The organism is Mixta mediterraneensis (assembly GCF_014946725.1).
Lineage (GTDB): Bacteria > Pseudomonadota > Gammaproteobacteria > Enterobacterales > Enterobacteriaceae > Pantoea > Pantoea mediterraneensis.
This window is the reverse complement of sequence record NZ_JACFXY010000011.1, coordinates 1-115,343: the sequence shown is the minus strand read 5'-3', so window position 1 is coordinate 115,343 and position 115,343 is coordinate 1. Positions and strand designations below refer to the sequence as shown.

Sequence of the window (115,343 nt, the reverse complement as noted above, 5' to 3'; positions counted from 1 at the left end):
AAGCTGATGAGATTAACGGACTTCAGCGGGAGTTGATGGAACCCCCTGATAAGACTGATCTGATCCAGAATATACGGCCAGCCTGCGTAAAATCAGCATGGCTACAGGTTCTCAGAGTAATAGCGGCTGTGTCTGATTGATTCCCTCGCGACTAAAGAAATCACCTGCCCGGCCATGCCCTCGCTGAAAAGTTCTAACAATAGATTTATCTGGTGCAAAAGAAGTAGCGCCTAAGAAGCTGACAAAACGGCTGAAAAACACGGCATGAATTTCCAGATGAAATAAGAATGTTTTTGGAAAAAATGTTAATTTTAACCATGACGTCGAAGCGCTTGTCAGGAATGCACACTATGAAGTTACAGATATGAAAGCAAACAGTTAAAACTAACTTTAAATGAGGCTGCTGAAACACCAGGAACAGGTGTGGATTCAATAGCAAGATGGAAAACAAAGTAAAACCCCGTGAATTTTACTGATAACGTTTTAACAGCTATCACCTTCCTCATCTCTTCCAGGAATTTCCTTTACATCACGCGATGCCAAAATTCTTAATTTAATATCCACAAAATCTATATGTAATCTAAAATTTATGGGGCAAAATCCTCTTTAACCGAATAATCAGGAGTATATTATGAAAGGTATCGCTACGTTATTTTTAGGGTTGTGCGTTTTAGCAGGTAGCACTAATACGGTCTTAGCTAACACAACTGCTGAAGTGGATCAGCAGATAGAGTCTCTCTTAGGAGATCACCAGGCTTACCATGATTTCCTTAACGCTCTTCAGCATGCAGTTGCAAGTAACGATAAAGCCGCTGTAGCCAGCCTGGTGGAATATCCTATTACTATCAATAAAAAGAAAATAACCACCAGCTCCGCCTTCATTAAAAACTACGATAACATCCTGAATAGTAATGTAAAAAAAGCCATTGCTAATCAGAAGTACGAAGATCTTTTTGTAAGAGATCAAGGCATTATGATTGGAGATGGGCAGGTATGGGCCTCTGGTATTTGTCAGGATTCAGATCAGGCATGTCAGAATGCCCCGGTCAAAATTACCGCTATTAATCATTAACTTACCTTGTGGCCAGCTAAATCGAGAGTACAAAATTGATTATGGATTTTATAATCAATGGGCTGAGCTTACGTGTTTTATTAGTGGTGCATACTTTCGTTGAGATCATAAGGGATAATTCCTGGTTCATCAGTGAAACCGCGCAATGCACCCGCTTCTCTTCCCGGTGAGAGCAGAACGAGGTAATCAGCGTAAGCGTGCTAACGAGCTCACGCTGATTACCCCAGCGATCACAGGGTGGCGCAGCGCGCCAGTTCAGAAACGGGCGCGCCAGTAATGTTAATCAGAACGTCACGTTGGCTTTCACCCACCAGGTTCTGCCCGGCTCGTTGACCGGCGTATTGGCGGAGTAGCCAAAGGCACTATTACCGGCAAGGTTGAGATGTTCGCTGTAGGCGGTGTCGAACAGGTTATCTATTCCGGCGCTGAGCTTTACATTCTGGGTGGCTTTGTAAGTGACATTGGCCGAGAAAATGGCGAAGCCGGAACTGCGCTCGAAATCTTTTCCAACCACGTTACCTTCGTTTTCAGCGATGCGATGCTGACTGCTGACCAGTCGCATTAACCCACCGCTGCTCCAGTTGCCAGACTCCCAGTTCAGACCGAGACGCGCTTCCAGCGGTGGAATTTGCGGTAACGGCTTATTGTCTGCGGTGTTTTCTGCCCACGAATACGCAAGGCTGGCATCGGTTTTCCAGTGGTCGGTCAGTTGGTAGCTGAAACCGGTCTCGCCGCCCATAGTCATGGCATTAACATTATCGGCCTGGCTGATATAGACATTTGCGGAATCATAACGAAACAGGATGTAGTCGTTCACGCGTCCGAGCCAGGCAGACACCCACCCGGTAAAGCGTTCACCGCTGTACTGAGCGCCAATATCAAGCTGAGTGGTCTTTTCGGTTTTGACATTGTCAAAGGCGCTCGCACTACCGCCCGGCCCGTAAGTTGGCGAGAAAAGCTCCCAGTAGTCGGGGAAGCGTTCGGTATAGCCCACTCCCGCATACATCATGAGTGGGATGTCGAGCAGAGTGTGTTCAATGCGGACAAATCCTGCCGGAAGCGTATCGCTGCGGCTGTCCTTTCCGTTGCTGGCCTCGTTATCAACGATGGCGCGATCCAGTCGTGCACCGCCAATGACTTTATTTTGTGTCGTGGCGTACCAGGTCAGTTCGCTAAACACCCCGTAATCGTGGAAGCGTGCATCTTTTACCCAGCCGCGGTTCTTTTTGCTGCGATGGGTATTCAGTTGCATGTCTGCCCCGCTCTGTAGCTGGACGCCCTGCCACAGCCAGGTGCCCATCATACGCCCTCCCACCGTGCGGCGGTCTAGCTGCATGGCCATTGGCCCGCTCATATGCATTGACGAAGCGTCAGGCATATCCATCGATGCCATGCCCAGTGAGGAACCCATATCCATCGGACCCATACCGCCCATTGACGGACCGGAAGGAGAACGAAGCGAATAGTTATCCATAATGTGGTTGGCATAGTTGTAATATGCACTGGCTTCGAACTTATCGAACACATCCCCAATACTGGATTTTTCGAAGCGCATACCCAGGCTTTCACGTTTAAACTGAGAACCGTCCATGCCGCGTCCGGCATAACGTGCTTCGCCGTCGCCCTTACCTGCCGTTAATTCGAGTAGCGTGTCTTTGTCCGGCGTCCAGCCAACGGCAACATCTGCATTCCATTTATCCCATCGGGATGGGACACGATCGCCATTACCGTCCTGGTAATCGCTGGAACGGGATTTATTGCCGGTCAGACGAATATAGCCCTTTTCACTGCCCAGGCTGACATCGGCGTTTTCGTCATAACGGCGACTGGACGCGGCCAGCAGGCTGACGCTGCCTTTTATTCCCGGCTTATCGAACTGTGGCGGTAGCCGGTCAAAACGTAACGTACCGGCTGAATTACCCGGCCCCCACAGCACCGTTTCGGGTCCTTTCACCAGCGTCAGCACATCAAAGTTCTCTGGCGAAATATATGAACTGGGCGCGTCCATCCTCGCCGGACATGCGCCGGGCATGTCACTGTTATTGGTCAGAATACGCAGTCGTGAGCCAAACATGCCGCGAAATACCGGGTCGCCATTGGTGCCGCCATTGCGGATCTGCGAGAAGCCGGGAATGGTTTTGAGGTAATCAGAACCATCGCTGGCCGGAACCGGCTGACGTGGAGTTTTAAGATTTGTCACGACGGTCAGCGGAGAGGCTTCCGGTGCCGTCACTGTCATCACCGGAGCATCCTGTGAAACGTTTTCTTCAACGACGTCATATCTGGAAGGGTGATTATCGGCAAGGGTGATTCCAGGCATAATGCAACCCACGAAAACAGCTAAGCTTATTACGCTCAGAGGAAGAGGTTTCTTATACATAATTTATCCTGATTTTGACATACAAAAATTCGGTCCACTGCAATAGGGCAGGAGACAATCAAAACGTTAGGCCGATAATTAATACGCTTTATCCGCAGTGCATTATTAGCGGGAATGTATTCAGCGATGACGGAATGAATAAACTAATCCCGTTAAATAAAGAACCACATCATTTAAAGACGATATTAATTCTGCGTAATACGCATATTTTCAAAAAAGCGTCGGCCTCATACCTGACGAAATGTTGGGTAGAGAATCAAAAATCAGTCGAAAGGAGGTGCGCGGGGCTGGGCAAGTCCGGGGAAGTAAACCGTAAAACGCGGCAGGATAATACGTGGCGGCGGTGCACAGGATACCCGCAGAGTCAGCCAGACTATGGCGGCGAAGATCCAGAGCATTAATGGCAGATGAATCAGCATAACGCAGTAGCCACAGGCGGCATCGTTCATCATCCCGCCCATCCCGCTCACAGAGGCATGCATTAATGGCATCTGCTGCGTTACATCGGTATCGCTGGCATCTGTCATGGCATTGATGTGATGCCTGTCAGTCGAAGCGGGCATCACAACATGTTCATCATGATTTTCCATCCGCCGGTGCTCCAGCGTTTTCGATACATCCGGCGCAATAAACAGCAGCATGATCGCAATAATCGCGATCGCCGCAGGCAGTTTATTTCGGGAGAATCGAATGAGAGAAAACAAATCTGCGCATCCTGACGAATTAATCAGAGGCAACAGTGTAAAGGAATGAATAGCCTGCTGTTAACAAAAATATCGGGTTTTAAGGATTTTTAATTACAGATAAAAGCGGCAACAAAAAAACAATAAATAAACATCAATTTTTGATATTAAATTAAAACCCGGGCATTTAGTAAAGATGGATGAGATGAAGGGTAAACCTACCAGGTTCATTACAATTTTAGTCAGCAAAAATGCCCCGTTAAATGGGCGGGATAATTTACAGGTTCGACTATTTCACGTCACACCGTAACGTTCTTCTGTCTTATGTCCGGCTGCCAATAAGGTATAGCAGAAAAACGTGATGACGAGGTCAGACACCCAACGCTGACTTATCGTTTTTCTCGGAGTATAAGATGAAGCCATAATACGCCTTGCTTAATGATTAATCAGTGCATGTGAATTTTTATAAGGATGGTATAAAACAGGCCCGCCAAAATAGTAGACGGCCTGTTCTAAATGAATGCCTAATTGCTCTCGATTTTTGGAAGGAACCAGGTGAGTAATCCCGCCAAAGGAAGAAACGAGCATAGCCAGTAAACGTTTTCGATCCCTGTTTTGTCCGCGATCGCTCCCAGGGCGGCCGCAGCAATGCCAGCCAGACCAAAATTAAGTCCATAAAACAGACCGCCAACCAGACCAATCCGGTTAGGTGCAAGCTCCATCGCATAAATAAGGATGGATGCGAATGCACTCGCCATTATCAAATTTATGGATACCGTGAGGATCACCGTCCAGAAAAAATCCGCATAAGGCAACATCAGCGTTAGCGGTAACGGGCCTAATATCGAAATCCAGATTATTTTATAACGCCCAATGTGATCCCCTATGATACCACCGAGTAAAGCGCCTGCCGCTGAAGAAAAAAGGAACAGAAACAGCATAAACTGAGAGGTTTTGACAGAAACCCCAAAATGGTCAATTAAATAAAAGGTGTAAAACGATCGGAAACTTTCCACGTAAGCATTTTTTGAAAACATCAGCAGCGTAAGCACAATCAGACCTGTCGTTACCATTGCCTGCGGATACGTTTTTGATTTATGCCCTTTTTCGCCCTTTTCTTTAATCGACCGAATAAAACTATTTTTGATAGCGTCATGCCGTCCAGACCATCAGAACGACAGCAAGCAAAGCGAATATGGCAAACCACGCCAGGCTCTGCTGTCCACGTTGCACGATTACCAGTGCCGCAAACAGAGGACCCATTGCCCCGCCCGCCTGACCGCCTACCTGAAATATGCCCTGTGCAAGCCCCTGTCGCCCGCCTGAAGCATAGCGTGCCATTCTTGTGGCTTCGGGATGAAAAATTGAAGAACCGATTCCGATGCTGGCAGCCGAAAGCAGGATCAGAGTGTATGAGGGCGCATAGGCAAGCCCCACTAATCCAGAAAGCGTAAACATCATTCCGATAACAGTTGAGTAGGGAAAAGGATGTCGATCGGTGACCGCTCCTACAACCGGCTGAAGCAGGGAGCCTGCAATCTGGAAAGTGAGTGTAATGATGCCAATCTGGATAAAATCGAGCTGATATTTTTCTCTCAGAATCGGGTAAACGGCAGGGATTAACGACTGGATAAGATCGTTAAGTAAATGCGTGACGCCCAGTATGAGAAGAACATTCAAGTAGGTCTTAGGTCGTGTGGCGATCGATGTATTGTTCATGTATATACCAGTATGAAAGGTTAACCCATTCTTCCCTGTTACATTACGTACATGGCAGGAAATTTCACTTATCACCATACCTTCTCAGGGAGGCTGTTGGGAATCACAGGCGCAGCCCACCGCAATCGGCGGCACACGTTATCGTCTCGATACAACGGCACTCACTATCAAAGGCAAACGGCCCAATAAAACCAAAAATCCACATAGAAAGCAGATAAGAGGACAGCTACCAGTACAAAGCACCCCGCTTTCAAGGAGGGTTTTGTTTACCCTTATAAATAGTATTCGTCAGCTTATGCGAAATTAATTAATCACGAGATAAGAATTATAGCGCAGCTTAATTAGCTACCTGGCAAAATTAGCACACTATAATCCAGTAACCCATTACACTTAAATGACATTACGGATATATTATCTCCTGCGTTTTCTCTGAAGGAGGCGCCGATCGTGTTTGTGCCTGGCAGTGCATTTTACTTTATGCGCACTTTCTGACCTGCACGATTTCATAAAATTAGCATTATTCGATAAAACCTTTCCATAATATCGCTTTGAAACAATGATAAATTGTGCCGCCTCAGGGGCCCGCGTCGCTGATAACAGGGTATCGACTAAGTAACTTAAAATAACAGGTTAGAAAAAGTGAATAAAGTTTTGCCATTAACCGTACTTGCTGCGCTCTCAGCAAATGCTGCTTATGCCAGTTCTGGGCCTGAAAGCACCGGGTTTATTGAAGACAGCCATCTTGATGTTTTATTACGTAATGCATTTATCGATCGCGACTATAAGCCTCATGGAATTAAAGAGCGTGCAGAATGGGGCCAGGGCGTTATTGCGTCCTATTCATCCGGTTTTACACAAGGTCCGGTGGGTTTCGGCGTTGATGCACTGGCGCAATATGCTGTTCGTCTTGATGGCGGACGAGGACGCAGTGGCAGTGGCGGTATCGACTTTTTTGCGCAGGATAACGATGGCCGGGCTAAATCCAGTCTCGCTAAGTTTGGTGCCACCGCCAAAATGCGTTTCTCGAATACGGTTCTGAGCTATGGCACACAGCGTCCTGCTCTGCCGATTCTGAATGCCGATGATTCTCGTCTGCTGACTGAAACCTTCACCGGTTTTATGCTTGATTCACAAGAAATTGATGGTCTGGATGTTAGCGCGGGATATTTTACCGCTGAGCAACAGAAAAGTGACGACAGCCATGATACGGGCTTGAACAGCCTGACTTTCGCAGGCGCACATTATCAGTTTAACGCTCAATTCAGCGGCGCATTCTACGCTTCTGATGTTCAGGATGTTTTGAACAAACAATACCTTGGTCTGAATTATCGACAGCCTTTTGCCGCAGACCAGGCGCTAATTCTGGATTTCAATGGCTATAACTCACGCCTCGACCAGTCATTTGCCAATAGCCAGAACACCGGCCGCAGTAACACTATCTGGAGCCTTGCGGCCAGCTATGTATGGGATATTCACACCTTTAAGGTTGCTTATCAGCAAAGTAGCGGTAGCACCGGCTACCATTATGGTGGCTATCGCAATCAAGATGGCATCGGCGATGGCGGCAACTCAATTTGGCTGGCTAACTCTTACTGGTCAGATTTTAACGGTGAAGATGAACGTTCATGGCAGCTAGCCTATTCTGTCGATCTTGCCGGCTTAGGTGTACCTGGCTTGAGCTATGACGTGGCTTATGTGCGCGGCGATAACATCAAAACTGCAGCTTCAGGCAATGGACATGAGCATGAATTCTTTAATCAGATTCAGTACAAAGTTCAGAATGGACCGGCTAAAGATCTCAAGTTGAAAGTGCGTTATTCAGTACTGCGCGTTTCATCAGATGCGGCTGATTACAATATCGGCGGCAATGAAATTCGCGTGTTTGTTGAATATCCTTTCTCTCTGCTGTAAGCCAGCCACCATCAGTTAACTCTTTTTTCCTGATTAAAAGTGGCGATGAATTTCGCCACTTTTCTCAGCGCCGCGCGTTAGGCTTTTTGCCGCAAAAAGCACGTTTTTATTCAGAAATTCCTGCGCCTGTCAGCTTCGCTTTATCCACTCTTTTGGCATGGAAAACACGTCCTGAAACTCGCGAAACTCCCGCTGTGCTACAGACGGGCCGGCCACGGACTAAACACGTAACTCTTCATAGGAAACCATGACGTGTTCCCGGAAAGCCGCTCGCGCAGCAAGGCGATCGTAATAAGAACGTAGTTTAGCTAAGGGCTGCCGAACGACGTCGATACTGTAATAGCGGTACAACACATGTCCAAACTGGACGTCGGTCAGGGAAAAATCATCCCCTGCCAGATAGCTGTGTTTCTCCAGTTGCCTCTCTGCAAACAAAAGATTCTGCTCCAGCGTAGCCATTGCGCCTCGTATTGCATTCTCGTCTCGCTTTTCCTGAGCGGTTCGGACAACACGCCAGAACACCGGCGCAGTAAATGCCATTGCGACATTAATTTTTGACCATTCAGCCCAGCGATCAACGTTCGTTCTTTTTAGCAAATCAGCAGGCCAGAAGCTTTCTGTTCCGTATCGATTAGCCAGATAGCGCAGAATCGCCCCCGTTTCCCACAAAGGCGGATCAGCACGGTCCTGTAGATCACAAACGTGCGATAACGCGCGATACCCTATTTTACTGCTATCGGCTAAGACAGGAAAAGAGTAATGAGCAGCCCGAGTGAATATGAAAAAGACATCCTCCAGCAGCCTGATGCGTTAAGCGACCCGCTGCATTACGCTCTGCCCGCCGGGCTGTATGAACTGGATGTGCACAGTTATGACCGCATTGTTTTGGCTGGTATGGGCTCGTCTGATTATGCACTTATCCCGGTTGAACACGAGCTGATCGCGCGTGGCTTGCCGGTGTGGCGCGTCGATGCGGGGCGTTTGCTGGATATGCCGCAGTTGATCACTCAGAACACATTGCTTTGGATGACATCACAGTCCGGCATGAGTGGCGAAGTGGTTAAGGTAGTGGAAGTAACGGGAGAATCGAGCCTGCTTCATCTGGACTGGAATGGCTTTCCTGTTCATGTGCAGTTAACAGGAAGAATCATGGCGAAGCCAGGGGAGACCGTGGCGTTAAATATCGACCCTCGCCATGTTCATCTGTTTGATAAGGAAAGCGGCGTTCGTCTGTAGCAACAACCGTTCGCCGGAGGATGTTTCGGTCTTCTGGCGAAGCCAGATTCACATTGCGTTTAACCAGTGACAATTGAACCTGCCTGTGATTTTTTTGCTGATGCCAGCTTGCATCGGTGTTGGAATAACAGGGTTTCATTTATCATCACACTTAATTCAAAATGCTCGCTTGTGAAGCTTCCCTGGGATTGATTAAACAGAATAAAAGATATGTCGGATCTTTTAATGGTGGCGGAAAACGGCCACGTCAGTCTGGCTTTGGCGTTGAATATAAGCTTCACCAAACCGAGAAATAAGCATAGATTTATAATTACGTGAAAAATTTTCGTGTATTATTTGCCTCCTTTTCTGCTCTCCTCGTATTTTTAAATGAAACGACATTTTTTCCTCTTTTCACCCCTGGCCTGCTCGCTGCTGTTTTGTTCATGGGGAGCGCTGGCGCAGACCGCCGACCTTCTGCAACAGGATACGTTAACAGGCGACTGGGGAGGCGCACGCACGGATCTGAATAATGCTGGTGTGAATATGACCGGCGAGTACACCTCTGAAACCGCAGGTGTGTTACATGGCGGCGAGCGTTATGGCACCCGTTATGCTCAGCAGATACGGATCGGCGCAACATTTGATCTGAATAAAATGTTTTCCGCTGAACATGCCGGTACTTTCCAGATCACGCTGAATGATCGCCGTGGTCGCAGTGTTTCGGAAGATTTGGTCGGCAACCGCCTGCCTGCGCAGGAAGTTTATGGTGGTCTTTACACTCGCCTGAGTGAGTTCAGTTATGCCAACACCCTGTTCACGCCAAACCTGAAAATAAAGCTGGGTTTAATGGCGATGGGGAACGATTTTGGTGGGATGTCGATCCTGACTAATTTTATGAACGCTGGCTTCTGCGCTCATCCCTTGTCTATGTCTGGCGGCAGCGGCTGGGGTAACTATCCTAACGCCCACCTGGGCGGTGAACTGCGTTATGACATTAACGATCAGTGGGCGGTGCAGGCGGCAATTTTTAACGTTAATCCGCGCGTAAACGGCGCGCCATCAAAAGCATTTAAGCCTTTCTCCAGCGGAACGACAGGTGCTATCGCGCCTGTTGAAGTCATTTATACGCATCATGGCGAACTGCCTGGTCAGTATAAAGTCGGTTATTACTATGATTCTTCCGATGTGGCACGCATTGATGACAGCAGCCATAAAGCGTCGGGACGTTATGGTGCCTATGTGCTGGCCGATCAGACCCTGTGGCAATCCGACCGTTTATCAGCCAGAAACCTGCATGTTTTTGGACAGTGGACCACGACTGATAAAGAGACTTCACCCTTCCGCCACTGGTATAGCGCAGGATTCGTGCTCAATGGACCTTTTGAATCTCGTCCTCACGACGCCATCGCCATCGGTTATGGACGCGCTGAATATAACAAAGACAGCCGACAGGCAGATATTGGCGCCTGGCGACAGAGCGGCGATTTCACCGCAGCGGCTAATTCAGATTCACTGGATCGTGCCGAACAACTAGTGGAGCTGACGTACACGCTACAGGCGACGCCGTGGCTCTCTCTTCGCCCCAGCGTTCAGTACATTAAAGAGCCCGGCGCTTTCTCCAGCAAAGCGATTAAAGATGCATGGGTCGCGGGCATACAGGTGAAAGTGAAGCTGTAACGCGCTGACAAAAAACTGTGACGCCGCGATTTAACTTTCTGCCTTAACGCGATTATTTATGCTGTATCCGTGCGCAAAATCTGGTTGCGTTAGCCAGCCAGGTTTTGCGCATCGCTCACAGAAGCATCGGCGGCACGCAGCGTATTGAACTCCTGTAACAGCGCCTTCAGCTGCTGCATTTTCTGTTGTCCAAACTGTTGTTCAATCTGTTGATAACCTGCGTCGATTTCATCGCAGGCTTTTTGATACAGCACCACGCCCTGCGGCGTCAGAGAGGCAAAAAGTTTGCGCTGATCGTTCAGCGGTTTCAGGCGAAACACTAATCCGTCCCGTTCGAGACGCGACAGAATACCGGTCAGGCTGGGACGTAAAATACACGCCTGCTGTGCCAGCTCATGAAAATCCAGCGAGCGATGCTCGGCCAGAATGCGGATGATACGCCATTGCTGCTCGGTCAGATTGTGGCGGTTGAGTATAGGCCGGAAATATCCCATCGCCGTTTCACGTGCCTGAAGTAATGCAATTGTCAGGGAATCATACATACCCGTACCGCTTGAAGGTTCATAGGTCAAATAAGAACCGCAGTATAACCCGTCGTGCTCCTTTGTCGATACTTTAGGAACAATAACGAGAAAGTGAGCCAACCAAATAATAAATTAATGAAATTTCATCTATACCAGGTAACGTGAGATTTTTCCGTGAAATCGCTTAACCAAAAAACAACTCTTTGTTTTCTATCTAATTAAGTTGGATCCCCCGCTCTGAGTAAAGCGTTGATTTATTGCTGAAGCTTATTAAAAGCGGGAATTATCACAGAAAACTGAAATTTATTAATATGTTAATGTAGGCTGCGTGCCCGCATTTTACCTGATCGCCTGTTCGCAAAAAAACTGTTCGGTTCCAACAAGATCTGAAGCAGCTCAGAGCAACGTTGAACGGGGATTTTGAGCGAAGAGCGGACAGAGTACTGGAATGTGCCGGCACGACAACAGGTCATGCCGGCGTGACTCAGCGAGGCCAGTCGGGCCTGTCCTCGCTGAGAGCTTCGGCCTAATTTGATAAGAAAGCTTCGAGTTTGTTTCTGCCGGCATGCGATGAAAAAAACTTTTCAGCTTCAACTGAACCTACGACACTGATATGTCCGCCATCTAACGAATACGGCACATCCCGGTTTGCGTATTGAGATTTATCAAACAAATCATCACGGGTCAGATAAAGTATATTGGAATAGGTCTGGCTCAGTTTATCCAGAATATCATCTGCATTCTTCATACCCGCCAAAGACAATGCATCCATGTAAGGCGATATATCAAAGCGTTCTTTCTTCCAGACACTCCGTTTATAAAGCTCACCGACATCAGCATTAAATTGATAGGGTTCTGCCATGATGATTATTTTCTTACCTTTGGCAAGATTGATAATATGCTCAAGCCCTTTAACCGTGTCAGGACTTGAGAAGTTTTTCGACCATGAACCGCCCAGAATAATATAATCGTAGTTTTGGATATTTTCGGTTACGTAGTGTCTGTTATACAAACATTGCTCATATGCCCGGGAGGTCTTCGGCCCAAAAAAATCTTCCCCGTCGGACGGGTTACACCAGTTTGTTGTGACAGCCTGAATATCGAGACCGGTTTTTCTGCCCAGCGCATCCCATAAAGGAAGATACTGGCCGGCATATGAATCACCAAACAGTAATGCTTTTTTGCCGCCTTCTTCAGTGGCGCCAATGTGGCATTCCACACCCTCTTTACCAACCGTCAGTGATGGCGTACTGGCGATAGTATAAAAGCACCAGCCGTTTTTTGGGTTAGGTAAAGCCAGATGCTCTATGGCAGCCATATAAGATACACCGCCTCGCCAGGGGAATCCGGACGACTTACGGGTAAAGTCAGATACGGAGATCATTACTGCCAGTGACAGGCAAATAACGGTCATGGAAGTCAGACGCTTTTTACTCTTAAACCAGCTAAACAATCTTTTCTCAAGGACAAAATAGCTTAGAAGCCCAATCGCAAACGACAGCATAACTGCGCAGACGGTATAGAATGTGCCAAGTTTGGTGCCCGCATAGTATAGAAAATATCTTACCGGCCAGTGCCACAGATAGATCGAATAGGAAGACAGGCCAATAAGGCTTAGCCATTTCCCTGAAAAGAGAAAAGAGGCCTGACGTTCGGCATAGATGATCAGCGCTGTGCCAGCAACAGTAAGTGCCGCGCAGTAACCCGGCCATGCGATACGGTCATCAAACAGGATCAGGGACATCAATAAGGCGAGTACGCCAGCATAAAAGGGCGCGGCGCTTGCAGCCGCTTTGTTTGCCCCGGCCTTAAACAGGAATACCAGTCCGCCTGCCAGCATTTCCCATGCACGGGTAACAAGCATATAAAACGCATAAAATTGATTACGCTCTGTCATTACGATGCAGGCAGCAAGTGAAAGGATGAATAAAGCCGCAACCAACAGGGTGATTTTTTTAAGGCTCTGTGTGAATTTAAAACCAATCCAAAGAATGAATGGATAGATTAAGTAGAACTGCCATTCAACGGATAAGGACCAGGTGTGCAATAACAAATTTTCCTGGCCCACAGATGAAAAGTAGTTATTAGCATCTTTAAGCAGTGAAAAATTCGATGTAAACGAAAGGGCTTTAATCGAATACTTTGCATATTCTCTAAGTTCTACTGGCGTAAGGATAAAGAGATTTATAAAAAAAACCGCCAGAACAAGAAGAATGACGGGTGGAATTATGCGTATGAAGCGGGAGGCGAAAAATGCCCCGAAATGGAAATTATGTTGAATTAACCCGGACGCAATAATTTTTGTCATCAAAAATCCGGAAATGACAAAAAAGACATCCACACCTATGAAACCAGCCTTGAACAAGGGGATGTTAAAATGATATAAGACTACAAACACAATGGCATAAGCTCTTAAGCCATTAATATCATTCCTGAAATTATCAACTCTCATTTGGTGTAAATTTCCTCAACATTTTAGCGTTTCCCTCATAAATAGCTAAATTGCTTTAGTGTATATGTGTTATGGTTTCGTAAGGGAAGCATAATTTTTTATTAAGCGCGGCATCTTATCAGAATGATATATAATTTGAAATAAAATAGTTTTAGCTTAATGGCGTCTCAATAAGTACATTATAAAATATATAAAGCTCTGGTTTGACATGCCGATAAAGTCGTTATTTTCTGATTATGGATTTTGTTGCACAGGAATGAATATGACTATTAAAATGACTTGAGCCAAACCTTGGTAATGACTCCAACTTACTGATAGTGTTTTATGTTCAGATAATGTCCGATGACCTTGTCATGCAGCTCCACCGATTTTGAGAACGACAGTGACTTCCGTCCCAGCCTTGCCAGATGTTGTCTCAGATTCAGGTTATGTCGCTCAATGCGCTGAGTGTAACGCTTGCTGATAACGTGCAGCTTTCCCTTCAGGCGTGATTCATACAGCGGCCAGCCATCCGTCATCCATACCACGACCTCAAAGGCCGACAGCAGGCTCAGAAGACGCTCCAGTGTGGCCAGAGTGCGTTCACCGAAGACGTGTGCCACAACCGTCCTCCGTATCCTGTCATACGCGTAAAACAGCCAGCGCTGACGTGATTTAGCACCGACGTAGCCCCACTGTTCGTCCATTTCAGCGCAGACAATCACATCACTGCCCGGTTGTATGCGCGAGGTTACCGACTGCGGCCTGAGTTTTTTAAGTGACGTAAAACCGTGTTGAGGCCAATGCCCATAATGCGTGCACTGGCGCGACATCCGACGCCATTCATGGCCATATCAATGATTGTCTGGTGCGTACCGGGCTGAGAGGCGGTGTAAGTGAACTGTAGTTGCCATGTTTTACGGCAATGAGAGCAGAGATAGCGCTGATGTCCGGCAGTGCTTTTGCCGTTACGCACCACGCCTTCAGTAGCGGAGCAGGAAGGACATCTGATGGAAATGGAAGCCACGCAAGCACCTCAAAATCACCATCATACACTAAATCAGTAAGTTGGGAGCATTACCGAAAAGCGCGCTTTTTGTGCTTTATTAATCATCTTGTAACAAAAAAACGCCATCCTCCGCGGTCAAAAAACAATCAACCCATTGATTATCAAACAAAACTTAAAAATTAAGCCACACAAAATTAAATATTGAGTCCCACCTTAAAAAGCCCTATATTGGCCGCGTTTTTTTAATGATCGGTTTACTTTTTATTCAATTAACCAACTGAGACATAACGTAATGGCTTGGTTGTAGGAGAGATATGATGACGGATAAAGTCCGTATTGACAGTTTAGATGCGCATTCATTAAACCGTAATAACGAAACTTATTTAGCCAGACAGGCTGAGTTTGAATCAAACGTCAGAAGTTATCCTCGTAAATTGCCATTAGCTATCGCCAAAGCACAAGGCGTGTGGATTACTGACGTTGAGAATAAGCAATACCTTGATTGTCTGGCAGGCGCAGGAACATTAGCGCTGGGCCATAATCATCCTGACGTGTTGCAAAGCATCCAAAATGTCATTACCAGCGGCTTGCCGTTACATACACTTGATTTAACAACACCGTTAAAAGATGAGTTTTCTGCTTATCTGCTTTCGTTATTGCCAGGCCAGGGCAAAGAGTATTGCCTGCAATTTACTGGCCCTTCGGGCGCTGATGCAGTTGAAGCGGCACTGAAGCTGGCGAAAAAGCATACCGGCCGCACGGGCGTTATCAGCTTTTCCGGCGGCTATCATGGCATGACCCACGGCGCATTGTCGGTAACGGGTAATCTGTCACCAAAAGAAGCGGTCAATGGCATGATGCCGGAAGTGCAGTTTATGCCTTATCCGCATCTGTACCGCTGTCCATTGGGTATTGGCGGCGATGCCGGTGTAAAAGCCCTGACCTATTACTTCGAAAATCTGATCAACGACGTTGAAAGCGGCGTGCGTAAACCTGCTGCTGTGATTCTGGAAGCGGTTCAGGGCGAAGGCGGTGTGAACCCGGCCCCCGCTGAATGGCTGCAGCGCATTCGCAAAGTCACACAGGAACATGGCATCCTGTTGATTATCGATGAAGTCCAGGCGGGCTTTGCGCGCACCGGTAAATTCTTCGCCTTTGAACACGCGGGTATTGAGCCAGACATTATTGTGATGTCAAAAGCGGTCGGCGGTGGCTTGCCGTTAGCGGTATTGGGTATCAAAAAGCAGTTTGATGCCTGGGAGCCGGGCCATCATACCGGTACATTCCGTGGCAACCAGTTGGCAATGGCTACCGGCCTGACGACGCTGCGTTATCTGAAAGATAACAATATTGCTGGAAAAGTTGCCGATCAAGGCGAGTGGCTGAAAGCCAAACTGGCTGGGTTGCAAAAACGTTATCCGGTGCTCGGCAACGTGCGTGGTCTGGGCTTGATGATCGGCATTGAGATCGTCAAAGCAAACGAAGCGCAGGACCCTATGGGTTGCTTCCCGGCTGACGGCGAACTGTCTGCATTAATACAGAAAAAATGTTTCGAGAATGGCCTGATCCTTGAACGTGGCGGACGCCACGGAAGCGTTTTGCGCTTGCTGCCTTCGCTTCTAATCACCAATGCAGAGCTGGATATGTTTATCGATAAATTTGAAAACGCCCTACTGTCTGCTGGCGTTAAACCGGTATGAGTGGAGTAGATGCGATGTCCCGGTTAAATCCTATTCTGGCTGCCTCAGCACAGAGTACCGAAGCGTACCAGCAAGCCATTGAGCAAAGCAGCCAGGCCGTGGTGAAGTGGTTGCAACAGCCTGAGATGTATCAGGGGAAAACGGTTGCTGAACTGCGTGAACGCATTACGCTGGATTTCAATCCGCAAGGGCTGGGCAACCAGGCCGCTATTGAGCGTGCGATTGAATACTTCCTGAAAGACAGTCTGTCGGTGCATCACCCACAATGCGTGGCACATTTACATTGCCCAAGCCTGGTAGTGAGCCAGGCCGCAGAGGTGATGATTAATGCCACCAACCAGAGCATGGATTCCTGGGATCAAAGTCCATCAGCCACCATCATTGAGATGAAGCTCATTGAATGGCTACGCACTCAGGTGGGTTATCAGCCGGGCGATGCCGGTGTTTTCACCAGCGGTGGCACGCAGAGCAATCTGATGGGGTTAATGCTGGCGCGTGACGCCTTTTTTGCGCGCCAGGGTCACTCTATTCAGCAAGAAGGGCTGACGGGTGACCTGCGTAAAATCAAAGTATTCTGTTCTGAAAATGCCCATTTCTCAGTGCAAAAGAATATGGCACTGCTGGGCCTCGGTTATCAGTCCGTCACGCTGGTAAAAACCGACCGTTTTGCGCGTATGGATGTGAACGATTTAGCTGACAAACTGGCGCTGGCAAAAACCAATGGCGAGCAGGTGTTGGCAATCGTTGCAACCGCAGGCACCACTGATGCAGGTGCCATCGACCCGCTGCGTGACATTGTCACGCTGGCTGCTGAACACAATATTTGGGTTCATGTGGATGCGGCTTGGGGTGGTGCGCTGCTGCTTTCTGAAAAGTATCGCGATTATCTGGACGGCATTGAACTGGTGGACTCTATTACGCTGGACTTCCACAAGCAGTTTTTCCAGACCATCAGCTGCGGTGCCTTCCTGCTAAAAGAAGCGCGACACTATGAGTTAATGCGCTATCAGGCGGCTTATCTCAACTCTGAGTTTGATGAAGCACAAGGCGTGCCTAACCTGGTTTCCAAATCATTGCAGACGACTCGCCGTTTTGATGCCTTAAAACTGTGGATGGGTCTGGAAGCGCTGGGGCAAAAGCAGTATGCCGAGATTATCGATCACGGTGTGACACTGGCGAAACAGGTTGCACACTACGTGTCTGAGCAAGCATCACTGGAACTGGTGATGGAGCCACAACTGGCAAGCGTGCTGTTCCGTTATCGTCCGGCTTCGCTGGCAACCGCAGATAATGCAACGGTAGCATTGCTGAACCAGCAAATCGGCGATGCGCTGTTGGCATCCGGTCGCGCTAATGTGGGTGTAACCGAATTTGATGGCGTAACTTGCCTGAAAATGACGTTACTGAACCCCACCGTGACGCTGAAAGACATTCAGCTGCTGCTGGCTCTGGTTGAGAAAACCGCAGAGCAATTGCAGAACGTATAATCCCTACTGAATTGCAGCGCAATAAAAGGCCGATGACGTTAAGTTATCGGCCTTTTCTCTTACGGCTAATACGGCTAAATGCGGCAGCCCTGTTTTCCTGCCTGCTCACCCTGATCGCATACATTTTTACATCACGACAAATCAGATTCTGTTTACAGCCTGCTGCATACGCTTCATCCTGTGACACGATTTTTAGCCGGTTATGACTCTGCTACGATCGATTTTTAGTAAGAGGTTTTGGTGAAATGACACAAAAAAAGGCCACCCTGATGGGCTTGATCGCTATCGTTCTCTGGAGCGCGATTGTTGGGCTGATCCGTAGCGTAAGCGAGGGATTCGGTGCCATCGGCGGTGCAGCACTGATTTATACGCTGAGTTCCCTGCTGTTGCTGTTGACTGTTGGCTTCCCCAAAATTAAAACCTTCCCACGCCGTTATTTAATCATCGGAAGCGTGCTGTTTGTCTGTTATGAGTTGTGCCTTTCGCTATCGCTGGGTTTTGCCAATACCAGCACGCAGGCGATTGAAGTCGGGATGGTGAATTATCTCTGGCCCGGCTTGACCATCGTGTTGTCGGTGCTCGTCAACAGACAGAAAACCAGCCTCATCATTATTCCAGGGCTGCTGTTATCACTTGCCGGTATAGGCATGGTGTTGGGCGGTGACGAGGGTTTTTCCTTTAGCCAGATTGTGGCAAACCTTTATAGCAACCCGCTAAGTTATGGCCTGGCCTTGACTGGTGCGATCATCTGGGCCATTTATTGCGTCTTCACAAAGAAAACTGCACAAGGCTGTAATGGCATCACACTATTTTTTATGCTGACCGCATTGACGTTATGGATTAAATATCTTTCTGCACCGCAGCCGCTATTTAATATTAATCTGCAGGTAATAATCAGTTTAATACTTGCTGCCTGTGCCATGGGCTGTGGCTATGCCGCCTGGAATACCGGCATTTTACATGGCAACGTTACCATTCTGGCAACGGCGTCCTACTTCATTCCGGTTATTTCCGCTCTGCTGGCCGCCTTAATATTAGGCTCAGCGCTAAACCGTTTCCTTTTGGCAAGGCGCGGCAATGGTCAGCCTGGGCTCGTTGATGTGTCAATACCGATCGAATTCTGACCCACCCTGCCAAAGTAAAACTGACCCACCCCCTTTGAATCATTCGAGCGTTGTTGCTTTCGTTTTCTTCTGGAGTTGACCGCTTTTCAGCTTATCTTTCAGTCGATAGCTTTGGCCGCTGATTTGGGCGATATGCGCATGGTGAAGCAGCCGATCCAGCATCGCTGCCGTCAGTGTCTCGTCATCACCAAACGTTCCGGACCACTGCGTAAACGGCAGGTTGCTGGTCAGGATCACGCTGCCTGACTCATACCGTTTAGCGACTACCTGGAAGAACAGGTTCGCCTCCATTTTACCGAACGGCAGATATCCCACTTCGTCGATGATCAACAGCTTAGGTTTACCTACGACGCGGTTCAGGTAGCCCTTCAGGTCACCCTGACGATGTGACGCCATCAGTTGCAGCATCATGTCGGCGGCGGTAATGAACCGAATGCTTAAACCCGCCATCGCGGCCTTATAGCCAATGGCGGTCGCCAGGTGCGTTTTGCCGACGCCAGAAGGCCCGAGCAGGACAACGTTCTCCTGACGTTCGATAAATGTCAGACCCGCCAACTCCTGGATCTGACTTCGTGGAACGCCACTGGCATAGGCGTAATCGAACTGCTCCAGTGTTTTTATCACCGGCAGGCCTGATAACCGCAAAATGGTCTGGCGACGCCGTTCGTTCTGGCCATCATGCTGGAGCTGCAAAACGGCTTCCAGGAAGTCGGCATGCGTGCCGCTGTTGTCGATGGTCGCCTGTGCCACACCCGGCCACTCTGCCGGCAGGCGGTCGAGCTTGAGTTGCTCGCAGAGCGCGGCAATACGATCATGTTGAAGGTTCATGCTGGCACCTCGAGCAAGGCCTGGTACGTTGCCAGAGGATGTTGCAGGCTCTCGGTCGGCACCGGACGCTGGCTGAGCGCTGGGACAGGTGCAGGCAATGCCAACGTGACCTTCGGTAACGGCAATAGCGCAGCACGCTCGCGCGGCATGCGCTGCTCAGGCGGTACGCCTGTGGTGCCATGCACTCGTGTGTTCGCGACGGTGACCAGCCACTCGCCGATGCGTGTGTTGGCAGCAGGTACATCCAGTACCAGCCCGGCCTGCCGGAAGGTCGCGGTAAGAGGCACGATAAAGCTGTTCTTGAGGTAATGGTTAAACCGCTCAACCTTACCCTTGGTCTTGGCGCGATAGGGTCGGCAGACCTTGGGAGTAAAGGCATACTTCTCGGCGACGTGCATCAACTGCGGGTTCCAGCGATGCTTACCGGGGCCGTAGACATCGCGCTCAATGATGATGGCCTTGGCGTTGTCGAACAGCAGCTGATGCGGCGTCCCGCCGAAGAACCTGAGCGCAGACTCAATGCCGTCACACCAGGCAGCGGAGTCCTGGTTGCTGTAAAACTTGACGAAAGTCGCGCGGCTCCAGCCCAGCGTGGCGACAAAGGCCAGCAATGGGTTATGACCGAGTCTGATGATGGTGAAATCAACTTGCATCTGAAAGCCAGGCTCGGTCTCGAAGCGTGTTACCTCTTCAGTGACGGGCTGCTTAATGGGGTGCAGGAAAGCGGTCAGCATGCTGTAACCACCCTCGTAACCACGCTGACGGATCTCGCGCAGCAGCACACTGGCGGGTATCCAGAGGGGCCTGGCAGCGGCCACGCGCTCAAGGATATAGGTCTTGAACGGGGCAAGCTTGCAGGGGCTGGGTGCGCGAGGCTTGTAGCGCATATCCGCTACGGGCAGCGGGCTACGAATATATCTGCGAACGGTCTCACGAGAGCATGAAAGCTGGCGCGCGATGGCGCGTATCGACATGCCCTGACGGTGTAAAACACTAATCTCCACTCTGGTCTCCAATGTCATCATTGGCAGTGCCTTAAAACTGCCATTTTTACCCTAGGTGGGTCAGATTTACATCGGCAGGTGGGCCAGTTTTACATCGGTAGCGACATTGATGTGCTGGTGGTCAACGCGTGCCAGCGTTGCTGCCAAAATAAAACAGCAAGCCTAATTACACGCATCGTAAATCTTGCACATCCGCGCTCTGCCCGTTAGGGTGTGCAAAATTTTCTGACAGGGTCAGGTAATCCATGACATCTCATACTTCAAAAGATCCTTTGCATGGCGTCACGCTGGAGATGCAGGTAAACAGCCTGGTTTCCCGCTACGGTTGGGTTGAACTGAGCAAGCGAATCAATATTAACTGTTTTAAAAGCGATCCGAGTGTGAAATCCAGCCTGAAGTTTTTGCGGCGTACGCCCTGGGGCAAGAGCTGAAGTAGAAGCACTGTATTTAGCGTCATTAGAGCAGCCACTGCCTGAATCGGAGGAAATCGATACCCCGGCCGATAATCCCTGGTCAAACTGGCGCGGGGATAAAAATTAACCCGGATACAGATCCAAAAAAGCCCCGTAGCCGAAACAGGCGGCGGGGCTTTTTACCGGCTCTCTTACAGTGCCATATCGTGCTGTGTTTCTGCCGCTTTCTGCTGCTGCGGTTGAGCAGCCGGTGCGTCAGCCGCTTTACCAGCCATGTTGATGACTGGCGGCCTGGTCAGTTGCAGCGTGGCTGCGGTGTCATCCCAAACTTGCTGTGCCAACGCGGCGTCATCGTTCAGTTTCTTACCGTAGCTCGGTACAAATTTGTGCACTTTTTCCTGCCATTCTGGCGTTTTGAACTGCTCTGGAAATAGCGCCTGTATCACATTCAGCGCAATAGGTGCGGCCGTAGATGCACCCGGTGAGGCACCCAATAAAGCCGCCACGGTTTTTTGCTGATCGATAACGATTTCGGTGCCCAGCTTCAGCACGCCGCCCTTCGCTTCATCTTTTTTGATGATCTGAACACGTTGACCCGCCTGAATCAGTTTCCAGTCCTCTTTTCTGGCGTTTGGATAATATTCTTTCAACGCTGCGAAGCGATCATCGTCACTTAACATCACCTGACCGATCAGGTATTTGACCAGGTCGAAGTTATCCAGACCGACATGCGTCATCGGTACAACATTTTTAGTCGTCGTCGTGCTCAACAAATCAAACAGCGACCCATTTTTAAGGAATTTGGTAGAGAACGTCGCAAACGGCCCAAACAGCACGACTTGTTTGCCATCAAGATAGCGCGAGTCCAGATGCGGAACGGACATTGGTGGCGCACCGACAGAAGCCTGACCATATACCTTCTGTTTGTGGCGATTCGCGAGCGCCGGGTTTTCTGTTACAAGGAACGAACCACCAACGGGGAAGCCCGCGTAATTGTCTGCTTCCGGGATGCCGGTTTTTTGCAGCAGTTTAAGCGCCCCGCCGCCTGCACCAATAAAGACGTATTTGGCGTCTACAGCACGCTCTTTACCGCTTCTGGCATCCTTGATGATAACGTGCCAGGAATTGTCGCTGTTACGTTTGAAATCGGTGGCTTCAGAAGAGGTTTCCAGCCTGAAGTTATCATGCTTCTTCAGGCTACCAATTAACTGACGCGTAATTTCACCATAGTTAACGTCGGTGCCTACTGGCGTCCAGGTTGCGGCAACCTTCTGCTGCGGATCGCGGCCCTCCATGATTAACGGTGACCATTGCTCGATCTGCTTGTGATCGGTAGAGAATTTCATGCCCTGGAACAGAACGGTCTTTTGCAGCGCTTCATAACGCTTCGTCAGGTAAGCCACATTTTTATCACCCCAGACAAAACTCATGTGCGCCGTGGAGTTAATGAAAGCATGTGGATTAGTCAGTACGCCGCGCTTAACCTGCGCCGTCCAGAATTGGCGCGAGATCATAAACGCTTCGTTGATTGCCAGCGCCTTGGTGACATCAATTGAGCCGTCTGCACGTTCAGGCGTGTAGTTCAGTTCCATATTTGCAGAGTGGCCAGTGCCGGCATTATTCCAGCCATTCGATGATTCAAGCGCGACGCCGTCGAGTTTTTCAACCATAATCTGTTTCCAGTCAGGCTGAAGTTCTTCTAGCCACGTGCCTAAAGAGGCGCTCATGATGCCACCGCCTATCAGCAGAACATCCGCTTTTTCTGAGGAGCTTGCGGCATGCGTTACAGAGGTCACTAATAAAGCTAAAAGGGAAAGCGAGGGCAGGACTTTTGTTGATTTAATCATAGCTGGCATTCAATACAATCGTAATCTTGGTTAAAAAATGATGGTCAACTTTAAATTATTGTTATTTATTAGTTGATTTATTTTTAGTTAATTAATTAAAAAAAAATACCAATTGTTTCTTTAGTTACAAAATAATGTGCAATAGTGTCAGAAAGTTAGTTTTTAAGCGGAACTCTGGCGCTTTAAAAGCGCGAATCAAAACTATACGGAAGCAACAACGTAGCGTATGTTTCTCAACGTATAAATACCTGCCCAAATCTATTTTGAAGTCTCTCAATGAACGCATCTCAGCAGCAAAAACCGGGACGTAAGCGCCCAATGAAACTCAGCACACTAACGACGCTCATGATGGTGGCGGTCATTTTTACCGTGCTGCTTAGCGTTCATCTTTTATATTTTATCCAGATTGATGATTTCACCCGATCACACGTCAAAGATAAGGCGCTTGCTGTTGCACGAACGCTGGCTGACGATCCGCAGATACAGCGCGGTCTGGCCCTGGCCGATAACGACGCACTGACTCAACCGATTGCCCAGGCTGTCCAGAGACGTAACGATTTACTGTTTGTGGTTGTGACTGACATGAAAGGTATGCGTCATTCTCATCCTAATGCGGATTTAATTAATAAACATTTTATCGGTGATGACCTGCTTCCCGCCCTGGACGGACATGAAAACATTGCGGTAAACCACGGTACGCTAGTTGAAGCGTTACGCGTATTCACGCCGGTGTATAACGCACAGCATCAGCAAATCGGTGTGGTGGCAATTGGTATTTCGCTTAGCGATGTCATCGCGCAGAGCAATAAAAGTCGCTGGAATATTTTCTGGACCGTTCTGCTGGGCGGATCGATTGGATTGCTGGGCGTACTGATTCTGGTTAAACGTTTGAAACGTATTTTGCTTGGGCTGGAGCCGCATGAGATTTCCAGTTTGTTTGAACAGCGACAAGCGATTCTTGATTCAATTAAAGAAGGCGTAATTGCGGTTGATGAGCAGGCACGCGTCACGCTCATCAATAAAGCCGCGCAACAGTTGCTACGTGAGACGGCTATGGAAGCACCACTGAGCGGCGATCGCATTCCAGATAACTCCTTAATGTTGAGCCACCTGCGCGAAGCGCTGCATGACGGCAGAGCCTGGCAGGACGAAGAATTAAACGTGCGTGGCCGCGTCATGATAAGTAACACCGTACCGGTTCGCAGCCGGGAACGTATTATCGGCGCAGTCTGTACCTTTCGTGATAAGACCGAAATCAGCCAGCTAATGCAACGTCTGGATGGCATGGTAAGCTATGTTGACGCGCTACGAGAGCGCTCCCATGAATTCATGAACAAGCTGCACGTTATTCTTGGCCTGCTGCATATGAAAAATTATGCACAAATGGAAGCGTATATTTTAAAAACTGCAAATAACTACCAAACGGAAATTGGTTCGCTCTTGCAGCGTATTAAATCGCCGGTAATAGCAGGCTTTTTATTAAGCAAAATCAATCGGGCCACAGATCACGGACATCGGTTAATGCTCAGCGATGCCAGTTATTTGCCTGATAGCGGCAGTGAACAGCAGATTGCAGCGCTGATTACCGTGCTAGGAAATTTGATAGAGAATGCGCTGGAGGCGCTGGATCAACAGCAAGAAGGCGAAATGCATGTCCTGTTGCATTATCAGAACGGCTGGTTGTCTTGTGAAATCAGTGATGATGGACCGGGCATTCCTCCTGAGCTGGAGACGGCAATATTTGAGAAAGGTTTTTCGTCAAAAGGCAATGAGCGTGGCGTAGGCTTGTTTTTGGTCAAACAGCAAACAGAAAGCCTTGGCGGAAATATCAGCGTCGAGTCAGAACCGGGCGTGTATACCCAGTTTTTTGTACAACTCCCGTGGGATAAAGGAAATAAAGTTTCATGATCAACGTATTAGTGGTAGACGATGATGCTATGGTCGCGGAGCTAAACCGCTGCTATATCGGCCAGATTGCAGGATTCATCTGTTGTGGGACGGCTTCGACCTTACAACAGGCGAAAGATCGACTCATGCACATCGAGCCGCCTGTCGATCTTATTCTGCTGGATATTTATATGCAGCAAGAAAACGGCCTGGATTTACTGCCTGAATTACGCCGTTCGCAGCGCCCGGTTGATGTGATCATCATTTCATCTGCAGCTGATGCAGCCACGATCAAAACCTCACTGAATTATGGCGTGGTCGATTACCTGATAAAACCTTTCCAGTTCTCCCGCTTTGAGGAAGCCTTAACTACCTGGCGGCAAAAAAGAACACAGATGAATAACCAGCAGTATTATCAACAGGCGGAGCTTGATCAGTTAATCCACGGTAATCCACCGGCGACAAACGAGCAAAAACGCCTGCCGAAGGGATTAACGCCGCAAACGCTGCGCACGTTATGTCAGTGGATCGACGCGCATCCGGGCAGCGAATTTTCTACCGCTGAACTGGCAATGGAAGTGAATATTTCACGCGTTTCCTGCCGTAAGTATCTTATCTGGCTAGCCGAAATAAATATTCTGTTCACTACCATTCATTACGGTGCGACGGGAAGGCCGGTTTATCGCTATCGGCTGCAGGCAGAATATCATTCATTGCTGAAACATTATTGCCAGTAGCTCAGCTGATAACGGTTATCCAGGAGGGCAAAGTTGAATTGTCGCGATGACGAGCAAATCACTTGCTTGTCACGGGTGATAAAAATGGCGTCGAGAGCAGGATGAGCGGCCAGATACGCGATGCCTTTTTCAACGCCCATGCCATACAGCAGGGTGGTGTAAATATCGCCATCAATGGACCGATCCGAAATAATGGTCACGCTGAGCAGCTCGTTATCCAGCGGATACCCTGTTTTAGCATCAAGAATATGATGGTAAATCTGTCCGTCCAGCTCAAAAAAACGCTCGTAAATGCCGGATGTCACGACTGATTTATTAACGACCTCAATCACGCCGATTAACTCATCAGCTGCGCCGAACGGTTTTTTCAGTCCAATCGCCCAACCGGCCTGACTGTCGGGCGCACCTAGCGTCTGTACATTCCCGCCCAGGTTAATCAAGGCGCGGCTGATGCCCTGCTGATGCAGCAAGGCCTGTACGCAATCGGCGATATAGCCTTTCGCTATGGCGCCAAGGTCAATTTCCATGCCCGCTTTTGCCAAAAATACCGTCTGCTTTTTCTCGTCCAGAATCACGTCTTGCGGATTACAGCGCATCAGCCGCGCCTGTAATTCAGCATCGGACGGCACGCTGTTGCCTTGAAACCCAATTTTCCAGCATTTCACTACGGGTCCGATAGTAAAATTAAAGATACTGTCTGGCATTAAACTCACCGCTTTGGCACAGCGGATAAGCTCAAAAACCGACGGGCTGACGTTAACCGGATGCTGACCAGCAGCAAGGTTGACGTTCATTACTTCAGAAGGCGTACGGTTTACCGTCAGTAAATTTTCCTGCTGTTTAATCAGGCGGAAAACCTGCCTTGCCAGCGCTTCATTAAGTTCAAAAAGCTTGAGCAGAATGGGCGAACCCATCAATACAGTGGAATAAGCACAGACCGGGTCATTTGTCGCCATGTACGCCTCTGCTTAAGATTTGACAAAAAAGGGGGCGCGTTATCCCCCTGTTGATTTCGTTTAGCGTTTGGCGAAGGCCGCTGCGTTACGCCCCGCCAGGATACCAAAGATGATAATATCAGCCACCGCATTACCGCCGATGCGGTTAGCGCCATGAATGCCACCCACAACTTCACCCGCCGCCCAGGCACCTTTTATGACCTGTTTCTGGCTATCCAGCACGGCCGTATCCGTATTAATAGTTACGCCGCCCATCGTATGATGCACACCGGGCGCAATACGAATGGCATAGTAAGGGCCTTCATTCAGCGGATGACGCAGCGCGGTAGTACGACCAAAGTCTTCATCTTTCTGCTTAATGACAAACTGATTGTAGCGATCCAGCGTCGCCTTTAAAGTGTTCTGATCCATATTCAATTTTACGGCCAACTCTTGTACGGTTGGCGCGCTGTTCACAAACCCACGCGCAAGGTATTCATCCGCGGCTTTGTTATTCTGGCGAACCTGCTCGTCAAAAATGATCCAGGCGCTTTTCTCCGGCAAAGCAATAATCTGCGCCGAAACTTTGTCACGGGTTTCCATTTCATTAAAGAAGCGTTGCCCCGCCTGGCTCACCAGAATCGCACCGCCACCCCGAATGGATTCAGAAATCAGGTATGACGTGGTTTGTTCAACGGTGGGATGGATCTGAATTTCGCTCATATCCACCGTATCCGCGCCTATTTTTTGCAGCATGGCAATGCCGCTGCCCGTGGCGCCTTTGTGATTGGTCGTGACAAAACCATCCAGCTCAGGGCGATATTTGACTACCATTTCGCGATTAGCGCTGAAGCCACCCGTGGCGACAATCACGCTTTTCGCATTCAGAATTCGGCTATCGTTATACTCATCAATGACTTTAACGCCGCATACCGCGCCGTTTTCATACAGGATTTCAGCGACCGACGTTTCCAGCAACACCTCAATATTGCGTTTGTTGATATTTTTTACCAGTCCACTGATCAGGAACCCTCCCACAGCTGAACGGTCGGCGGGACGATGTGTGCGATCAATGCTCATGCCGCCTGTGATGGTGATGTCGTTCAGTTCGATGTCATGGTTAGCCAGCCAGTCAATCGCTTCTGGTGCCAGCTCAACAAATTCGCGTAACAGAACTGGATTGTTTTTGAATTTGCCGCCTTTCAGCGTTTCTTCGTAAAACAGCGCTTTACTGTCTTCAATGCCTTCCATTTTCTGAAAACGCGTTTCTGCTGCATTCATACCCACAGAGGCTTTGATAGTGTTGCCGCCAATGGTTGGCATCTTCTCAATGATCACCACGCGAGCACCTTCATCGCTGGCCTGAATAGCCGCCGCCAGACCTGCACCGCCACTGCCAATAATCACCACATCGACGTTCTGTGGCGCTGCGGGGTTGACCCCTTCCTCAATCATCTGCGCTTTGCTGGAAGTGGTCATTGCACGCGAAACGGCTTTTTTTAGCGCTTCACTCTGCGTGGTTGCGCCGGTAATGGCGTCAACGTATGGGCTATTTGCTACCAACATGCGGGTTCGCAGGCTTTCAAACGTGGTGGTAAAATCGACATCCAGCGTATCGTCCGGTACGAGCGAAATGTCAGTAATACGGTCAGTATCCAGCGTCACGTTTATTTGCAGCTTCAATGCTTCAGCTTCGACTTTTTCCTGATAGACACCGGCTTTGTATTTACGACCCGTATCGCTGACGTCGCGAATCATCGCGTCCACCAGGGAGAAACGCCATAACGGCTCAGGAATATTCAGCGCCTCGCGCTGAGTACTATCAATATACAGCTCCAGTTTCTCATTATTGATAATGCGGTCGGCCCAGTCAGGATAAGCGATACAGGCTTTACCTATCGCCACCAAATCGTAACCGTGCGCCAGGGCAGACTCGGCATCAGCTTTGTTGACCACGCCGCCCACACCAATCACCGGTACTTTTGCCAGCGTTTCTGAGCGCATAGCGTGGAATTTAGTGATTAATGGGGTGGGATCGCGGGTGTCAACGATAGAAGGACGCAGAAACTGGCCCACTGAGAAGTGAACGTAATCCAGTCCACGTGCAGCCAGCTTTTCCAGCAGGTACAAGGTGTCATCAAAGCGAATACCCGGAACTTCGATCTCTTCAGGCGAAAAGCGATAGCCAATAATAAAGCCTTTATGAGCAAATCGGTCGGCCATCTGGTGCGCGATTTCCAGCACGGCGAGTGGGAAACGGGCGCGATTATCGCGGCTGCCGCCCCACTTGTCGTCACGCTGGTTAGAATTAGGAGAATAGAATTGTTGAATCAGGTAAGTATTTGCACCATGAATCTCTACGCCATCGAAACCGGCTTTGATCGCGCGGTTTACGGCATCACCAAATTTGGTGATCATGACGTCGACTTCGTCTGCCGTTAACGCCTGCGGCCGGGTTGCGCCTTCACGCGGCGCGGCAATAGCGCTGGGCGCGACGGGTGTTTTACCGCCAATTAACTCAGGCTCGACCATGCGGCCGCCATGATAAATCTGCAAAATCGCCAGTGAACCTGCGGATTTAATGGCGTCAGCGATCTTCTTCAGGCCAGGGATTTTGTTGTCGCTGTCAATGGCGATCGCGCCAGGAAAAGCCGGTACAGGTGGTCATAGGCGCCATGACTAACCGATTTTTTAGCACAGCGCCATTGGGTAAAGTAAGTGGATTCAGGATTGGGGTGAGTTTATGCATTGATGATCAACTCCAGAATTAAAAACCTCGAAGGCTTACCCTGACATTTTTTGAATAAAAATTGGTCCAATTTAATCTCGCCAATATATCAATTTTTTAGCTGCGCAATTGATAACTTTAGTTATTTAAGTTTTTATTTATTTGGAGTGATTTATTATTGCTGGGCCATTTTTATATCCCAACTAATTGTTATCCAGATGTTGACAAAAATCAAATTCTGACTTCAAGGTAACAAAAAAACATATAAAACAAATAGTTAACCAGAACAACTTGCGGCTTATCAAATAGCATTCACGCTATACCAGGGCCAGAAAAAGCTTAATTATCATGTATCAGCGCTATAAAACTCAGCTTCATAAAAATGATATTAGTTTTTTATTGATCCAGATCAAAATTAATAATTTTATAAATCGCAAAATATTTTCATTACCACTTAATATTTCACAGAAACTGGAAAAGAAAAAAGAAACAATTCACATGCCACGGTTAATGCGTTAACGAATAGAAAAACAATGAATAATATACCGGGGCGTAAACCACATCCTTATTAACTTGCAGACCAAAACAATGAAACCATTATCACCAATGCATGAACCGCCTAAAGCCGCCCCTGCTGCTGCAGGCCAGAAAAAACGCTATATCATGTTGTTTCTCCCGGTTTTAGTTGCCGTATTGTTACTGCTGATGCCGGTTCCCGCCGGACTCGAACCTTACTCGTGGCACTTTTTTGCTATCTTCGTGGGGGTCATTGTCGGTTTGATCTTTGAACCGCTGCCTGGCGCAGTAATCGGTTTGACTGGCGTAGTGGTCATCGCTTTGTTCAGCCAATGGGTGTTATTTAGCCCAGCAGAACTGGCCGATCCGAAATTCAAAACCGCCACCCAGGCTTTTAAATGGGCGGTGAGCGGCTTCGGCAACTCCACCGTCTGGCTGATCTTTGGAGCCTTTATGTTCGCTGCGGGTTATGACAAAACGCAGTTTGGCCGTCGCCTGGCGCTTATTTTGGTGAAATACCTGGGTCGCCGCAGTCTGACGCTGGGTTACGCCATTACTTTCGCAGACTTGCTGCTAGCGCCGTTCACGCCATCCAACACCGCACGCAGCGGCGGGACCATCTATCCAGTTATCGCTAACCTCCCGCCGCTTTACGGTTCTAAACCTAATGACCCGAGTGCACGTAAAATCGGTTCTTATCTGATGTGGGTAGCAATAACTGCGGCCTGTATCACCAGCTCAATGTTCCTGTCGGCACTGGCACCGAACCTGCTGGCCCTGGCACTGGTTAAAAGCATTATCGGGTTTGAAATCTCATGGGGCATGTGATTTCTCGCTTTCCTGCCCCTGGGCATCCTGCTGATCCTGACCATGCCCTTACTGGCATACCTTTTTTATCCACCAGAGGTCAAAATTAACGACGAAGTGCCGCGCTGGGCAAGCAGCGAGCTGGAAAAACTAGGGCGACTGTCACGTAACGAAATTCTGTTATTACTCTTCGTCTGCTGTGCACTACTGATGTGGATTTTCGCCACTGCGTGGATTGAGCCAGCCATGGCAGCGCTGCTGGTGGTTGTACTTATGTTGTGGACCGGCGTACTGAACTGGAACGACATTACCAGTAACAAACCGGCATGGAATACCTTTGCCTGGTTTGCAACGCTGGTAGCTTTGGCAGATGGTTTAGCCCGCGTTGGATTTATCGCCTGGCTGGGTAAAGAAGGCGGTCAGCTGTTAAGTGGTTACGATCCACAAGTTTCGGCTGTCATGCTGATGATTGCTTTCTTCCTGCTGCACTATCTGTTTGCCAGCACAACCGCTCATACCACGGCCTTGTTACCGGCAATGTTAACTATCGCAGCGTCAATTCCAGGCATCAACATGCCGGTATTCTGTCTGATGATGGTGACCTCGCTGGGGGTGATGGGAATTATTACTCCCTACGGCACCGGCCCGATTTACTACGGTAGCGGCTATCTGCCAACCAAAGATTACTGGCGTCTTGGCACGATATTCGGTGCCATCTTCCTGGCGGCAATGATGCTGATTGGCTATCCATGGATGGTGATGATGTTCTAATAGCTGTACGCAAAAGCGTGAAGATCAACCACTTATATTATACCATTCTGACACTCACCAGCGGCTTTCCCGGCGGCTGGTGAGATAATAAAACCATTAAATTCCGCCAGTGATGTTGTCTATTCTGTTAAGAAAAAAACTACCGAACATTAAGTGAGCATAACATGTCGAACAAACCTTTCTATTACCAGAACCCTTTTCCCCTTGCCGATGAAAACACTGAATATTATCTGCTGAGCCGCGATCACGTTTCCGTTGCTGAATTTGACGGGCAGGAAGTACTGAAAGTTGATCCCCAGGCGCTGACGTTACTGGCGCAGCAGGCTTTTCATGATGCGTCATTTATGTTGCGTCCGGCGCATCAGCAGCAGGTTGCTTCAATCCTGCATGACTCGGAAGCCAGTGAAAACGATAAGTATGTGGCGCTACAATTTCTGTAAAACGCTGAGATCGCTGCAAAAGGCGTTCTGCCAACCTGCCAGGACACCGGCACTGCCATTATTATGGGTAAGAAAGGCCAGCGCGTCTGGACCGGCGGGGGGGACGAAGCCGCGCTGTCGCGAGGCGTTTACAATACTTATATCGAAGATAACCTGCGTTATTCGCAGAACGCCGCACTGGATATGTATAAAGAAGTGAATACTGGCACCAACCTGCCGGCGCAGATCGATCTCTACAGCGTGGATGGGGATGAGTATAAATTTCTGTGCATCGCGAAAGGTGGCGGTTCCGCTAACAAAACCTATCTGTATCAGGAAACTAAAGCGCTGTTATCGCCAGGTAAACTTACTCAATATCTGATCGATAAAATGCGTTCGTTAGGAACCGCTGCCTGCCCGCCCTATCACATCGCTTTTGTAATCGGCGGCACTTCGGCTGAAAGCACCCTGAAAACCGTTAAGCTGGCGTCAACCCACTATTACGACACGTTACCCACAGAAGGTAATGAACACGGTCAGGCATTCCGGGATGTGCAGCTTGAGCAGGAACTACTGGAAGCGGCGCAAAACCTGGGCTTAGGCGCACAATTTGGCGGGAAATATTTTGCCCACGATATTCGCGTAATACGTTTGCCGCGTCACGGTGCATCGTGCCCGGTTGGGATGGGCGTTTCTTGCTCCGCTGATCGAAATATCAAAGCAAAAATTAACCGTGACGGCATCTGGATTGAAAAACTTGAAGTTAATCCAGGCCAATACATTCCTGAAGCCTTGCGTCAGCAGGGCGAAGGCAATGTGATCGCTGTTGATCTGAATCGCCCAATGAATGAAATTCTGGCCCAGCTTTCTGAGTACCCGGTTTCAACCCGTGTTTCGCTGACCGGCACCATTATCGTGGCGCGTGACATTGCCCACGCCAAACTAAAAGAGCGCATCGATAACGGCGAAGGATTACCGCAATATATCAAAGATCATCCGGTATATTATGCGGGCCCGGCGAAAACGCCAGAAGGCTATGCTTCAGGTTCGCTCGGCCCAACCACCGCAGGCCGCATGGATTCTTACGTTGATCTGCTTCAGGCCAACGGCGGCAGCAAAGTGATGTTGGCGAAAGGTAACCGCAGTCAACAAGTAACAGATGCATGTCAGAAACACGGTGGATTCTATCTGGGCAGTATTGGCGGCCCGGCTGCGGTACTGGCGCAGCAAAGTATTAAGAACCTGGAATGTGTTGAATATGCCGAGTTAGGCATGGAGGCAATTTGGAAAATCGAGGTAGAGGACTTCCCTGCTTTCATTCTGGTCGATAACAAAGGCAACGATTTTTTCCAGCATATTGAACGCAATCTATGCGCGAAATGCGCCAGGTAACCGTGCTGTTGTGGTTACATCGCAAATATAAAATCTGAAAAAGCAGGTCTGGGTTCAAACTTCCTTCGGGCCCAGACCTTTAATTTTGCAGCTACGGCAAAATCACTTTTGGTAAATGGCTGTATAAACGCATCCAGCGAACTGCGATAGCCGGTAAAGCTGCTTTATTCGGCTTCTCAGGCGTTTTCACTGTGGGATCGGATGAGGTTGCGCCATTGTCACAAACAGGTTGCTGTTTATTATCGTTAATGTTACCCAAGTCAGGGCATAGCCGCAGATCTGTTGAAGCTTAAACGGTTAACGGACGACCTTAATATTTCTGACAAGACGCAAAAAGTAAAATCTTACATGATAAAAATGATTTACAAGGCACTCATTTCCCGTAGCGTTTGCACTCTTCCTGCCAGCCCAGGCGGAAGCTCAGATCCTTATAGTTATGGCGCAGTATAAGAAGCGCGTTTATAACGTGAGATGAAGTTTATTTACCTTAATTCAAATGGTTATATCATCTCAAGGTAAAGCGCACAGCGCTTCCGTGATAAAAATATATATTTCATCGCATTATTTATGCCGGTTAACACACTACCTTATTATCAGTAAAAAATATTTCGCCGATATGCATGCTTTTATAAACTGCTCTGTATTGAGATCCGTTATTAAATAAAATATTTCGGCTCGCCCGTATCAAATAGTGATTATTCGCCCCACGATTGATTCGGCCTCGTTATTACAAATCCTGAACAGGAAAATCACAAAAAATAAAACACTATCAACGATAGTGACTCTTGCTGTGTTTAACAGCAATGGCGGTTATTATGGCTATAAACTTGCAAAAACAGACAGTAATGATCTAAGGTGAGCGGCTGAAACGTTTAACCGCTTCATTTATCCGTAATTCGGGCTTCTTATAGCTTTCATTTCCATCGTTTCTTACGTTCATATTTGCGGCTGCGAAAGCTATAAGATTCCCTCAATTGGGCTGTATGAGGAGAATATGACCACTAAAACACCATCATCTGAACATCCGAAAAAACACTTCTGGAATAAGAAACAAAAAGAAATGACCGTTGACGATATTACCGTCATAGACAACGACATGTTGAAACGTGCCGTCGGCGCGGCTGCGTTGGGTAATGCCATGGAGTGGTTTGATTTCGGTGTTTATAGCTATCTTGCCGTGATTATCGGTAAGGTCTTTTTCCCGGATGCGAATAATGCGGTACAGTTGATTGCCACTTTTGGTACGTTTGCCGCAGCATTCTTAGTTCGCCCAATTGGTGGGCTGGTCTTTGGGCCGCTCGGCGATCGCATCGGACGCCAAAAAGTCCTGGCGATGACCATGGTTATGATGTCCATTGGGACATTTTGTATTGGCCTGATCCCCGCTTACTCCTCCATCGGCATTATGGCACCGGTTCTGCTGCTGGTGGCACGTCTGGTTCAGGGTTTCTCAACAGGCGGTGAATACGGTGGAGCAGCGACGTTTATTGCCGAATACTCCACCGATAAACGCCGTGGTTTTATGGGCAGCTTCCTTGAATTTGGCACCATCGGCGGTTATCTGCTTGGTGCCAGCCTGGTCACCGCAATGACCATGATAATGTCAAATGAAGCTATGCTGGCGTGGGGCTGGCGTGTACCGTTCTTTATTGCGGCGCCACTGGGTTTGTTCGGCCTGTATGTGCGGCTGAAACTGGAAGAAACCCCGGCCTTCCAGCAGCATATGGAAAAACAGGAAGCGCTGGAGCAGAGTAAACCACGCCTGACTTTGCTACAGATGTTGTCTAAATACCGCGCACCGATGATGAAATGTATTGGGCTGGTACTGCTGTTTAACGTATCCAACTATATGCTGACCTCGTATATGCCGAGCTATCTGACCGGCGTACTGGGTATGAATGAGATGAGTGGTCTGCTGCTGGTAATGGTCGCAATGTTTGTGATGATGCCGCTAACTTTGTTATGGGGCCGCTGGACTGACAGAATCGGTCGACGCCCGGTGATTGGTTTTGGTGCCGTTGGCCTGATTCTGCTGTCGATTCCCTGCTTTATGTTGCTTGGGAGCGGTAATATGTGGGCCGTATTTGCAGGGTTGCTGGTTCTGGGTGTGTTGCACACCTGTTTTAGCGGCACCATGCCGTCAACGCTACCAGCCTTGTTCACCACGGACATTCGTTACAGCGCCCTGGCCATCGGCTTTAATCTGTCAGTTTCGTTGTTTGGCGGTACGACGCCACTGATTACCGCCTGGCTGGTCGATACCACACATAACTTAATGATGCCCGCTTATTACATGATGGGAGCTGGGGTGATCGGCCTGATCACTATCCTGACAGTACATGAAACCGCACGCCAGCCGCTGAAAGGCTCTTCACCTGCGGTAGCAACCAGAGCGGAAGCACAAAAGCTGATTGATAAGTTGCGCATGCGTAACAGTAAACCGAAACCGATTCCTGTGCCGTCGGAATAATCAATGACTAAACCGGGCTAGCCCCGGTTTTTTTGCCATGCTCCGTATCTATTTTCTCAAGCTATTTGCTGTTACTCTTCGCTGCTTTGTCCGACTATTTCCTATTTTGACGACGAGCTGACGCGCGCTGCTAGCCCGGCAAAAAATAAAGGTTTCAGTACACTTTCCTTCCCGCCATGTGCTTACTTACCTGATAACGCAGCCGTTTTCACTTCAATATTTAATGAAGATGATCGTAGCTACCTAAAGTATGTTGTAACTATAATGGTTATTTTCTGTGCGATTTAAAAAGCATGGCTGGCTTGTCATTAAAACCATGCAGCGCATGCTATAACAGCTGGTCTGACTATGCAGATAATCAAAAGTGCGGAATTATCCGCACCATCTTTACTTAATCGTTACCAAAACGGCCAACGGTGCTTGCAGCGCCTAATGTATGTCCTTTCAACTGGCTCAATAATTCAGCATGCGTTAAACCCGCTTTTAACTGTGCGGGAAGATCGGTGGCGATCAATACAAAGTTATAATGATGCAGACCGCTACCCGCCGGGGGGCAAGGACCGTAATAACGGGTGGTGCCAGGCGAATTTTGACCGCCGGTATAACCTTTACCTTGTGTTAGCTCGCCTTGCGCAAAAGCGCTTCGGTTTACGGAGATGTTGTATGCCACCATATGAGTCACACCCATGCCTTTGCCGCCGGACGGATCGGTAATTAATAAAGCGAAACTTTGGGTGCCGACAGGAACATGTGACCAGTTAAGTTCAGGCGAGACATTTTCACCGGTACAAGAAGGGTTACTTTTGTTGCCGCCAGCAAATTTCTTCTCTAGTACGGCATTGTCAGTAAAATCTTTGGATTGCAGCGTAAATACCGATGCCGCCATGCTGGTAATCGGTAATGTGGCGAATAAAATGGCGCACGCTAATTTCTTCACAAATCACTCCTGTGGGAAAAAATAAATTAAACAGCAGCTAAATATTAACCAGCCGTAATGATACCTTTGCGAAACGTTAAGATTCAGCCGCTTATTAACTATATACCCATCTGTGAAGTGCGATAAAAAATTCACCCGCTTCCGCCAGGCGTACTGGAATATTTAGCGTGATATTTTTCATTCTGACTTGTTATTTTGAAGGTGATTTATCCACCGTCACCACAGAAAAGCGAAGATAATGAAAGGCCGCCGGGCTTTTTTGCAACACCGAATCAGCCCTTCCCGTTATGGCTATGAATCCGGCCAGAACGGGAAGAAAAGCTAACGCGTTATTGTATTTGTTTTAGCGCAGCAAATACCCGCGCAATTGCCACGGCGCCCGGATCCTGGACGCCATGCAAATTTTCGCTGTTGAGATATGACGAGCGCCCTGCCTTGGCCTTTGTCATGCTGGCGGTATTTTCCGCGCCATTATTCGCGGCATCGGCCACGTCAGTGAAATCTTTGCCGTTAACCATCGCTTCAATTGCGGGTTGTAGCGCATCGATTAAGGTACGATCGCCGAGCTGCGCGCCGCCATAATGCTTCATTTTTTCCAAACCTTTTTGCAGCGCTTCAGGCAACGCGTCGCCCTCCGCCATTTTTTGTCCGGCAGCGGTAAAGAAGATAGCCATTAACACGCCGCTGGAGCCGCCCATCACTTTTGCCAGCCGCTCGCCTGTTACCGCTAACAGATCGGGTAAGACGTTTAGCGGCAATTGTTTTCCTTTACACTCATCATAAATTTGGCGCGCCCCCGCGGCGAACGTTGAACCGGTATCACCATCACCAACCTGCGCATCCAGCTTGTTTAGATCGCTTTCATTGGCGATCAGGGTTTCGCAAATAGTATTGATGATGCGCGCGACTTCCGCGTTTTCAGACGGTTCAGCGTTGATCTCACTGGCCTGTTTTTTCGCTTTATGGGATTTCAGTGCTTCAATTTTTACCGCTTTTAACCAGCCTGCGGCTTCTACGGGGGCGCAAATGGCTTCTTCAAACAGCGGTGTCAGTTCAAGACAGGTAACAGAATAACCTTTCATATCCAGCGCGGTCATCATCGCGGCAGGTCCAATTAAATACTGCACGTTTTTGCTCAGTGGTGATTCGATCAGGTCACGCGTTACCAGGTTCATTTCTAACGCTGACATTCCACCGAGATTGTTGACCAACAGCGCGCACGGTTTTTCACTCTGCTGCTGATTAAACACTTTTGTCAGAAGCTGTTTGGCGATTTGCTGGCTACTTTGTGATTCCATAACCTCAATGCCCGGTTCACCATGAATACCAAGACCCAGTTCTACGCTGCCCTCCGGCACACGTTCGTTCGTATTTTCGCCAGGCAAATGACAGCTCGACATGGCGACGCCCATGGTAGTCAGCGCGTTATTCGCCGACTCGGCGATTTTGGTCACCGTTGCCAAATCGTCACCCCGTTCAGCAACAAATCCCGCAATTTTATGCACCAGCAAGGTTCCCGCCACACCGCGCGGCTGAGGATTTTCAGGCAGGGCGACATCATCACCCACGATCACCATGCTGACATTAAATCCTGCCTTACGCGCTTTTTCAGCGGCCAGGCCAAAGTTAAGACGATCGCCAGTGTAATTTTTTACGATTAACAGGCACCCGGCATCGCCAGTCAGGTTGACGATGGCGTTATACACGGCTTCCACGCCTGGCGAAGCAAACACATCACCGCATACTGCGGCAGTTAACATGCCCTTACCGATAAAGCCAGCATGCGCAGGCTCATGCCCCGAGCCGCCACCAGAAATCAGCGCTACGCGTTTTTTATCCCAGTCATTACGCATCACAATGCGGATCCATGGATCGACATCGAGTCGCACCAGATTTCGCCATGGATTAGCGTAAATGATGCCATCCAGCGCTTCAGCAACAAGATCTTCCTTTTTATTCATCATGAATTTGGTCATTACTTATTCCTCATCTGATTGGTTCGATGTTATTTGCGTGATGAAAAAGTGTTACACAAGGAAATGAATAGCGGAGGTAAAATGCGCTGGTAATGTCTCAACCCGCAGAAATCCATGTCAGCCCCATTTGCATGATATGTTTGCGCGACAGCAGAATTGCTAAGCTCACAGCTATCGCGCTAACTATTTCACTTTTCCATGGAATACCCAGAACGTCCAGGTGTGATAAATAAGCGTAACCGGCATGACAAAGGCCACGCCCGTTAACACAAATCCCTGTGTTATCGTACCGGAAGCGCTTTCATGGAGATCAAGCTTGTGCGGAATTAACCATGGATACATGCCCCAGGTCACGCCTGCAATTACTGCGGTGATCAGCGCCAGCGTTATAGCAATTTGTACATGTGGACCAGAACGGTATAGCGCAAACAGCAGCATTAACCACAGCATACCGATCAACAGGCAAAGGCCTTTGCCCCATCCGCTCCACGTTTGCTGCCAGGGATCGGGATTAAGCAAGATCAACGCTAAAAACAGTACCAGCGCAACCACCCAGAAAAACCATGCTAATGCGTTTGCCAGCATTTCCACTGCTTCACCAATGCGCCAGCGGATCCAGCAGCAACCAAGTAACAAATAAATCGTCATTAAGCCGAAGCCAGACACCATTGCGTACAGGCTAAAGCCGGACAGGCCCCGCCCTTCCAGCACCACGCCTGCGCACCATCCCTGACAAAACGCCGCTAACGCCGAAGACAGCGGCAATAGTTTATCCAGCCAGTGTTTTAACCTGTCGCTGGCCTGCGAGCGATATTCCAGCGCCAGCGCCCGCATAAACAGACACAGCAGCATGATAAAAACCGGTAAATACAGCGCGCTAAATAATGTGCTATAAGCCACAGGAAACAGCGCCAACAGACCGCCCGCCAGCAGTACCAGCCAGGTTTCATTAGCGTCCCACACCGGCAGGATGCTGTGGACCATGCGCTGTTTTTGCTCTTCATCACGGAACCAGAAAAACAGCATACCGACCCCGAGATCGGCACCATCCAGCCATACGTACATCAACAGTGAAAACAGCAGCGTCAGCGCGGACAGATCGGCTAAGTTCATTGTCCGTTATCTCGATGAGGTGGTTAACATATTGGCGACAATGTGGGGTTCCTGTGGCAGCGGCGAATTTACATGTTGCAACAGGTAGCGCAGGCCCAGCGCGAAGCTCAGGCTGTAGATCAGCAGCACGCCGATAACAGACGCCAACATCCAGCCGAGCGGCAGCGCTGAAACACTTTGCGCGGTGCGTAACAAGCCATAAACCGTCCACGGCTGGCGCCCCAGTTCAGTCACCAGCCAACCGGCCAGCATGGCGATGAATCCACCCGGCGACATCCACACCAGCCACCATAATAAACGACGCGATCGGATCAGTTTCCCCCGCCAGCGCTGCACATTGGCGACCAGCGTGGTGATCAACATTAATATGCCCAGCCCGACCATTACGCGAAACGAAAAAAACACCAGCAGTACCGGTGGCAGCGAATCAGCGGAAAATTCACTCAGGCTTTTTATATGGCCGTAGAAGTTATGTCGCAGGTACAGCGATCCCACATTAGGGATCGCGACTTCAGCAAGATTACGCTGCATTTGCTGATCGGGTATCGCAAACAGCCGCAGCGGCTCTCCCTGGTCTGTCGCGGGCGGCTTCCAGCTGCCCTCTATCGCCGCCAGCTTGGCAGGCTGATAACGCAGCGTATTTTCACCGTGAAGGTCCCCAATAATCAGTTGCAGCGGCACGGCAAACAGACAAAAGGTGATAGCACTGGTCAGCATGAATTGGGTCGCCGCTTCCTGCGGACGATGCAGCACACGCCACGCCGCTACGCCAGCTATCATGAACGCCACCGCAATCAGCGTAGCCAGTAGCATATGGGCAAAGCGCCAGGGGAACGAGGGTGCGGAAAGCAGAGTAAACACGCTGTTGGGATGAAACACACCGGCTTCATCCCGTGAAAAGTTAGCCGGTGTTTGCATCCAGGAATTAGCAGCAAGGATCCAGAACGCGCTGAGAAATGCCCCAATGGCCACCAAACAGGTAACGATGAAATGAATACCGGGCCGAATACGTCCCATACCGAACAGCATTACGCCAGTCAGAGCTGATTCAAGAAAAAAAGCCACCAGCACTTCATAAAACAGCAAAGGGCCAATTACGCCCCCTACCCGCTGAGAGAACGGCGCCCAGTTGGTGCCAAACTGAAACTCCATCACTACGCCAGAAACCGCACCGATTGCCACCGTCAGCGCAAAAATCTTTAGCCAGAAATGCAGCGCCTCCCGTGCGCCAGGATGATTGCCCCAGAGCCAGCGCGCCTCAAACCAAACCAGAAAAGGCGCAAGACCCAGCGTTAATGCCGCAAGCGTGATGTGCATACCCATTGTCAGCGCAAACTGACCACGCGACAGCAACAGCACCCATTCTGCATCACTCATGGGTCGGCTTTCCGCTGTAACGGGTTACGGGTGGCTCCTCTTCGCGCTGCAATTCCTGAGAAAAAGCTTCCATGCCGGCGAACAAAGGCCGCAGACTTTGCCACAGCGCTTCGTCCTTCAACAGCGAGATCACGCCCTTCAGCCCAGGCGCAGCCGTTTGCTGCTGCGTCTGCTCACTGGCCGGTTTTAGCGCCAACAGGCCGGCCCGTAGCGCCATAATCATATGGTTAAACCTTTCGGGTGGAATTGTACCCAGCGCCATCATTAACAATGACAGGTTTTGAATCGCGTTTTGCGAGCCGGGCCGGTTTAATCCATCGACCAGAATTTTGCCAATCTCACTGTTTGCTTTCACCACATCATTCGCAAGACGTAAAAAACCATGCTCATGCAGGCTTTCCAGCAGCGTATCCAGCGATTCTTTTGCGGTAGGTTCGGTCCGCGTAGGCGGCACGTCGTATTGCATGCGTTCGGCCATTAAAATTTCTCCGGATGTTTTACGTGTGCGGGTGGTTGTTGATAACCCGACTGCTGCCATTTGCCTTCCACTGGCAGATGATCAAGCGGTGTGCGCTGGCCGTATCGAAAATTATGTTGGGGCAAAGGATTAGGCTGCGGCGGCCGATTAAGCTTGTGCATTTTCACGGCAATCTCTTTATATGCTGGTGTGTTCACGTCTGGGTCATGATGATCACCGGTTAAACCGTTTACTCCCGGCTTGCCATGATGGATAGGTATAAATAAGACGTTGCCGTGCACCCGCTCAGTAATCACCACAGGCACTTCCAGGTTGCCACGTCTGGACGCAATCGATACCCAGTCGCCCTCCTGCAACTGACGATCGGCAGCCAACTGCGGCGAGATTTCAACAAACCAGTTGGGCGACAGTGACAGAATACGCCCGCCCTGTCCGGTTTGATTAGTGGACTGGAAATGCTCCAGCATGCGGCCATTATTCAGCAGCAAATCATATTCATTATCTGCACTCTCGGCTGGCGGCTGCCATTTGAGCGCATACAGATGCGCCTTTCCGTCTGGAAAGTGAAAGGTGTCGGTGTAAAGCAGTGGTGTGCTGCTACCATCAGCTTTTACCGGCCACTGTTGAGACTGCCAGCCCACCAGCTGTTCATAACTGACGCCAGCGAAAATCTCAGCAATGCTTGCCGCTTCAGCCATGATGGCGCCGGGATTAGGATAACGCCACGGATGACCCAGACGGGCGGCAAGATCGGTCAAAATTTGCCAGTCCGGACGGCTATCGCCAAGCGGCGGCATCGCCGGAGAGAAATGCTGGATACGTCGTTCAGTATTAACGAAAGTGCCTTCCTTCTCGACCCCTGGACATCCCGGCAATACCACATCAGCAAATTCGGCGGTGCGGCTCATGAAAATGTCCTGTACCACCATAAAATCCAGTCGGCTGAAAGCTTCGTGGACTTTAGTGGAGTCGGCATCAGAGAAAGCGGTTTCTTCGCCGATGATGTACATGGCCCGCAGTTTTTTCGCATGGGCCTGTTGGATCATCTGGAAGTTGTCTGCACCCACCTTATCTGACAAGGCTTCAGTCGCGACACCCCAGGCTTTGGCCCACTTCTCTCGTTTAGTCTGATCCGTGACCTTTTCATAGCCAGGATAAATGTTACTGAGGCAGCCAAAATCACTAGCGCCCTGCACGTTATTGTGACCGCGCATCGGATAACCGCCAGTACCGGGACGGCCATAATTTCCGGTCACCAGCAGCAGGTTTGACAGCGCAGTGCTGGTATCCGCGCCGTGGCTATGTTGCGTGATACCCATCGCCCATAACAGGCAAACGCTGCCTGCATTTCCGATCATTTCAGCGGCAACCGTCAGCTCTGCCACGCTTAAGCCAGTAATGTCGCTGGCAAATTCCAGCGTAAATGGCTCAAGTGAAGCGCGATATTCTTCGACCTGAACAACCCGTTCGCGGAGAAAATCTTCATCGGCGTACCCGTGGTCAAACATATAGCGCGCCATCGCCGAAGCCCAAACCATATCAGTGCCCGGCTTTACGCGCAGATAGCAGTTAGCACGTTCGGCCATTTCATGACGACGAGGATCAACCACCAATAATTTTTGCCCGTGATGTTTGTGGCTTTGCTTGATGTGCGAGGCGATAACCGGATGGTTTTCCGATAAGTTGCTGCCGACAATCACAATCAGTTCAGCCTGCTGTAAATCTTTGATACTGCCTGCATCGCCGCCATAGCCTACAGTGCGAAAAAGTCCCTGGGTAGCTGGGTTCTGGCAGTAGCGTGAAGAGTTATCAACATTATTAGTACCAAAAATAAGTCGGGCGATTTTCTGTGTCAGGTAAGCTTCTTCATTACTGGCCTTGCTGGAGCCAATGAATCCAATAGCATCACCGCCGTGCTGGCTGGCAACCGCACGTAACCCTTGAGCCACGTGCTCCAGCGCCTCATCCCAACTGGCAGGCCGGAACCGTCCGTCTTCACGAATTAGCGGAGTGGTCAGGCGTTTAGGACTGTTAACAAAATCCCAGCCAAACTTGCCCTTAATACACGTAGAAATGCCGTTGGCGGGTGCGTCTGCAACTGGCTGAACTTTTAAAATATGGCGGTCACGCGTCCATATTTCAAAACTGCAACCCACGCCACAATAGGTACAAACGGTTTTGGTTTTTTTGATTTCTGCCTTACGCAGCGCGGTATCCATAACGGATACCGCGGTAATCGGCTCCATGCTGATACTGTTTTCCAGCGACTTAACGAAATCAATCAGTGGCCGTTTTACCTTTTGCGGGGCTTTGTTGAATAAATCAGCTTCAGGACGAGTGACTCTGTAGCTGACCGGGTTTTCAGGCAATACGCACGCTTTCTGGCATACCAGCCTTCGTTATTTTATTCAGCGCACGCACCATGCCCAAAGCCTCTGCTACCTGACCATCGTAATCACGCAGCGTCAGTGAACCTCCGAACAGTTGCTTTACCCTGTACATGGCCGTCTCCGCTATCGAGCGACGGTTGTAATCTGTTGTCCATTTCCACCGGGCATTACTCCCGGTCAGCCGCTGATTCGCTACTGCACGGTTACGGTCTGCGTACTCTACGGGCCAGTAACCCGCTCCTTTTCGGGGCGGGATGAGGGCACTGATTTTCTTGCGCCGCAGTTCATCGTGACAGAGTCGGGTGTCGTAAGCGCCGTCTGCTGCGGCTGCCCTGATTTTTCTGTGTGTCTGCCGGATAAGACCCGGGAAAGCTTCTGAGTCCGTGACGTTGTTCAGAGACAGGTCCGCGCAGATGACTTCATGTGTTCTGCTGTCAACGGCCAGATGCAGCTTCCGCCAGGTACGACGGCGCTCTTTGCCGTGATTTTTGACTTTCCATTCGCCTTCACCAAAAACCTTCAGCCCGGTGGAATCAATCACCAGGTGTGCGATTTCACCCCGGGTGGGTGTTTTGAAACAGACATTAACCGACTTTGCCCGCTTGCTGACACTGCTGTAATCCGGGCAGCGCAACGGAACGTTCATCAGGGCAAAAATGGAATCAATAAAACCCTGCGCAGCCCGCAGGGTCAGCCGGAACAGGCGTTTAATCATCAGGACGGTGGTGATGGCAAGGTCAGAATAGCGCTGAGGTCTTCCCCGTGATGAAGGCGTTGCCGACTCATACCAGGCATGAGTCGCTTCATCGTCCAGCCAGAAAGTGAGGGAGCCACGGTTGATGAGGGCTTTGTTGTAGGTGGGCCAGTTGGTGATTTTGAACTTTTGCTTTGCCACGGAACGGTCTGTGTTGTCGGGAGGATGCGTGATCTGATCCTTCAACTCAGCAAAAGTTCGATTTATTCAACAAAGCCTCAGGAAAGCTGATACTTTTTGCCGGAGCCGGCATTTCTCGTAATCTTGGCCTGCCGGAGTGGCATGAGCTGATCGCCCATCTCGCCAACGAGTTAGGTTACGATCCTACAATTTTCAATACCTATGGCAACCACCTTTCGCTGGCGGAATACTATAAGCAGAAAAAGGGTTCGCTGGGACCGTTACGCAGCTGGATGGATCGTGAATGGCATCGACCCGATATTGACGTCCGAACATCTGAAATCCACACCATGATCACTCAAGGCAACTTCTCGCGCATTTACACGACCAATTACGACCGCTGGCTGGAGGCCGCGCATGATGCACACGGTGTGCCTTATTCAAAGGTTGCCAACGCTGCTGATTTAGTGGCTTTGACGGAACATAAGCGACATATCATCAAACTTCATGGCGATTTTGATGACGATACTTCGATTGTACTGGATGAGAGCAGCTACTTTGAGCGGCTCTATTTTGACTCCCCGCTTGATATTAAGCTGACGCATGACGTGATGGGCAATTCGGTGCTGTTTGTTGGTTACAGCATCAGCGATTTCAATATTCGCTTGCTGTTTTACCGCCTGACTAAAATGTGGGGCCGCACCGGCCTGGCGACTGCGCGACCTAAATCCTATCTGTTCACCAATCGTAATAACCCGGTAGCAAAAGAGGTGCTGGGCCAGTGGGGTATTGAGATGATCGTGTCGGAGGAGGACGACCCGCGCAAAGCGCTAGCAAATTTTCTCGAAGAATTAATCGCTTAAGCCTGCTGATGTCTGTGCTGCTTACATTGTAATTCTCCAGTGAAAAACAGCGGCCGTCATGATATACTGTATATATTAACAGTATCGGAGGCGAGAAAATGACTGTCGAGACAAAATTTGTAGTAGTCAGAAAGGGTGAAGAGAAGATGACGTTTGCCAATAAGAAAGAGGCCGATGCTTACGACAAAATGCTCGATATGGCTGAAGCCTTTACCGACTGGCTGTTGCAGCATCAATCCGCGCTAGACGAAACGCAGGCTGAAACCCTTGGCCTGTTGCTTGCTGAGCAGAAAGATACCGTGCAGCATATTCTGCGAACCAGCAAGCTACCGGCAGCCACGCCCGCTACTGCGGTAGTGAAAGAAGAGGCTGACGCAACCGGCAACAAGAAAGTACGCGCCGTTAAAGCAGCCTGATAATAAAACGCCGGTAGCGATAATGCTTTCGGCGTTTTTGATTCCGATAGATTTCAGCGCATTTAAAGACCACAGCCGTTTATTCCATTTTAATTTGATACCACGTGCTTCGTCCGCCGCCTGCCAGCTTAGAGAGACAACCTTTTTCCAGTAAATCGGTCAAGTGGCGCGTTGCTGTTGCTTTGCTCACTTTCGCGACTTTCTGGTACTGGCTGGCACTGATTCCCATCTCAAACCCTTGTTCGCCACCATCCAGCAAGCAGTTAAGGACTTTAACCTGCTCTTTACTCAATCCCACATTCTGATGATGTAGCCAGAACCGCGCTTTTTGTTGCGTGTGTTCAACACCGATCATCGCCTGTTGCAGACTTTCATCCAGAATATCGAGAAACCATACCAGCCAGCCGGTGATATCCAGATCGCCTTTCTGCGTCTGTTCAAGCACACGATAATAATCGGTGCGTTTAGCCAGTATTGCTGAGGACATGGCATAAAGCCGGATGCTTTGGCTGTCTGCCTGTGACAAAGCCAAATCGGTTAAGGCGCGCGTGATGCGTCCGTTTCCATCATCAAATGGATGGAGCGTCACAAACCATAAATGACAGATTGCCGCTCGTAGCAAAGGATCAAGTAAAACATCGCGCTGGCTCTGATTAAACCATGTGATGAACGCTTCAAGCTGTGTTTCCAGACCGGAACGCGGCGGAGCTTCAAAGTGTATGGTGGGGCGATCGATGCGGCCTGAAACAACCTGCATCGGTTCGTTACCGCGCAATGTACCGATGCTCAACGAGTGGATTGACCATTCATCAGCCGGAAATAACCAGTGATGCCATAGGCATAAGCGTTGTAATGTCAGCGGCTGGTCACGGTTATTAATTGCATCCAGCATCATCGTAGCCAACCCTTCGGAGCGATCGGATACCGGATAAGGTTGTTTTTCAGAAACGCCCAGACGCCGCGCCAGCGATGAACGCACTGACTGCGCATTGATGCGTTCTTCTTCAATCGCCGATGATGAAAGGATATTTGCCAGTAGCGTGTCCAGCGTTTGTGCTTCTTTGTCGGAATGCAGGCTGGCACGCCCCAGCAACATACCACGCACATGCTGAACCTGACGCAGCCGTGGCAAAAGCTGCGCATTTTGCCAGTAAAAGTGGGGCCAGTCGGCCTGTTGCCAGATCCATCGTATCGCCATTATGTGGCTTATCTCCTCTGTCCTCTGCATTGAGCCGAATAACCTGACTTATTCGGCTCATTATGTGAGTCAATTATAGGCAATTATTGGCTCATAAGTGAATAAGTAAAATGCAGAGAGGAATAAAGCAGACGGCTAAAGCCCGATTTTGGATGGGTGACGTGAGCTGCGCAAAATGACCGACACTAACAGAAAGGCGTCATCCAGCTAATCTTTGCTGAAAGCCGTATTTAAAACAGAAGAAGCTACGTCAGCGCTTCAGTAGCAGGCGGGTTCTGCGACAAGCGTAACAGAGGACGGGAAGGTACACTGAAATGACCTGACAGATAAAATTTCCCGTCCCTTAATCACAGCGGTAGTCAATTCTTCGCGTTAAGGTGCTGCTGAAGTTGCTGAATACCCCATAACGCCAGTATATGATCTTCTTCTGAAGGTAAACCGCTAACGCTAACCGCGCCAAATACGACGCCAGCATCGTTTAACAGTGGAAAGGAGCCACCATGATCGGAGAAGGTATCCTGGGCAATCCAGTTTTGCTGAACCATCGGCTTGCCGTTTTGCACATTAATTAAACCGATGTACATTGAGGCATGACTAAAGCGCAACACTGAATTGCGTTTACGCTTCATCCATTCCAGATTGACTGGGCTTGAACCCGGCAACGCAGCGAGAAACAGTGGCTGGCCAAAGGCATAAACTTCTATAGCAACCGGTAAGTTTTGTTCGCTGGCACGCTGTTGCAGGTTCTGGCCGAGCTGCCATGCCAGCTGAAAATCAAAAGTGGGTAAACGGCTTTCGGATTCTTGCTGTAGGATGAGTTGCGGCGTAAGAGTAGGGGACATTTTTTTCGCTCATGTTTTGATGGAATTATTTTTCCAATAAACATATCAATAAAATAAAATTACCGCACCCATTTATCGAAACAGCTTCCAGACTCAGTTTTTCGCTATATTTCACTTCAAAACGCTTTGATTATTGCCTGGGAAGGTGACATAGCAGGCGTGAACATCACTGATGCTGCGTGCTACTTTGCTTTTGCGTATTTATGGAAACGAAAAGCGCTGCCGGAAACAGCAGCGCTGAGGTGATTAGCCTGGATAGATGCCGCGATCTTTACGCGCCATTAAAATACGTTCACAGGCTACGATATAGGCTGCGGTGCGTAGTGAGCATTCTTTCTCTTTGGCTTTTTCCCAGACGTGAACCATTGCGTCGGTCATGATCTTATCCGAGCGCTGGTTGATTTCATCTTCGCTCCAAAAGAAGCTGGCCATATCCTGCACCCATTCAAAGTAGCTCACAGTGACGCCGCCTGCGTTGCATATCACATCCGGTACGACAATGATGCCACGCTTCGCCAGCATGTCATCCGCGTCAGGATAGGTTGGGCCGTTTGCACCTTCCAGCACCAGTTTGCAGCCCAGGGCTTCTGCACGTTCACGGGTAATCTGGCCTTCAAGTGCCGCCGGGATTAAGATGTCCATCTCAGTAGTCCAGAAGGCTTCTTTCTCGATTGGCTGGGCGCCTTCAAAACCCGCGATTTGCTTATGTTCAATCTGCCATTGCGTCAGCGCAGTCATGTCTATGCCATCGGCATTGAACAGCGTTGCGGTGTGATCCTGAATGACCACCACGCGCGCACCTGCTTCATCAAATAAACGTGCCGCCTCGCTGCCGACATTACCAAATCCCTGAACCGCCACGCGTGCGCCTTTAATGGCAATCCCCGCACGGCGGGCTACTTCGCGTCCGGTAATAAATACGCCGCGTCCGGTGGCTTTTTCACGTCCCAGCGAGCCACCAAGATGGATCGGTTTCCCCGTCACCACGCCGGTAACGGTGGTGCCGATGTTCATGGAATAGGTATCCATCATCCATGCCATAACTTTGCCGTTAGTGCCAACATCCGGCGCAGGAATGTCTTTTTGCGGCCCAATGATAACGCCGATTTCACTGGTATAACGACGGGTCAGGCGCTCCAGTTCGCCTTCCGATAACGTAAACGGATTGACACGAATGCCGCCTTTTGCACCGCCATACGGTAAATTCACTGCTGCGCATTTAATCGTCATCCATGCTGAAAGCGCCATCACCTCGTTGAGATCAACGTCGGGATGATAACGAATGCCCCCTTTACCCGGACCACGTGAAAGGTTGTGCTGAACACGATACCCTTCAAAATGCCGGATAGATCCATCGTCCATCTGCAAAGGAATATCAACAATCAGGGCACGTTTAGGATGTCGCAATGTATCTATCCAACGTGAAAGATCGCCAAGGTAGGGCGTAACACGGTCAATTTGTTGCAGGTAGGTTGACCAGGCAGATGTGCTACTTTCAGACGCGTAAGATAACTTATCCATAGAAAAACCTTTCTTAATGAAGATATTTATTGTGTAGAGACGTGGATAGAGAGCGCAATCAACCGCGCCGACATAATTTATCACTGCTGAAAAAAATATGTATTGCTGCCGGGTGGTATGCCGTGCCGTCAGGGTCATTAAGAAAAGAATTAAATGAATAATTATCTAAATATCTGTTCAAATATTGCTGCATAAAACCGCTGAATTTTGCATGAAATATGCATAAACAAAGATTATTATTAATTTGTGAATATTTGAGGGTGTTCAAAAAGTGAAGGAATTGTTTATTCGCTGCATTGACTTTGTTGCACCAATGCGCTGCATTAGATAAGTTAAATTACGGATTAGTTTAAGTATTGTTTATTTAAGTTTGCCAGAGTATGTTATGAGCCAGTAGGGGCGGTATAAATACTGAGTAATGGAGCGAACACCGCATTAACCGATCTTTCACTAAAGCAGTGCTTCCTTCATTAACTTTTACAAAATCATAACGCTATAAGCCAAATTTTAAGAGCATGCCGAAGCAGGCTGTACTTTTATCCTTTTTAAAAAGCGCTAAAATAGACAGTTCATATGTTACGGAGAAAGACAGTCATAATGCGTTATCGTTTTATACTCGCCGCTATCACGGCCGCCACTCTGTTGGCGGGATGCGCTAAGCATTCATCAGAAGATGCACCAAATGAATTCGCTGCTGGTCCAACACAAATCGATGTCTCACACATAATGACGCGCGCGGATGATGGCTCAAATGTCTACCTGACGGTTGACGGCAAGGACGCTGGCGAATTGCTTAACGGCGAAAGTAAATTGATCTATGTCCCGGCGGGTAAACACACCGTCGGCGGCTATGTCCCGACCCTGTTTGGCCTGGGGCGTGTCACTATTGCGCCAGTTGAAATCACAACTTCGCCGGAAAGCGTAAAAAAAGTAGCCTATTCGGTTACGCGTAATAAAGCTACCTTTGCCGAGAGCAACGGCGAGCAGGGCTAAGTAAATTTAAATTCGGCGCGTTGCGATGCGCCGGATTGAAGTCTTAGTGATGCTTCAGCACGGCTTATTCAGTGATGCCTATAGTGATTTGGCGGGCAGAGAGATGACATCTCCCTAAGACAACCGGAGGACGTTTTGTGCTGATTCTGCGCAATTTAGAAAATCGTTTTTTTAGGTTTTGAAAAAATTTGCAGAACTGGTTGTGGATCAGAGCGCAGCTAACAATGTTTGTGCCGTCAGCTCATCAGTAATCAAACCGGTGAGCAGCCCGCTGGCCAATACCGCACGGATAGCCGGGATTTTCGATATGCCTCCTGCCAGCGCAACAATCTCATCACGGCGGCGAATATCAAACGAAACAGCCAGCGTACGGGCGGTCAGACTGTTATGGATCATCTGCCCACGGGCATCAAAAAAATGACCGAGCAATTCTCCCACACCACCGGACGCTGAAATATCTCGAATTTCCGTCTCTTCTATCATGCCGGCTTCTACCAGCTGTGCGGCCGGCTCCACTGTTCCGATTCCCACCAGTTTCACTTCGCTTTGGGCCGCCATCGCAAATACTTCGCTGACGCCGCGTTGAGCCAGCAATACGTCGCGATCTTCTTCGGTATTAGCAAAAAAAGGCACTGGCATCATATACGCCTGCGCACCGGTTTTTTCGGCAATGCGGTGCATAACATCGTGTGGATTGAGGGCGTAATGACGCGTCAGGCATCCCAGCAACGAGACGAAGCGGATATGTTGCGCATCAAGCCGCGGTAACTGATGAATGGCGGCAGAGAGGGTCCGTCCATGCCCTAAACCCAGCGTAGTTGATTGCGCGGAACTGAGCAGGTTGCGCAGGTAATCTGCTCCAGCCATACCCAGCGCACGCACCGGCAATCCTGCTTCGCCCAGATCTGGAGCAACACGGCAAAAGCGCAGCCCGTGACGTTCACGCAGCTGGTTCTCCAGCTCCACACAAGCGACAATATCGCCGTCAATCGAAACTTTTACTGCGCCTTCTGCTACCACTCGCGCAATTAATCGATGGGTTTTAACCGAAGGCAGCCCAAGGCGCTTTGCTACGTCAGCCTGCGTATAACCGCCGACATAATGCAACCAGGCCGCGCGGATAGCGAGCGACTCATCGCTGTCAGTGGAAACGGGAGACTTCATAAAAAAATCAGATAGCCAGTGCGTGAATTTGGCTTACAGCGCGAGCGGCTTCTTTGCCTTTCTTCACGAAATGTTCGGTATAGAAATTGATGAACTCATCGGCTGGCTGGAAGTTATGTGGCGTCAGTGACACAGAAAAGACCGGCACGTTGGTGGTCAGCTGCGCCTGCATCAGTCCGCTTACGACTGCTTGTGCAACGAAGTCGTGACGGTAAATGCCGCCATCAACCACCAGCGCAGCACAGACAATGGCATCGAACTTACCCGTTTGCGCCAGCCGTTGAGCCAGCAGCGGCATTTCAAAAGCGCCCGGAACGTCCCACGTTTTAATCTCGAATGACGTTCCACGGCTTTCAAGTTCCTGCTCAAACCCAACCAGGGCCTGAGAAACGATTTCGCTGTGCCAGTTTGCTTTGATAAAGGCGACTTTCAACGGCTGCATGACTTACTCCAGTAAAAGTGACATAACGGGTTAGCGGACCAAATGGAGATCCTGTACCCCCGAATCAATATGATCGGCCCAGAAGGCAACGCTCTCGGCAATATCTGCGACCACCTGACTGTCGGTGGGCTCGCGTTCTTTAAAGCTTAACTCCAGGCAAATCTCATTATTCTGCGCACCGCCTTTAGCTAATGCTTCAAGTAGCGGAGCCGGTTGGATTCGACCGGCTGCATTATACTGTAATGTAAAGGGTCTGTGCCCGCCTTTATCCATCATACTTTGTTTTATATGGATAATGGGTGAATAGCGCGGCACGGCTTCAGCCCAAGCATAGGGATCGTAGTCGCGCGGATCGTCAGACGTTACATCGCCGTGATCAATATCGGCCATCATCCACATTGGCAATGCCAAAGGCGCCTGGCTTAAGCGCTGTTGCAATGCCAGACTCGCCGGGATCGTTTCGCCGAATTCACGCCCTATGCTCATCGGTTCCCAAAATAAATACTCCAGGCCCGCCGATTTGGCGTGCTGGGCGACCTCTGCCCAGCAGTCAATTGCGATGGCTATCAGCTCTTCACGTCGCGTGACGTCATTAAAATCTTTATAGGTAAAAATGGCGAACTGTGATCCTATCGCTTTGCCACCAAGTTCAGCCGTAATATCGGCAAAAGTTTTAAACCAGTTAATGTAATAGCGCCGCACATCCGCATCGGGATGCCCGAAATGATTCAGCCGGCCATAAGGCCCGGTCATACCAGAGGTGACACATACACCGGTTTCGCTCATCGCCTTTTTCATCCGGCGCGCCATTTGCGTAATCGTTGGCGCGGCCCAGGAAGGATTAATAAATTCATGCGTGAGCTGCAGGTCGCGAATGCGAATTTGCTGCGCGACGGTATAAATCAAATCTTCCGGATCAGCGAAGCGGTTAACCAGAGGATTAGTATTCAGAGAAAGCGTTAACGGCATGAGTCTCTCCTTATCCTGCGTGCGCGCGTAGAGGCTGAGGTGGTATGGTGACGAACGTGGCATCAAACCATTGCGTAAATGCCTGCTGCTGTTCTTCACTCAGATGTAATTTATGTTTGGTGCGCCGCCAAATCACATCTTCTGCCTGCTGTGCCCACTCTTTCTCAACCAGATAACGGACTTCGATTTCATATAGAAGGCCGCCAAAGTGACGTCCTAAATCAGCCAGTTCACTGGCATTTCCTAAAAGCTGCATTAAGCGGGCACCGTACAGACGTGCATAATGTTTACGTAGCGGCTGAGGAAGCCAGGGATACTGGGATTTAACCTGCTGCAGAAAACTGTAGAAGTCGGCGTTAGCGATTTCGCCGCCGGGCAAGGTGGCGCTGCGCGTCCAGTCTGGTCCCATCGTTGGGAAGAAAGGCGCCAGCTTTTGCAGCGCGTGTTCGGCCAGTTTGCGGAATGTGGTAATTTTACCGCCAAATACGTGGAGCAGCGGGGCGTTTTGCTGATCGTCGAGATCAAACACATAGTCGCGCGTCACCGCCGACGGGTTGCCTTTACCGTCATCAAACAGCGGTCGTACGCCGGAAAAACGGGTTATGACATCGCCCGGCGTAAGTTTCACTTTGAAATAACGGTTAACCACATCAATAAGGTATTGCTGTTCGCTATCATCAGCGGTCACCGCTTCGGCTTTGCCTTCCCACGGAATATCCGTGGTGCCGATCAGCGCTTTGTCGCCTTCATACGGATTGATAAAAATGACGCGCTTATCCTTGTTCTGTACCAAATATGCCTGCTGACCTTCCCAGAACTTAGGCACAATAATGTGCGAACCCTTCACCAGACGCACGCTGCGGTTGCTGCGGGTATGGGTCACCTGGTTAACGATGTCCAACACCCAGGGTCCGGCTGCATTGACCAACACGCGCGCTAACACGGTACGCTGCTCTCCGCTGGCTTCATCTTGCAACGTAATTTCCCATTTGCCGTCTTTTCGGGTCGCAGCAAGGCAGCGCGTGCGCGGTAAAATGGTTGCGCCGCGTTCGGCGGCATCCAGGGCGTTGAGCGTGACCAGACGCGCATCATCTACCCAGCAATCTGAATATTCGAAGCCTTTTTGATACTGATCCAGCAACGGCGCACCCTCCGGATCACGCGCTAAATTTAACGAGCGCGTACCCGGCAATTTCTGGCGACCACCAAGATGGTCATACAGAAACAAGCCGAGCCGGACCAGCCAGGCAGGGCGATCAATCGGACTGTGCGGCAATACAAAGCGCATCGGCCAAATAATGTGCGGCGCGGAATTAAGCAGCACTTCACGTTCAATAAGCGCTTCACGTACTAAGCGGAATTCGTAATATTCAAGATAGCGCAGCCCCCCGTGCACCAGCTTGCCAGAGCGCGACGAAGTGCCTTGCGCCAGATCGTCTTTCTCACACATCATCACCGTTAATCCGCGACCCGCCGCATCGCGGGCAATGCCCGCGCCATTAATGCCGCCACCGATAACAAATAAATCCAGAATATTTTCACTCATTATTGACTCCTGTATGGACGAACCCGGTTCGACCAAAAACATATTCAGCCTGCGAATGACTGTTTCAGTTGATGCCAGACAGATGGCAGATCGTTGCGGATTTGTTGATAGCTGGAGAATAAGTGTTGATAGCGTGCAACCAGTTCGGATGGCGGCGCTTCAGGGGTATCGAGTAAAGGCGTTACCCAGGTTTCAACACAGCGCTGCATGGTTGGATAAGCACCAATGGCGACAGCCGCCATCATCGCAGCCCCCGCTGCGCCTGCTTCTTCACGATGGCTACTCCGTACCGGCACGCCAACGCAGGCAGACAATATTTGCCGAAGCTGGACCGAACGAATGGCACCGCCAGTAAGCCGTAGCTCACCGGGCATTGCGCCACCCATCGCCTGATAACAGTCGCGTGCTGCCATACCAATGCCTTCAACCACCGCACGAACCATATCGCCAAATTGATGGTTGTAACTCAACCCGACAAAGCTGGCGCGGGCTTCAGCATTCACAAACGGGCCGCGTTCACCGGCTTCGGAAATATAAGGGTGATAAAGCAAGCTACCGGGTTGCGCTTCACTCAACCAACGGCCAATATGCTCCACCAGTCTGGCGTGATCGGTTTCGCAGCCAAAACTTTTGAGCAGTTCGCTTGCCACATTGAGTAACCAGTCAAGATTCAATGTTGAGGCCATATTGGACTGTACTTGGGTGACAAAACCCGGCCACGGCAGCGGAATAATGTAGCCGGTCTGAGCAGGATTGAGCCAGACGTCCTCAATCGCCACCGCACGCAGATGTACGCCCGTTGAACCGACAATCGAACACGCCGTATTGGCCTCGCCGGTATGCACGCCTGCCCCTAGCGCGGTCATTGCCATATCGACATAACCCAGACAGACTGGCGTACCCGCCCGTAAGCCGGTTAAGGCTGCTGCTTCAGGCGTGAGCGGATGCGTGATTTGACTTCCATCAATAATTTCAGGTAGCAAATGGCGGCGATGTTCCAGCTCAAGTGAAGCAATCACGGTGTCGTCATAACGCTGATGGCGAAAATTACCAAACGTGTAGCTGGCTTCAGAAGGATCCGTGGCGCGCACCCCCGTCAGATTCAGATACAGCCAGTCTTTGCAGTGCAGCGCGACTTCGCAACTGTCCAGCAGTCCATGATAATGAAGATCCATATGGGCAAGCTGTGAACTTTGCTGGCAAGTAGTCAGACCGGTTCCGGTTGCTTCAAAGCGGGCACGGGCAAGCTCAGACTGATTCAGGCGTTCAACCGTCGGTGCCGCACGCGCATCCAGCCAAATCCAGGCATCGCCAACGGGCTGGTTATTGGCCCCGACCAGCCAGCTACCATTGCCCTGGGCGGTCACAGCAACGGCTACTACGCGTTCAGATAAATTATCGACGCGCCCGGCAAGCTTGCGGATTGCGGTCACCGCATCCTGCCAGGTTTGCGTCATGGATTGTTGTGCTGCGCCACCTTCGCCACGGTAATAACTATTGCGTACTGAAGCGCAGCCAAGCTGTACGCCTTCAAGATCAAACGCTACCGCTTTAACCACAGAAGTGCCGGAATCCACACCCAGAATAATGTCGCGATTATCCATGCACACCTCCTCGCCATTGCGGTAGCCCTTTACCGGTAAGAAAAAAGTTTTTCATTGCTATCCCGCTTTTTGCGTTCCTGAGAGGGAAACGCTGTTAACAACATGTGATGATTTTGATAATTAATTACATACACCACATCTCACTGAGATAACACTCAAATCGTATTATTTTTCGGGTCAAGGAATATATTTCATTTTGTTTAGCGAGGATGATCACATTTCATCGCCGGTACAATGAAGGTTACCTAAATGGGATTTGGTAAATAATGTTTATAACTCAATGGATTAATTTATATTCCCGGAATACGGAAGAAATAAGCGATCCAGATCTCTCTCTGCAAAAAAAACGTGGCTGGCTGTTGACAACTTAACCATATCAGCACAATCCTCTCCAGAGTAGTTATCATATTTATAACATTTAGGGCGGTTTATATCGCTTGTTAAACAGCCTGAGAGGTCAACGTTATGTCCGATGTCTCTACCCTTACGCGCCAGATTTCACGTCGCCGTTTACGGCGCTACACCTTCATTGGCATCGCTGTTATTGCGGTCATCGGTGCAATGGCACTGGATACCAAAGTGGTCAAAATAGGGTCTGCCAATGATGTGCAGGAGCAGGCTTTTTCGCCGGACACGTATGGCAATAAAAACTTTCCTGATATTAAGAAAGATGTCATCTCACGTGCGGTTGACGCCAAAACGCTGGCTGAGGCAGTGCTGGCTAATCAGCAAGAGGCGGCGAAAAAATATGGCGTGGGTGCGCCGCTACCGGTATTGCCTGTCAAATTAGAAGGGGTAGTCGAACAGGGACAGATGGGCATTTACACGTTGAAAGTGGCGAATATGCCGCAAGAAATTCAGGTAAGAATGCAAACCGGTCCGGCGATTACCGGCACCGATTTACGTGATGCAACCGGCAAAATCCAGTTCGGTGATTTCACTAATCAGATCGAATATCAGAATGCGGGTTCTGCCATTAATCGCGCGATGAAAAAGGCGGTATTAGACAAAGTGGATCGTGATGCCTTACCCGGTAAAACGGTGCAGGTGGTTGGGGTATTTCGTTTGCTTAATCCCAAAAACTGGATGGTAACCCCGGTTAGTCTGGAGGTGAAATGAGCCAGTTCAAAGTTAATCCGGCGTTGTTAAAAGGGGAAGTGATCCTTGAAGCGCGGAACATCAGCAAAGTCTATGGCTCTACCCATGCGTTGAAAGAGGTCAATTTTGAAATTCGCCGTAGTGAAGTCACCACGCTGTTTGGTGAAAACGGCGCAGGCAAATCGACGCTGATGAAAATCCTTTCCGGGGTGATCAACCCTAGCGCAGGAGAGATTGTGCTGAATGGCGAGAACAAGGTGTTTCATTCCGCCACAGAAGCGCGCGATTGTGGCATCTCAATCATTCATCAGGAACTTAACCTTGCCCCAAACATGAACGTCCGCGACAACATCTTTATTGGCCGGGAAATTATGAAACCCGGCGGGGTAGATTACGCCGAAGAAGCGCGGATTACCCGCCATCTGATGGAGGCGCTTGAAGAAGAGATCGATCCGTTAACCCCCGTTGAAAATTTGCGTCTGGGTCAGCAGCAAATTGTTGAAATTGCACGCGCATTATCGGTGAACTCGCAAATCCTGATTATGGATGAGCCAACTTCTGCCTTGAGCGCAGCAGAAGTTGAAGTGCTGTTTCAGGTAATCCGCGACCTGACCAGTCAAGGCGTGGCGATTGTCTATATTTCGCATCATCTTGAAGAAGCGCTGGAAATTACCGACCGTGCGGGGGTGCTGCGTGATGGCGTAATGACGGCGTATGCCAAACGCGATGAAATCAATCTTGAATGGATTGTGCGCAACATGGTTGGCGACCACTTTGATCTTGGCTCCTCACCCCAGGGCTACGAATTTGGACATACCGCGCTAGAGGTCAAAGATCTGACCGTAAAAGGCGAGGCGGGTATCAAATTGGTGGACAACGTTTCTCTTAATGTTCGCGCCGGGGAAATCGTCTGCATTTACGGCTTAATGGGCGCAGGCCGCACAGAATTGATGGAATGCGTGGCGGGACGTTTACACCAGTCCAGCGGCAGCATTCTTTTAGAAAACGACGACGTTTCCAGCCTGTCAATTTCACAGCGTATCGCGGGGGGGTTGGCGCTGGTGCCTTAAGATCGCCAACGCGACGGTTTAGTCCAGACCATGACCGTCGGTGAAAACCTTTCTCTTGCCAGTATCAGCGACTTCGTACGTGGGCTGATACTTTCAACGCGTCGTGAAAAACAGCTCATCAACGACGGCATCCGCAACGTCACGGTGAAAACCGCCGGTGGTGAGGCCGCGATTGGTTCGCTTTCCGGTGGTAACCAACAGAAAGTGGTGATCGGCAAAATGCTCGCGACTCGTCCCAAAATCATTCTGTTGGATGAACCCAGCCGCGGTATTGATATTGGCGCTAAAGCCGAAGTGTTTCGTCTGCTGGCTGACAACGCCAAAAAGGGCTTAGCGGTGATCTACACCACTTCCGAAGTCGGCGAATGCCTGAGTATTGCCCATCGCATTGTGGTGATGAGCAAAGGGCGGATCTCAGCCATCTTCGATTCCAGCGTAACCAAAGAACGCATTATGGCCGCCTCGGGCGAATCTCTGGTGGCATGACGATGAAAAACGGAGCAAAAAACATGACAGACAGAAGCCAGACGCTGAGCGCAACGCCGCCCGTCGCCAAAAAAGCGAATGCGTCAAAAGGCATGAATGTGGCACACCTGCTGCTTGAAGGGCGCGCCTTCATCGCCTTATTGATTATTATCGCAACCTTTTCTTTCACCAAACTATTTTACCGGTGCCAACTTTCTCACTATGGCGTCACATATAGCTATTTTTGGCTTACCTGCCATTGGCATGTTACTGGTTATTTTGAATGGCGGCATTGACCTTTCGGTTGGCTCAACGCTCGGCCTGGCGGGCGTTTTCGCGGGTTTTTTGATGCAAGGCGTTAATCTGGAAGCGCTGGGCGTGGTGCTTTATCTGCCGGTGTGGGCGGTTGCCATTCTAACGCTGGCAATGGGCGCGCTGGTGGGATTAGTGAACGGGATCCTGATCGCATGGTGTCGCGTACCGGCCTTTGTTGCCACCCTGGGTTCGCTGTATGTCGCACGCGGCGTTGCGCTGCTGATGACGAATGGCCTGACTTACAACAAGTTGTCGGGCAGCGAAGCGCTGGGCAATACGGGATTCGACTGGCTGGGATTCAATCGTATTTTCAACATTCCGGTGGGTGTTCTGGTACTCGGGGTGGTTGCGCTGGCCTGTGGCTTCTTGCTCAGCCGTTCAGCTTTTGGCCGCTGGCTGTATGCCTCGGGCGGTAATGAGCGCGCGGCGGATCTGTCCGGCGTACCGGTTAAACGCATCAAGGTTAGCGTTTACGTGCTTTCGGGCATTTGTGCTGCGATGGCTGGGTTGGTGCTTTCTTCTCAGCTTACGTCAGCCGGTCCAACGGCGGGGACAACTTATTAACTGACGGCAATAGCTGCCGTGGTAATCGGTGGCGCAGCATTGACGGGAGGACGCGGCAATGTGCGCGGCACACTGCTCGGCGCATTCGTCATCGGTTTTCTTTCTGATGGTCTGGTGATTATCGGTGTTTCTGCTTACTGGCAGACGGTATTTACTGGCGCGGTCATTGTGCTGGCCGTGTTGCTTAACACGCTGCAATACGGTCGGCGCGGACGATAAATCTCACTCCCTGCGCGGGAGTGAACCCGTAAACCTGTACCCCCCAATAATAACGGAGCAACAATATGTTCATTAACAGCAAGCGTTTCATTCTGGCGGCGGCCGCCGCCGCTGCAACAGTATTTGCAATACCCACCTGGGCAGATAATGGCTTGATGACCATTATCGTTAACGATCCTTCCAACCCTTACTGGCTGGCCGAAGGGCAGGTTGCCCAGAAAGCGGCGGAAAAGCTGGGTTACAGCGCCAAAGTCAGCGCCCATAAGGGGGATGCCAATACTGAGAGTCAGCTAATTGATACTGCGATCACCAATAAGTCTAAAGCTATCATTCTGGATCCGGCGAACGCCGACGGCTCTATCGGCTCGGTTAAAAAAGCTATCGCTGCTCACATTCCGGTATTTGTAATCAATGCCGAGCTGAACCAAAGTGGCCTGGCAAAAGCGCAGTTAGTGTCTAATAACGCACAAGGTGCAGCTGTAGGTGCGATGGAATGGGTAAAACAGGTCGGTGACAGCGCCAATTATGTTGAGCTGGTTGGCCCGCCTTCAGATAACAATGCCGCTACTCGTGCCAACGGTTTTGAAACGGTATTGTCACAATATCCATATCTGAAAAAGGTTGGTAAAGAAGTGGCGAACTGGGATCGGACGCAAGGCTTTAACAAAATGCAATCGCTGTTACAGGCCAATCCCAATATCAAAGGGGTGATCAGCGGTAATGACGAAATGGCGCTGGGTGCTATCGCCGCCCTGAAAGAAGCGGGCAAACTGAATCAGGTAAAAGTTGGCGGTTTTGATGGTTCCCCGGATGCGGTGGATGCTGTGAAAGCCGGTACGCTGGCCTATACCGTGATGCAGCCGGTCGCGCAGTTTGCGCAGAAAGCGGTTGAGCAGGCTGACAGCTTCCTCAAAACTGGTAAAACCGGTGCACCCGCAGAGAAACAATTATTTGACTGCGTGTTGATTACCAAAGAAAACGCCAACAAGTTTGTTTCACCTTTTGTTTTATCTGAGTAATGGTGCGAACGATGTTATTGGGCGCTGCGGCGCCCTTTTTTTATCGCGCATCACTATTTGCTAAATAGTCGTTTCGGCGGTGTAATTAGCGCCGAAATAGCATTTTTCTCTCGTAATCCCGGATGATATATGGCGCAAAACCTGCAAGAAAATTCTCTCGGCGTATTCATGGCAGAAACTTTACCGAGTGACAGCCGACAGGCGCGGCAGCTGGCGCGACGCCAGTTGATTGCAGAGGCCGTAATGGCAGAAGGTGCGATCCGCATTGAAGATATTACTGAGCGCTTCGGTATTAGCCTGATGACCGCCCACCGCGACATTGATGAAATGGTGGAGCGTGGATTACTGCATAAATCACGCGGCGTGGTTTCTGCTACACCTACCAGCCTGGTGGAAGCCAGCGATATTTATCGCGCAACGCGGCAGCTGGAGGAGAAACAAGCGATAGCGGAGATAGCAGCAAGTTATCTGGAAACCGGGCAGGCCATCTTTCTGGATGATTCCACCACTGTCCTGCAAATGGCACGTCTTCTTCCCGCCAAAGCGCCTTTAACCGTTATCACTAATTCGCTGACGCTGATGAGCGAATTAAAAAATGTGCGCGATATTACCCTGCTGGGCCTGGGTGGCCAGTTTCATAACTGGTGTAATGCCTTTATGGGCCGCATGACGCGCAATGAAATTGCCAGTCTGCGCGCCGATATGTTTTTCGTCAGCATGTCCGCAATCATTGACGACACCGTGTTCCACCAGTCGGCAGAAACGGTCGAAACTAAACGCGCAATGTTTGACGCTGCGCAGAAACGTATATTAATGATGGATAACACCAAATTTGAACGTCGGGCGCTGCATAGCTTTGCCCATCTTAATGAATTCGATGCCGTAATTGTTAACCAGGGTACAGCGGTTCCCGTTTTACATCGCCTGCAGGACTTAGGTATTAATGTCGTTGTGGCGCCAATGAAATTGCCCGGCGTGAGTAGATCAATGAATGACTTTTAGTCATCATCTTTTCGCAGGCGAATGACACAACAGGCAGAGCTGACAGCAAGATGCACGCTCCTGGTAATGTTTTTTGCGCGTAACCGTTCCGGGTTACGAAATTGATTAAAATAAATACTGGATATTTGAACAGGTGTTTGTATACTATTTCTGCTGCCCGCTGGGTATTAGTGTGAGTAAGTAGATGGTGATGCCTATGATGATGTCGACAGAAAACCTCAATTCGCTGAATCAATCGATCACGATGAGCAGCCGTGAAATTGCTAAAATGACCGGCATTACTCATGGTGAGGTGAAGCGTTTGATCAAAAGCCTGGAAGCTGCGCAACGTCTTTCGCAGCCCATAAGCGTTAATGTTTATGAGCGGGAAGGAGAAATGCGTCAGGAATATTGCCTGAATAAACGGGACTCTTTACTGGCCGTTGCGCGACTTTCTCCAGGATTCACAGCAGAAGCGCTTGATCGCTGGCAGGATCGCGAGAAAAGTGCGCATTTACCGGACTTTACTAATCCTGCCGCCGCCGCACGTGCCTGGGCGGAACAGTTTGAACAGCGTCTGGCAGCAGAACAGCAACTGGCGCTCTTTGCCCCAAAGGCTGAATTTTTTGACCGTTTTGTAGACGTTCAGGACGCACTAGGCTTTCGTCAGCTTTGCAAAATGCTGAAGGCGAAGGAACCGGAATTCCGGCAGTTTTTGCTGGAGCGTAACATCATGTATCGCGCTAATGGTGTACTGACACCGCAGCATTATCATTTGCAGGCGGGCTATTTCACTCTGCATTCCGGTATTGGTGAAAATCAGCACGCTTTTTCTCAGGCACGCTTCACCGCGAAAGGTGTTAAATGGGTTGCCAGTTTGTGGGCAGGGCATATCGCGTTACAGCCAAAAGGCGCGGCGGCTTAAAACAGATACGCAATTCCTTCTCTTTGAAAGAGATATAAATGGCGAGTTTTTGCCTTCTGAGGAAGCCGTTCTCATGACCGAAGCGACGATGCGGCTGTTTACCTGTAGCAATCGGGGCGCCGGAATATATTCTGGCGCGTTCGTTAACGAATGCAGGTCAGTAAGATCTGCGTTGCTGGCTTTTTAAATTGCTGACCGATAAACATATTCTGCCGGGGAACAGATTGTTCCCGCGGGGATGGTGACGTTCTCCTTCGCGTAACGCATAAAAAAGCAGCGCGCTCGCTGCACCCATTGATGAAACAGCATTAAAAAACCTGAGCGCCAGCCAGGCCCGCCACTCAGGTTTGACTTATAAATATAGTGATAGCTGTTATTGCATGACTCGCTTATTTATTTAACAGCGCTTCGTATTGCGCCTGAAACTGCGGGGCGTTCCATACGCCGTCAAAGAGGGTATAAGTGATATAACCCTTATTGAGCCAGCCGGTGTCAGTGTCGTCCAGAACCGATGTCAGCGCAGCCGGGTTCATGGTCTGCTTTGCCTTGCCGTCTGCCAACAATTCATAGCCGATCTGCGGCGTGGGGAATACTTCGTTACCGATGTAGTGCACGCCCTTGATGTCTGCTTTTGCCAACGCCGGGTAATTAATGCTTAGTCCAGAACCTTTGGGCAGTAGAGGTGTACCCGCCTTGTGTTTAGCGTTGAGCTTATCGACCATACTGACCACGTAATCGACCGATTCTGGCCAGTATTTTTGGGTGCTCGGCCACTTATTTTTCATCTCATCTTCGGTAAGGATGTAACCGATGCTGGCCGCAATCGCCGGAAAGCCATAGCGTACAGCGCGTGCGGCGGCGCCGACGGTGCCGGAGTTCACCTGCGACATGCCAGTGTTGGGGCCGTCGTTAACCCCGGAGATAACCAAATCTGGCGCGGCGTTCTTCAATATCCCCCACAGGCCGAAATCAACGGCGTCGGCTGGCGTGCCGGGGAAGCAGTAACGTTTGCTGGCGACTTTTTTAACATCGAAGAGCTTGCCGGTTTTAAAGGTAATGGCGGAGCCAATACCACTCTGATTAGTGGCCGGGGCCACCATCCAGACGTCATAGCCTTTAGCCGTCAACTTGTCTTGCAGCGAGGTGCTACCTGGCGATTCGCAGCCGTCGTCATTGACGATCAGAATCTTCAGCGGGGCCGATGCTGCCTGCGCGGTGAAGGCGAAGGCAGAAAGCAGGGCGGCGGCGAGTATTTTTGTTTTCATTGGTATTCCTTGTGTGATGGTCAGGGCCTGATAGGCGCAAAAAAAAACCTAAGACACTTGCACACAGCGCGGCTGCGACAAATATCTTAGGTTTTGCCTGCATTCAGTAACAATCCCAGGATGACAATAAAAATACGCCCAGTAATTGTTGTCGTCCAGAGAGACAGGCTATTTTCTGTGACAAAGCTCAATAAATAAAACAGAATTTTTATATTAAAAGAATAAATTAAATTATTTTTTACGCCTTTCAGTTAATCGAGTGTTTATATAGAAGTCTGTTTTGCATTAAATATTTATATTCAGATTTAATGCGCCATTTACGATATGAACACGATCACAGATATTAATTCCAGGCATAAAAAGTGAGTGTGATTTATCGGCGTTGATGATATTGTCGCCGTCACTGGATTGTTACTGTATATACAGGCAAAACCTATGTCATATATCGCGAACGGTTATCACCGCTCCCGAAAAATGACGTAGGTTTTTTGTTTTGGGCGGCGGATAAAAAGGAGAATATAAATGAAAAACGGCTGACAGAGTTAATGGTTGTCGTAAGTGCTGCAACCTATCCGGTAAAAATAAGACAGTAATGTCTTTTGATGATGCGGTGACCATCTATTTCGCACTGTTAAAAGATGCTCTGTTTACTGTTCCCGACAGCGATCAGGTGTGGGCCAGTTTGCGGCTGATCCACGACAACGTACAGGTAGCATAGGCTGTTTAGGTGAAGGAACCAGGGACATGTCGGACCGTTTCTATGCCAGCGCCGCCGCATAGCAGCACGAAATCATGACCATCATTTTAAAACAGGTGGAACGCGGTGATCAGTTCCTCGGACTGGTCGGGGTGTTCTTCGATGGCTTTGAAAGTGGTTTTAATAAGGTGATAACCAAAAACTAAATATTTTATTAAATTTGCTCGCTATAGGGTGCCGTAAATCGGTGCGCTGAAATGCGTCGAAGCAGGGAAAGGCATTCGACGACGAATAAAATAACATTAATTTCATTCCGTTTGGCCGCAGCTCGCTATTAACGCTCGCCGGTAAGAACGCGCTGTGGCTCTATGCTAGGGTAATAATTATGAACCTGAATCGCATTGCTTTGGCGCTTGTTGCGCTCGGTGTCTCTGCGTCAGTCTGGGCTGCTGATAAGAATGATAATATTAAACAAGATACGGCGATAAATAATATTATCGCTGATCCATTTTTCCGTGATTCAACGATGTCGCTATCACTAATGAACCAGTGGAAATATCTGAATGAAGGCAATGCCAAACCTAAACACGTACATAATGTCTGGGGGCAGGGCGTTGCGATTGATTATCAGTCTGGCTATTTTGACGATGTAATCGGCGTTGATGCCATCTATTATGGCGCCGTTAAGCTGGGAGCCAGCGATTATTTTAACTCTCGCGGTGTGCTTTATAATAAGGGCAGCGGAAATAAGAAAAGCAATGCCGGAGGATTTTCTAAATTCGGCCAGCGCAATATCAAGCTGAAATATGATGTGGCGGATGTACAGCTCAACGCCCGCTGGGGCTGGCAGGTACTGAAAAATTTCGGTGTTATCACCACTTCAACGCGCCTGTCACCGACCACCTATTCCGGCTGGAGCAGCTCGCTAAGCTATGACGATTTGACTCTGCGCGGGGCGTATATCGAAAACTCGATGCAACGTAACTCACCGGACAAGCAGCACTTCCAGACGAATACTGGACGCAATATCAATTACCTTGCCAGCGGCGATCTGCTATGGAAAAGCCGGTTGCTGGATGTCCAGTACGGCTACGGTGAAAGCGACAGCTATCTGCGCCGCCATCTCTTATTCACTAACTTCAGGCCCATCGAGCGGCTGAATATCGGCACGCAAATCTACGCTACCTACGCTCTCGATGAATATACCGCCATGCCTGAAAACAAACGCGACTTCGACAATAACGCCTGGCACTTTGCCCTTGATGCCACCTGGAAGGCTGATCGCTGGAGTAGCAAGTGGGGGATGGGTTATACCGATGCCAAAAAGGCTAATGAAGTGGGTTTTTATCCACGTCATATGAGCAAAAACTCGCGTGGCACCTTTATCTCAATGGCCAATGCGGGCGATGACTATATGCGCGACGGGGAGCTGGTACTGGCGAATATATCGGACTATCTGCTGACGCCGGAACTGGCAGTGGGGCTGTCGGGCAATATCGCCCAGTTCAGTTACAAGGGCAACCACGTACGCAGTGGTGGAATCAGCGTTTTCAGCCGCTGGGCACCTTCCGACCCGCAGCTAAAGAACCTGACGGTGTGGGTGATGTTTGGTCCGGGCTGGTCGTACAAAAGCAGCGGCAAAACCCCGGTGCTGACGGACGGTCGCTACATGCGGACCCACTCGCTTGGGTCGGAAGTGAGCATTGAATACCGCTTCCGCATGTTCTGAGTCGCGTAATAGGCCGAATTACGTTTCTCCGCTGAGATTTCAGCCAGGAAGTAAAATCTCAGATGGCGAAAACCGCTTATGGCTGCGCTGACAGATAAAACCTGATTTGCTGACATCCGTCGAAAATCAGGTTTTTTATTTTTGAACTCTGATGAAAATCACTGAAATGTATAGCATTGTGGTCGCTATTTCGAATGAGCAGTAACGCGAGCAGACGGTGAGCCTGTTACCGCCCTGTCGGGATCTTCAGACAGATCGCTTTCGGCCACACAGGCCAACTCGCGCGTCCATTTTTGCCCAGACATGGCCCAGTGGGAACTGTAGTCGTTACGTGGCAGGAAGCGGTGAAGGAATTTGCAATAGCCCACAAAACATGTTTTTCAGCGTGGTGGAAAATATCTCTCGGTTGCCCTTTGCCAGCGCTTCTGCACCCGCAATCGCGCCATACGTTACGGTTAAAAGTAATCTTGCCGCACAGGATAAATCAACTGCCATACCGATAACGCCAGCCTGTCTGGCTTCCTTTAGGCGTTCGGTCAGCAAAGCCGTAATTGCCTGATATTTCTCTTCGAGCATCTTCGCAACTTCAGCATTACGCATCCCTTCTGCCATGATCTCCACGACCAATGCACGTTGTGCCTGATCTTCTTCAGTGACCTGCAGACAGGATGCAACCAGATAATCCACGAGCTCTTTTCCTGCAATGGGTTCGCGAAAATGCATCATCGCACGTTCTTGATCTTCCAGGATAATAGCCTGAATTAACGCTTCCTTGGAGGGAAAATGATGATAAAGCGTACCGGGACTAATATTGCATGTTTTACAGATGGTTTTCATTGAGGTGCTATGAAAACCATTGATGGAAAAACATTGCCGTGCCGCAATCAGTACGCGCTCAGGGGTTGGGGGAACTACGTTTAGCGTCATTGCGTTTCCAGATAAATTCGGTGGCTTGTTACCGGCATTGTAAAAGAGTTGTCCGGCAAGGCACAAATTTGTACTCACGCTTTCGTTTTTTAATTCCTGCTTCGTAAAAAAGTAACGCGAGAAGCTGAAATCACTAGAACGAACATTCGATTGAACAAAATGAAGCTAAAGTCAATGATATGTTTATTTATTTTGTGAGTGTAATCACGCTACGCCACTTGCAATATGAAAATTTATGATCGTCATTTTAGAACGCCACTCCGCAAATACTCCCTGCTGACGCTTCGTGTTAAGTCTGTGTAACCGTTTTCTGATTACTTTTATTCCGTTGAAGGATGAGTCAGAAAATGCGCCTTTCGGACTCTGTTCCCCCTTTCTTATTTTTAAGGAGCTTTATCATGTTACGTCCCACTGAAACGCCTTCGCGTGAAATTAAACGTCTTGATGGACTCTGGTCTTTTTCACTTGATGCAGATGATGCCGGAAGAAAGCAATCCTGGTGGCGTCAGGCGTTACCGGAGCGTCGGGCTATCGCCGTACCGGGAAGTTATAACGACCAGTTTGCCGATGCAGCGATCCATGATTACGTAGGGGATGTCTGGTATCAGCGGGAAACCCGTATTCCACGCGGCTGGAATGATCGACGCATCGTGCTGCGCTTTGATGCCGTAACACACCGGGGAAGTGTATGGGTCAACGATCACTTTGTGATGGAACACCAGGGCGGCTACACCCCTTTTGAAGCAGATATTAGCCATCTGGTAACCGCTGGAGAAACAGTACGCATCACCGTCTGCGTCAATAACGAACTCAACTGGCAAACTATTCCGCCGGGCATGGTTACTCAGCAGGAAAATGGAAAAAAACAGCAGTCTTATTTTCATGACTTTTTCAACTATGCGGGCATTCACCGTAGCGTGATGCTCTACACTACCCCTAAAAAGTACGTTCAGGACATCACCGTGCTGACTGACGTGGCGATCAGCAGGAAGCAGGCAACCATGTCATGGGAAGTGGTTGCCAGCGGAAACATCCAGGTCGAATTACGTGACAGCAAGCAGCAGAAAGTTGCGACGGGTCACGGCGCAACAGGCACATTTATCCTGGATAAGCCTCATCTCTGGGAACCGGGTGAGGGATATTTGTATGAGTTGTGGGTTTCCAGTGAAGCCGAGGGTGAGCGCGATGAATATCCGCTACGGGTTGGCATCCGTTCGGTTGCCGTCAAAGGCGAGCAGTTTTTGATCAACCACAAGCCGTTCTATTTTACTGGCTTTGGCAGACATGAAGACGCGGATTTTCGTGGAAAAGGATTTGATCCTGTTTTGATGGTCCACGACCATGCCCTGATGAACTGGATTGGCGCCAATTCCTACCGGACTTCTCATTATCCTTATGCTGAGGAGATGCTCGACTGGGCTGACGAACATGGCATCGTGGTAATTAACGAAACGGCGGCGGTTGGCTTTAATTTGTCGCTGGGGATTGGCTTTGACGCCGGTGAAAAGCCCAAAGAACTCTACAGCGAAGAAGCCATTAACGGTGAAACCCAGCAAGCGCATTTGCAGGCGATTAAAGAACTGATTGGGCGCGACAAAAATCATCCGAGCGTCGTGATGTGGAGTATCGCGAACGAACCGGATACACGTCCTGAAGGCGCCCGGAAATATTTTGAACCGCTGGCTAAGGCCACCCGTGAGTTAGATCCGACACGGCCGATCACCTGCGTTAATGTGATGTTCTGCGATGCTGAAACCGACACCATTACCGATCTTTTCGACGTCGTCTGCCTGAACCGCTATTACGGCTGGTACGTTCAGTGTGGAGATCTGGAGAAGGCCGAGCGGGTATTAGAGCGAGAGCTTTTGGCATGGCAGGCAAAACTACACCGCCCGATTATTATGACGGAATACGGTGTCGATACCCTGGCGGGCCTGCACTCGGTTTACCAGGATATGTGGAGTGAGGAGTATCAGTGCGCCTGGCTGGCGATGTATCACCGGGTATTTGATCGCGTCAGTGCGGTGACCGGCGAGCAGGTATGGAACTTCGCTGATTTCGCTACTTCACAGGGCATCATGCGGGTCGGAGGGAATAAAAAAGGCATTTTTACCCGTGATCGGAGGCCAAAATCTGCCGCTTTTGTGCTGAAAAAGCGCTGGACAGAAATGCCATTTGGCGAAAAGCCAGTTCAGGGAGACAAGGAATGAGTCAACAACTGCCATGGCGAACCATAATCGGCTACAGCCTGGGGGATGTAGCCAACAATATCGCCTTTGCTATGGGCGCGCTGTTCCTGCTCAGCTATTACACCGACGTTGCAGGCGTCGGTGCCGCTGCCGCCGGAACCATGCTGCTGGTCGTGCGCGTTTTTGATGCCTTTGCCGATATTGCTGCGGGACGTGTTGTGGATAGCGTGAATACGCGCTGGGGTAAATTCCGCCCCTTTCTGTTGTTTGCTACGCCACCGCTGATGCTTTTCAGCGTGCTGGTATTCTGTGTTCCATCTGAATGGAGTCATACCAGTAAGGTTATTTATGCTTACGTGACCTATATGGGGCTGGGTCTTTGCTATAGCCTGGTCAACATTCCTTACGGATCACTGGCTACCGCCATGACGCAGCAGCCTCAGTCTCGCGCCAGACTGGGCGCTGCGCGTAGCGTGGCGGCGGCGCTGACGTTTGTCTGTCTGGCATTTATTATCGGACCCAAAATAAGTGGTGTTGGTGCGTCAGAAATACGATCCGTCTATTTTGACTGGACCGTTACCCTTGCCGTGGCAGGTGTGATCCTCTATTTCCTGTGCTTTAAATCCACACGGGAAAATGTGGTTCGTATCGTCGCGCAGCCTTCATTGCATATCAGTCTACAGACGCTGAAGAAAAACCGGCCGCTAATGCTGTTGTGCATCGCCGCGCTGTGTATTTTGATTTCAACTTTCGCCGTCAGTGCCTCTTCACTGTTTTACGTACGCTACGTACTGAATGATGTTGAACTGTTTTCCATACTGGTGTTGGTGCAAATGTTGGTAGGTTCGCTCGGCTCGGCACCCCTGGTCCCACGGCTGGTTAAGCGGCTGGGTAAAAAAAATACATTTCTTAGCGGTGCGGGCATCGGGACGCTGGGTTATTTGCTGTTTTTTCTGCTGTCTGACCAGCCACCATTATACGCATTTACGGCGCTGGCAATTGCTTCTATTGGGCAGGGGATCACTATGACTGTTATGTGGGCGCTGGAAGCTGACACGGTTGAATACGGCGAATACTTAACGGGTGTACGTATTGAGGGGCTGACATATTCATTTTTCTCTTTTACACGTAAATGCGGTCAGGCAATTGGCGGATCGTTTCCAGCTTTTATTCTCGGAATGAGCGGATATATTGCTAACCAGGCACAAACATCTGACGTTATTATGGGTATAAGAATATCAATCGCGCTGGTTCCCATAATAGTGATGTGCTAAAACAATATTGGTTAAAAGAAGTCACCCGAAAGGAAAAGTTTAGCTGGATAGACCTCCCAAAAAGAATAAAAGGCAGACGTAAATATTTTCTTTTCTGGTGGCGCCTTGCAAATGAAATGTACGCAACAGGGAATAAAAGCGAGAAAAAAAATGCCAAAAGAATCAATTCACGTCTCAAAGACCGATTCGGCGTTGAAATCATGCTCGGCGCGAAGATAGGGAAGGGATTACATATTCCGCACCTCAACGGGATAGTAATCACTGACATATTAATAGCAGGAGAAAACCTGACCATCCTTCAAAATGCCACTATCGGGAAACGGTACAGGTATCAGGAAGGGTGCATCAGAATCGGCAACAATGTAACTATTGGTGCTGGCTCACATATTATTGGAAATGATCTGAAAATTGGTGATAACGTCACTGTTGGCGCAGCGTCTATTGTTCTTAATGACATCCCATCAGATACCACTTACTTTATAAAAGTGCAGCCCTATATGCGATCAAATAACGCAAAATCGCACGGCGATATGATTAATGACGCTGGTTGATAATATCGTTAACTTGCGCCTGTTTTCGCGGGTTGTGTCTGTCTGTAATGGGCGCTGGATAACAACGTGTCGTTTATCCAGCGAATCAGGTATGACTAAACGGTATGCTGTTAAGCCAGTTGTTCATACCAGTTGAGCACTTTCTCCCAATCGTCTTTGGGCATGCCGGCAAGCTTCTTACCAAACTGAGTAAAATCGTGATTCTTAGCCTGGGCGCAGGTTAGTCTTCTGCGGCTGTGCTCAAGGTCAATAAAACCCGCCTGGATATGATCTGCGTAATGAATGAAAATATGTCTTGGATAGCAACTGCCATGTTGACGTTTTTGCAGATGTATTTTTCTAAAAGCTGAAGCTATTTCCTTAAGTATTCTCTCGTAAACGGACGCTTCAATAGTCTGATACGCTCCCGTTTTGTACCAGTCCTCTAGCGATAAAAAGTTCTTCATTTCTTTTGTTACGAGAAGAGCTCGCCATTGTCCATCTTTGCGTATTGCATCCCCAAAGATAATTTCTGGGACAACCACACCCGAACGCTGTAAATGCTTAATGGCATTAACTTCGCGCATGATTGTCGGAAGCCCGAAGGGATAACGTAAGCTATGATACAGATGATTTTCCATCCGTTTAATGTACACAACCTCACCGTTTACCACGGTTTTGATCACACCGCTGAATCCTCCACGACGCGTATTAGGTGGTTCTACCCAGCTTCCTTCTACTTCCCACCAGTCATTGAAATTCAACATAAAAACTATCCTTTTGGGCAAAATACATTCAAGCACATCGCTAAAAATATGAGGGAAACGCGGGCCAACCTGCTGAAAATAAAGAAAAAACCAAAGCGTGAATCGTGAAGGTTGCGCTGTTACAATAAAAAATGCAAGGTAAGTGAACTTTACAACAAAATGACAAATACGTGACAAAAAATAGCATAAAATGGTAATTTTTTGACAGAGCATCAGACGATCATAGTCGGCTCTCTTTTTTGAATTAATAAATTTGGCGCGTTCCATGAAAAAAATTAAAATAAAAAAAATACTTGTCATTAAGTTTCGATTTCATGGTGACATGTTGCTGATTACACCCGTGATCAGCAGCTTAAAAGCCAATCATCCTGACGCGATCATTGATGTGTTGGGTTATGAAGGCAGCGTTGAAATATTGCGCGTAAATGATGATGTAGATAAAATCTTTGCAGTCAAGAATAAAAAAGCCAGCTTCTCGAATAAAACGCTTGATTACCTCAAAGTGGTGCATGAGCTTCAAAAAGAAAAGTATGATCTCGTGGTTAATTTAAGCGATCAATGGCTCAGCGGTCTCATGACGCGTCTCATATCGCCCCGCTATTCCGTTGCTTTTGAATTCCAGCAGCGAAACCAGTTTCTGTGGCGTCTTTTTTTCCATGAATTAGTGAAACCGGAAGGTACACACGTCGTGGAACGCAACCTGTCTATCCTTAATGCGTTTGATTTTCCTGTTACCGTAAAAAACACCAAAATGGGGTATCACGCCTTTGTCTGGGAAGGGATAAAATTCCGTCTGGGAAAAGAGTGGGATCAGCAAAAATACGTAGTTGTACAACCAACGGCACGTCAGAAATTCAAATACTGGGATGATGAAAAATTTGCCGAAGTTATCGATTATATTCAGCGGGTTACTCACCATAAGGTGATTATTACCTGCGGTCCTTCTGAAGATGACAAACGTTGCGTTGCGCGTATCGTCGAACTATGCAAAGTGAAACCCGTAATGACACTTGCGGGAAATACCACATTTGATGAACTCGCTGCGGTCATTGATCATGCACAGTTTTTTATCGGTGTTGACTCAGCACCGATGCATATTGCCGCCGCAGTAGAAACGCCCATTATTTGCCTGTTTGGTGCAACGGATCATCGTGCATGGCATCCCTGGACAGAAAAATTCTGGATGGTATGGGCAGGTAATTATCACCCCATGCCGAAACGCAGCGAAATCGATCGGAGCTTTAAATACTTATCCTATATACCCGTCGAAAAAGTTATTGATGCGGTAAATAGTGCTGTGACAGCGGAGAAGGCCGGATGAAAATAGCTTTCTGCCTTCACGACTATTTCCCTTATGGCGGTATGCAGCGGGATTTTATGCGTATTGCCCGCGCCAGCCAGGATAAAGGCAACGATATTCGCGTGTATACGTTTTCCTGGGAAGGGGAACCCGTTCCCGGATTTGAACTCGTTATCGTCCCGAGGATAGGATTATCCAACCACAGCAGCAATGAAAACTTCAGCAAATGGGTCAGAAAGCATCGGGAAAAATATCCTGTCGATGTCGTGGTGGGGTTTAACAAAATGCCCGGCCTTGATTATTATTTTGCTGCTGATGTCTGTTATGCCGAGAAAACCAGCCAGGAAAAAGGCTTTTTTTACAAGCTGACACCGCGTTATCGCAGTTATATGCGAGCTGAAAGAGCAGTAATGGCTCCGACGGCCAAAACGCATCTGCTTTTATTAACTGAAAAGCAAAAAGCAGATTTCCAGTCTCACTATCATACCCAGGACTCGCGCATCCATATGCTGCCGCCAGGGATAGACGCCGATCGGTTCCAGCATTTACCTGCGCGCTCATCTGCAGGCATTCAGCAGCTTCGGGCAGAACTTGGGGCCACACCCGAAAGTTTTCTGTTGCTACAGGTTGGTTCAGACTTCAAACGCAAAGGCGTTGACAGAAGCCTGAATGCTATTGCTGCACTGCCCGAAAATATCCGATCCAGATGCATATTCGTGGTGGTTGGTGAAGATAAGCCGGAACCTTATCAGCGTTTGGCCTCCCGGCTCGGTATTAGCGATCGGGTGCGGTTTTTTTCAGGCCGGGAAGATATAAACGACCTGATGATTGCCGCTGATTTATTATTGCATCCGGCCTATCAGGAAGCAGGCGGTATCGTCATTATCGAGGCCATTGCCTGCGGTTTGCCTGCTATTGTCAGCGGCACCTGTGGTTATGCATTCTATGTTACCCATTCAGGATGCGGACTGGTGTTGGCGGAGCCTGTTACACAGACGGATATAAATGAAGCTCTGGCTGAAGCGCTGCTGGATGAAAAGCGCATAACATACTGGCAGAACAGCGCCAAAAATTATCTGCAACAGAATAACCTTTATCAGCTTGCGGAGCGTGCGTCGGCTATCATTATGAATGAGGATGCACGTGCAGATTCTTAAAGAGCCCTTTAAATCCCAATGGGAAAATAAAGATGTTTTTGCTCAGGTAAAACAACTCCAGGGCGAAACTTACCGGCAGGTCGGAACGCGGCGCACGATTCAATTTAATTTTGCGGAAGAAAGCTATTTCCTGAAATACCATAGCGGAACCACAATCAGGGAAATACTGAAGAATATCGTTACGTTGAAGATGCCGGTATTAGGGGCCGATAATGAATGGCAAGCTATTAACCGCCTGAAACGTCACGGCATTGCTACAATGGAAGGCGTAGCTTATGGCAAAAAGAACTGGAACCCGCTGAATCGGGAGTCTTTTATTATCACAGAAGATCTCAATCCCGCTATTAGCCTTGAGGATTTCTGTCAGGACTGGAAAGTCAACCGGCCATCTCCTTCTGTAAAATACACGTTAATCCGAAGCCTGGCATCCACGGTAAGACGTATGCATCAGATCGGCATTAATCATCGGGACTGTTATTTATGCCATTTCCTGCTAAAACAATCTTTAGAAGGAAATGAAGGTGAGGTTGATCTTTTCATCATTGACCTCCATCGTGCGCAGTCTCGTCACCATGTTCCACGCCGCTGGCGAGATAAGGATCTGATTGGCCTATATTATTCCACACTGGAACTCGGTCTGAATGCGCGAGACTATCTCTATTTTTTAAAGATCTATACAGGACTGGATTATTCCAGCGTGATCAAAAAAGAAGCTCGTCTGATCAAAGCCGCTCTCAAAAAATCACAAAAAATTCAGCAGCGAACGATACGCAAATCGTTATGACAATATGACTATACAGACATTCATCTTATGAAAAATAACGATGTTCAAAAATTAAGCCTGCAAGTGACATCAGAAGACGTTATTAATCCGCTGGGCATAGAGGAAGAAAGCGTTGCGCTTCGCGTTGCTTATGGTGCCGATGAATTTTTTTTAGCGGGTTGTCTGGCTTCAATGGCATCAGTGATGCAGCATAATAAAGATATAGCCATCCATTTTTTCATTTTCATTAATGACAACTGCCAGATTGGCCTTAAGAAAATAGAACAATTTTCACAACAGTATGGTCATCTGGTCAGTATCTTGCGAGTAAATGAAAACGATCAGAAAACGCTGCCAACAAACAAGCTATGGTCTACAGCTATCTACTATCGTTTTTTAATGGCTGACTATCTGGCCAGTAGAATGGATACGCTTCTTTATCTTGATTCGGATGTAATTTGTAACGGAAGCCTCGATATTTTCACCCATCTGGACCTGCAGGGAAAAATTGCAGGTGCCGTGCATGAACGTGGCGGTGAATGGTGGCAAGAGCGCGCCAGCAAACTGAACTGCGCGGGGCTTACATCGGGTTACTTCAATACAGGTGTCATTTATTTCGACCTGAGAAAATGGGCTGGCTTAAATATCACACAACAGATATTAGATCTGCTTAGTGATAGCGACGTGGTAAAACGGTTAACTTTTTACGATCAGGATCTGTTCAATCTTACTCTGTTGAATAACGTTCTGCCTTTAGATAGTCGATATAACGTTCAGTTTAGTATCAATCGGTTACTGAAAAATACTACACAGCAAGATATTAATAGCGCCGCGCTAATTCACTATATTGGTCCCACAAAACCCTGGTTTTCATGGGCGGAAAAATATCAGGAATGTAAACCGTTCTGGCACGCGCTGGCGAACTCACCCTGGCAGGATATGGCCTCAATGCAGCCAACTACTCCAATGCATTACCGTTATGCTTATCTTCATATGAAAAAACAGAAAAGAACAGCCAAAATGATAAGCTATTTCAGTTTATATCTACTGAAAAAATTTTTACATGTCGCTAAACGAGTTGGAGCTTAACATGTTGGTTAAAACCAAATGTGATGATTACGTTATTTACACCAAAGGAAAGGGTGAGGACTATAAAAGGGTCTTTGCGGATTTTATTCACAACCGCCTGACAGTAGAAAAAGTTTTCCGAAATATTGAAGATACGAAAGTTGTATTGGTTAATTTTGAATCAAAGCTGTATGTACTGAAAGTTTTTAAGCCCAAAGAGAAACAACTTGAGCGGTTTCTGAAGTCGTTTATCAAAGGGGACTATTATCTCAATCTAATGAAAAAAACCGATGAGCTATGGTCAAAGGGCGTACAATTCCAGAACGATTTTTACCTTCTGGCAGAGAAAAAGATATTTAATTATGCCAGCTTGTTCATTATGTTGATTGAGTACATACCCGGTCAGGAACTGAGCGGCTTTGTTGAATAAATCGAACTTTTGCTGAGTTGAAGGATCAGATCACGCATCCTCCCGACAACACAGACCGTTCCGTGGCAAAGCAAAAGTTCAAAATCACCAACTGGCCCACCTACAACAAAGCCCTCATCAACCGTGGCTCCCTCACTTTCTGGCTGGACGATGAAGCGACTCATGCCTGGTATGAGTCGGCAACGCCTTCATCACGGGGAAGACCTCAGCGCTATTCTGACCTTGCCATCACCACCGTCCTGATGATTAAACGCCTGTTCCGGCTGACCCTGCGGGCTGCGCAGGGTTTTATTGATTCCATTTTTGCCCTGATGAACGTTCCGTTGCGCTGCCCGGATTACAGCAGTGTCAGCAAGCGGGCAAAGTCGGTTAATGTCTGTTTCAAAACACCCACCCGGGGTGAAATCGCACACCTGGTGATTGATTCCACCGGGCTGAAGGTTTTTGGTGAAGGCGAATGGAAAGTCAAAAATCACGGCAAAGAGCGCCGTCGTACCTGGCGGAAGCTGCATCTGGCCGTTGACAGCAGAACACATGAAGTCATCTGCGCGGACCTGTCTCTGAACAACGTCACGGACTCAGAAGCTTTCCCGGGTCTTATCCGGCAGACACACAGAAAAATCAGGGCAGCCGCAGCAGACGGCGCTTACGACACCCGACTCTGTCACGATGAACTGCGGCGCAAGAAAATCAGTGCCCTCATCCCGCCCCGAAAAGGAGCGGGTTACTGGCCCGTAGAGTACGCAGACCGTAACCGTGCAGTAGCGAATCAGCGGCTGACCGGGAGTAATGCCCGGTGGAAATGGACAACAGATTACAACCGTCGCTCGATAGCGGAGACGGCCATGTACAGGGTAAAGCAACTGTTCGGAGGTTCACTGACGCTGCGTGATTACGATGGTCAGGTAGCAGAGGCTTTGGGCATGGTGCGTGCGCTGAATAAAATAACGAAGGCTGGTATGCCAGAAAGCGTGCGTATTGCCTGAAAACCCGGTCAGCTACAGAGTCACTCGTCCTGAAGCTGATTTATTCAACAAAGCCGAACTGAGCTTATATCACACCGTACCTGAAGAGTTAAAAAAAGAAATTGTCTCAATTATTTCATGTTTGCATGAAAATGGTATGGTTTCGGGGGATCCGCATAAAGGAAACTTCATTATCTCTGATAACGGGTTAAGGCTTATAGATCTGTCGGGCAAGAAGATCAATAAGATGAGAATTGCCAAGGATTACATCGACTTAGAACGACATTTAGGCATTAATGGATTCCATAAGGGCTTCTTTTATCATTGGGTGAAAAAGAAGTCTCAGTTCCGCAAGCGGTTCAAGGCGTTTAAACTGGCATTAAAAGGTAAATAAACAGAGTCAGGTGGCGAGAGTGATTTTTAACAAGCAAGCCCTCAAGCAGGTAAGAAGCCAGGTGCGGGCTAAAAATGTCATCATCTTTCTTTCCGGTCCCAGTGCTGTCAAAACACCTTTGTCACTGCTGGCCAGTAATGATGTCATCGCGGTAAATGGCTCTGCTTCGTGGCTGATTGAAAATGGAATTCATCCTTTCATCTATATGGTGACGGACATTCGTTTTATCACATCACGGCAAAGTGAGTTTGAACGTAATGTTGAGCTAAGCGATTACTGCGTAATCAATGAAGATGTTTATGCCAAAGCGCCAGCAGATAAGAAAACATGGCTTGCGGAACGCTGTTATATCATTCATGAGCTTTATAAGCGGGAAAAAGCCGGGCCAATAAAAAAATTAAAGTTCTGGTTATATTGCCAGCGACATCCTGACGTTGTGATGTATGTTCCGTTATCACGTAAAAAAAGAATTTTGGGTTTTTCCAAAGATATTTCAATAGGATATTGCAATTGTAAAACAGTAGCTTACGCCTGTATGCAGATGGCTTATTCGTTACGTTATGAAAAAATAATTTGCGCAGGGCTGGATCTGTCTGGGTCATTTAAGCGATTTTACGATAAATCTGCTTCATCAAAACTGGTGACTGAGTTACAGCAGGATCTTGATAAAATTTTGCCTCTGTTCAATTTTATGCGGGAGCGCATTAATCCTCCTTTATTTACTCTCTCATTAGAAACCTCAGTACCTTATAAAGATATTCCGTTTATCGATTTACAACAGCTGGACATACCTGATTAAAATCACATGTTAAAATCTGAATACTACGAAAATATTTAAGGGGAGTTTATGGAAGGCGCATTGTCACTGTTTTCACGAAAGGAAAGCCTGGCTGAAAACTGGCAGAGACTGCTTTTTATATTGTTCAGTGTCACCTATTTCTTTGACGGAATTACGCGTTATAAACATGCTGTTCACATCGCTATTTTAATCACCGCCATAACGATTATCTGGAAAGATAAGTCTGTTTTGAGAACAATTTTCACGCCAGTCAGGCTATTTTTACCGCTCTTAATGCTTGTTTATGGTCTTTATTCTACATTGGTTTCCATAGACGTTCATCTGAGTCTGAAATATTTTAATCAGCATATACTGTTTGCAAATTTCCTGCTGCCATTATTTGTTTCTGTCTTATTGCTGAAATTATCTGCGCAGCAAGTTGCTCGCACCTGGCTGCAAAGCTTGCTTATTCTCTTTATTGTTTTAGCTATATCGGAAGCTTATATATATATTGTTGAGTATCGCCATGGTGTAATGCCTTTTACTAATTATGAGCACCGGTTTATTACTGATGCGCTTATCTTTACCCTGCCAGCCTTATTATGGCTTTCTTTGAAGAAAACGCCTGCATTCCTTATCTGTGCAGTGATTGCAGCGGCGGTGTATATTTTTCTCATGTTAGGCACCTTACAAAGAGGAACCTGGCTCTCTATTTTTACGTTGTTTCTGTTATGGTGCTTTTTCATGCGTCGCTGGAAATTTTGCTCACTGGTACTCGGAGCAGGCGCTTGTCTTTTGATTGCGTTATCCTTATTCAATCTTAAACAGACGGAGCTGGTTAGTCATAAACTTCAACAGACAGACAGCAGCGAGCGTTTTGGCGCGGGAACGCAGGGAGCAGGTCTGGATATGATTCTGAAAAATCCGGTCATTGGTTATGGACTAGGAGATAAGGTTTACCTCAAGACTTATGCGCTGAACTTACCCTCGCACCCTGGCTGGTTTTTCCGTGAGCCGATTAGCCCTCATAATATGTATCTCTCTTTTTGGTTTTCTGGCGGTATCCCTGGCCTGGCAACACTTATTCTGTTTTTTACAGTGCTTTTCCGGACATCCTATAAGCACTGGAAAAATACGCGCCATGAAATCCAGTATGCATGGTTAAGTATCATCCTGATCGCCAGTTCGGCTTATTTAGTACGAGGCGTGGTGGAGCTATCGAATTTTGATAACTTCTCACTACTTATGGCGCTATTGATCGGCCTTTCTGCTCCACGGCCGCGCTCCTCTGACGCGTAATATCAATAAAAAAGTTGCAGTGATTCTGTAATCACTGCAACTTTTCTGACAATAAATAACGGGATGCGAAACACCGGCGGGGCGTTGCATTACTACATAGATAAAGATCAGCTCGCCAGCTTATGCCTTTCGGAACCCTTTTTCACGGCTTTGGTCCAGGATTTCAGTTTCTTCTGCGTCATAAAAAACTTATATGACAGGTTCGTTACGCTGCGCTTAATTCCTAAACGGTGCTCAAGATCATACCAGTCATTATTTCGGCGAAAACGCGTCGCCTTTTTTCCTGAAATATCAATGAATCGAATGCCGTTATCCGTGATCAGCACATTTTCACGACTAATATCAGAAGAGAAAGCGCATAGCCTGTGCAGGGTTGTTACACTTTTGATAATCTCATCACGATGAGCAGAAAGTTCAATTTTGGCTGAACGAAGATTATTCCCCTTTATATGCTCCATGACGATCACAGCATACTCGTTATGTTGCTTTCCGCGAGCCACCGCATAATGACAGCAGGCAACATGACAATCAGAGGCAAGCATTCTGTGCGTAATGTTAACCAGATTAAAATAAGGATCACTTTTTATTCTTGCTAAGGCTCTGTAAAAAAGTTTTTTACGTTTTTTGACTATTACCTTAACAACGTATTTTTTCAGGCCTTCCTGAATGCTAAAAACTTTGGTATCTCTGTCGCTACGAAAGATTTCGATCGCCTCAAGCTGGCCGTTAAAAAACTTATTAAGGATGGCCTGATATAAATGATTGTCATCAATTACTCGGTAACTTCTTCTGACGCGCATATTTTATATCCTTCTATTTTTAATGTTTTTTTATCTGCTTTCATGAAATGCCAGGCTGTCTGAAAAAGAGCAAGCATAAACGGAAGTTCATAAAGCTCTTCCGTAATATCCTGATAGTGTTTATTGGCAACAAATATAAAATATAAGGCTCGCTTGTGCTCAACGGTGTCAGAAATAAGAAAGCACACCAGCGCTAATGCGAAATAGAGCACAGGAAATGCCTCCGTATGGAGTTTTTGTTTTAACTCATCTCTTAAATCTTTCGAGAGCAGCATAATAATCAATGGCGCAATCCAGACGACTGAAAGCGTCCTGAAAATCCAGTGAGGATGATGAGAGAAAATGTCACGTCCCCAGCTTATGCTGCGGCCAAACAGCATCAGCCACCATTGCGCAGCCCATAGCCAGAACATACGTTTTGAATTTAAACGTTGCCATGGCTTCATATAAGCCAGCGTAAACAGGCAGCAGAATAACAACCAGACAGCCTGCGCTGATTCAATTACGTTGACCTGTAAAGCGTCGAAAAGCGAGTCGTTAAAAATACGCACGACGATGAAAATGACAGGAAGCAACAAGACAGCAAAGAAGCCCGGGTGATATGAAGTATCAAATTTCATGGAAAGGGTTTTCATATTAAACATTTGCAAAGAATTATATTTTTTTTGTAAATGCAACCCTTGCTTTTATGTGCTGTTTTGCCTTTTAGTCGATGCTTCATTAGCATTTCGTGCTGTTTAATGGACAGGTGAGACGCAAAGGGGCTTTGTTGAATAAATCGAACTTTTGCTGAGTTGAAGGATCAGATCACGCATCCTCCCGACAACACAGACCGTTCCGTGGCAAAGCAAAAGTTCAAAATCACCAACTGGCCCACCTACAACAAAGCCCTCATCAACCGTGGCTCCCTCACTTTCTGGCTGGACGATGAAGCGACTCATGCCTGGTATGAGTCGGCAACGCCTTCATCACGGGGAAGACCTCAGCGCTATTCTGACCTTGCCATCACCACCGTCCTGATGATTAAACGCCTGTTCCGGCTGACCCTGCGGGCTGCGCAGGGTTTTATTGATTCCATTTTTGCCCTGATGAACGTTCCGTTGCGCTGCCCGGATTACAGCAGTGTCAGCAAGCGGGCAAAGTCGGTTAATGTCTGTTTCAAAACACCCACCCGGGGTGAAATCGCACACCTGGTGATTGATTCCACCGGGCTGAAGGTTTTTGGTGAAGGCGAATGGAAAGTCAAAAATCACGGCAAAGAGCGCCGTCGTACCTGGCGGAAGCTGCATCTGGCCGTTGACAGCAGAACACATGAAGTCATCTGCGCGGACCTGTCTCTGAACAACGTCACGGACTCAGAAGCTTTCCCGGGTCTTATCCGGCAGACACACAGAAAAATCAGGGCAGCCGCAGCAGACGGCGCTTACGACACCCGACTCTGTCACGATGAACTGCGGCGCAAGAAAATCAGTGCCCTCATCCCGCCCCGAAAAGGAGCGGGTTACTGGCCCGTAGAGTACGCAGACCGTAACCGTGCAGTAGCGAATCAGCGGCTGACCGGGAGTAATGCCCGGTGGAAATGGACAACAGATTACAACCGTCGCTCGATAGCGGAGACGGCCATGTACAGGGTAAAGCAACTGTTCGGAGGTTCACTGACGCTGCGTGATTACGATGGTCAGGTAGCAGAGGCTTTGGGCATGGTGCGTGCGCTGAATAAAATAACGAAGGCTGGTATGCCAGAAAGCGTGCGTATTGCCTGAAAACCCGGTCAGCTACAGAGTCACTCGTCCTGAAGCTGATTTATTCAACAAAGCCGATCCGAACTATCACAGCATTTCTGAAAGATAGAAAAATTATTTTTGACAGGGTTAACATCAATAAAACCCCCGCCCCTGACATTGATTCAGTGCAGATCAAACTTTTCACAGCTGAATCAGCCTTAGTCCAAAGAGTGATACATAAGCCCACCATGCCAGTAGCTGGCAGAAAAATACACGTATTCGCTCTGTTCTGATAACGCCGAAAAGCTTCTGACATACCCATTTTGGCTAATCGATGACAAATTTTATTTCTGAAAACGGCATATCGCTAAAATTATTGGCCCTGGTACAGTGAAAGAAGAGGGCATCAGAACGACAGAGACCAAGGCCAGAAAATTCCTCGGTTGCCTTTAAAAAGTCCTGCTATTGAATTAAGAGCGGCGATAGTATCGGTTAACGTACAGCTAAAGGTATCGAAACCGTTGCCAGATGACTAAATATGCTCCATCACCAGAACTGCCAGCGTATCAGGTTCCAGCGCACGGAAAATATGTTCTTCATCACCTGGATAGCTGATGTAATCGCCCACTTCCAGTTCAACGGGTGAATCAACTGGCCCAACCAGAGCCCGGCCTTGAGTCAGAATTAAATGTTCAAACGTGTTGAGTGGATGTGGTTGCGAAAGACGTTCGGAGCCAGGCTGGATATGCAGTAAATATATATCGCGACGCGCCCCTGGCGGACACGTTGCCAGCAAAACAGCCTGATAATCTGCCTGCTTCGCGCTGACGGTGGGGCCTTCGCCACGGCGGATTATCTGCATCCTGTTTGCTACTGGCTCCATCAACCGGGCAAACGGGATGTTTAACGCTACGCATAGTGACCACAACGTTTCAATGCTGGGATTACCGTTACCCGCTTCCAGTTGCGAAAGTGTTGATTTGGCAATTCCGGCTCGGCGTGCGACTTCTGCCAACGACAAACCTGCACGCAGACGTTCGCGGGTCAGGCCGCTGGCAATAATGCTAATGGGTGTCGTCACTTTTACTCCTGTTCACTAAAATGAACATAATGTTCGTCTTGTAATACTTTTCACCGTCGTTCATTATAACGGATAAATTGTTCGTTATGAGATGAAATTGTTATGTTGCCGCAAAGAGGAATATTGGGAAAAGGCGTAGTTAAAGCCATTTTTCTGGTTTGCATTGCAGATGGCATAGTTGGCTTATCTTACGGTTCTTTAGCAATAGCTGATGGATTTCCACTTTGGGTGCCGCTGTTCTTGTCCACACTGGTCCTGGCAGGCGCATCAGAATTTTTATTTATCGGTATTGTTGCCAGTGGCGGAAGTCCTTTCACGGCGGCGGCGGCTGGATTGTTAGTGAATGCACGCCATCTTCCTTTTGGCATAGCAGTAAAAGATCTGGTCGGGCGCGGTTCGCGTGGACTGTTGGGATGCCACATTATGAACGATGAAAGCGTAGTGTTTGGCATTTCTCAGCCTCAGCCTGCGCAGCGACAAGCAGCATTTTGGCTTTGCGGTATTGGCATTGGATTGATCTGGCCGATCAGCGTTATGACCGGCGCGTGCATTGGCCAGTTTATCCCCGACATTACAATTATTGGGCTAGATGCGGTGTTTCCTGCCATTCTCATTGCTTTAATCTTCCCGGCATTGCGCCAGCGCCGCACGCATATTCCGGCATCAACCGGGGCGTTATTGTCACTGATTGCCACGCCATTTGTTCCCGCAGGTATGCCAGTACTGTTTTCGTTATTAGGTTTACTGACATGGAGAGCACGCAAATGAGCGAGAATGGGGCGATCATTGCCGGAATTGGCCTGCTGGCGGCAGGAACTTATTTAATTCGTTTTGCGGGAGTCAGGCTTGGTAATCGCTTACCAATTAGCGAGCGCACGCAAAGCCTGCTTTCAGATGCGGCAACAGTTTTGCTATTGGCCGTTGCCTCTACATCCACGCTATTTGAAGGGCAACATTTCGCTGGCATGGCACGCGTTCTGGGTGTTTTATTCGCGATCTTTCTTGCCTGGCGAAAAGCGCCGCTCATTATGATTATTATTGGGGCGGCAATGATGACGGCGATATTGCGTTATCTTGGCGTACCATAAATTCCACATAAATAGCGGGATTTTGTCGCCGGAGAAATTTATTAGGATGCAAGTCAATTAAATAATAACGAATAATCTCAGGCCTCTGAACTTATGTTTAAAACGGTTTTGGTTCTACGCACAGCTAACCTATTACGACTGTTATCGCTGGCTTTTCTCCTCTCCACAACTTCCGCTTTAGCCAGGCCTGATCTTAAACCGTTGGGCAAAAATATTGCTGATAAAGGATCTGCCTGTTATCAGTTTGAAAGTCATTTATTCACTTCGGCTGACGGAAAACGCCGCTACAAAGTATGGATCGGCATTCCTAAAAAAACTTTGCCAGCGGCGGGTTATCCGGTCCTGTATATGCTGGATGGCAACGCAGCGATGGCGCGCTTGTCAGAACCAATGCTATTGCGGATGAGCAAAGGATCACCTCCCGTGCTGGTGGCGGTCGGTTATGATACCGATCTGCCATTTGATGTGATTGCACGAAGTTACGATTACACGCCGCCGGGCGCGGAGCGGATAAATGAACCGCGGATGCGTGGTCGAAAAGGAGGCGGAAGTCATCAATTCCGACAACTTCTGCTGGAAAAAATTGTGCCTTACGTTGAGGAACGTGCGCCCAGTGATCCTCAAAAACGCGCTATCTGGGGGCATTCTTTCGGCGGCCTGTTCGTACTGGATTCCTTTTATAATACCGCATGGTTTCATGACTATTTTGCGGCTGCGCCATCATTAAGCTGGGGCAGGCAAAGGATCGTTGCGCTGGCGAAAGAGAGCGATCCGGCACATTTGCAGCACAAATCGCTTTATCTGATGGAAGGTGATGGTGTGACAGAGCAACGCAAAGGATTCGCGTCTGACCTGAAAGATGAAGAAAGTCAGCTGAATCAAATCCTCGAACAAAAGGGCGTCGATCTCCATCTGTCCCGTTACCCGGGTCAGACACATGGACAAATTTTTCCTTCATCGCTGACAGATACGCTGCGTATTATGTCAAATACAGCTCAGTGATACCTGCATCGCATCATTCGCGTTACCCGGCAATATATAGTCGGGTAATTATTAACTCAGCATGTTATGAACGGCTTCACAGCCGCAGGGCAATCAACATTCAAAACATCAGCGGACAATAAGCGAGTCGCGTTTCTTGCTGTGTCAGCGTCTCTGTGCGCTGTTGCTCAGTATTAGGGTCGTGGTAGCGGACGTTCAGGCTGGTATTACTGACGCCACGCACCAGCCGGAAACCTGTTATCGAGGTTTCTTCAGGCAACCTTCTGGCATTTCACCGCCTGTTACTGTCCGAGACTTTTTAACCCAGAGCTTTTCTCCGACTGTCGCTATGGATGCGGTAGCGATGTGCATCAGGGATAACGGCAGCGCCATGTTTCCGGACCTGACACTCAGCAGAAGCTGTCAAATATTTCACATCCATTGCGTCTTTTTTCCACTTCCCGGCCTCATTGATATTCCCGCAGGCCCACAGAGGACAGCGGTATTGGCATGGTGTGAGTGAACAGAGGGAGGCGGACCTGCCTGTAAACATTTCCACATTTTATCTGCCAAGGAAAATCTTAGCTAACACAGGCACATTCTTAAAATTAAATTGTTTATATTGCTGTAGAAGGATTTCAAAATGTAAAAAATATAAGGACTTTATGAACAAACGTACTGTGTTTTCTTATTCCGTATTGGCCGCATCCATTTTTTTAACGCTTCCTCCTGTTGTTTCAGCGGTAACACCCGATGCGCTAACGCAATCTACCAAAGCCGAGCTGGAAGCTCCTCGCCAGTTTAAACTTGAACAGCCGGGATCGCCGGGAGAACTACGTAACAAACAACAGCGTGGATTTGACCAGACGCCTTTGCAATCGACCGGATACTGGGTAAAAAAAGGGGATGTCCTCACTATTAACGCTGATTATTCTGGCAATGCATCCCCTTCACTGGAGGCATTTATAAGCGTCCCGCATGACAGGACGTACCAGTACAAGCACGCTCAGCGGCAAAAACTGAATCGTGGTTTAAATACTGTATCGGTAACGCAGGATGGCATTCTGTATATCGCTAATTTCAGTAATCCCATCCAGAGCGATATAACGATTAATTTACAGGGTGGAAGACCTTTTCCGCGTTTTATCCTGAATAAAAACAGCAAAAGCGACTGGCAGGGTATGCTGGCAGATCCGGAAATGAAAGCCTCTCCGTATGCTGAGCTGCTGAGCGACAGGATGATGATTACCTTACGTCGGGATAAGGCAGAAACCCTGATTAAGGATGGCAATCCTGTCGGTATGCTTGAAACATGGGACAAGATTGTATCCTGGGCTGAAGATCAGTATGGGCTGTCGGCCACTGAGAGCAACAGTCTGCATCGTCGTATTCCGCACCGTTTTCATTTTTTAGATGGTATACCACCTAAAGGGGTAGTGAATGATGACGCTTGTAGTGGTGCGCTGAATGCCTGGTCCTGGCGTATACAAAGTTGCACAGAGAACGGTATTAAAGCTGCGGTGAATGAGCAGACTCTGCGAAGTGATGGCTGGGGCCCCTGGCATGAGCTTGGGCATCATTTCCAGATGCAGACTCAAAAATGGGACGGCATGACCGAGGTAACCGTCAATTTAACCTCTCTCTATGTACAACGTGAGCTGGGTAATCTTCCCCGCCCTGAGGTGGCAGGAACCTGGGATAAAGCGGTCAAATACTTTGAACAAGCGCAGCGAAACTATCATGAGCAGGAGTTACACCTTAAGGCTGCTATGCTCTGGCAGTTGGATCTCACTTTCGGCAAGGATTTTTATGCGCGCTTAGGAAAAGTGTATCGTGAAATGCCGAAAAATGAGCAGCCAGCCAGCTCAGACGCCAAAATTCAGCGCTTTATTTTAGAAACCAGCCGGCTTTCAGGCTATGACCTCACACCGTTTTATGAAAAGTGGGGACTGCCGCCCGCCCAAACGACCAAAGATCACATTAAACAGTTGTCGTTGCCCTGGATGACCGATCCTATCTGGGAAAACCGTGACAGCAACATCAAATTTGATTATTCACAGGCGCAAAATGTATCAGCCCCTACGGTTACCCTAAGCCGCGCCACGATTGATGCTATCAGTACAGTTGGCACCAGTTACAGCTATAGCGTCAGCGCAACCACAAACCAACAGGATGTGACGTATAAATGGGAGAGGATCGCCGGTAACGATCGCATTACAGCCCGCACACCAGATGCTGCCAGAACGGATATTGTGATACCGGCTGGCTTAACGGACACCGAGGCTTCCTTCCGCTTAACGGCTACGAATAAAGCGGGTAAAACAGGGGAAGCGCTGATTAAGGTGACGGTCAGTGCGCCACAGGTGGTCGTCACCGGCGATCATCAAATGGAAAGCAGCAAGGCAGTGGTTTTAAAAGCGAAAGCCAATTTTGACTACAACCAGGGAAACATTCACTACCAGTGGTCCCTGAGCAAAGACGGCCACACCATCCCTGACGGAATTAGCCTGAACGGGCAAATCAAGGCCGGACTGAAAGCGGGTCATTATCTCGCCCATGTGACTGCCGAACTCTATTCAGGCCACCGTCGTGCAGAAATGAGTCACCACATTGACATTACGGGTGATGATACCGCTGACAACAATTCATGGAAGCAGGAGAAAACCTATCCAAATCCCTGTGTGAAGGTGACTTACAATGGCAAAACCTGGTTGAACGGGTGGTGGACCGTAGGGGATAAACCAGGCACGGGAGATGAATGGGCTGTGTGGCGCGAGCTGGGTGCCAAAAACATGCACGCTGCTTGTAAATAATAAAACATTTCATACCCGTTCATCCTGTCTTCGCGAAAGGCGCGTCTGATATTCTTTACTGGACTGCGCCTTTCTGAATTTACTGGAAAGTGTGAAGTGATTAACAGAGATTGCCAAATCAACAGAATGACTCTCGCGAGATTCAATTTAATTAATTGATTCTCTAGGGTTTTCTCTCTGTCGGTTTGCGCTTTCCGGAATTTTTATCCCACATAATATTGCGCCTCCCTTGATGCTTTGAAATCGACAAACATCCTGTCCGGCATGGGTATCGGTAAATCCTTCGGACGTTTAAATGCAAAAGACGCATGAAAGCGTACTTTTTGCTGTTTTTAATGGTTTGCAGTATGAAACGATCACCCGCTTGCAGTTCACGTCAGTCGCTGTGGCGATTCAGTTAGCCAGCAGAAACATACTCAACGTGATTTTGATATCGGCCTTCATCTCGCTCTCGGTGAAGGTCAGTTCTCTACATTGGGTGAAGCGCAAATCTGGCTGACTGAGCAGGCGCGGCAACAGGATTTGCTGCACTGCTCATTCCTCGCTTCACTTCATGCGTATTTTCCGCTAGCTTATAGGAAATGATCATTTCCTAAGTGAGCGAACTGTTGTCCAGACAAATCCTTGCCAAATACCGTGGTCGGCCACGCGAGTTCCAGCTCGACGAAGTACTGGATCGAGCAATGCTGGTGTTCCGTGAAAAAGGCTTCCATGCCACGTCGATGGGTGATCTCAGCGAGGCCATGCAGCTCACCACGGGCAGTATTTACAAAGCCTTCAGCGATAAACGCCAGTTATTTGCGCAGGTATTTGCACGCTATCTGTCATTGCGTAATGGCGAGCTACGCACCCGGCTGGAATCCGGCAAGACAGGTTTCGCCAGGCTTGAGGCTCTTCTGCATTTTTACGTCGATTCGGTACGAGATCTTGAAGGGAAGCGCGGCTGCCTGGTGGCGGGCAGCGCAGTGGAACTGCAGACGCTTGAGCAGGATCTTGCCGAGGCGGTAAGTGAAGCGATGACGCGCAATTTGCAAACTCTCACTTTGCTCATTCAGCAAGGACAGCAAGATGGCTCGATCAACGCTGAACTCAATGCAGATGCAACGGCCTCGCTGATGTTGTGTATCGTGCTTGGCATGCGCGTAGCAGGGAAAATTGCGCCAACACGCCCTGATGAAACTATCGTGCCGCTGGCGTTAAAAATCCTCAGCTAAAAATTTTTTCCCTAATAGGAAACGATCATTACCTAAATAATATTCAGGAGAAAGCAGATGAAAGATGTCATTGAGCACCAGCGAAACTTTGCTCTGGTTAACCATCAGCGCCTGCATTACCTCAGCGCTGGTGAGGAGAATGCTGAAACCGTGGTATTGCTGGCGGGCTTTCCGCAGAGCAGCTTCGCCTGGCGATTTGTCATTCCGAGATTAGCGGAAAAATTTCACGTGATTGCAGTCGATTTGCCGGGGCAGGGTGATTCCGACTTACCGGTCAACGGCTATGACACTGAAACCGTGGCGCAGCTGATCGTCGCGTTACTTCAACAATTGAATATCACCCGTTTCAATCTGGTGGGTCACGATATTGGCGCATGGGTCGCGTTTCCGCTGGCCGCTCAGTTTCCCGACAAGGTAATAAAGCTGGCGCTGCTGGATGCAGGTATTCCCGGTATTACATTGCCAGATGCATTGCCGATCGCGCCGGATAAAGCCTGGAAAACCTGGCACTTTGCGTTTCATATCGTCAGCGATCTGCCGGAAATGTTAATCAGCGGACGGGAATCGATTTATCTTGACTGGTTTTTGAAACGTAAAGCGAAAAACCCGGATATTTTTGATGAAAAAGTCATGGCCGAGTATTTGCGTATTTTTTGCCGCCCTGGTGCACTACGCGCCGCTTTAGCGTTTTATCGTTCGCTGGCGCAATCCGCCGAACAAAACCGCGCTCGCCTGAAAGAGGGAAAACTTACTGTTCCGCTGTTATCGGTGAGCGCCGATCAAGGATCAATCCCGGATATGGCCACGCCGTTACGCGCATTTGCCAGTCAGGTTGAAAGCTTAACCATTGCGAATAGCGGGCATTTTATTCCTGAAGAACAACCCTCACTATTAGCCGACGCGTTACAGATATTTTTTACGGCATAAAATGGCTGCGTTTTGTTCAGTAACAGAAACTGATCTCTGGCAGCGCATTATCGAATCGGCAGTTTATTTGCAGAAGCGCAGCAAAAAAGCCATTGAAAGAGGCTGCGCGTTACTGCAAAAGTGCATTCGACGGTAGGTTCATCGTCCCTGTGAGACAGGCTTCGCACAGGAAGTCGCAAACAATGCAGGGGAGATATTTCCCTGCATGTACTTGACGAATCCGCGCCCTTAAAATACAAATAGAACCTGTCAGGGGAGTCTCGCCAAAGAGACTGAGAGGCTAATAGCGCAGCGCGCGGCTAAGCGACCCTTAGAACCTGACCCAGTTGATACTGGCGTAGGAAGACTCGGATTTCATTGTTTTGAAATCCTTGCTGCAAGGGCCGTAATGTCTTGCTCCTGCTTTTCCCTTTCTTGTATCACGGGTCTTCGCTGTTAAATGACGAGGCCAAAGTGATGATCTCTCTCAATCAAACTGCTTCGCTAGCAGAGCGCGTATTATGAGCCGTTGGTCGGTACTGGGCAGCGGTGTTTCAGGATTGTGTGTCGCAACGCTGTTAGCCGAACGTGGTGAAACGGTTGATGTAATCTGCAAAGATGAATGCTGCCCGGCGTCACACTGGGCGGGCGGTATGCTTGCCCCATGGTGTGAAGCGGAAAGTGCGCCGCAAGCCGTTATCGACTGGGGACAGCATTCTGCCGCGTGGTGGGCAAAACGTGTTAATGGCGTTGAGCATAACGGCACGCTGGTGATCGCACCGCCGCGCGACAGTCAGGAGCTAACACGCTTTGCTAAAATGACCTCGGAACATCAATGGGTTGCGCCTGGCGACATTGAACCTGCGCTGGAAAATCGTTTCGCACGCGGTTTGTACTTTGCCAGTGAAGCCCATCTTAATCCCCGGCATGCGATGCAGCAGCTGCGTGAAAAACTCCTTCAGTCCGGTGTTTCTTTTCACAGCGGCAAAGCCAGCGGGCAAATTATTGACTGCCGCGGGGTCCATGCCGTTCAGGCGCAGCCCGAACTTCGGGCGGTGCGCGGCGAAATGCTGATCCTGCAAAGTAATGAGGTACAGTTTTCACGCCCGGTACGGCTGCTCCACCCTCGTTTTCCATGCTATCTGGTGCCGCGTGCGGAAGGGCGCTTCATGCTGGGCGCCACTATGGTAGAAAGTCATGATGACAGCCCCATTAGCGCTCGTGCCATGATGGAGTTGCTCAGCGCAGCCTACACCATTCATCCAGCCTTGTCTGAAGCCCGTATAGTTGAAAGCGGCACCGGTTTGCGTCCTGCTTATCGCAATAATCTGCCAGAAGTTCGCTACGAAAATGGCCTGTTTTATGTAAATGGTATGTATCGTCATGGCTTTTTGCTGGCACCGATAATGGCCGAAAAACTGATGCAGCAACTGACCCAGGAGAGTAGATAATGCGTATTCATCTCAATGGCCGCACGATTGATACTGAAGCCAGCACGCTGGCCGAACTGCTGCGTGAACAGCAAATTGATGCCAGTTGCGTTGCCAGCGCTATCAATGGCGAATTCATTCCGCGTTCGCAATATGAAATACAGAAAATCGCAGCGGGCAGCCAGTTAGAAGTGTTGTCGCCAATGCAGGGAGGATAAGTGATGTTTTATGATTTTCAGCCACAGTCGCGCTTTTTACTGGGCACCGCCGGGTATCCTTCGCCAGAAATTTTACAGCAGGCGATTAATGCTTCAGGAGCCGAGATCATTACCGTTAGCCTGCGTCGCGAAGGCAACGCGGGCGGGGCCTTTCGGGAGTTGCTTAAGCAGCTCAATAAGCGGATTTTACCGAATACCGCCGGTTGTCATACGGTCAAAGAAGCGGTTACCACGGCGCAGATGGCGCGTGAGCTGTTCAACACATCCTGGATCAAGCTGGAAGTGATTGGCCACGCTGATACGTTGCAGCCCGATCCCTTTGCGTTAGTGGAAGCCGCTCGCATTCTCTGTATGGAGGGTTTTAACGTTTTCCCCTATACCACTGAAGATCTGATTCTGGGTGAAAAGCTACTGGAAGCGGGCTGTGAACTGCTGATGCCGTGGGGAGCGCCAATTGGTTCTGGTCAGGGGCTGCGCAACATTGAAGGGCTGCGCTCAATGCGCGCGTGGTTTAAAGATATTCCACTGATTATTGATGCAGGTATTGGCGCGCCAAGCCAGGCCGCCCATGCGATGGAGTTGGGCTTTGATGGCATTTTACTGAATACCGCTGTCGCCAAAGCGGGCGATCCGGTGAGTATGGCTGGCGCCTTCGCTTCGGCAATTGATGCCGGGCTGATTGCGCAGCAGGCTGGCATGATGCAGCGGCGCGAAATGGCTGCGGCTTCTACGCCGATTTTTGGTCTGGCCCAGCTCAGCTAAGGATAAAAGATGGATCGTTATCAGCGGCAAACAATGTTGCCAGAGATCGGAGAAGCAGGCCAGCAGCGTTTAGCCAGCGCGCGCGTGCTGGTGGTTGGCGCAGGCGGACTGGGTTCCACACTGCTCCCGTTACTGGCTGGGGCGGGGGTTGGATTTATCCGTCTTTATGATGGCGATGTGGTCGAGTTGCATAATCTGCATCGACAAACGCTGTTTGGCATGGCGGACATCGGTGAGGCTAAAGTAATTTGCGCCCAACGCGCGTTAGCGCAGCGTAATCCCGAATGCAAAGTAGAGGCGGTTCCTGATGCGCTCAGCGCCAGCCGGTTAGCAGACGCGTTAGATGGCATCGACCTGGTTATTGATGCAGCCGATAATTTTGCCATCACTTATCAACTGTCTGATAGCTGTTTTCCGCGCCGTGTTCCCCTGGTGTGCGCATCAGTTTTGGGGCGACAAGGCTATGTTGGGAGTTTTTGTGCAGGCGCGCCAAGTTATCGCGCTCTGTTCCCACAATTGCCTGTCGCATCCGCGAATTGCAATACTGCTGGCGTAATGGGACCTGCGGTAGCCACGCTTGGTGCGTTACAGGCACAAATGGCCCTCAGCATATTGCTGCAGCTCGAACCTTCTCCGCTCGGCTGCATGATCAATTGTGATTTTGTTGGCTGGCATATGCGCCAGTTTCGCTTTGAACGTGCGGAAGAGCCGGAAAGTCCAGGATTCGCTTTTATCGATTCACATCAGCTGAATGATGACGACTGCATCGTCGAACTACGCAGTGTTGAAGAAGCGCCGGTCAGTATTGCCAGCCGTGTGGAGCGTGTGTTGCCCGAACAGCTCGTCAACTGGCAACCGCCGATCGATCGGCGCATCGTGCTGGTCTGTGCCAGTGGCCTTCGTGCTGCACAAGCAGCCCGCGCACTGGAACAGCGAGGCGTTGCTAAACTGGCACTGGTGGCGGATAACAGAAAGCGCTAATACTCCACCGGTAATATAACCAGCACAGGCCATTAGCGTCTTATCAATCCCTATGGCCTTTCTAAATCACTTCCACTAACTGGAAAGTCTCAAATATAAGCTCCATGTCAGGCTGAAAATAACCTTCCTGCTGGAAAAAACGTTGATGCTCGCGCTTCCAGTGATCAAGGCTGAGATCGCCTTCGCCCTCCAGCATGGCCATTTCTGGCGTAACGCGATCAAAGCGCGTCAGGAACAGGCCAGTAGTACGAATCACACATACCGGCTGATTTTCACCGTTGAGGATAATGTTATAGCCGCCTGGCTGTGGTTTAAGCGCATCCGCGCTCCACGACTGTAAAGAGCCGCAACTGGCAACTTTTTTACCGGCAATCACCAGGGCAGCCAGCTGATTAGCTAATTCTGCTGAATCACCAAAAGGCCAGGCAAGCGCGTTGGGGTATATGATTTTTAATTGTTCGAGCATCAATGGCGTCACCCTATCTTTAATGTCAGGACAAGAAGGAAAATGTCCGCCGTATCATTTACAGCGGGCAAGGGCTAATTATGCCAGGATGCGTCTGGCCCAGTCAGCGATATCATCACCACTGCTAATGTCCGGTTGCACTAAGCCGTTAATCATAAAGGTCGGTGACACATGGATACCGTTCTGACGTGCATATTTGCAATGCCACTTAATCTCAGTTTGCAATTCGGGCCGGGCAAAGGCTTCACAGGCATCAATGCCGCTGTATGCTTTCAGACGCGCCACGATCTGATTTGGCGTGGCATCCATATTGGGGCCGCTGCAATGATCGGTAAATTCAAACTCTTCACGACGATCGGCAACCGCTTTCATCACCGCTTTCGCCGCGTCTTTACCCTGTAATGAAGCCGCCAAAATGTAGCGTACAATGACGCCAGAAAACATATGCCAGGGCTGAGACTGAAGGCGAATTTTCAGTGTCATCTTGTCTTCCCCGACTTCGCTTAGCAATGCGTCAAATTTATTAAAGGCGCGTACAGAAAAAGGGCAGGTAGGTTCCAGAAACACTTCGAATACCCTGGGACCGTGTCCCCAAACCAGCGGATCGGTAGTTAACGTGGCATTCTGACTCATGATGATCCCTCTCAGACGTGGTAGTAGGCGTGCAAAGGAAAAGACAAATGTTAGTTGTATCAGGTTGTTAAGTTTACCGGTTAAATGTTACAAAAATTAAAGTAAATACCTTTCCCTTACTAAAACTCAGGTTTAATACAGGACAGAAGGCGTCAAAAATCGGTAAACTCAGCGGATTCAAATTTATGCCCCGGCATCCCGGCAGCGGCAGCCAGAAGCGTCTATAGTTATTGCCATACTTTTCTGCCCTTACGTTGCGACTTTTTTTGCAGCGGATATTTATGTTCATTTGCCCGGAGTTGAAAAGCATCAAAGAGGTTTATTTTGCACACAGATTTGTCCTGGAAAACCCTTCACCAAATTATTAATCAGACCATCGCTGATATGCTGGATGAGCACCAAACGCTGAATGTACTGTCGTTACGTGCAAAACTGAGCGAACTGGCTGAAAGTGAAGATGATGAAATGATGGTGCTGTGCTACTGGCAGGCTAGCAAAATCCTGATGCGTTTGCCGAATACAGTCACCGCCAGCCAGCTAATGAACGCTGCACGTCATGCGTTTCGTACACCGTTTAATTATGATCTGCTTTAACTCCACATAATTACGTGTTTCAGTACGGTGACTCATTTCTATATTGCTGCCCGGCAGGAATCATCGGTGATAACCAGCGCAATACTTTTCGCGATAGCCCGCCGTGTTAAATAGCGCCCACTTGTTCTGCTGTTGATAGACCTCGCCATAAGAATAATCCGATGCGATTTGCCGGTTAATGCCAGCCGGCTTTATTTTTCCTTGTTGTATCAATAGCGTGTCTTTATCAACGCGGTACGCGGATGGCCACCACTGGCCTGAAATCATATTATGGATGCTGTTACACCGTACAATAATCCCATCGGATCCGCGTGATAAATACGTTCTTTAGATTATTACCTATACGTAAAAGTCATTACGTTTTCTGCACGGATTTTTCTGGCGCGGGTGACCATTCAATATTCGCTGACCCGAACCTGTTTCGCACACCTGGGCAGGGTTCTACTTTTATAGCGTCTGGAAGAGAGCACCGGCACCGGGTGTTCTTGATCTATAAGCTCAATACAGAAGGGGCATCCCATTTTTATTCTTCAAAAAAATTTTCTGTCAGGAATGTTTTTCATCCCGTATCCTTATCCGCTAATTTCTTTTTGACGATAGTATTTTTATGGACAGAAAGTTCTACTCTCTTCAGGCTTTGCGTGGTGTTGCGGCGTTACTGGTTTTGCTTTTCCATTACCGCTTTTATCTGCGAGGCGATGATAATAGTGGGACGAGCCTATGGGACGCGCTGTTTGGATGGGGAATCATTGGCGTTAACATCTTCTTCGTTATCAGCGGCTTTATCATGGTTTACACCACTCACCACTATCGTAGTGACTTTAGCTCCTCGAAACGGTTTCTGATAAACCGGGCGGTGCGTATTCTTCCTCTTTATTACTTTGGCTTACTCATCGCCTTTCTTCTGGGCGGGGCAATGAGCACATTCCATTATCCAGAAAAGGTACAGAATTTAATAAGTGCGCTCACCTTTACCGTCTACAGAACCGATGTAACGCCGCATTACATTGATGATGGGGGAATGTATAACATTCGCTGGACGCTTAATTATGAAATCTATTTTCACCTGGTTTTTGGTCTGTGTCTGTTGATAAGAAACCGGTTTATAGCGCTGATAAGCTGGGGAGCATTAGCGACCTGTATCATTCCTGCGATAGCAGGTTTTCAACCCACGCTAAATATTCAGGGCTATCATGTGGAATCGCCACTTTATGGCCTTTTGTCAAACCCCATCATTCTGGCGTTTTTAATTGGCGCGATTGCCGCCTATCTTTATTTTGGCATCAGACAGAAAATCACATCAGTTCATTTGCCGCTGTTCTCGGCCTTGCTTTCCCTGGTGATTTTTCTATACCTTGCATGGGGAATTTACACGCATAATATCAGGGCATTAGACACCTGGAGCTCGGTAATTATCGGTCTTTTTGTGCTTACCCTGACACTGGGCGATTCGGTGCTGCGCAAATTCACTCCGGCGATATTAATTTATCTGGGAAATATCTCTTTCTCGCTCTATCTGTTACATAATCCAGTAGGCTGGGCCGTTTTGAAACGGTTTGAATTTTCAGATGCATCGCCTGTCAGAGCCGTACTGGCAGTTATACTGGCAACTGCCGCATCTATCATCGCCGCACATTTCACTTATCAATATATTGAAATCCGTTTTACGCGCTGGCTGAAAAAGAAACTTCTGCCCCTCTATAACGCTAAAATGGATGCTATTCCTCTGGAAAAGGAGGCCAGATGATATTTCTGGTAAAGAGGTGTCAATGCGGCTCAGAGGAACCCGGTATCTTTGCCGGGTTACGTAGCGCGTTTTTTCCTGCTCCGTGGCTATCTCCAGTTCAATCGCGTCCCGCAGCGGAGCCATTATTTTCTCAGCTTCGGCAGATAAGTGTTTTTTCTTACTGTCTGCCGAATGTATTAACGCCTCGTGCCTTGGCAATCGTTTAAGAACTTTATTATTTTTAAACTGCCAGTTGCCATCAATATCTGCGCATCAGGCAATTTATCCAGTTCAGCTACGCTACGACCTTCTGGATACAGGCAGGAAATATCCTGAGTGATAATGCGGGTCACACCCTCTGCGTCATACATGATTTTTATGATTTCTGGACTAAAGTCATTCTGGTATTCATACCCGTCTCGCCCCTCTTCGGATATGAAAAAAATTGCCCGCCAGAGTGACGGGCAATAACAACCTTACTTACCTTGCTCGTCGCTTTCGCCGAGGAAGAAATACCATAGCGGAATAGATAACAAGCCGGTAAATACCGTGGAATAGAGCAGAATCATCATCGCCTGCGTAAGGTACATCATTAACGACCAGTTGCTAAAAGGGATCTGATATTGCTCGATCACGCCGCTGATCATTGCACGCGCCATGATAGTTCCAACTATCAACGCTAATACCGCCACGCTGCGCAGGAAATAACGCATCTCTTTACGCTTTACGGCAAAACGTGACTGAATGATCGCCAACGGTGATTGCTTGTCAGGCGATACTTCGGCTTTAGGTTGTGCCGCACGGTGTACTTTGCGCCATCGCTGAATATCCAGTAACACAAACGCCAGCAAGCTGATCCCCATCATCGGTAAGGCATAACCCAGCGCCAGTACCAGAATCAGGCTGACACCCTGGGCGTATAACGGCAGGGCGAGCCATGCGGAGGAGAGGGTCTGTGCCGGATTAAGCTGCGGCATTGCAGGGCGACGAATCCACCATATGCGATAGCCCAGCACAATCATGCTGCACAAACCGACACCGAATAGCGCCAGAATCAGCTGGTTAGGCAGGCCGAACAGCACGCCCATATGCGCATCCACGCCCCAGCGCGTTAGCTTAGCCACCAGCGGAAAGGTCGCAAACTCAACGTGATCGACAATGCTAAAGTCATTAGGATTTACCGAAACGGAATCGACCTGACTTGGCCAGCTGCGATCCACTTCAGTTACTGTCCACGCCTGATCGGCTGATTTGGGTTGACGCAATTCCACTTTTGCCGCTTCAATGCCGGCGCTGCGTGCCGCGCTCAGGACGCGATCCCAGTCGGTATTTAAATAATTGCTGATACGCGGGGCCGCCGTTTTTGCAGACATCACCATGCCATCCATTGCGCCGTGATGTTCGGCGTGTGGATCGACAGGCATAGACGCTCCGCTGCTGTTCAGCGCGGTATTAACCTGGGGCGTCAGCCAGTTCAGTTCGCTACGCATTTTATTAATGTTGTTTCCCGCCCACTGCGACCAGGTCAAACCAGTAACGGAGAAAAATACCAGGCCAAGCGCCAGCACCAAACCAAGCGTGACGTGCCAGTGACGCGTCAGGGCAAAACCGGTCCTGGCTTTTTTCGCCTGACGAGGTGGGCGTGTTGTCAACCACAGCACTATTCCCCCGAGTGCTGCCACCCACAACCAGGACGCTGCGAGTTCACTGTAGCTACGACCAGCGTCGCCCAGCAACAAACTGCGGTGCATTTGATCGATCCACATGCGCAGCGGCAACACGCCAGACGTGCCGTACACCGTCATGTCGCCTTTTACTTTAAGCGTATAAGGATCGATAAATACTGAACGGGATTCCGAGGGGCCCAGGTTCGCTGCGGCAAACTGTACGCGGGTGGTGTCATGTATGCCTGGCGCCGGACGCACCGCATAAATATGTACGTTTTGCCCAGCGTAATGACGCGCCGCTTCAATTTGCCTGGATAGCGGCTTTGCCATGCCTTGCGGCTGGGCGGTTAACGCATCACTGTAGATAACATTTTCAAGCTGTGGTGTCAGTACATACAGGGTGCCGGTTAAGGCAGCGACAAAGATAAACGGCGCGATAAACAGGCCGATATAAAAATGCAGGCGGCGAAACAGATTAAGCACCGCGCCGCGTGATGCAGGAGAACGTCTCCGAGATAATGACATAGCCATTCCACACTATTTAAAAGACAGGACAAATCTTCTTGCGCCACAGAGGAGATCAAGAAGTCGGTCAAAAAGCAGTGAAATTAAACACGACAGGCGGTGCGCGGGGGCAATGGTTGCCGGTAACGCGTTTTAACAGCGGCTGGGCAACCACATAAACCGGTGGGGCTCGCGAGACAATCAGCATCAGCCAGGTGGAGGCAACAAATACCCATAGCATCAGCGGCACATGGACCAGTAACTCGCAATAACCGCAGGCGAAGCCTTCATCCATTTTTACGTTATGCTCGCTTTTCGGCATAGCGCTGTGGTGACGCAATGTGGGCATGTCCGTATGCATGGCTGACATATCGTGGGTCATCATCATTCTGTCATGACGCTCAGCGAGGTTCTTCGATACGATCGGCGCAACAAACAACAGCAACACGGCCAGTATCGCAATACAGGCTGTGAATCGTTGTGTCAGATAAGTCGAATACATATGAAGAAGCGTTACTGGTCAGAATCTTGAGACGGGCAGTGTAACGTGTCATTAATAACGGCGCTAAAAAAATGGCACTATTTCTGAAAAGTTTCGCTACTTTTGAGCCTGTTCACTGTATGAAGAGAGTTATTTAACCTAATGATTAACTATAAAGCACAGATGAATAACATTGTGGTCGGGTTAGAGGATGAAAAAATTACATATTTTCGAAAACTAAAGGACAAAAGATGAAAATTGTTACCCTTGATGGCGAAACCTTGCCGCTTCAGCCGCAAAAACCTGAATGGTGCAGTAGCTGGCAATTTCGCGCTAGCACCGCGGTAGACGAAATCGTCAGCGCGTTGACGGGTGCCACCATCGCTATCACTAATAAAGTTCCGCTGCGCGCCGCGACCCTGGCGCAACTTCCTGACCTCCGTTACATCTGCGTAGCGGCAACGGGCTTTGATTGCATCGACCTTGATGCCTGTCGTGAGCGTGGGATCGTGGTAAGCAATGTGCCGGGGTATTCGACGCGCAGCGTATCGGAAGGCGTGATTGCCTTTATTTTTGCGCTGCGCCGTCAGTTAACGGATTACGTCAACAGTACGCGAGCGGTCTGGCCGGATTCGCCGCATTTCTGCGTTCATCGTCAGCCAGTTCTGGATATTGCCAATGCGACGCTGGGCATTGTTGGCAAAGGCGATATTGGCAACGCGGTAGGAAAAATGGCCGCTGCTTTAGGGATGAAAGTCCTGTTTGCCGAGCGCAAAGGCAACAAAACGGTACGAGACGGTTATGTTAGCTTCGATGAAATGCTGACGAATAGCGATGTGATTTCGCTGCATTGCCCGCTGAACGATCAAACGCGTCAGCTGATCGATCGCCAGTCGTTGAGCAAAATGAAGCCGCAGGGGCTGCTAATTAATACCGCGCGAGGTGGGCTGATCAACGAAGCTGACCTGGCTTTGGCCTTACGTGAGGGTAAAATTGGTGGCGCAGCGCTGGATGTGCTGAGTAGTGAGCCACCGGATCGTGATAATCCGCTATTGCAGGCCAGCTTGCCGAATCTGCTGTTGACGCCGCATATTGCCTGGGCAAGTCAAAGCGGGGTGCATAATTTGCTGCAGGGAATTGCTGCTAATCTGGCGGGTTTTAAGCAAAACGCGCCGATCAATGTGGTGAGTTAACACTTTATCCGGGATAAACAGGCTCCTTGCCTGCGCATCCCAGTTAATTGTTTCTACAATCATGAGCGATCGCTGTGCTGACTAACCTGCTAACCCCTCTTCCCGAAGCGGCTAAAAATAACGGACAGGAAACCTTTGTAGACTTGCTGAGCCGTCCGGGATTACGTATTGAGCGCATTATCTCCAGCGGGCAAGCGAGCCCGCCAGATTTTTGGTACTGCCAACCGCAAGGCGAATGGGCGCTCGTGGTGCAAGGCAAAGCGGGACTGCAACTGGAAAATGAGTCGCAGGAACGGGTGTTGCGCGCCGGTGATTTCGTCAATATTCCGGCACAATGCCGTCATCGCGTTAACTGGACCAGCACTGTTCAGCCTACGATTTGGCTGGCAGTGCATTACGAAATCCCTTCGTGAATCGCCGCATAACGGTGGCCGTTTGTAAAATTCCGAGACGATTAAAGCCGAGGCAACCGCTTAAGATTGCGGTAACCTCTGGATTTCTTTTGCTTTGTCATGCGCACTTGCGCGGAAATGAGGTTTGGCATGTCTTTTCACTCAGCTTCCCCTGAACCGGGTGCTGCCGTTCGGGCGGGGCGTTTGCAACTGCTCCAGCGATTAATTCGCCGTGATAAAACGTCGGTTGCCGTACTGTTTCTGGCAGCGCTGGTGGGTATTCTTACAGGCTTAGTGGCCGTCGCGTTTGATAAAGCGGTGAAATGGGTAGTTCAACAGCGTCTGGGCTGGCTGGCTAACGTCGATAACCACTGGTTTATTTATGGCGGGTGCGCCTTTTTTGTCTCTGCGGTTTTAGCTGCGATTAGCTATTTTCTGGTGCGACGTTTTGCACCAGAAGCGGGTGGTTCGGGTATTCCTGAGATTGAAGGGGCGCTGGAGGAACTTCGGCCGGTGCGTTGGTGGCGAGTATTACCGGTAAAATTTTTTGGCGGATTAGGCGCGCTGGGTTCGGGTATGGTACTGGGACGAGAAGGGCCAACGGTGCAAATCGGTGGCAATCTGGGACGTATGTGCCTGGATATTTTTCGTATCCGTTCGTCTGAATCACGCCATACCATCCTGGCTACTGGTGCAGCAGCGGGCTTATCTGCGGCCTTTAACGCGCCGCTGGCCGGCATCCTGTTCATACTTGAAGAGATGCGCCCGCAGTTTCGGTATAGCCTGATTTCGATTAAAGCGGTGTTCGTTGGCGTAATCATGTCGAGCATCGTATTTCGCCTGCTGAACGGCAACGAGGCCATCATCAATATTGGCTTGCTGAAAGATGCGCCCACCCCAACGCTTTGGCTTTATCTGATACTGGGCATTATTTTTGGGGGCTTTGGTGTAGGGTTTAACCGATTGATCTTTGCAACTCAGGATCTGTTCCAGAAGCTGCATCAGGGATGGATTACGCGCTGGGTAATAGGTGGAGCGATACTCGGTGGCTTCTGTGGCGTACTGGGTTTAGTTGTACCGCAAGCAATAAATGGGGGAATTGGGCTGATCCCAGATTTCGCGACAGGTCGTTACACCGAGACGGCGCTGTTTCTGTTATTCGTGCTGCGTGTTGTCGTCACGCTTTGCTGTTTTGCATCGGGCGCGCCGGGCGGTATTTTTGCCCCAATGCTGGCCCTGGGGACGCTATTTGGCACCTGCTTCGGTCAGATTTGTGTTGAGCAGTTTCCGCATTATCATCTTGAAGCCGCTACTTTTGCGGTAGCGGGGATGGGGGCGTTGTTTGCTGCGTCGGTACGCGCGCCACTGACCGGGATCGTGCTGGTGCTGGAAATGACCAACAATTATCAGCTGATATTGCCGATGATCATTACCTGCCTCGGTGCCACCTTAGCGGCACAGTTCTTTGGCGGAACGCCGCTATATTCATCCTTACTGGCGCGCACTCTGGCTAAAGAGCAGAAACTCGATCCTGATGCAGTGGTGAAAAACTAAATTTGCTTTGCGCTGCCTGCCAGCGGCGCGAGCAACATTTGCAAGAAGCTCAACCCTACCAGAACCGTAAACGGTAGCGTCCAGTTGCCGCTATGGTCATGCAGCACACCAAAAAACAGTGGTCCGAGCGCGGCTAAGCCATATCCAACGCATTGCGCCATGCTGGATAACTGTGAAGCCTGACGATGATGTCGAGCGCGTAGATTAAACAGCGACAGGCATAAAACCAGTGATGCGCCTGCACCCAAACCCGCCAGCGTCAGCCAAATGATCGCGAGCTGCGGTTGTAGCAGCAAGCCTGACATACCCAGAAAAATCGCTAATGAAGCGACAAATGCCGTTAATCTGGCGTCCCGGACCTTTTTCAGCACCATCATGCAGCCGAGATTGGCAACAATCGCAATGGCCTGATACCAAAACAGCAGCCAGCCGGCCTGCGCCTGACTGAAACCCTGAGTTTGTGCATACGGCGTAAACCAGTCGATCAAGGTGTAAAACGCCAGCGACTGTAACGCCATAAACAGTGCGATTTGCCAGCCGATCACGTTTCGCCACGGGTTGCTGATGGTAAGATCCTGATGGCTCGCCGCTGATTTTGGTTGCTGATGACGATGACGCAACAGCGGCAACCAGACAATTAACGCAACCATGCCTGGCACCGCCCACACGCCCAGTGACAGACGCCAGTCGGCATCGGAAAGCTGCGTCAGCGGCACTGAAATACCGGAGGCCAGACTCGCGGCAATCGACATGGTTGCTGCATATAAGCCGATATATTTAGCGGTATGCTCGGTGAAATCACGTTTGATTAAGGGCGGCAGCAAGACATTCGCCGAGGCAATGCCTGCGCTAAGCAGTAGCGTACCTGACCACAAAGCGGTCTCACTGGCGCTCCAGCGGATCACCGTGCCGAGGGTAACCAGGCTGAGCGCTCCCCACAAACTACGTTCCAGCCCAATGCGATTACCCAGCGCTGCCGCAACCGGCGCTAAGGCCGCAAACAGAATCAGGGGGATAAAGTTGAACAACCCTGCGGCGCTGGCGCTGAGGTCAAAAGCGAGACGAATATTCTGTAGCACCGGTCCAACGGCGGTAATGGGCGCGCGCAGATTAGCAGCGGTCAGCAGCAAAACAAAAAGGAAAAATCCAGAACTGGAAATAACGGATGAAGATTTACCAGGTGTTTGAACAGGCGTCATTGTACACATCATCAAGAGCAGCAAGGCTGCAGGTGGTGCGTTGGTTGACGTTAACGCTTACGCATCAGATTCGATGTCTGCACGCTACTCTAATGGCTGAACGGTACAGTGTAAACCCTTGATAAATACCAGTGTGAATAATATATGAAAGCAACTTCGCGGCTATTCCGCCATTTCAGTTTGGGATAAAACATTAAATTACAGAGAATTGAAGACAGATGTTTCATCGTGAAAAGTGAAAATGCGCCTCGCCGCATTTGGGCAAACCGCCGGTGCCAGTAACCTGGCGCCGGCGATTTGTGATTATCAGTGTTGCCACGCAGCTAATCAGTGAAACTCAGGTTCAGGAAAGTGACCGCAATCGGTTTGATTAGGATTGGAGCTGGGTTGACAGGTTTGTTGACGCGTTTCGCCCTTCGGTACCGGCTTTTCCGGTTCCCATGGCGAACTACAGGCTGTTAACGCAGTAATAAACAAAAACAGGGGGAAAAAACGCATATCCGCTCCTTGTTGGGGTTTTGAGAGAGCAAACAAACGTCGGTGGCCAAAAAAGCATCCAGAAGACCAGAGGCGTATCGCCTAAGTGTGACCGGTGAACGAAAAATGTCAATTAAAACAGAGCAAACATTAGCGCGACTGGAAAACTCATGGGCCAGGTTGCGCCGACCAGAAATGCGCTCAGCAATTTGATGCTGAATTTATCTTTGGCAATGAAGTAAGTGATAAGCGCTGCGATTGATGCGACGACGGCGTAAAATACCAGCATATGTTGATAAAGGGTCATTTCTTTCTCCGCAGCGTTAACAGGATTTGCGCCGCGCATAATGCGAAATTTCGTGATCCAGATCAAGTAAAAAGCACGTTTAGCCACTGATTAATGTTGCTAAGCGCGGTAAGGGATTTTGCATGCGTTCACAGGCGATTTCAGCCTGAAAGACGGCTGTGATAGTTGCCTAAAAGCCAGATGCGGCGCTATTAGCAGTCATTTAACCCTGGTGGCGAATGGCAGCAATACCATACGGATTTCCAGGCGTATTTAACCGCTATAATAAAGTTGCCGTGAAATCGGCCCAAGAGAGGGGCAAGATTGCATAGCGCGTAATGCTGTTCGCACGCTTAATAGCAGAGCACCCATGGGCGCTCTGTTTATGTTTAAGCCTGCGGCTCCAGTTCGGTCTTAATCCAGCCGGGCTCGCGTTTGTCGAAAGCTTTATAGGCATCAACAACGTTACTCATCGGCTCGACTTTCGTCAGCACGTCAACCGGATCGATTACGCCGCTGCGGGTCAGTTCCAGCAGATGCGGAATAATGGTGTGATGATTACAGTTACCCATTTTCATTGTCAGGTTCTTATTCATCGCCAGGCCAATCGGAAACATTTCCGCAGCCGGAGGATAAACGCCAATAATACTCAAGCGACCCGCTTTTTTCACGCTGGCTATTGCCCACTCCAGTGCCTGTGTTGGCGCATCGCCTGGTATCCAGTTGCCGTCGTGCGGATGCGTTTCTGGAGCAACCTGTTTAACTTCCTGCTGGAATTTATCCGCTTTTTTCTCTGCTTCATCGCTGGCAGGACCATGATGCGCATGCTGGCTATCCACACCGACAGCATCAATAACGCAGTCTACACCGGTGCCGCCGGTAAGCTTTTTCACCGTGGCAACGGGATCTTCATGCTCAAAATTAATGGTGAACGCGCCCTGACGTCTTGCCATCGCCAGGCGATCTGCATGGCAGTCAATGGCGATGACGCGTGCTGCACCCATTAATAACGCGCTGGCAATAGTAAATTGTCCTACCGGACCACAGCCAAATACAGCCACAATATCGCCACGGCAGATTTCCGCCATCTCCGCGCCAAACCATGCGGTAGGGAAGATGTCACTGATCATCAGCGCTTGTTCATCGCTCACGCCATCAGGAATTTTCACCAGTGTATTGGCGGCATACGGGATACGCGCTTTTTCAGCCTGCAAACCATTTATCGGGCCGGTAGCCTGGGGACCGCCAAAGAAACAGGTTCCCGCTTCCGGGCCATTAGGGTTGGCATTGTCACACTGCGCGGTATGACCGGCGCGACAGGGCGGACATACGCCGCACGATACTGTTGAGCAAACCACCACACGATCGCCGGGATTAAAATTGCGCACTTCATCGCCCAGACTTTCAACGATGCCCACGCCCTCATGGCCGAGAATGGTGCCTTGTTGCATATTGCTGAAGGTGCCCCGGACAAAATGTAAATCCGTCCCGCAAATAGCCGAAGCGGTGAGTTTAATTACCGCGTCCGTCGGTTTTTCTATTTTCGGGTCAGGTACGTCATCCAGTCGAATATCGCCAACAGCGTGCCAGACTAATGCTCGCATATTTTCCTCCGATAAATTTACATTGCGGTTGAGTTTTACTCGTAGATTAGAACAGCGATCAGTATAGGACTGGATTTGACTGTTCTTACCTGATTAGGTTAAATTCGAATAAAAATCAGGTAATTATCTTTTTGGGATTTGTTAGTAAATATAAATCACGTAATGCTCGATAATTTAAAATAACTAAGCGGTTGAAATTTATTAATTATTTAAGCGGTTCACAAAGCGAAGCGGAAGCGGGTCATCTTAGCTTTTATTTCATTCTTAATTAACGAGAGCGCAAGAAAATTGCAGAACAGGTAATAAGCGCTATCCTCAAAGACATAACTTTACAATAACTAAACGTCAGCAGGACGCTGAAAGCAATGTCGTTAACGAGGCAGAATATGAGCGAGTATACTTGCACCATTATTTATAATGGCGAAGCGTTAAGTGGAGCCGTGGACCAACCATTAATAGATTTTCTTGAGCACCACGGAAAAAAATTACCGCACGTTTGTTATCACCCGGCCTTACCGCCGTTGCAGACCTGTGATGTTTGCTGGGTTGAAGTAGATGGCAAGCAGGTGCGTGGCTGCACCTTAACCACCCAGGAAGGGATGCAAATCAACAGCCAGACAGCCACCTCGCGCGCCGCGCAAGAAGAGGGCATGGATCGTATTCTCAACCGCCATGAACTTTATTGCACCGTGTGCGAACACAATACCGGTGACTGTACGCTGCATAATACCGTCGCAGATATGCACATTCCCATCCAGTATTATCCCTATGAGCGCAAACCCAGTGTAAAAGATCACTCCAATCCGTTTTATACCTACGATCCAGACCAATGCATTTTGTGTGGGCGTTGCGTAGAAGCTTGCCAAAACGTTGAAGTCAATGAAACCTTGTCGATCGATTATACCGCCGAGCATCCGCGTGTGTTATGGGATGGTGGGACAGAGATTGCCGGTTCCAGCTGCGTAAGTTGCGGACATTGCGTTACGGTTTGCCCCTGTAACGCCTTGCTGGAAAAAACCATGCAACCCGATGCGGGACCGTTTACTGCTATGCCGCAAAAGGGCTTTGTTGAATAAATCGAACTTTTGCTGAGTTGAAGGATCAGATCACGCATCCTCCCGACAACACAGACCGTTCCGTGGCAAAGCAAAAGTTCAAAATCACCAACTGGCCCACCTACAACAAAGCCCTCATCAACCGTGGCTCCCTCACTTTCTGGCTGGACGATGAAGCGACTCATGCCTGGTATGAGTCGGCAACGCCTTCATCACGGGGAAGACCTCAGCGCTATTCTGACCTTGCCATCACCACCGTCCTGATGATTAAACGCCTGTTCCGGCTGACCCTGCGGGCTGCGCAGGGTTTTATTGATTCCATTTTTGCCCTGATGAACGTTCCGTTGCGCTGCCCGGATTACAGCAGTGTCAGCAAGCGGGCAAAGTCGGTTAATGTCTGTTTCAAAACACCCACCCGGGGTGAAATCGCACACCTGGTGATTGATTCCACCGGGCTGAAGGTTTTTGGTGAAGGCGAATGGAAAGTCAAAAATCACGGCAAAGAGCGCCGTCGTACCTGGCGGAAGCTGCATCTGGCCGTTGACAGCAGAACACATGAAGTCATCTGCGCGGACCTGTCTCTGAACAACGTCACGGACTCAGAAGCTTTCCCGGGTCTTATCCGGCAGACACACAGAAAAATCAGGGCAGCCGCAGCAGACGGCGCTTACGACACCCGACTCTGTCACGATGAACTGCGGCGCAAGAAAATCAGTGCCCTCATCCCGCCCCGAAAAGGAGCGGGTTACTGGCCCGTAGAGTACGCAGACCGTAACCGTGCAGTAGCGAATCAGCGGCTGACCGGGAGTAATGCCCGGTGGAAATGGACAACAGATTACAACCGTCGCTCGATAGCGGAGACGGCCATGTACAGGGTAAAGCAACTGTTCGGAGGTTCACTGACGCTGCGTGATTACGATGGTCAGGTAGCAGAGGCTTTGGGCATGGTGCGTGCGCTGAATAAAATAACGAAGGCTGGTATGCCAGAAAGCGTGCGTATTGCCTGAAAACCCGGTCAGCTACAGAGTCACTCGTCCTGAAGCTGATTTATTCAACAAAGCCCTTTCCTGAGTCATAGGCGCGTTTCAGTTCTGGTTTCATGCCATTCCCCGAGCGGTTTTCAAAAAGTTGGCAAAGCGGTCCAGCGCAATACGCCGCATGGAGATCTCATTTTTCTTTTCGCCCATCTCTGCAAAAGTTTGATCGCAACCTTCAGGAATGAAAACGCAGTCCCACTGGAAGCCGCGTGTACCGGCGGGCTTCGGCGCGATAGTGCCTCGAAGGTCGCCAGAAAACTGATACATTTTGCGACCATCGCAGTAGCCCAGCACGGGTTTCGCCGTAACCTGTTGACTATCCAGACCCTGTACCAGCGCAGTAAAGCGTTCGGCGTCTAAGCGGTTCCAGAAAATACGCGTTAGTCCCGCCGGTAAGCCATTTAAGCCGTCCAGATATAAACCGGTGTGCTCGACAAACAACGGGCGGCCAATAATAGAAAAGGCTTTGGTTAATTTGTCGCGAACCAGTTCCAGCTCATTTTCGGTTTGAATTTCTTCAATACGGCGGGCGATAGGCAAAACGTCAACCCCAACAGGCTCAAGGATTTTGCGGACCTCCGCCAGCTTTTGCTCGTTGGCAGAAAGAAATCTGATTTTCATGCTTCTTCCAGGTTAAGTGAGCTGCCAGATTGTTTTTTTAGAATATTGTAAAGCAGAATAAATCGTTAACGCTGGAGAGTGTAGCGCAAATCGCCAGGCGAAGAGGGAGCACAACGGAAGCGACCATACTGCTTTTGACTAATAAACCGTACCCGGTAAAAGCCTGATGCGTTTTTTTTGCTTACTGTTAGCGTAGCAGGAATATCGATCAATAATTTGAATGAGTTAGCCGCAATCCTTAAATGCAGGGCCAGATTATCTGAGGACATCGCATCTGGCGTGGCAGAATGTCTTACGCACCTTCATAAAAACGCCTCCGAAGAGGCGTGTTTTCATGGCGTTCGCTAAGCGGCAATTAGAAGTTGTAGCTTGCAGTCACCGTAAAGTTACGCGGCTCGCCGTAAACGATGCTAGTGCCAACGTTGGTATCGTACTCTTTGTCGAACAGGTTATTCAGATTGCCCTGCAAAGACAGGTTTTTCGTAACCTGGTAGCGAGCGAACAGATTAACCAAAGCATAACTGCCTTGAGTCGCACGCCAGGTGCCGTTACCTGCTGGAGCGCCCACATCCTGCCAGACATGCGTCTGCCAATTGACGCCGCCGCCCAGGGTCAGATCCTGCACCATTGGCAGGCGATAGCTTGTGAACAGATTGAATGATGTGCGTGGAAGTTGCGGGTTGACCGCTTCTCCATCACGTTGTTCAGCAATATAACGCGTCCCACCGAACGTCATCTGCCAGTTATCGGTCAGCGCACCATTGATTTCAAACTCAATACCACGGCTGACAGTACCGCTCTGCCCTATATAGGCCGTTTCAGTGGTTCCTGCAATCACACGGCCTGTACTTTGCGCTACGTTATCCAGTTCGGCGCGGAATACAGAAACAGACGTTGTCAGACGGCTGTTAAACCAATCAGATTTAATCCCTGCTTCATAGTTTTTTCCGATCACAGGTGAAAGGTAGTTGCCATTGCTATCGCGATAATCCTGCGGCTGGAATACCGAGGTATAACTGGCGTAGGCCGACCAGTTTTGGTTGATGTCATAGATCAACCCACCGTAAGGTGTGATGTTGGTCTTTTCCATCTCATCGGTCATCGTGGTGCGATTCCAGTTGGTATAGCGGGCCCCCAGGATCAAATGCAGTGGGTCCGCCAGAGAAATGCGCGTCGCGAGATAAGCCGATTTTTGACGGGTAATATTACTGTCAGTGCTCTTCGTACGTGGAGACCAGTCAGTTTCACGGAATTGACCGGTGTAATTGTTATAGTTCCCCAGCATGTCTGGAGAAATATTCTCGAACGCACTGTAATAATTATTTTCCTGGCGGTTATAACTAATCCCGGTCATTAATTCATGCTGACGACCAAAAAGCTCATAAGGACCGCTGGAAAAGGCATCTAAGCCATCAACTTTACGTTTTGCAGTGTTATAACCGGTGCCCCCTACCGCATCATAATTGGAGGAAGCAGGATATTCATTTATGCCAATGCCAGTGTTCTTGTCGAAATAACCGCTGACGTACATCATCTTGCTGTCCATAGTCATTTCGTTATGGGTACCATTCAGCGTGATGTTCCAGCCGTTATCAAAGTTTTGTTTCAGGTTAACAAAGATTTTTTTGCTTTCTTTATCGTTGTATGTCCAGTCAGGTGCGGTGTTGAAACCACGCCGGGAATGGATCTGACTGCCATCGGTATACCAACGCGGCGCACCGTTCCACATTGGGCTGTCGGCATTAATCTTCTGAAATTCGTAACCAACGGACAACGTAGTCGAGTCGGTCAGATCGGCATCAACCACACCATAAACAAACTGTTTTTTCGCACCATAACGCTCAATAAAGCTGTTATTGTCCTGGAAGCCAGCAACCAATCGGCCACGCACATTGCCTGATGCGCTCAGCGGGGCCGAAAGGTCGGCAACATAACGTTGTTTATCCCAGCTGCCATAACTGGCGGAAATATTGCCGGTAAAATCGCGACTGTCAGCGTGTTTCCTCACCATGTTAATAGCGGCAGACGGATTCCCCGGACCGGTCATCAGGCCGGTTGCCCCGCGAACCACTTCAATACGCTCATATAAAGCCGTATCGCTTTGTGCGTCTCCCAGATTCCAACGCGAAGCAAACACGGTCGGAATGCCTGTGGTATTGCTTAACACCTGCCCCAGCGATTGCAGTTGCTGATCTTCCATGCGCTGCTGGCTGATGATGCTCACCGACTGCGGAATATCACGCAAGGTGGAAGTCAATTTAGTTCCCGCACGGGTTACCGGCACGCTGTAATCAGTCTTTGTGGTATCCGCAACGCCGCTGTCCTCTGACGCACTGACCAGCATAGTCTGATTATCTGTCGCAGCTGATGTCGTGGTTTCTGCCGCACGCGCAGGGTTAGAGCAAGAAGCCGCGATGACAACCGCCAGTAGCGAGAGGCGCAGGGGGTTATGTTGCACAAGCGCAGCCGTGTGCACAGCAGTTTCCCTGACGCACTTAACATCGAAAGACATCGGTAGTTCCTCATTTATATTTTTGATTTTCTGCCACTGTTCACGGCCACGCTTTCTGCCGGAAGAACCTGATATGCCCCCCTGCCTGCTTCTTGATTTATTCAGAGATGCCTTCCCTCAGTGCGCTGGCGTGATGTTATTTGTAAAGCAAATGAGAAATATACGCATTGTCATTATCATTGCAAGAATTTGTTAACAACCCATGAAAAATTTCTCGAAACCTTAATGGACAAAAACTGATTGATAAAGAAGGATTTTTTTCAAACTAAGGTGTTTTTTTGAAACCAGGAGCGTGAAAATTGTTTTAATGGTATTAAGATAGCGACAAGATTTTGCTGGTTTTACTTAAATACGAACATACAACGCTGCGCAAACCGGTGAGAAACAGCACACACCAGCTTTGCATTTGTATGTGTGGAAGCGTTGCTGGCGTTCAACAAGGCAGGCATTTATAGATATAACCCCTTCGGGTTAACGCTATTTCAAATAAGCCAGAAAAAATTTTCCCAGAAAAATAAACATTCATTACAAACCGTTATTAACTTTTTAAAATTTGAGACCGTGCTGATTATTTTTGAGCCGTCCGCACATTATTTAAAGCAGGCATGATACCAGTGAGGATTCGGTTAGCGGTAATAGATGAATATTGCACCATTCTACTTGTCTCACTGGGCTAGTGGCACAATCTGTCCATATTTTATGGATACTACGGCAGCACCCATACGCAGAACTACAGGTTGCACTGCATGTTTACTGGCCGCGTGGCGTTATTTTCTGTATACCATTCGTATGGAGCTTTGCCGTTCTGTCTTAAGCGGTAAAATATATTTTGTCCATATGGCGATAATTTAAACGGCACTACAGCGAGCCATATTTTTAAAATCTTGCCTTTTTATGCTAATGCTTAAAAATCACATTTGTGCCTGACGTAGCAAATAACACATTTCACCCCTTCTACATATTTCCTTCTCAACCTATTTTCCGTAAACTGACGTGCTTTATGTATATTCGTTTTAAATTTAAGGATTAATCGGTAATGCTCCCAACTTACTGATTTAGTGTATGATGGTGATTTTGAGGTGCTTGCGTGGCTTCCATTTCCATCAGATGTCCTTCCTGCTCCGCTACTGAAGGCGTGGTGCGTAACGGCAAAAGCACTGCCGGACATCAGCGCTATCTCTGCTCTCATTGCCGTAAAACATGGCAACTACAGTTCACTTACACCGCCTCTCAGCCCGGTACGCACCAGACAATCATTGATATGGCCATGAATGGCGTCGGATGTCGCGCCAGTGCACGCATTATGGGCATTGGCCTCAACACGGTTTTACGTCACTTAAAAAACTCAGGCCGCAGTCGGTAACCTCGCGCATACAACCGGGCAGTGATGTGATTGTCTGCGCTGAAATGGACGAACAGTGGGGCTACGTCGGTGCTAAATCACGTCAGCGCTGGCTGTTTTACGCGTATGACAGGATACGGAGGACGGTTGTGGCACACGTCTTCGGTGAACGCACTCTGGCCACACTGGAGCGTCTTCTGAGCCTGCTGTCGGCCTTTGAGGTCGTGGTATGGATGACGGATGGCTGGCCGCTGTATGAATCACGCCTGAAGGGAAAGCTGCACGTTATCAGCAAGCGTTACACTCAGCGCATTGAGCGACATAACCTGAATCTGAGACAACATCTGGCAAGGCTGGGACGGAAGTCACTGTCGTTCTCAAAATCGGTGGAGCTGCATGACAAGGTCATCGGACATTATCTGAACATAAAACACTATCAGTAAGTTGGAGTCATTACCGGATTAATCAATGAGTGATGCGCTAAAAGCGTTGAATAACCTACGTACATTACGTGTTCAGGCCCGTGACGTTGATATTGATACGCTAAATGAAATGCTTGAGAAGCTTTCGGTGGTGATCGCTGAACGTCGCGAAGAAGAAGAAGCGGCGCTTGCGTCTGAACGAGAAAAAGCCGATAAGCTCGCAAAATATAAAGAAATGCTGTTAAACGATGGCATCGATATTGCCGATTTATCCCGGTTGGTTTCGGTTGAAGGGAAAACTAAAACCAAAAGAGCACCACGTCCCGCTAAATATCAATATACTGACGAAAATGGTGAAACTAAATTCTGGACCGGCCAGGGCCGCACGCCTTCTCCCATCAAGAAAGCACTGGAAGCGGGCAGTTCACTGGACGATTTTATGATTTAAATTTTATCGCGGCGCTTATCCAAGGCGCCGCGCTGTTTTATCCTGTTGCGCATACCATAAATAATACGCTACGTAGCCCGCATTCTATCCGTGATCACCCACTGTCACTCAGCCGTTTTTCCGGTATGGGTGCAACAGTGTTACGTTCAGCGCTTTCTGCTACTAGAAAATTTTTTACATGCTAAATTAATAATATGCATGTAGAAAACCATACGTTACCAAACGCTCTAAAAACAGAATATAACAGGTTAATATAAAAGGGTTTTATACAGGGAAAAGAAATAACGCTGAATTCTTCAGCGTTATTCCATCAGACGCATCATTGATGCTTCATTAAGCAAAAAATTTCCTATCTTCAAAACAATGCTGTCGTGAGATACAGCTTTCACGCCTGAGAATCCTTGCAAATATGTTTAATAACATTCTGTCGCTACCGATGTAAAACTGGCCCACCTGCCGATGTAAATCTGACCCACCTAGGGTAAAAATGGCAGTTTTAAGGCACTGCCAATGATGACATTGGAGACCAGAGTGGAGATTAGTGTTTTACAC

At 49.0% G+C, this 115,343-nt stretch carries 89 protein-coding genes, 12 pseudogenes and 1 riboswitch; of the genes and pseudogenes, 56 read left to right on the top strand and 45 right to left on the bottom strand.

Translation table 11 applies throughout. The features are described 5' to 3' along the window. Nucleotides 1-631 precede the first annotated feature (631 nt). On the top strand, nucleotides 632-1,072 hold the full coding sequence (locus tag H2P46_RS17870) for a hypothetical protein (RefSeq protein ID WP_193406230.1): 441 nt from the start codon (nucleotides 632-634) through the stop codon (nucleotides 1,070-1,072). A 283-nt stretch (nucleotides 1,073-1,355) separates the two neighbouring features. On the opposite strand, the gene H2P46_RS17865 is transcribed toward H2P46_RS17870, so the two are convergent. The 3 genes and pseudogenes from H2P46_RS17865 to H2P46_RS23460 form a co-directional block, all read right to left on the bottom strand. Beyond that, nucleotides 1,356-3,311 carry a TonB-dependent receptor domain-containing protein gene (locus tag H2P46_RS17865; protein ID WP_238939030.1) on the bottom strand — a complete coding sequence of 652 codons (1,956 nt, stop codon included), beginning with the start codon at nucleotides 3,309-3,311 and terminating at the stop codon, nucleotides 1,356-1,358. A 404-nt stretch (nucleotides 3,312-3,715) separates the two neighbouring features. Then, the gene (locus H2P46_RS17860) at nucleotides 3,716-4,156 is read right to left on the bottom strand and encodes a DUF2946 domain-containing protein (RefSeq protein WP_193406228.1); all 441 of its coding nucleotides are present in this window, start codon (nucleotides 4,154-4,156) and stop codon (nucleotides 3,716-3,718) included. 503 nt (nucleotides 4,157-4,659) lie between these two features. Continuing rightward, nucleotides 4,660-5,854: pseudogene (locus tag H2P46_RS23460) on the bottom strand (MFS transporter). Between the two features lie 639 nt (nucleotides 5,855-6,493). On the opposite strand from H2P46_RS23460, the gene H2P46_RS17850 reads away from it, so the two are divergent. After that, nucleotides 6,494-7,765: an OprD family outer membrane porin gene (locus H2P46_RS17850; RefSeq protein ID WP_193406227.1), complete on the top strand. Its 1,272-nt coding sequence runs from the start codon at nucleotides 6,494-6,496 to the stop codon at nucleotides 7,763-7,765. A gap of 219 nt (nucleotides 7,766-7,984) precedes the next feature. On the opposite strand, the pseudogene H2P46_RS17845 reads toward H2P46_RS17850, so the two are convergent. Further along, nucleotides 7,985-8,458 (bottom strand): annotated as a pseudogene (locus H2P46_RS17845) (glutathione S-transferase C-terminal domain-containing protein); the annotation flags it as partial. Between the two features lie 66 nt (nucleotides 8,459-8,524). On the opposite strand from H2P46_RS17845, the gene H2P46_RS17840 reads away from it, so the two are divergent. Both H2P46_RS17840 and H2P46_RS17835 read left to right on the top strand, forming a co-directional pair. Next, the gene (locus tag H2P46_RS17840) at nucleotides 8,525-9,001 is read left to right on the top strand and encodes a hypothetical protein (RefSeq protein ID WP_193406226.1); all 477 of its coding nucleotides are present in this window, start codon (nucleotides 8,525-8,527) and stop codon (nucleotides 8,999-9,001) included. Between the two features lie 369 nt (nucleotides 9,002-9,370). After that, on the top strand, nucleotides 9,371-10,660 hold the full coding sequence (locus H2P46_RS17835; RefSeq protein ID WP_193406225.1) for a carbohydrate porin: 1,290 nt from the start codon (nucleotides 9,371-9,373) through the stop codon (nucleotides 10,658-10,660). Nucleotides 10,661-10,749: 89 nt separating this feature from the next. On the opposite strand, the gene hpaR is transcribed toward H2P46_RS17835, so the two are convergent. The 3 genes from hpaR to H2P46_RS17820 form a co-directional block, all read right to left on the bottom strand. Beyond that, entirely contained in the window at nucleotides 10,750-11,202 is a 453-nt protein-coding gene (gene hpaR, locus H2P46_RS17830; RefSeq protein ID WP_193406224.1) for a homoprotocatechuate degradation operon regulator HpaR, read from the bottom strand. A 508-nt stretch (nucleotides 11,203-11,710) separates the two neighbouring features. After that, nucleotides 11,711-13,636, bottom strand: coding sequence for an acyltransferase family protein (locus H2P46_RS17825; protein WP_193406223.1), 1,926 nt, complete (start codon nucleotides 13,634-13,636; stop codon nucleotides 11,711-11,713). Between the two features lie 308 nt (nucleotides 13,637-13,944). Next, nucleotides 13,945-14,642, bottom strand: a protein-coding gene (locus H2P46_RS17820) for an IS1 family transposase (RefSeq protein WP_239952247.1) whose coding sequence is annotated in 2 segments (ribosomal slippage) — nucleotides 13,945-14,393 and nucleotides 14,393-14,642 — 699 coding nt in all. Because the reading frame shifts where the segments join, the coding sequence is not laid out codon by codon here. Between the two features lie 296 nt (nucleotides 14,643-14,938). Between H2P46_RS17820 and H2P46_RS17815 the strand changes: the two genes are divergently transcribed. The 3 genes and pseudogenes from H2P46_RS17815 to yddG all read left to right on the top strand — a co-directional run bounded on the left by H2P46_RS17815 (nucleotide 14,939) and on the right by yddG (nucleotide 19,014). Further along, nucleotides 14,939-16,324, top strand: coding sequence for a diaminobutyrate--2-oxoglutarate transaminase (locus tag H2P46_RS17815; RefSeq protein ID WP_193406222.1), 1,386 nt, complete (start codon nucleotides 14,939-14,941; stop codon nucleotides 16,322-16,324). A gap of 14 nt (nucleotides 16,325-16,338) precedes the next feature. Beyond that, nucleotides 16,339-17,811, top strand: a complete 1,473-nt coding sequence (locus H2P46_RS17810) for a pyridoxal phosphate-dependent decarboxylase family protein (protein WP_193406254.1) — start codon at nucleotides 16,339-16,341, stop codon at nucleotides 17,809-17,811. 245 nt (nucleotides 17,812-18,056) lie between these two features. Continuing rightward, a pseudogene (gene yddG / locus H2P46_RS17805) lies at nucleotides 18,057-19,014 on the top strand (aromatic amino acid DMT transporter YddG). Here the strand turns inward: yddG and istB are convergent. Together istB and istA are read right to left on the bottom strand one after the other, a co-directional pair. Beyond that, nucleotides 18,975-19,763: an IS21-like element helper ATPase IstB gene (gene istB, locus H2P46_RS17800; protein ID WP_193403211.1), complete on the bottom strand. Its 789-nt coding sequence runs from the start codon at nucleotides 19,761-19,763 to the stop codon at nucleotides 18,975-18,977. The pseudogene yddG and the gene istB overlap by 40 nt on opposite strands. Next, entirely contained in the window at nucleotides 19,760-20,788 is a 1,029-nt protein-coding gene (gene istA / locus H2P46_RS17795) for an IS21 family transposase (protein WP_193406221.1), read from the bottom strand. The genes istB and istA overlap by 4 nt, the downstream gene beginning before the upstream one ends. Before the next feature lie 224 nt (nucleotides 20,789-21,012). Here istA and H2P46_RS17790 point away from each other — a divergent pair. Beyond that, nucleotides 21,013-21,307: pseudogene (locus H2P46_RS17790) on the top strand (VF530 family protein). A gap of 64 nt (nucleotides 21,308-21,371) precedes the next feature. Here the strand turns inward: H2P46_RS17790 and mqo are convergent. Continuing rightward, nucleotides 21,372-23,027 carry a malate dehydrogenase (quinone) gene (mqo, locus tag H2P46_RS17785; RefSeq protein WP_193406220.1) on the bottom strand — a complete coding sequence of 552 codons (1,656 nt, stop codon included), beginning with the start codon at nucleotides 23,025-23,027 and terminating at the stop codon, nucleotides 21,372-21,374. A gap of 276 nt (nucleotides 23,028-23,303) precedes the next feature. On the opposite strand from mqo, the gene H2P46_RS17780 reads away from it, so the two are divergent. Continuing rightward, complete coding sequence (locus tag H2P46_RS17780) at nucleotides 23,304-24,935, top strand: sensor histidine kinase (RefSeq protein ID WP_193406219.1); 1,632 nt, start codon at nucleotides 23,304-23,306, stop codon at nucleotides 24,933-24,935. After that, nucleotides 24,932-25,651: a two-component system response regulator DcuR gene (dcuR, locus tag H2P46_RS17775; RefSeq protein WP_193406218.1), complete on the top strand. Its 720-nt coding sequence runs from the start codon at nucleotides 24,932-24,934 to the stop codon at nucleotides 25,649-25,651. The genes H2P46_RS17780 and dcuR overlap by 4 nt, the downstream gene beginning before the upstream one ends. Here the strand turns inward: dcuR and H2P46_RS17770 are convergent. Both H2P46_RS17770 and H2P46_RS17765 read right to left on the bottom strand, forming a co-directional pair. Then, nucleotides 25,639-26,607, bottom strand: a complete 969-nt coding sequence (locus tag H2P46_RS17770; protein ID WP_193406217.1) for an FAD:protein FMN transferase — start codon at nucleotides 26,605-26,607, stop codon at nucleotides 25,639-25,641. The two genes, dcuR and H2P46_RS17770, sit on opposite strands and share 13 nt — an antisense overlap. Before the next feature lie 60 nt (nucleotides 26,608-26,667). Next, nucleotides 26,668-29,335 (bottom strand): annotated as a pseudogene (locus tag H2P46_RS17765) (flavocytochrome c). A gap of 567 nt (nucleotides 29,336-29,902) precedes the next feature. Between H2P46_RS17765 and H2P46_RS17760 the strand changes: the two are divergent. The 3 genes and pseudogenes from H2P46_RS17760 (at nucleotide 29,903) to proP (ending at nucleotide 35,689) form a co-directional block, all read left to right on the top strand. Next, a pseudogene (locus tag H2P46_RS17760) lies at nucleotides 29,903-31,408 on the top strand (DASS family sodium-coupled anion symporter). A gap of 164 nt (nucleotides 31,409-31,572) precedes the next feature. Continuing rightward, nucleotides 31,573-33,219 (top strand): annotated as a pseudogene (fumA, locus tag H2P46_RS17755) (class I fumarate hydratase FumA). Nucleotides 33,220-34,213: 994 nt separating this feature from the next. Beyond that, on the top strand, nucleotides 34,214-35,689 hold the full coding sequence (proP, locus tag H2P46_RS17750; RefSeq protein ID WP_193406216.1) for a glycine betaine/L-proline transporter ProP: 1,476 nt from the start codon (nucleotides 34,214-34,216) through the stop codon (nucleotides 35,687-35,689). A 391-nt stretch (nucleotides 35,690-36,080) separates the two neighbouring features. Here proP and H2P46_RS17745 read toward each other — a convergent pair whose 3' ends face one another. The 7 genes and pseudogenes from H2P46_RS17745 to H2P46_RS17715 all read right to left on the bottom strand — a co-directional run bounded on the left by H2P46_RS17745 (nucleotide 36,081) and on the right by H2P46_RS17715 (nucleotide 44,900). After that, on the bottom strand, nucleotides 36,081-36,626 hold the full coding sequence (locus H2P46_RS17745; protein ID WP_289777459.1) for a YbhB/YbcL family Raf kinase inhibitor-like protein: 546 nt from the start codon (nucleotides 36,624-36,626) through the stop codon (nucleotides 36,081-36,083). A 329-nt stretch (nucleotides 36,627-36,955) separates the two neighbouring features. Then, the gene (locus H2P46_RS17740) at nucleotides 36,956-38,602 is read right to left on the bottom strand and encodes a dihydroxyacetone kinase subunit DhaK (RefSeq protein ID WP_193406215.1); all 1,647 of its coding nucleotides are present in this window, start codon (nucleotides 38,600-38,602) and stop codon (nucleotides 36,956-36,958) included. A gap of 183 nt (nucleotides 38,603-38,785) precedes the next feature. After that, the gene (locus H2P46_RS17735) at nucleotides 38,786-39,715 is read right to left on the bottom strand and encodes a cytochrome d ubiquinol oxidase subunit II (RefSeq protein WP_193406214.1); all 930 of its coding nucleotides are present in this window, start codon (nucleotides 39,713-39,715) and stop codon (nucleotides 38,786-38,788) included. A gap of 6 nt (nucleotides 39,716-39,721) precedes the next feature. Beyond that, nucleotides 39,722-41,092, bottom strand: coding sequence for a cytochrome ubiquinol oxidase subunit I (locus H2P46_RS17730; protein ID WP_193406213.1), 1,371 nt, complete (start codon nucleotides 41,090-41,092; stop codon nucleotides 39,722-39,724). Then, nucleotides 41,085-41,570 carry a DUF1641 domain-containing protein gene (locus H2P46_RS17725; protein WP_193406212.1) on the bottom strand — a complete coding sequence of 162 codons (486 nt, stop codon included), beginning with the start codon at nucleotides 41,568-41,570 and terminating at the stop codon, nucleotides 41,085-41,087. The genes H2P46_RS17730 and H2P46_RS17725 overlap by 8 nt, the downstream gene beginning before the upstream one ends. Further along, nucleotides 41,570-43,873 (bottom strand): annotated as a pseudogene (gene fdhF, locus H2P46_RS17720) (formate dehydrogenase subunit alpha); the annotation flags it as partial. The gene H2P46_RS17725 and the pseudogene fdhF, both read right to left, overlap by 1 nt. Before the next feature lie 58 nt (nucleotides 43,874-43,931). Continuing rightward, a complete protein-coding gene (locus H2P46_RS17715) occupies nucleotides 43,932-44,900 on the bottom strand; it encodes an IS5 family transposase (RefSeq protein WP_193403199.1) in 969 nt (322 codons plus the stop codon). Nucleotides 44,901-44,941: 41 nt separating this feature from the next. Between H2P46_RS17715 and H2P46_RS17710 the strand changes: the two genes are divergently transcribed. Together H2P46_RS17710 and H2P46_RS17705 are read left to right on the top strand one after the other, a co-directional pair. Beyond that, nucleotides 44,942-45,697, top strand: a complete 756-nt coding sequence (locus H2P46_RS17710) for an SIR2 family protein (RefSeq protein ID WP_193406252.1) — start codon at nucleotides 44,942-44,944, stop codon at nucleotides 45,695-45,697. 98 nt (nucleotides 45,698-45,795) lie between these two features. Next, a complete protein-coding gene (locus tag H2P46_RS17705) occupies nucleotides 45,796-46,113 on the top strand; it encodes a YebG family protein (RefSeq protein ID WP_193406211.1) in 318 nt (105 codons plus the stop codon). A gap of 79 nt (nucleotides 46,114-46,192) precedes the next feature. Here the strand turns inward: H2P46_RS17705 and H2P46_RS17700 are convergent, their stop codons facing one another. The 3 genes from H2P46_RS17700 to H2P46_RS17690 all read right to left on the bottom strand — a co-directional run bounded on the left by H2P46_RS17700 (nucleotide 46,193) and on the right by H2P46_RS17690 (nucleotide 49,674). After that, nucleotides 46,193-47,311, bottom strand: coding sequence for a Fic family protein (locus tag H2P46_RS17700; protein WP_193406210.1), 1,119 nt, complete (start codon nucleotides 47,309-47,311; stop codon nucleotides 46,193-46,195). Nucleotides 47,312-47,670: 359 nt separating this feature from the next. Continuing rightward, nucleotides 47,671-48,153 carry a heme-degrading domain-containing protein gene (locus H2P46_RS17695; RefSeq protein ID WP_193406209.1) on the bottom strand — a complete coding sequence of 161 codons (483 nt, stop codon included), beginning with the start codon at nucleotides 48,151-48,153 and terminating at the stop codon, nucleotides 47,671-47,673. 246 nt (nucleotides 48,154-48,399) lie between these two features. After that, a complete protein-coding gene (locus tag H2P46_RS17690) occupies nucleotides 48,400-49,674 on the bottom strand; it encodes a Glu/Leu/Phe/Val family dehydrogenase (protein ID WP_193406208.1) in 1,275 nt (424 codons plus the stop codon). A 597-nt stretch (nucleotides 49,675-50,271) separates the two neighbouring features. On the opposite strand from H2P46_RS17690, the gene H2P46_RS17685 reads away from it, so the two are divergent. Beyond that, the gene (locus H2P46_RS17685) at nucleotides 50,272-50,667 is read left to right on the top strand and encodes a hypothetical protein (protein WP_193406207.1); all 396 of its coding nucleotides are present in this window, start codon (nucleotides 50,272-50,274) and stop codon (nucleotides 50,665-50,667) included. 207 nt (nucleotides 50,668-50,874) lie between these two features. On the opposite strand, the gene H2P46_RS17680 is transcribed toward H2P46_RS17685, so the two are convergent. The 5 genes from H2P46_RS17680 to H2P46_RS17660 are packed head-to-tail and all read right to left on the bottom strand — an operon-like array spanning nucleotide 50,875 to nucleotide 56,392. Beyond that, nucleotides 50,875-51,831 carry a sugar-binding transcriptional regulator gene (locus H2P46_RS17680; RefSeq protein WP_193406206.1) on the bottom strand — a complete coding sequence of 319 codons (957 nt, stop codon included), beginning with the start codon at nucleotides 51,829-51,831 and terminating at the stop codon, nucleotides 50,875-50,877. Between the two features lie 7 nt (nucleotides 51,832-51,838). Then, nucleotides 51,839-52,273 carry a 6,7-dimethyl-8-ribityllumazine synthase gene (locus tag H2P46_RS17675; RefSeq protein WP_193406205.1) on the bottom strand — a complete coding sequence of 145 codons (435 nt, stop codon included), beginning with the start codon at nucleotides 52,271-52,273 and terminating at the stop codon, nucleotides 51,839-51,841. Between the two features lie 30 nt (nucleotides 52,274-52,303). Continuing rightward, nucleotides 52,304-53,242: a sugar phosphate isomerase/epimerase family protein gene (locus tag H2P46_RS17670; protein WP_193406204.1), complete on the bottom strand. Its 939-nt coding sequence runs from the start codon at nucleotides 53,240-53,242 to the stop codon at nucleotides 52,304-52,306. Between the two features lie 10 nt (nucleotides 53,243-53,252). Next, nucleotides 53,253-54,788, bottom strand: a complete 1,536-nt coding sequence (locus H2P46_RS17665) for a glycerol-3-phosphate dehydrogenase (RefSeq protein ID WP_193406203.1) — start codon at nucleotides 54,786-54,788, stop codon at nucleotides 53,253-53,255. Between the two features lie 44 nt (nucleotides 54,789-54,832). Further along, nucleotides 54,833-56,392 (bottom strand): FGGY-family carbohydrate kinase, encoded by a 1,560-nt coding sequence (locus H2P46_RS17660; RefSeq protein ID WP_193406202.1) that lies wholly within the window; start codon nucleotides 56,390-56,392, stop codon nucleotides 54,833-54,835. A 465-nt stretch (nucleotides 56,393-56,857) separates the two neighbouring features. Between H2P46_RS17660 and H2P46_RS17655 the strand changes: the two genes are divergently transcribed. From H2P46_RS17655 to H2P46_RS17630, 6 genes and pseudogenes are all read left to right on the top strand, one after another. Next, nucleotides 56,858-57,511, top strand: a complete 654-nt coding sequence (locus H2P46_RS17655; protein WP_193406201.1) for a DUF2291 family protein — start codon at nucleotides 56,858-56,860, stop codon at nucleotides 57,509-57,511. Then, nucleotides 57,508-59,046: pseudogene (locus H2P46_RS17650) on the top strand (sugar ABC transporter ATP-binding protein). Before H2P46_RS17655 ends, H2P46_RS17650 begins: the two are co-directional and overlap by 4 nt. 23 nt (nucleotides 59,047-59,069) lie before the next feature. Continuing rightward, a pseudogene (locus H2P46_RS17645) lies at nucleotides 59,070-60,123 on the top strand (ABC transporter permease). Between the two features lie 65 nt (nucleotides 60,124-60,188). After that, nucleotides 60,189-61,142: a D-ribose ABC transporter substrate-binding protein gene (locus H2P46_RS17640; RefSeq protein WP_193406200.1), complete on the top strand. Its 954-nt coding sequence runs from the start codon at nucleotides 60,189-60,191 to the stop codon at nucleotides 61,140-61,142. A 129-nt stretch (nucleotides 61,143-61,271) separates the two neighbouring features. Continuing rightward, nucleotides 61,272-62,144 (top strand): DeoR/GlpR family DNA-binding transcription regulator, encoded by an 873-nt coding sequence (locus H2P46_RS17635; protein WP_193406199.1) that lies wholly within the window; start codon nucleotides 61,272-61,274, stop codon nucleotides 62,142-62,144. A 196-nt stretch (nucleotides 62,145-62,340) separates the two neighbouring features. Further along, entirely contained in the window at nucleotides 62,341-63,048 is a 708-nt protein-coding gene (locus H2P46_RS17630; RefSeq protein ID WP_193406198.1) for a phage antirepressor KilAC domain-containing protein, read from the top strand. A 389-nt stretch (nucleotides 63,049-63,437) separates the two neighbouring features. On the opposite strand, the gene surE is transcribed toward H2P46_RS17630, so the two are convergent. After that, complete coding sequence (gene surE / locus H2P46_RS17625; protein WP_193406197.1) at nucleotides 63,438-64,313, bottom strand: 5'/3'-nucleotidase SurE; 876 nt, start codon at nucleotides 64,311-64,313, stop codon at nucleotides 63,438-63,440. A 592-nt stretch (nucleotides 64,314-64,905) separates the two neighbouring features. Between surE and H2P46_RS23275 the strand changes: the two genes are divergently transcribed. Then, nucleotides 64,906-65,031, top strand: coding sequence for a hypothetical protein (locus tag H2P46_RS23275; protein ID WP_275092438.1), 126 nt, complete (start codon nucleotides 64,906-64,908; stop codon nucleotides 65,029-65,031). Between the two features lie 364 nt (nucleotides 65,032-65,395). After that, on the top strand, nucleotides 65,396-66,739 hold the full coding sequence (locus H2P46_RS17620; RefSeq protein WP_193406196.1) for an OprD family outer membrane porin: 1,344 nt from the start codon (nucleotides 65,396-65,398) through the stop codon (nucleotides 66,737-66,739). Nucleotides 66,740-67,066: 327 nt separating this feature from the next. Here H2P46_RS17620 and H2P46_RS17615 read toward each other — a convergent pair whose 3' ends face one another. Then, nucleotides 67,067-67,666, bottom strand: a complete 600-nt coding sequence (locus tag H2P46_RS17615; RefSeq protein ID WP_193406251.1) for a TetR/AcrR family transcriptional regulator — start codon at nucleotides 67,664-67,666, stop codon at nucleotides 67,067-67,069. A gap of 398 nt (nucleotides 67,667-68,064) precedes the next feature. Here H2P46_RS17615 and uidA point away from each other — a divergent pair, with 398 nt between their 5' ends. The 3 genes from uidA to H2P46_RS23325 are packed head-to-tail and all read left to right on the top strand — an operon-like array spanning nucleotide 68,065 to nucleotide 71,680. Beyond that, the gene (uidA, locus tag H2P46_RS17610; protein WP_193406195.1) at nucleotides 68,065-69,876 is read left to right on the top strand and encodes a beta-glucuronidase; all 1,812 of its coding nucleotides are present in this window, start codon (nucleotides 68,065-68,067) and stop codon (nucleotides 69,874-69,876) included. Next, nucleotides 69,873-71,129, top strand: a complete 1,257-nt coding sequence (uidB, locus tag H2P46_RS17605) for a glucuronide transporter (protein ID WP_193406194.1) — start codon at nucleotides 69,873-69,875, stop codon at nucleotides 71,127-71,129. Before uidA ends, uidB begins: the two co-directional genes overlap by 4 nt. Beyond that, nucleotides 71,123-71,680 carry a serine acetyltransferase gene (locus tag H2P46_RS23325; protein ID WP_338103653.1) on the top strand — a complete coding sequence of 186 codons (558 nt, stop codon included), beginning with the start codon at nucleotides 71,123-71,125 and terminating at the stop codon, nucleotides 71,678-71,680. Before uidB ends, H2P46_RS23325 begins: the two co-directional genes overlap by 7 nt. Before the next feature lie 110 nt (nucleotides 71,681-71,790). On the opposite strand, the gene inaA is transcribed toward H2P46_RS23325, so the two are convergent. Continuing rightward, nucleotides 71,791-72,426: a lipopolysaccharide kinase InaA gene (gene inaA, locus H2P46_RS17595; RefSeq protein ID WP_193406249.1), complete on the bottom strand. Its 636-nt coding sequence runs from the start codon at nucleotides 72,424-72,426 to the stop codon at nucleotides 71,791-71,793. Between the two features lie 265 nt (nucleotides 72,427-72,691). On the opposite strand from inaA, the gene rfaQ reads away from it, so the two are divergent. From rfaQ to rfaL, 9 genes are read left to right on the top strand one after another with little or no spacing between them, the layout of a single operon-like run. After that, a complete protein-coding gene (gene rfaQ / locus H2P46_RS17590; protein ID WP_193406193.1) occupies nucleotides 72,692-73,747 on the top strand; it encodes a putative lipopolysaccharide heptosyltransferase III in 1,056 nt (351 codons plus the stop codon). Further along, nucleotides 73,744-74,883, top strand: a complete 1,140-nt coding sequence (locus H2P46_RS17585) for a glycosyltransferase family 4 protein (protein ID WP_193406192.1) — start codon at nucleotides 73,744-73,746, stop codon at nucleotides 74,881-74,883. Before rfaQ ends, H2P46_RS17585 begins: the two co-directional genes overlap by 4 nt. Continuing rightward, nucleotides 74,870-75,667: a lipopolysaccharide core heptose(I) kinase RfaP gene (rfaP, locus tag H2P46_RS17580; protein ID WP_193406191.1), complete on the top strand. Its 798-nt coding sequence runs from the start codon at nucleotides 74,870-74,872 to the stop codon at nucleotides 75,665-75,667. The genes H2P46_RS17585 and rfaP overlap by 14 nt, the downstream gene beginning before the upstream one ends. A gap of 27 nt (nucleotides 75,668-75,694) precedes the next feature. Further along, nucleotides 75,695-76,735 (top strand): glycosyltransferase, encoded by a 1,041-nt coding sequence (locus H2P46_RS17575; RefSeq protein WP_193406190.1) that lies wholly within the window; start codon nucleotides 75,695-75,697, stop codon nucleotides 76,733-76,735. Then, nucleotides 76,710-77,144, top strand: coding sequence for a lipopolysaccharide core heptose(II) kinase RfaY (locus H2P46_RS17570; protein WP_193406189.1), 435 nt, complete (start codon nucleotides 76,710-76,712; stop codon nucleotides 77,142-77,144). The genes H2P46_RS17575 and H2P46_RS17570 overlap by 26 nt, the downstream gene beginning before the upstream one ends. A 17-nt stretch (nucleotides 77,145-77,161) precedes the next feature. Next, on the top strand, nucleotides 77,162-78,130 hold the full coding sequence (locus tag H2P46_RS17565) for an IS5 family transposase (RefSeq protein ID WP_193403199.1): 969 nt from the start codon (nucleotides 77,162-77,164) through the stop codon (nucleotides 78,128-78,130). Continuing rightward, nucleotides 78,123-78,503 (top strand): lipopolysaccharide core heptose(II) kinase RfaY, encoded by a 381-nt coding sequence (locus tag H2P46_RS17560; protein ID WP_238939022.1) that lies wholly within the window; start codon nucleotides 78,123-78,125, stop codon nucleotides 78,501-78,503. Before H2P46_RS17565 ends, H2P46_RS17560 begins: the two co-directional genes overlap by 8 nt. 19 nt (nucleotides 78,504-78,522) lie before the next feature. Next, nucleotides 78,523-79,302, top strand: a complete 780-nt coding sequence (gene waaZ, locus H2P46_RS17555) for a 3-deoxy-D-manno-oct-2-ulosonate III transferase WaaZ (RefSeq protein WP_193406188.1) — start codon at nucleotides 78,523-78,525, stop codon at nucleotides 79,300-79,302. A gap of 48 nt (nucleotides 79,303-79,350) precedes the next feature. Next, complete coding sequence (gene rfaL, locus H2P46_RS17550) at nucleotides 79,351-80,580, top strand: O-antigen ligase RfaL (protein ID WP_193406187.1); 1,230 nt, start codon at nucleotides 79,351-79,353, stop codon at nucleotides 80,578-80,580. Nucleotides 80,581-80,687: 107 nt separating this feature from the next. Here rfaL and H2P46_RS17545 read toward each other — a convergent pair whose 3' ends face one another. Together H2P46_RS17545 and H2P46_RS17540 are read right to left on the bottom strand one after the other, a co-directional pair. Continuing rightward, on the bottom strand, nucleotides 80,688-81,380 hold the full coding sequence (locus H2P46_RS17545; RefSeq protein ID WP_193406186.1) for a lipopolysaccharide core heptose(II) kinase RfaY: 693 nt from the start codon (nucleotides 81,378-81,380) through the stop codon (nucleotides 80,688-80,690). Then, entirely contained in the window at nucleotides 81,353-82,000 is a 648-nt protein-coding gene (locus H2P46_RS17540; RefSeq protein ID WP_193406185.1) for a hypothetical protein, read from the bottom strand. Before H2P46_RS17540 ends, H2P46_RS17545 begins: the two co-directional genes overlap by 28 nt. Nucleotides 82,001-82,174: 174 nt before the next feature. On the opposite strand from H2P46_RS17540, the gene H2P46_RS17535 reads away from it, so the two are divergent. Beyond that, nucleotides 82,175-83,143: an IS5 family transposase gene (locus H2P46_RS17535; RefSeq protein ID WP_193403199.1), complete on the top strand. Its 969-nt coding sequence runs from the start codon at nucleotides 82,175-82,177 to the stop codon at nucleotides 83,141-83,143. A gap of 493 nt (nucleotides 83,144-83,636) precedes the next feature. Here the strand turns inward: H2P46_RS17535 and H2P46_RS17530 are convergent, their stop codons facing one another. Next, on the bottom strand, nucleotides 83,637-84,185 hold the full coding sequence (locus tag H2P46_RS17530; RefSeq protein WP_193406184.1) for a helix-turn-helix domain-containing protein: 549 nt from the start codon (nucleotides 84,183-84,185) through the stop codon (nucleotides 83,637-83,639). A 102-nt stretch (nucleotides 84,186-84,287) separates the two neighbouring features. Between H2P46_RS17530 and H2P46_RS17525 the strand changes: the two genes are divergently transcribed. From H2P46_RS17525 to H2P46_RS17515, 3 genes are all read left to right on the top strand, one after another. After that, on the top strand, nucleotides 84,288-84,953 hold the full coding sequence (locus tag H2P46_RS17525; protein ID WP_193406183.1) for an AzlC family ABC transporter permease: 666 nt from the start codon (nucleotides 84,288-84,290) through the stop codon (nucleotides 84,951-84,953). Continuing rightward, on the top strand, nucleotides 84,950-85,273 hold the full coding sequence (locus H2P46_RS17520) for an AzlD domain-containing protein (protein ID WP_193406182.1): 324 nt from the start codon (nucleotides 84,950-84,952) through the stop codon (nucleotides 85,271-85,273). The genes H2P46_RS17525 and H2P46_RS17520 overlap by 4 nt, the downstream gene beginning before the upstream one ends. 201 nt (nucleotides 85,274-85,474) lie before the next feature. Beyond that, a complete protein-coding gene (locus H2P46_RS17515) occupies nucleotides 85,475-86,275 on the top strand; it encodes an alpha/beta hydrolase (RefSeq protein ID WP_238939021.1) in 801 nt (266 codons plus the stop codon). A 100-nt stretch (nucleotides 86,276-86,375) separates the two neighbouring features. Here the strand turns inward: H2P46_RS17515 and H2P46_RS17510 are convergent, their stop codons facing one another. Next, on the bottom strand, nucleotides 86,376-86,534 hold the full coding sequence (locus tag H2P46_RS17510) for a hypothetical protein (protein WP_193406180.1): 159 nt from the start codon (nucleotides 86,532-86,534) through the stop codon (nucleotides 86,376-86,378). 385 nt (nucleotides 86,535-86,919) lie between these two features. Here H2P46_RS17510 and H2P46_RS17505 point away from each other — a divergent pair, with 385 nt between their 5' ends. After that, nucleotides 86,920-89,067, top strand: a complete 2,148-nt coding sequence (locus tag H2P46_RS17505; protein ID WP_193406179.1) for a M60 family metallopeptidase — start codon at nucleotides 86,920-86,922, stop codon at nucleotides 89,065-89,067. A gap of 393 nt (nucleotides 89,068-89,460) precedes the next feature. On the opposite strand, the gene H2P46_RS17500 is transcribed toward H2P46_RS17505, so the two are convergent. Next, nucleotides 89,461-89,598, bottom strand: a complete 138-nt coding sequence (locus H2P46_RS17500; RefSeq protein WP_193406178.1) for a hypothetical protein — start codon at nucleotides 89,596-89,598, stop codon at nucleotides 89,461-89,463. A gap of 65 nt (nucleotides 89,599-89,663) precedes the next feature. Between H2P46_RS17500 and H2P46_RS17495 the strand changes: the two genes are divergently transcribed. From H2P46_RS17495 to H2P46_RS17470, 6 genes are all read left to right on the top strand, one after another. Beyond that, the gene (locus tag H2P46_RS17495; RefSeq protein WP_338103652.1) at nucleotides 89,664-90,281 is read left to right on the top strand and encodes a TetR/AcrR family transcriptional regulator; all 618 of its coding nucleotides are present in this window, start codon (nucleotides 89,664-89,666) and stop codon (nucleotides 90,279-90,281) included. Nucleotides 90,282-90,338: 57 nt separating this feature from the next. Further along, nucleotides 90,339-91,208: an alpha/beta fold hydrolase gene (locus tag H2P46_RS17490; RefSeq protein ID WP_193406177.1), complete on the top strand. Its 870-nt coding sequence runs from the start codon at nucleotides 90,339-90,341 to the stop codon at nucleotides 91,206-91,208. A gap of 241 nt (nucleotides 91,209-91,449) precedes the next feature. After that, nucleotides 91,450-91,569: riboswitch (TPP riboswitch) on the top strand. Between the two features lie 139 nt (nucleotides 91,570-91,708). Then, entirely contained in the window at nucleotides 91,709-92,638 is a 930-nt protein-coding gene (locus tag H2P46_RS17485; RefSeq protein ID WP_193406176.1) for an FAD-dependent oxidoreductase, read from the top strand. Further along, entirely contained in the window at nucleotides 92,638-92,835 is a 198-nt protein-coding gene (gene thiS, locus H2P46_RS17480; protein WP_193406175.1) for a sulfur carrier protein ThiS, read from the top strand. Before H2P46_RS17485 ends, thiS begins: the two co-directional genes overlap by 1 nt. A gap of 3 nt (nucleotides 92,836-92,838) precedes the next feature. Then, nucleotides 92,839-93,597: a thiazole synthase gene (locus H2P46_RS17475; RefSeq protein WP_193406174.1), complete on the top strand. Its 759-nt coding sequence runs from the start codon at nucleotides 92,839-92,841 to the stop codon at nucleotides 93,595-93,597. A 9-nt stretch (nucleotides 93,598-93,606) separates the two neighbouring features. Next, the gene (locus H2P46_RS17470; RefSeq protein WP_193406173.1) at nucleotides 93,607-94,578 is read left to right on the top strand and encodes a HesA/MoeB/ThiF family protein; all 972 of its coding nucleotides are present in this window, start codon (nucleotides 93,607-93,609) and stop codon (nucleotides 94,576-94,578) included. A 61-nt stretch (nucleotides 94,579-94,639) separates the two neighbouring features. Here the strand turns inward: H2P46_RS17470 and H2P46_RS17465 are convergent, their stop codons facing one another. Further along, nucleotides 94,640-95,044: an ASCH domain-containing protein gene (locus tag H2P46_RS17465; protein WP_193406172.1), complete on the bottom strand. Its 405-nt coding sequence runs from the start codon at nucleotides 95,042-95,044 to the stop codon at nucleotides 94,640-94,642. A gap of 78 nt (nucleotides 95,045-95,122) precedes the next feature. Further along, nucleotides 95,123-95,677 carry a DsbA family protein gene (locus H2P46_RS17460; protein ID WP_193406171.1) on the bottom strand — a complete coding sequence of 185 codons (555 nt, stop codon included), beginning with the start codon at nucleotides 95,675-95,677 and terminating at the stop codon, nucleotides 95,123-95,125. Nucleotides 95,678-96,001: 324 nt separating this feature from the next. Here H2P46_RS17460 and H2P46_RS17455 point away from each other — a divergent pair, with 324 nt between their 5' ends. Further along, entirely contained in the window at nucleotides 96,002-96,271 is a 270-nt protein-coding gene (locus tag H2P46_RS17455) for a hypothetical protein (protein WP_193406170.1), read from the top strand. A gap of 607 nt (nucleotides 96,272-96,878) precedes the next feature. Next, nucleotides 96,879-98,018, top strand: coding sequence for an acyltransferase family protein (locus H2P46_RS17450; protein ID WP_193406169.1), 1,140 nt, complete (start codon nucleotides 96,879-96,881; stop codon nucleotides 98,016-98,018). An 18-nt stretch (nucleotides 98,019-98,036) separates the two neighbouring features. On the opposite strand, the pseudogene H2P46_RS23455 reads toward H2P46_RS17450, so the two are convergent. From H2P46_RS23455 to H2P46_RS17435, 3 genes and pseudogenes are all read right to left on the bottom strand, one after another. Further along, nucleotides 98,037-98,261, bottom strand: a pseudogene (locus H2P46_RS23455) (tail fiber assembly protein); the annotation flags it as partial. Nucleotides 98,262-98,473: 212 nt separating this feature from the next. After that, nucleotides 98,474-100,189, bottom strand: a complete 1,716-nt coding sequence (locus H2P46_RS17440; protein WP_193406168.1) for a DUF2534 family protein — start codon at nucleotides 100,187-100,189, stop codon at nucleotides 98,474-98,476. 67 nt (nucleotides 100,190-100,256) lie between these two features. Continuing rightward, on the bottom strand, nucleotides 100,257-100,670 hold the full coding sequence (locus H2P46_RS17435) for a DUF2946 domain-containing protein (protein ID WP_193406167.1): 414 nt from the start codon (nucleotides 100,668-100,670) through the stop codon (nucleotides 100,257-100,259). Between the two features lie 230 nt (nucleotides 100,671-100,900). On the opposite strand from H2P46_RS17435, the gene H2P46_RS17430 reads away from it, so the two are divergent. From H2P46_RS17430 to clcA, 3 genes are all read left to right on the top strand, one after another. After that, nucleotides 100,901-101,842 (top strand): D-2-hydroxyacid dehydrogenase, encoded by a 942-nt coding sequence (locus H2P46_RS17430; RefSeq protein WP_193406166.1) that lies wholly within the window; start codon nucleotides 100,901-100,903, stop codon nucleotides 101,840-101,842. Between the two features lie 74 nt (nucleotides 101,843-101,916). After that, the gene (locus H2P46_RS17425) at nucleotides 101,917-102,255 is read left to right on the top strand and encodes a cupin domain-containing protein (protein WP_193406165.1); all 339 of its coding nucleotides are present in this window, start codon (nucleotides 101,917-101,919) and stop codon (nucleotides 102,253-102,255) included. 129 nt (nucleotides 102,256-102,384) lie between these two features. After that, entirely contained in the window at nucleotides 102,385-103,788 is a 1,404-nt protein-coding gene (gene clcA, locus H2P46_RS17420; protein WP_193406164.1) for a H(+)/Cl(-) exchange transporter ClcA, read from the top strand. Here clcA and H2P46_RS17415 read toward each other — a convergent pair. The 3 genes from H2P46_RS17415 to H2P46_RS17405 form a co-directional block, all read right to left on the bottom strand. Then, the gene (locus tag H2P46_RS17415) at nucleotides 103,785-104,987 is read right to left on the bottom strand and encodes a CynX/NimT family MFS transporter (protein WP_193406163.1); all 1,203 of its coding nucleotides are present in this window, start codon (nucleotides 104,985-104,987) and stop codon (nucleotides 103,785-103,787) included. The two genes, clcA and H2P46_RS17415, sit on opposite strands and share 4 nt — an antisense overlap. Before the next feature lie 610 nt (nucleotides 104,988-105,597). Then, complete coding sequence (locus tag H2P46_RS17410) at nucleotides 105,598-105,771, bottom strand: GhoT/OrtT family toxin (RefSeq protein ID WP_193406162.1); 174 nt, start codon at nucleotides 105,769-105,771, stop codon at nucleotides 105,598-105,600. A gap of 368 nt (nucleotides 105,772-106,139) precedes the next feature. Then, nucleotides 106,140-107,354, bottom strand: a complete 1,215-nt coding sequence (locus tag H2P46_RS17405; RefSeq protein ID WP_193406161.1) for a zinc-dependent alcohol dehydrogenase — start codon at nucleotides 107,352-107,354, stop codon at nucleotides 106,140-106,142. A 386-nt stretch (nucleotides 107,355-107,740) separates the two neighbouring features. Between H2P46_RS17405 and H2P46_RS17400 the strand changes: the two are divergent. After that, nucleotides 107,741-108,412, top strand: a pseudogene (locus H2P46_RS17400) (2Fe-2S iron-sulfur cluster-binding protein); the annotation flags it as partial. A gap of 35 nt (nucleotides 108,413-108,447) precedes the next feature. Further along, the gene (locus tag H2P46_RS17395) at nucleotides 108,448-109,416 is read left to right on the top strand and encodes an IS5 family transposase (protein WP_193403199.1); all 969 of its coding nucleotides are present in this window, start codon (nucleotides 108,448-108,450) and stop codon (nucleotides 109,414-109,416) included. Between the two features lie 90 nt (nucleotides 109,417-109,506). Here H2P46_RS17395 and H2P46_RS17390 read toward each other — a convergent pair whose 3' ends face one another. Together H2P46_RS17390 and fhuE are read right to left on the bottom strand one after the other, a co-directional pair. Continuing rightward, nucleotides 109,507-110,067, bottom strand: coding sequence for a non-canonical purine NTP pyrophosphatase (locus tag H2P46_RS17390; protein ID WP_193406160.1), 561 nt, complete (start codon nucleotides 110,065-110,067; stop codon nucleotides 109,507-109,509). A gap of 355 nt (nucleotides 110,068-110,422) precedes the next feature. Further along, nucleotides 110,423-112,579 carry a ferric-rhodotorulic acid/ferric-coprogen receptor FhuE gene (gene fhuE, locus H2P46_RS17385; protein ID WP_193406159.1) on the bottom strand — a complete coding sequence of 719 codons (2,157 nt, stop codon included), beginning with the start codon at nucleotides 112,577-112,579 and terminating at the stop codon, nucleotides 110,423-110,425. A gap of 1,087 nt (nucleotides 112,580-113,666) precedes the next feature. On the opposite strand from fhuE, the gene H2P46_RS17380 reads away from it, so the two are divergent. Beyond that, a protein-coding gene (locus tag H2P46_RS17380; protein ID WP_239952247.1) for an IS1 family transposase occupies nucleotides 113,667-114,364 on the top strand; the annotation gives its coding sequence in 2 pieces (ribosomal slippage) (nucleotides 113,667-113,916 and nucleotides 113,916-114,364; 699 coding nt in all). Between the two features lie 25 nt (nucleotides 114,365-114,389). Continuing rightward, the gene (locus tag H2P46_RS17375; RefSeq protein ID WP_193406158.1) at nucleotides 114,390-114,791 is read left to right on the top strand and encodes an H-NS family histone-like protein; all 402 of its coding nucleotides are present in this window, start codon (nucleotides 114,390-114,392) and stop codon (nucleotides 114,789-114,791) included. Nucleotides 114,792-115,343: the final 552 nt, after the last annotated feature.

What these genes read in the sequence shown, in the direction of transcription:
- H2P46_RS17870 (WP_193406230.1), top strand. Translation starts at nt 632, where the DNA reads ATGAAAGGTATCGCTACGTTATTTTTAGGGTTGTGCGTTTTAGCAGGT.
- H2P46_RS17865 (WP_238939030.1), bottom strand. Translation starts at nt 3,311, where the DNA reads ATGACAGTGACGGCACCGGAAGCCTCTCCGCTGACCGTCGTGACAAAT.
- H2P46_RS17840 (WP_193406226.1), top strand. Translation starts at nt 8,525, where the DNA reads ATGAGCAGCCCGAGTGAATATGAAAAAGACATCCTCCAGCAGCCTGAT.
- H2P46_RS17835 (WP_193406225.1), top strand. Translation starts at nt 9,371, where the DNA reads ATGAAACGACATTTTTTCCTCTTTTCACCCCTGGCCTGCTCGCTGCTG.
- hpaR (WP_193406224.1), bottom strand. Translation starts at nt 11,202, where the DNA reads ATGTATGATTCCCTGACAATTGCATTACTTCAGGCACGTGAAACGGCG.
- H2P46_RS17825 (WP_193406223.1), bottom strand. Translation starts at nt 13,636, where the DNA reads ATGAGAGTTGATAATTTCAGGAATGATATTAATGGCTTAAGAGCTTAT.
- H2P46_RS17815 (WP_193406222.1), top strand. Translation starts at nt 14,939, where the DNA reads ATGATGACGGATAAAGTCCGTATTGACAGTTTAGATGCGCATTCATTA.
- H2P46_RS17810 (WP_193406254.1), top strand. Translation starts at nt 16,339, where the DNA reads ATGTCCCGGTTAAATCCTATTCTGGCTGCCTCAGCACAGAGTACCGAA.
- istB (WP_193403211.1), bottom strand. Translation starts at nt 19,763, where the DNA reads ATGAACCTTCAACATGATCGTATTGCCGCGCTCTGCGAGCAACTCAAG.
- istA (WP_193406221.1), bottom strand. Translation starts at nt 20,788, where the DNA reads ATGATGACATTGGAGACCAGAGTGGAGATTAGTGTTTTACACCGTCAG.
- mqo (WP_193406220.1), bottom strand. Translation starts at nt 23,027, where the DNA reads ATGATTAAATCAACAAAAGTCCTGCCCTCGCTTTCCCTTTTAGCTTTA.
- H2P46_RS17780 (WP_193406219.1), top strand. Translation starts at nt 23,304, where the DNA reads ATGAACGCATCTCAGCAGCAAAAACCGGGACGTAAGCGCCCAATGAAA.
- dcuR (WP_193406218.1), top strand. Translation starts at nt 24,932, where the DNA reads ATGATCAACGTATTAGTGGTAGACGATGATGCTATGGTCGCGGAGCTA.
- H2P46_RS17770 (WP_193406217.1), bottom strand. Translation starts at nt 26,607, where the DNA reads ATGGCGACAAATGACCCGGTCTGTGCTTATTCCACTGTATTGATGGGT.
- proP (WP_193406216.1), top strand. Translation starts at nt 34,214, where the DNA reads ATGACCACTAAAACACCATCATCTGAACATCCGAAAAAACACTTCTGG.
- H2P46_RS17740 (WP_193406215.1), bottom strand. Translation starts at nt 38,602, where the DNA reads ATGACCAAATTCATGATGAATAAAAAGGAAGATCTTGTTGCTGAAGCG.
- H2P46_RS17735 (WP_193406214.1), bottom strand. Translation starts at nt 39,715, where the DNA reads ATGAACTTAGCCGATCTGTCCGCGCTGACGCTGCTGTTTTCACTGTTG.
- H2P46_RS17730 (WP_193406213.1), bottom strand. Translation starts at nt 41,092, where the DNA reads ATGAGTGATGCAGAATGGGTGCTGTTGCTGTCGCGTGGTCAGTTTGCG.
- H2P46_RS17725 (WP_193406212.1), bottom strand. Translation starts at nt 41,570, where the DNA reads ATGGCCGAACGCATGCAATACGACGTGCCGCCTACGCGGACCGAACCT.
- H2P46_RS17705 (WP_193406211.1), top strand. Translation starts at nt 45,796, where the DNA reads ATGACTGTCGAGACAAAATTTGTAGTAGTCAGAAAGGGTGAAGAGAAG.
- H2P46_RS17700 (WP_193406210.1), bottom strand. Translation starts at nt 47,311, where the DNA reads ATGGCGATACGATGGATCTGGCAACAGGCCGACTGGCCCCACTTTTAC.
- H2P46_RS17695 (WP_193406209.1), bottom strand. Translation starts at nt 48,153, where the DNA reads ATGTCCCCTACTCTTACGCCGCAACTCATCCTACAGCAAGAATCCGAA.
- H2P46_RS17690 (WP_193406208.1), bottom strand. Translation starts at nt 49,674, where the DNA reads ATGGATAAGTTATCTTACGCGTCTGAAAGTAGCACATCTGCCTGGTCA.
- H2P46_RS17685 (WP_193406207.1), top strand. Translation starts at nt 50,272, where the DNA reads ATGCGTTATCGTTTTATACTCGCCGCTATCACGGCCGCCACTCTGTTG.
- H2P46_RS17680 (WP_193406206.1), bottom strand. Translation starts at nt 51,831, where the DNA reads ATGAAGTCTCCCGTTTCCACTGACAGCGATGAGTCGCTCGCTATCCGC.
- H2P46_RS17675 (WP_193406205.1), bottom strand. Translation starts at nt 52,273, where the DNA reads ATGCAGCCGTTGAAAGTCGCCTTTATCAAAGCAAACTGGCACAGCGAA.
- H2P46_RS17670 (WP_193406204.1), bottom strand. Translation starts at nt 53,242, where the DNA reads ATGCCGTTAACGCTTTCTCTGAATACTAATCCTCTGGTTAACCGCTTC.
- H2P46_RS17665 (WP_193406203.1), bottom strand. Translation starts at nt 54,788, where the DNA reads ATGAGTGAAAATATTCTGGATTTATTTGTTATCGGTGGCGGCATTAAT.
- H2P46_RS17660 (WP_193406202.1), bottom strand. Translation starts at nt 56,392, where the DNA reads ATGGATAATCGCGACATTATTCTGGGTGTGGATTCCGGCACTTCTGTG.
- H2P46_RS17655 (WP_193406201.1), top strand. Translation starts at nt 56,858, where the DNA reads ATGTCCGATGTCTCTACCCTTACGCGCCAGATTTCACGTCGCCGTTTA.
- H2P46_RS17640 (WP_193406200.1), top strand. Translation starts at nt 60,189, where the DNA reads ATGTTCATTAACAGCAAGCGTTTCATTCTGGCGGCGGCCGCCGCCGCT.
- H2P46_RS17635 (WP_193406199.1), top strand. Translation starts at nt 61,272, where the DNA reads ATGGCGCAAAACCTGCAAGAAAATTCTCTCGGCGTATTCATGGCAGAA.
- H2P46_RS17630 (WP_193406198.1), top strand. Translation starts at nt 62,341, where the DNA reads ATGATGATGTCGACAGAAAACCTCAATTCGCTGAATCAATCGATCACG.
- surE (WP_193406197.1), bottom strand. Translation starts at nt 64,313, where the DNA reads ATGAAAACAAAAATACTCGCCGCCGCCCTGCTTTCTGCCTTCGCCTTC.
- H2P46_RS23275 (WP_275092438.1), top strand. Translation starts at nt 64,906, where the DNA reads ATGTCTTTTGATGATGCGGTGACCATCTATTTCGCACTGTTAAAAGAT.
- H2P46_RS17620 (WP_193406196.1), top strand. Translation starts at nt 65,396, where the DNA reads ATGAACCTGAATCGCATTGCTTTGGCGCTTGTTGCGCTCGGTGTCTCT.
- H2P46_RS17615 (WP_193406251.1), bottom strand. Translation starts at nt 67,666, where the DNA reads ATGACGCTAAACGTAGTTCCCCCAACCCCTGAGCGCGTACTGATTGCG.
- uidA (WP_193406195.1), top strand. Translation starts at nt 68,065, where the DNA reads ATGTTACGTCCCACTGAAACGCCTTCGCGTGAAATTAAACGTCTTGAT.
- uidB (WP_193406194.1), top strand. Translation starts at nt 69,873, where the DNA reads ATGAGTCAACAACTGCCATGGCGAACCATAATCGGCTACAGCCTGGGG.
- inaA (WP_193406249.1), bottom strand. Translation starts at nt 72,426, where the DNA reads ATGTTGAATTTCAATGACTGGTGGGAAGTAGAAGGAAGCTGGGTAGAA.
- rfaQ (WP_193406193.1), top strand. Translation starts at nt 72,692, where the DNA reads ATGAAAAAAATTAAAATAAAAAAAATACTTGTCATTAAGTTTCGATTT.
- H2P46_RS17585 (WP_193406192.1), top strand. Translation starts at nt 73,744, where the DNA reads ATGAAAATAGCTTTCTGCCTTCACGACTATTTCCCTTATGGCGGTATG.
- H2P46_RS17575 (WP_193406190.1), top strand. Translation starts at nt 75,695, where the DNA reads ATGAAAAATAACGATGTTCAAAAATTAAGCCTGCAAGTGACATCAGAA.
- H2P46_RS17570 (WP_193406189.1), top strand. Translation starts at nt 76,710, where the DNA reads ATGTCGCTAAACGAGTTGGAGCTTAACATGTTGGTTAAAACCAAATGT.
- rfaL (WP_193406187.1), top strand. Translation starts at nt 79,351, where the DNA reads ATGGAAGGCGCATTGTCACTGTTTTCACGAAAGGAAAGCCTGGCTGAA.
- H2P46_RS17545 (WP_193406186.1), bottom strand. Translation starts at nt 81,380, where the DNA reads ATGCGCGTCAGAAGAAGTTACCGAGTAATTGATGACAATCATTTATAT.
- H2P46_RS17540 (WP_193406185.1), bottom strand. Translation starts at nt 82,000, where the DNA reads ATGAAATTTGATACTTCATATCACCCGGGCTTCTTTGCTGTCTTGTTG.
- H2P46_RS17525 (WP_193406183.1), top strand. Translation starts at nt 84,288, where the DNA reads ATGTTGCCGCAAAGAGGAATATTGGGAAAAGGCGTAGTTAAAGCCATT.
- H2P46_RS17520 (WP_193406182.1), top strand. Translation starts at nt 84,950, where the DNA reads ATGAGCGAGAATGGGGCGATCATTGCCGGAATTGGCCTGCTGGCGGCA.
- H2P46_RS17505 (WP_193406179.1), top strand. Translation starts at nt 86,920, where the DNA reads ATGAACAAACGTACTGTGTTTTCTTATTCCGTATTGGCCGCATCCATT.
- H2P46_RS17490 (WP_193406177.1), top strand. Translation starts at nt 90,339, where the DNA reads ATGAAAGATGTCATTGAGCACCAGCGAAACTTTGCTCTGGTTAACCAT.
- H2P46_RS17485 (WP_193406176.1), top strand. Translation starts at nt 91,709, where the DNA reads ATGAGCCGTTGGTCGGTACTGGGCAGCGGTGTTTCAGGATTGTGTGTC.
- thiS (WP_193406175.1), top strand. Translation starts at nt 92,638, where the DNA reads ATGCGTATTCATCTCAATGGCCGCACGATTGATACTGAAGCCAGCACG.
- H2P46_RS17475 (WP_193406174.1), top strand. Translation starts at nt 92,839, where the DNA reads ATGTTTTATGATTTTCAGCCACAGTCGCGCTTTTTACTGGGCACCGCC.
- H2P46_RS17470 (WP_193406173.1), top strand. Translation starts at nt 93,607, where the DNA reads ATGGATCGTTATCAGCGGCAAACAATGTTGCCAGAGATCGGAGAAGCA.
- H2P46_RS17465 (WP_193406172.1), bottom strand. Translation starts at nt 95,044, where the DNA reads ATGCTCGAACAATTAAAAATCATATACCCCAACGCGCTTGCCTGGCCT.
- H2P46_RS17460 (WP_193406171.1), bottom strand. Translation starts at nt 95,677, where the DNA reads ATGAGTCAGAATGCCACGTTAACTACCGATCCGCTGGTTTGGGGACAC.
- H2P46_RS17450 (WP_193406169.1), top strand. Translation starts at nt 96,879, where the DNA reads ATGGACAGAAAGTTCTACTCTCTTCAGGCTTTGCGTGGTGTTGCGGCG.
- H2P46_RS17440 (WP_193406168.1), bottom strand. Translation starts at nt 100,189, where the DNA reads ATGTCATTATCTCGGAGACGTTCTCCTGCATCACGCGGCGCGGTGCTT.
- H2P46_RS17435 (WP_193406167.1), bottom strand. Translation starts at nt 100,670, where the DNA reads ATGTATTCGACTTATCTGACACAACGATTCACAGCCTGTATTGCGATA.
- H2P46_RS17430 (WP_193406166.1), top strand. Translation starts at nt 100,901, where the DNA reads ATGAAAATTGTTACCCTTGATGGCGAAACCTTGCCGCTTCAGCCGCAA.
- clcA (WP_193406164.1), top strand. Translation starts at nt 102,385, where the DNA reads ATGTCTTTTCACTCAGCTTCCCCTGAACCGGGTGCTGCCGTTCGGGCG.
- H2P46_RS17415 (WP_193406163.1), bottom strand. Translation starts at nt 104,987, where the DNA reads ATGACGCCTGTTCAAACACCTGGTAAATCTTCATCCGTTATTTCCAGT.
- H2P46_RS17410 (WP_193406162.1), bottom strand. Translation starts at nt 105,771, where the DNA reads ATGACCCTTTATCAACATATGCTGGTATTTTACGCCGTCGTCGCATCA.
- H2P46_RS17405 (WP_193406161.1), bottom strand. Translation starts at nt 107,354, where the DNA reads ATGCGAGCATTAGTCTGGCACGCTGTTGGCGATATTCGACTGGATGAC.
- H2P46_RS17390 (WP_193406160.1), bottom strand. Translation starts at nt 110,067, where the DNA reads ATGAAAATCAGATTTCTTTCTGCCAACGAGCAAAAGCTGGCGGAGGTC.
- fhuE (WP_193406159.1), bottom strand. Translation starts at nt 112,579, where the DNA reads ATGTCTTTCGATGTTAAGTGCGTCAGGGAAACTGCTGTGCACACGGCT.
- H2P46_RS17375 (WP_193406158.1), top strand. Translation starts at nt 114,390, where the DNA reads ATGAGTGATGCGCTAAAAGCGTTGAATAACCTACGTACATTACGTGTT.